Here is a 112,732-nt window from a genome sequence, read left to right as displayed (position 1 = left end):
CTGGCGCAGTTGAGCAACTCCGTCGGCGACGGCGCGTACTACGTCACCTCGGCCCTCTACTTCACCCATGTGGTCGGGATCGGCCCCGCCAGGATCGGGCTCGGCCTCACCGTGGCCTGGGCGGTCGGTTCCTTCGTCGGGGTACCCCTCGGCCGGATCGCCGACCGCCGGGGCCCGCGGGGAACGGCGGTCCTGCTCGCCCTCGCGACCGCTGTCGCGGTCGCGTCCTTCCTCGTCGTGCGCGACTTCGCACTGTTCCTCGCGGCCGCCTGCCTCTACGCCACCGCGCAATCGGGCCTGGCGGCCGCCCGCCAGGCCCTCCTCGCCGGCGTGGTCGCCAAGGAGGAGCGCACCGGTGCGCTCGCCCATCTGCAATCGACGCTCAACGCGGGCCTAGCCGTCGGCGCCGCACTCGGAGGCATCGCCCTGTCCGCCGGAACCACGGCGGCCTACCTCGCGGTCTTCGCCGTCGACGCCGTGAGCTTCCTGCTCTGCGCCCTCGTCCTGCTACGGCTGCCGCCAGTCCCAGCGGTGAGCGGGGACCGGAGCGTGAAGCTCGCGGTGCTGCGGGACCGGCCGTACGCCGTCGTCACGCTCCTCAACACCGTGCTGCTCCTGCGCATGCCGCTGCTCAGCCTCGGCCTGCCGCTGTGGATCACCGAGCGGACCGAGGCTCCCGAATGGGTGGTCTCCGCGCTCTTCGTGCTCAACACCGGCGCTGTGATGCTCTTCCAGGTCCGCACCGCGCGCTCCGTGAACAGCATTCCCACGGCGGCCCGCGCGCTTCGCCGGTCCGGCGCTCTCATGGCCCTGACCTGCACCGTCTTCGCCATGTCGGCGGCGGACTCCCCATGGGTGGCGGTGACCGCCCTGGCCGGCGGCTCCGTACTGCTGGTCGCGGCCGAGATGCTGCACTCGGCCGGCTCCTGGCAGCTCTCCTTCGACCTGGCGCCGGCGGGGCGGACCGGCGAGTACCAGGGCTTCTTCGGAACCGGCGTCACCGTCGCCCGCACGCTGGGGCCCCTGCTGCTCACCGCGCTGCTGGTGGGGTGGGGCACGGCGGGCTGGCTGCTGCTCGGGGGGACGGTCCTCGCCGCGTCGTACGCGCTGGGACCGGCCGCCCGGTGGGCGGCGGGGGTGCGAGCCGCGACCGTTCCCGCACCGGCCGTCGCGCGGGGCGCCTGAGCGGTCGCCCGGGCCGCGCCGCGCGACGGCGTCGAAGGGTGAGGGTCAGCGATCGGTGCCCGGGACCGTCGAGGCTCCGGACGCGATGCCGAAGGACGGGTCCGGCACCGCCCCGGGGCTGATGAGGGTGGAATGGCGGCCGTCGGTGCCGACGGGGACGTCGCCGTCGATGGTGACGCGCCGCAGCTTGCGCTCATGGGTGTCGGAGTCGTCCACCCCGTAGTGCTGGGTGGCGCGGTTGTCCCAGATGGCGACGTCGCCCACCTGCCAGTCCCAGCGCACCGTGTTCTCCGGGCGTTCGATGTGGGACTGGAACAGATCGACGAGGGCGCGGGAGTCGTGGCCGGTCAGCCCGGTGATCCGCTGGACGAAGTTGCCGAGGAGCAGGACGCGTTCACCGGTTTCGGGGTGGACGCGGACCACGGGGTGCTCGGTGAGGAACTTCGTCGAGGTGAACACCTTCCGGTAGGTGGCGAGCGCCTCCGGGAGCGCGTTCGGCCGCAGGGCGACATAGTCGTAGTCGTTGGAGTGGACGGCCCGCAGGCTGTCCGCCAGGGTGCGCAGCTGCTCGGGCAACTCGGCGTAGGCGGCAGCGGTGTTGGACCACAGGGTGTTCCCGCCGTACGGCGGGATGACGACGGCGCGCAGGATGGAGAAGGCCGGGTAGGCGGGGACGAACGTGACGTCGGTGTGCCACTGGTTGGCCCGGCCACCGTGGTCGGAGTCGATACCGAGCGAATAGCGGCCGTCGGCGGACGGGACGGTCGGGTGGGCGACCGGGGTGCCGAGCAGTCGGCCGAACGCCTCGTGACTGTCCTCGTCCAGATGGTCCTGGCCGCGGAAGAAGACGACCTTGTTGGCCAGGAGCGCCGCCCGGACGGCTGTGACGGTCTCCGGTGCCAGATCCCCGCCGAGACGGACGCCGGAGATGACGGCGCCGATGCGGCCGCCGAGCTTCTGGACGGTAACGGAGGGAGCGGGAGCGGTGGTTGTGGAGGTCATGGCAGATTCCTTTCGAAAGACACGCGTGTACGCCGGCCGCTCGAGACGTCCGTCCGGCAGCGAGTCGGTCAGCGCGGGAGCGGCAGCGAGGAGCGCGTGTGGCGTCCGCGGACGGACGGGATGCCGTCCGTGGAGCGGAGGTGTGGGTGGGAGAACCGTCCGGAGCGCCGTGCGGGGCAGCCCGGTCAGGCGGCGGTACAGCGGCCCGGACACCCGGGCGGCATTGCGGTGCGGCCGGCGCGGGCGGGCCGCGCATCGGTGGGGACCGTCGCGAACATGTTCCGGAGACTCGCAGCGCCCCGTTGCGTACGTCAAGCGCGTCGACGGGCGTCGGCAGCGGTGCGGTCGGTGCCTTGGCGAAGCTCTCGCCCCCTCCGGCAGGGCGCTGCCAAATGGCCTCCGAGCTGCGAGTTTCCCTTCCGGCCGGGTGGGATCACCACTTCGCCCCGACGTCGGGTGCGTACTCGGCGGCGAATTCATGGCACCGTAACGTTGCGCCGCACGCCGGTGTGGTCGAAGAGGGCGGCAGGGACTCCGTGGCCCGCTCGCACGCTGTGCCGATCCGCAGCAGAGGCTGTGCGCGCACTCCGTGCCTGCCGGGACGCCGGCTCGTCCCGCCCGATTGGCGGCAGCCGACGGGCGGAGCTAACGTCGGGGGAGTGAACGACCGCGTTCACTGACGGCTTGAGTGGCAAGCAATCCCATGACGGGCTCCCACGCGACATCCCAGCGGGCTGCCGAATCCCCGAAGAAGGGACGAGGCAGCGGGATCGCCCTACTCGTCATCTGCTCCTGCCAGTTGATGGTGGTCCTCGACATCACCATCGTGAACATCGCGCTGCCGCACATCCAGACCTCACTGGGCTTCTCCACCGAAAACCTCTCCTGGGTGATCAACGCCTACACCCTGACGTTCGGCGGACTGCTTCTGCTCGGCGGGCGTCTGGGCGACATCCTCGGCCGTCGCAGAGTGTTCATGTTCGGCGTGGCCCTCTTCGTCTTCGCCTCCCTGCTCGGCGGTCTCTCCCAGGAGTCGTGGCAACTGCTCGCCGCCCGCTCCCTCCAGGGTGTCGGAGGTGCGATCGCCTCGCCGACCGCCCTGTCCCTGATCACCACGACCTTCCGCGAAGGCCCGGCGCGCAACAGGGCGTTCGGCGTGTTCGCAGCCGTGTCGGCGGGTGGCAGCGCCATCGGGCTGCTGGCGGGCGGCGTACTGGTGGAGTGGCTCGACTGGCGGTGGATCTTCTTCGTCAACGTCCCCATCGGTCTGCTGATCGTGCTGGCCACACCCCGCTTCATCCGGGAGTCCGAACGCCATCCCGGTCACTTCGACGTGGTGGGTGCGCTCACCTCGACGCTCGGCATGGTGTGCCTCGTCTACGGATTCATCCGGGCGTCCCAGGACGGCTGGAGCGACGTTCTCACCCTGGGGGCCTTCGCTGCGGCCGTGGTCCTGCTCGGCCTGTTCATCGCGATCGAGAGCCGGTCGCGGCAGCCCATCACACCGCTGTGGATGTTCCGGGACCGCAACCGCGCGGGCACGTACGGCATGATGCTGAGCCTGGCCGCCGCGATGTTCGGGATGTTCTTCTTCCTGACCCTGTTCGTCCAGAACATCCTCGGCTTCAGTCCGCTCAAGGCGGGTCTCGCCTTCCTGCCGGTCAGCGTCATCATCGCGATCGGCGCGGGCATCGCCTCCCAGTTGCTGCCCAAATGGGGCCCCAAGCCCTTCATGGTGACGGGTGCGGTCCTGGCCGCCGTGGGTCTGGGCTGGCTGACGCGGACCGACGTCGACAGTACGTACCTGGGCAGCCTCCTGGGCCCCATTCTGGTGTTCGGTCTCGGCATGGGACTGCAGTTCGTGTCGCTGACCCTGATGGCCGTCTCCGGAGTGGCGCCGAAGGACGCGGGCGCGGCCTCCGGCATCCTCAACACCACCCAGCAGGTCGGCGGATCGCTCGGCCTCTCCATCCTCGTCACGGTCTTCGGCACGGCCAGCCGCAACGAGGCCACCGACCAGGTGCCGAAGTTCCTCGCGGACGCGACGCCGGCCCAGCTGGCGGAGTTCCGCCGGACCGGGGAGCTCCCAGGATCCTGGGGCGACCAGGTCCTGGCATCGGGCGTCTCCACGGCGTTCGTCGTCGCCGCGGTCTTCGCCGTCGTCGCCGCCCTGATCGCCCTGATCGTCATTCAGGTGCGCCCTTCGGACGTGGAACGCCTGCGCGGAGACGGTGCGGTGCCCGGCGCGGCGGAGCGGACGGAGAGCGGGGAGGGCGCCGGAGTGCCGGGCCGGCCCGGTGAACGACCGGGGCCGGAGCACTGACTCCGGCTCGAAGGGGCTCTTCGGCGCCCGGTCGCGGAGTCACGCCGAACGAAGGCAGAAGGGGTGACCGGCGGGGCTGGCGTACACGCGGGAGCCGTGCGGGGCGGAGGCGACGACATCGTCCGTCGGCCGCAGCCGCCGGCCCCCGGCATCGAGCACCCGCTTGTCCGCGGCACCCACGTCGTCCGTGGCGAGGTCGACGTGCATCTGCTGGGAGATCCCGTCGGGCCACTGCGGCGAGGCATGCTCGGGGGCGTACTGCACCACGAGCACCGGGAGGCCGTCGGTCTGCAGGAAGTGGTGCGTGGGCGTCCTCGTGACCGAGCCGCCGAGCAGTCGATGCCAGAACGAGCTCTCGCTCTCCAGGTCCGCAGTGTCCACGATCAGTGACGTCAGGCTGAACTTCATCGTTTCGCTCCTCGATTCCTGTTGCGCACGGTGACTCAGACCGTGGGGATGATGCCGCCGTCGACCCGGAACTGAGCACCGGTGAGCCATTTGGCGCGGCCGGAGGCGAGGAACGCGATCATCTCCGCGACGTCCTCGGGGTCGCCGGGGCGCCCCATCGGCACCTTCAGACGGTCCACGAGCTGCCGGGTGACGTCGTCGACGCCGACCCCCTGACCGTCCGCCATCTGCTGGAGGTGCCTGGCCGCACCCTCGGTGACGACGAAGCCGGGCAGGACGCACACCACGCGCACGCCGTGCTCTCCCACCGCGGTCGCCAACTCGCGGCTGTAGGTGTTGAGCGCCGCCTTCGCCGCGGCGTAGGACGCCTCGGCAGGCTGGGGGAGGTGGCTTGCGATGGAGGAGACGTGCACCACGACGCCGGAGCCGCGCTCGACCATGCCGGGAACCAGGGCCCGGTCGAGACGGACCGCGCCGAGCAGGTTCACCTCCAGGTCGGCGAGCCAGGACGCGTCGGACCGCTCCAGGGTGGGCACCGTTCCGCTCGCGGCCCCGGCGTTGTTGACCAGCACATCTATGCCCCCGACGCTCTCCAGCACGCGCCGCCCGAGCTCTGCCACCCCCTCGGCCGAGCGCAGGTCGGCGCGAACGAACGTGGCGGGCAGGTCGTCCGGAGGCGCCGTTCGTGAGGCCGTCAGCACCGTGGCACCGGCTGCGGCGAAGCGACGGGCCGTCGCCTCGCCCAGGCCTCGGCTGCCCCCGGTGACCAGCACGCGCAGGCCGTCGAGACCTTCATCCGCGATCGTCATGGCCGTACTCCCTAGGTAAAGTGAACCTGACTCCGGAAACTGTACACAAACGGAGTCCGACTCACCTTATGGAGGTCCGTTGCCGTCATCACGTCCGCTGCGCGCCGATGCCCGCCGCAACCGCGAAGCCCTCCTGGCCGCGGCGCGTACGGCGTTCCTCGCCGACGACGACGCTCACGTGGAGGAGATCGCCCGTCGTGCAGGCGTCGCCGTCGGCACCCTCTACCGGCATTTCGAGACGCGTGAGACGCTCGTCGCCGAGGTGTACCGCCAAGAGGTTGCCGAGCTCTGCGCAACCCCCGCCCGGCTGCTCGGGCAGCACGCCCCGGACGAAGCCCTGCGCACCTTCCTGCTGCTCCTCGTGGAGCACGCGGCAGTGGGCCGAGGGATGGGGGAGGTGCTGGAGAGCATCATGGCGACCGACTCGCCGGTCTTTGACAGCACGCGCGAGGAGATGGCCCGCGCGCTCGACGGACTGCTCGCCGCCGGCGTTGCGGCCGGCCTCGTCCGCGAGGGTGTCAGCGGCCGCATCGTCCTGCGCGCCCTCGGGGGCATCTGCGGGCTGCGAGCCGACGGCTGGAAGGACGATGCGGTACGCATCGCCACGATCCTGTACGACGGGTTGCGCTACGGTGCGGCGAACGACGGCCGGACCGCGTGAGCCCGGTGAGCGGCCGCGTTCATCCCGCGGTCAGTGATCCTGCGCCTTCGTCGTCCCGGCTCCCGCCCTCCGTGCCGCCGTCTCCTTCTCGCGCGCCAGCGGGCTGGGCCACCACACCCGCGGTCCGATGTCGAGGAACAGGGAGGTGACCAGCACGGACCGGACGACGAACGTGTCCAGCAGCACGCCCAGGGCCACCGCGAAGCCGATCTCCGCGAAGGCCACGACCGGCAGGGTGCCGAGCACCGCGAAGGTGCCTGCGAGCACCAGGCCGGCCGACGTGATCACCGCTCCGGTGGCGGCGAGGCCCGCCACCACTCCCGCGCGGGTGCCCTGGAGCACCGCTTCCTCGCGGATCCTCGTCGAGAGGAAGATGTTGTAGTCGATGCCGAGGGCCACCAGGAACACGAAGACGAACAGGGGGAAGTCCGTCGACTCGCCCGCGTACTCGAAGACGTGGCGGAAGGCCAGCGCGCTGATGCCGAGCGCGGCGGCGAACGACAGCACCACCGTCGCGACCAGCACCACGGGCGCCACCACCGCGCGCAGTAGCAGGCCCAGGATGATCAGCACCACCAGCAGCACCAGCGGAATGATCAGCCGGTTGTCGTGCCTGGTCGCGGCGTCCATGTCGAGCAGGGCCGCGGTGCTGCCGCCCACCTGGGCCCCGGCGCCCGGTACCACGTGCACCGCGTCGCGGACCCGCTCCACCGTGTCCTTGGCCGCGTCGCTGTCGCCCGGGTCCGTCATCGTCGCCTCGAGGATGACCTGGCCGTCCGCCACCGGCCGGGCGCCGGGCGGCGTACCGACCGAGCCGGGCACCACCCCGGGCGTGGTGGCCACCGCGGCCCGGACAGCCCTGGCGCGGTCGGCCGCGGAGACGATCACCAGGGGATCACCGCTGCCTCCGGGGAAGTACCGGTCCTGGATCTCCTGGCCGGTGATCGAGTCCGGCTTGCCGGTGAACGAGTCGGCGTTGCTGAGGCCGGAGGCGCGCAGTTGGGTCAGCCCGAGGGACAGGGCGGCGAGCACCAGCGCGGTGGCGATCCAGATCGTGCGGGGGCGGCGTGCCAGCCGGCCGCCCATCCGCGCCCAGACCCCGTGCTCGGTCGGCTCGGCGGATCCGAAGTGCGGGATCACCGGCCAGAAGACCCACCGGCCGAAGATCACCAGCAGTGCGGGCAGGAGCGTGAGCATGGCGACGAGGGCGACCGCCACACCAATCGCGGCCACCGGCCCGAGCCCCCGGGTCGAGTTCATCTCCGCGACCAGCAGCACCAGCATGCCGAGCACCACGGTGCCGCTGCTCGCCAGCACGGCCGGACCGGCCCGGTGCAGCGCCCGCGCCATCGCCTCGTGCCGGTCCTCGTGCCGGCGCAGTTCCTCCCGGTAGCGGGCCACGAGCAGCAGGGCGTAGTCCGTGCCCGCGCCGAACACCAGCACCGTGAGGATGCCCGCGCTCTGTCCGTTCACGGTCAGGCCCGCGTGCGCGGCGAGCAGATAGATCACCGCCTGCGCGCTGAAGAGCGCGGCCACGACCGCGATCACGGGCAGCAGGAGCAGGGTCGGACTGCGGTACGTGATCAGCAGCATCACGATCACCACCGCCAGCGCGGCGAACAGCAGCGTCGAGTCGATGCCGGAGAAGGCCTCCGCGGAGTCGGCCGTGACACCGCCGGGGCCGGTCACGTGCACGGCGAGACCGCCGCTGCTCGTTCCCACGATCTTCCGGACGGAGTCGACCGCGGGACGGATCTGCTCCCAGCCCTTCTCGCCCATCGTGATGGGTACGAAGACCTGCGCGGCCGAGGGGGCGGCCTGCTCGTCGTAGACGGGGCCCCGGGTCTGGGCGCCCCGTACGCCGTGCGTGTCCAGGGTGCGCAACTGCCGCGTGTCGTCGACGATCCGGGCGTTGTCCGCCCCGGTCAGCCCGCCCTCACGGGCGTACACGACGATGGCGGTGATGACCTCGGGCCTGAAGTCCTTCGAGCTCTCCAGGACCTGGGTGGACTCCGCGCTGCTCGGCAGCCAGGAGGTGGCGTCGTTGTCCTGGGCGTCGGTGAGCTTCTGGGCGAGCGGGGACGCGATGACGAAGACGATCAGCCACAGGACCACGACCAGCCATTTGGTGCGCCGGCCGCAGATGAGGGCGGCCACCCCCGGTCGTCCGCGCCGCTGTACGTCCGGCATGCCACTCCCCGTACTTCGTCGTGAGTGACGTCGTCATCGAGGGGATAGCGGCGCCGGAGCGGCCCGCACAGCGCCGATACCGCAACGTCACCTGTTCGCAGGTTCCGTGCGGAGACAGTAGGCGGCATGCCGCGGGCCGCCCCCGCCGACATGCCGCCCGACCGCTGCGGGGCCCCGCTTGGGCTACCCCTTGACCGTGAACCCGGCCCGCAGCAGGACCGCGTCGCGCGACGACGGACCGACGAGGAGCTCGAACGCACCCGGTTCCACGATCCGCCGGCCCCCGGCGTCCACGAGGCTGCACTCGGCGACCGGCAGGTCGATGAGGACCTCGCGCGCCTCGCCGGGAGCCAGTGGCACCTGACGGTAGGCCTTGAGCTCCTTCTCCGCCCAGGTCACGGAGGTCACCGTGTCGCTGACGTAGGCCTGCACGGTCTCCAGCGCGGGACGCTCACCGGCGTTGCGGACGGTGACACGCGCCCGCAGTGTGTCACCCGGACCGAGGACGTCGGTGAGCACCTCCAGATCCGTGTAGGAGACCGTCGTGTAGCTGAGGCCCTCGCCGAAGACGAACGCCGGGCGCTGCGTCAGGTCGGCGTAGCGGGTGCCGTGCTGGCCGCGCACCTGGTTGTAGTACGTCGGCTGCTGCCCCGCATGACGCGCGAAGGAGATGGGCAGCCGCCCGGACGGCTCGACGAGGCCGAGCGCGAGTTCGGCGACGGCCCGGCCGCCGAGCATCCCCGGGTTGAAGGCGTGCACGATCGCCGCGGCGCGGTGGGCGGACGGCGGCAGGACGAGCGGCTTCGAGCTGATGACGACCACGACGAGTGGCTTGCCCGTCGCGGCGAGCGCGTCGAGCAGCGCGACCTGGCCGCCGATCAGCTCCAGGGTCGCCGTGGAGCGGCCCTCACCCACGAGTTCGATGCGGTCACCCACGACGGCGACGACGTAGTCCGCCGCCTGCGCCGCGGCGACCGCCTCGGCGATCATGGCCTCGGACGGTTCCGCCGGGACGACGATCTCCGGCCGGGGCTGCCCGTCGGGGAAGAAGGCGCCCTCCGGGTCCGGCCCCACCGTCAGGATGTCGGCGCCCCGGGCGTGCGTGACGGTCCAGCCGTCCGGCACATGCTCACGGAACCCGTCCAGCACGGTACGGATCATGGCGCGCGGATGCCCGTCCGGGAGCCAGTCCGCCTGGCCCGACGAGCCCGCCCAGTCACCGAGCTGGGTCTGCGCGTCGTCGGCGTTGGGCCCGATGACGGCGACCGTACGCGGCGCGGAGCCGGCACCCGCGACCGCGCGGCCGTCGGGACCGGCCTCGAACCCGCCGGCCAGCGGCAGCGTCCCGTCGTTGGTCAGCAGCACCAGTGAGCGGCGCGCCGCTTCGAGGTTGAGCCCGGCATGGTCCGCGCTGCCGATCACCGCCGCCTGGCGCTCACGGTCCGGGTGGCGCGGATTCTCGAACAGGCCCAGCTCGAACTTGAGGGTGAGGATGCGCCGGACCGCCGCATCGATCTCGGCCTCGTCGAGGCTGCCGGTGGCGACCGCTTCCTGTGCCCCTTCGAAGAACGCCGGTGTCGTCATCACCATGTCGTTGCCCGCGCGGACCGCGGCGGCGGCGGCCTGCGTGTGGTCGGCGTACACGTGTTGCTCCCACACCATGCGGCCGACGTTGTCCCAGTCGGTCACCAGCGTCCCCGTGTAGCCCCACTCGCCGCGCAGCACCTCGTTCAGCAGCCAGTCGTTGACCGTGACCGGCACCCCGTCCATGGACTGGTAGCCGAGCATGAACGACCGGCAGCCCTCACGGGCGACGCGCTCGAACGGCGGCAGGAACCACGACCGCAGTTTGCGGCGCGAGATGTCGGCCTCGCTGGCATCCCGGCCGCCCTGGGTCTCGGAGTACCCCGCGAAGTGCTTGGCGCACGCGAGGATCGCCGTCGGATCGTCCAGCCCGTCGCCCTGGTAACCGCGCACCATCGCCGAGGCGAGCTCGCCGATGAGGAAGGGGTCCTCCCCGAACGTCTCGCTCACCCGGCCCCAGCGCAGGTCCCGCGTGATGCACAGGACCGGCGAGAACGTCCAGTGGACCCCGGTCGCGGCCACCTCCACGGCCGTCGCCCGGGCGATGCGCTCCACCAGCTCCGGGTCCCAGGTCGCCGCCATGCCGAGCTGAGTGGGGTAGATCGTGGCCCCCTCCCAGAACGAGTGACCGTGGATGCAGTCCTCCGCGACGAGCAGGGGGATGCGCAGCCGGGTCCGCCCGGTGAGCGCCGCCGCCTCCAGGACGCGGTCGGGGGAGGCATGGAGGATCGATCCCGCGTGCATCCCCTCGATGAGGTCGTGCACCCCGTCCTTCGCGTTCAGTTGGAGCATCTGCCCGACCTTCTCCGGCAGCGTCATCCGGCCGACGAGGTCGGCGACGCGCTCCGGGACGGACAGGGCGGGGTCGAGATAGGGCAGGGAGGAGCCCACGGGAGTTCCTTTCACAACGTCGGTGACGTTCTGGGGGACCACCGTACGCCGAATCCCGACCGGGTGGTAAGTATGTGGGTGTGCGACCGTACGCAGGAGTGCCGTCCGACATGACCGGGGAGAGTGGCGAGTGACGGGTGAGGCGCGTCGTGGCTACGCGAAGGGCCGCGCCAAGCGTGTGGAGATCCTCGACCAGGCCATGAGCCTGTTCGGCGAGGCCGGCTACCGGGGTGCCTCGCTGCGCGTGATCGCGAATCGCTGCGGCATCTCGCACCCCGGTCTGCTGCACCACTTCCCCACGAAGGAGTCGCTGCTGCTCGCGGTCCTCGAACACCGCGACGACGTGGACGGCCAGTGGCTCTCCGTCGGCGGTCCGACGGGCGTGGACCGCCTGCGCCGGCTGATCGGCCTCGCGGCGCTGAACGCCGAACGGCGGGGGATCGTCGAGCTGTTCACCGTACTCGCCGCCGAGGCCACCTCCGCCGACCACCCCGCTCACGGCTACTTCGTGGAGCGGTACCGCGACTCGGTCATGACCACCGCCCTCTCCTACGCGGAAGCCCGCGACGCGGGGGCCCTGCGGGACGAGATCGCCCCCGATGAGGCGGCGCAGCAGTTGATCGCACTCATGGACGGACTCCAGACGCAGTGGCTCCTCAGTGGCTGCGAGACGGACATGGCGGGCGTGCTGCGCGCCCATGTACAGGCGCAGTTGACCGTACGGCTCTGAGCGGCGGCGGCAGGGGCGGCGGGCGGGCCTGAACGCCATCCTCCGCTTGAGGAGAGCCCGCCGCAGAGCGCCGGACCTCTTTACGGCCTTGTCATGTGCCGGTAACTTTCCGAACTGCAAGAGATTGCAGCAACATTCCGGCTGGAGTTTCAGTCGCCCACGCACATCCATCGTCAGGGCCTTGAGGCGCGTCAGGGTTTCCGGCGGGACGGCGCAGGTCCCCGACTCCTGCGTCCTGGACGCCACGGCTTCGCCGTCGTCGTGGCCCTTCCCTGGAGACACCGATGAAACGCACCCCTCACCGGCTGCTGAGACGCCCCCTGGCGGCAGCCACGGCCGCGGCAGCAGTGCTCGGCCTGTTCGCCGCGCTGCCCGGAACCCCTGATCTCGGCGCGCAGCCCGTCGCCGCCTCCGAGACCTCCACGACCGTCTTCTACTACACCAAGACGAAGAACTGGACCGCCTACAACCTGCATTACGCCCCGGACGGGGGCTCCTGGACCGCGGTGCCCGGCGTGGCCATGGAGGGCGCCTGCACCGACTGGGTCAAGAAGACGGTGCCGCTCGGCGCCGCGCAGGGGCTGCGGGCGACCTTCAACAACGGCTCGGGTGTCTGGGACAACAACGCCGGCAACAACTACGACCTGGGCAGCGGGAACATCACCGTCAAGGACGGGGTCGTGGCCCACAGCGACCCGTGTGCGGGAACCGGTCCGGACCCCAGCCCGAGCCCCGACCCGGGCGCGGGGACCGCCTCGGTGTACTACTCGACGGCCACCGTCGGCTGGACGACCACCAACCTGCACTACCAGCCCGCGGGCGGCTCCTGGACCGCGGTGCCCGGGGTCGGTATGGAGCCCGCCTGCACCGGCTGGGTGAAGAAGACGGTCGACCTCGGCAACGCCGCCTCGATGCAGGCCGTGTTCAACAACGGCAACGGCATCTGGGACAACAACAACGGCGGCAACTACACGATCCCCGCGGGTGTCAGCACCGTGAAGGACCGCGTGGTCGTCAAGGACGCCGAGGACCCGTGCGTCGCCGAGCCCCCGGACACCGAGGCGCCGACCGTGCCCACCCAGGTGACGGCCAAGGCCGACGGGGTGGCCGTCGTCCTCACCTGGGAACCCTCCTCCGACAACAGGAAGGTGACCAAGTACCAGGTCACCCGGACCGGAGGCGCCAAGGGCAGCGTCGTCACCGACGTGAGCTCGACGGTGCTCTCCGAGTCGAACCTCGAGGAGAACACCGCCTACGCCTACACCGTCAAGGCGGTCGACGCGGCGGGCAACACCTCCGCGGCGTCCACCCCCGCGAAGGCGACGACGGGTGTCAAGCCGCCGTCGGCCGCCCAGGGCAGGCCGCTGGGCACCGACCCGCGCAAGGATCCGATCTACTTCGTCCTCACCGCCCGCTTCAACGACGGGGACGCGACCAACAACCGGGGCGGCAGCCAGGACGTGAAGTCCGGCAACGCGGCCAACAACGATCCCATGTTCCGGGGTGACTTCAAGGGTCTGGTCAACAAGCTCGACTACATCAAGGGGCTCGGCTTCTCGGCCATCTGGATCACCCCGGTCGTCCTGAACCGCTCCGACTACGACTACCACGGCTACCACGGCTACGACTTCTACAAGGTCGACCCCCGACTGGAGTCCGCCGGAGCCTCGTACCAGGACCTGATCAACGCGGCCCACGCCAAGGGCGTCAAGATCTACCAGGACGTCGTCTACAACCACTCCTCGCGCTGGGGCGCCAAGGGCCTGTACACCCCGACCGTCTACGGGGTCCGGGACAGCCAGTGGAGCTGGTACTACGACGAGAAGAACGAAGGCTTCGAGTACGACGGACTCACCGTCGACCCCAAGAGCGGAAAGTCGTACTACAACGGCGATCTGTGGTCCACGGCCGAACCCGCGGGCAACACCTGTCTCAACTGGGGCAAGCCGACCGGGGCCACCTCGCCCGAGGGCTACAAGATCTACAACTGCCAGTGGCCCAACCCGACGTCGGGCATGTTCCCGAAGGAGTACTACCACAACTGCTGGCTGGGCAACTGGGAGGGCGAGGACTCCCGCTCGTGCTGGCTGCACGAGGACCTGGCCGACTTCAACACCGAGTCCGCGCCGGTCCAGAACTACCTGATCGGCGCCTACAACAAGTACATCGACATGGGCGTCGACGGATTCCGCGTCGACACGGCTGTCCACATCCCCCGCACCACCTGGAACCGCCGCTTCCTGCCCGCGATCCAGGAGCGGGTCACCCAGCAGTTCGGCGCCGAGGCCGCGAAGAACTTCCTGGTCTTCGGCGAGGTCGGGGCGTTCGTCAACGACAAATGGAACCGGGGTTCGGTCAACCACTCCGCGCAGTTCTTCACCTGGAAGGAACGCAAGGAGTACGCCGCCGACGACGCCAAGGCCGCGCTGGAGATGTACGACTACGAGGAGCAGCTCGGCACCGGTGCGCAGCCGACCTCGGACAACGCGTTCCTGAACGGCAACACGTACCACGTACCGGACCACAGCAAGTTCTCCGGCATGAACATCATCGACATGCGCATGCACATGAACTTCGGTGATGCCACGAACGCCTACAACAACGGCAAGGACTCCGACGACTCGACCAACGACGCCACCTACAACGTCGTCTACGTCGACAGCCACGACTACGGCCCGAACAAGAGCAGCGAGCGCTACACGGGCGGCACCGACGCCTGGGCCGAGAACATGGCCCTGATGTGGACGTTCCGTGGCATCCCCACCCTCTACTACGGATCGGAGATCGAGTTCCAGGCCGGCAAGCGGATCGACTGCGGCCCGACCTGCCCGCTGGCCACGACCGGGCGCGCCTACTACGGGGACCACCTCGCGGGGAACGTCACGTCCTCGGAGTTCTCCAAGGTCGACTCCGCCAGCGGTGAGGTCGCCAACACCCTGGCCAAGCCCCTGGTCAAGCACGTTCAGCGGCTCAACCGGATCCGCCGGGCCGTGCCCGCCCTGCAGATGGGCCAGTACTCCACCGAGGGCATCAGCGGCCAGATGGCGTACAAGCGCCGCTACACGAGCGGCACGACGGACAGCTTCGCACTGGTCACCGTGACGGGCGGAGCCTCGTACACCGGGATTCCGAACGGTACGTACAAGGACGCCGTCACCGGCGACACGCGGGTCGTCACCGACGGAAAGCTCACCGTCGCCGCCCCGGGCAAGGGCAACATGCGCGTCTACGTGCTGAACGGGCCGGGCATGATCGGTACCGCGGGCCCCTACCTGAAGTAGGAGTGTTGTAGCGGGACTTGCCCAGTTGGGCCTGCGCCCCGGCGGACCGGACCCATCCGGCCCGCCGGGGCGCGGTCGTGACTCGTGGGGGCGGCTACGAGCCGCCGTCACCGGCCAGCAGGCCCTCCCGGCCGATCATGGCGGTGGAGCCCGGCGCCGTACAGGCGAACGCTCCGGCCACCGCGCCCAATCGGGCGGAGGCGAGCGCGTCCCGGCCCTCCAGCGTCCCGTACAGGAAACCCGTGACGAACGCGTCGCCCGCGCCGTTGCTGTCGACCACCGGCGCGGGTGGCACGGTCGCCGGTACGTGGAGCGGCTGCGGGCCGCCGTCGCGGGTCAGGACGTAGGAGCCCTCCGCACCCGCCGTGGCGACCACGGTCCCGGCGCGGCCCTCACGCAGGATCTCCCGCATCAGCGCGGGCGTGCGGTCACCCGTCGCCGCCGCGCTGAAGAACACGACGTCGGACCGGAGCGCGAACTCCCGCTGATGGTCGGCCAGTCCGTCCCAGTCGTGCAGATCGGTCGAGACCGGAACACCGAGGGCCTCGATGTCGTCGTAGAGGAAGCGCGTGAAGTTCATGATGGACAGATGCACATGGCGGGCGCGCCGCAGCCGGGGGAGATAGAATTCCTGCGGCATGCGCAGGTCCTCCGGATCGCGGGCGTCGTAGAACGACATCCGCCGGCCCGTCGCGTCCACCAGGTTCACCGCCCGGCGTGTGCCCGCCGCCGAGATCAGCGGATGGAACTCCACATCGCCCTTGGCCAGCCGCTCGCGCACCTGCGCCCCGGTCCAGTCGTCGCCGATGCAGTCGAGCAGCGCGACGTCCAGCCCCAGTGCACGGGCGCCGAGGGCCACGTTGCCGCCGGTGTGACCCGGCCACTCCTCGATCGGGCCGACCATCACCGAGTCGGCGAGCGGGACCGGCAGGGCGTCGACGCGGACGATCGTGTCCACCCCGCTGCCGCCGACCACCAAGACGTCGTATTCCGTTAGTTGTTGGACCACTGTGCCGCCTCTCGATTCCCGCCGTGATCAGTATGGCCGATCCTCCGTGAGGGTGGCTGTCCCGTCCTGGCCCCATGCGGGCGATGAGTTCCGGCCGTGGACGCAGTCCCCACTGGTGTCACCGCGAACGCGGACGACCCCAAGCGAAGGACGGCCTGCCATGACCACCACCCACACGATCGGCGTTCCCGGCGGGATCCTGTACTACGAGCTCCGCGGCACCGGGCCCGTCCTCGTCGTCACCGGCTCGCCGATGGACGCCCCGGCCTTCGCCCCGCTGGCGGACGCCCTCCGCGACACGTACACCGTCGTCACCCACGACCCCCGCGGCGTCTCGCGCAGCACCCTCGACGACATCGAGCAGGACTCCACGCCCGAACTGCGGGCCGACGACCTCGTCGCGATCCTCGACGACCTCGGGGCGCGGTCCGCCGACGTCTTCGGCTCCAGCGGGGGCGCTGTGACCGGACTGGCGCTCGTCGCACGGCACCCCGCCCGGGTACGGACCCTCGTCGCCCACGAACCCCCGCTGCTGGAGCTCCTCCCCGACGCGGCCGAGCAACGCGCGGGCGTCGACGACCTCGTCGAGACCTTCCACCGGGAGGGTCCGGGCGCGGCATGGGCGAAGTTCATGGCCAGGGCCGGGTTCGACACCGGGGACGGGGACGGCGGCGATCCGGGCGACGCGCAGGGACCCGACCGGGGCGAGCCCTCGGCGCGGGACCTCGCCGGCGCGGCGCGCTTCTTCGGCCACGAACTCCGCGGGACGACCCGCTACGTGCCGGACACCGCCGCACTCACGGCCGGACCCGCCCGCGTGGTCGCCGGGATCGGCGCCGCCTCCGGTGATCTGCTGACGTCCCGGACCACCACGGCGCTCGCCGGTCTCCTCGGCACCCCGGCGGTCGAGTTCCCCGGCGACCACGGCGGCTTCATGGTGCAGCCCGCGGAATTCGCCGAGGTGCTGCGCAGAACCCTGTGAGACGAGCGGTCCGGGCGGCCGATCTCTGCGCGCGTCCGGGATGCCCGCTGGCTATGCTCGATCAGGGGCCGACGACCTGACACAGGGAGGCACCCATGCTGCCGCTGCCCGAACCGCGCGACTACCCGCCGCGCATCGCCACCGGCGCGTTCATCCTCAATTCCGGCCTGGCCAAGCTCAAGGCGGACGAAGCGACCCAGCAGGGCCTGCACGGCATGGCGAGCACCGCCTACCCGTTCCTCAGGAAGATCGAGCCCGATCGGTTCACCCGGCTGCTGGCCTGGTCCGAGATCGCGGTCGGCAGCAGCCTGCTCGTCCCGTTCGTCCCGACCAGGCTTGCCGGGCTCGCCCTCGTGGGGTTCTCCGGCGGGCTGGTCGGTCTGTATCTGAGGGCGCCGGGCATGCGTGAACCGGGCAGTGTGCGGCCGACCCAGGACGGTGTCCCGCTGGCCAAGGACTCCTGGATGTTGGGCATCGGGCTGGGCTTCCTGGGCGCGGGCACCCGCCGGGCCGGCGCGGTCGCGCACCGTTGCCGACGCCACCGCGGATGCGCACGCTGACCCACCGGGACGAGGACGACAGCTCCGGGGCGGTGGCACGGGCTCCGTGCCACCGCCCCGGCGTCAGCCGCGCACCCGGGCCACCAGCAGGGCCACGTCGTCGAGGTTCTGGGGGGCCCGCACCTCGCGCAGCAGCCGGTCGCAGAACTCCTCCAGGGACGCTTCCGGCTCGCGCAGCAGCCCGAGCAGAGTGTCCAGCCGGCTGTCGATGTCGTCGTCCCGGGTCTCCACCAGTCCGTCCGTGTACAGCACGAGCCGATCGCCGGGCCCCAGCGGCACGGTGACGTCGCTGAAGGGCACACCGCCCACGCCCAGGGGCGCCCCGGGCGGCAGATCGAGCAGTCTCGGCGCCCCGTCCAGAGGGATCAGCACCGGCGGGAGATGACCCGCGGTACTCACCCGGCACAGGCCGGTGGCCGGGTCGTACACGGCGTACACGCACGTGGCGAACGCCGGGTCCAGATCGGCGGTGATCTCGTCGAGGTGCCCCAGCACCTCGGCGGGCTGGAGGCCGAGCCTGGACAGGGTCTGGGTGGCGGTGCGCAGCCGCCCCATCGTGGTCGCCGCGTTGATGCCGCTGCCCATCACGTCGCCCACCACCAGCGCTGTCCGTTCCTGCCGCAGCCCGATGACGTCGAACCAGTCCCCGCCGACCTCGTACCGCGAGGCGGCCGGCTGGTAGCGGGACGCCACCTCCAGACCCACCGGATCGTGGTGTTCGCGCGGCAGCATGCTGCGCTGGAGGGTGAGCGCGGTCTCCCGCTGCTGCCGGTACAGCCGCGCGTTGTCGATGCTGATCGCCGCACGGGCGGCCAGCTCGCACGCCATCAGTTCGTCGTCCTCGGTGAACGGCAGCGGATTGTCCGTCCGTATGAGGTCGATCGCGCCCAGGACCTCACCGCGCGCGATCAACGGCACCGCCAGGTACGAATGCGCACCCGCCTGCGCGAGCAGCGCGGCCGAACGGCTGTCACGGGCTATGTGCGCGAGTATCCCCGCGTCCAGGTACGGCTCCCGGACCGGCCGCGCGGTCCGCACACAGCGGGTGATCAGCCGGTCGGCGCCGTACCGGGCGGCATGGCCCGGCGGATCCGCCGCCTGCACCACGGGGTTCGGCCGTGCCGCGACGAGGGCCAGGGCCTGGATGAGGAGCGGCCCCTCGGTCAGGCCGGGGCGCCCCTTCAGCACACTGTCCAGGACATCGACGGCGGCGACGTCGGCCAGCTCCGGCACGGTGACCTCGGCCAGTTCCCGGGCCGTCCGCTCCAGATCCAGCGTGGTGCCGATCCGCACCGAGGCATCGGCTACCAGCGCCAGGCGGTGCCGGGCGCGCTCCGCCTCCGCGGCCGCCCGGTAGCGGTCGGTCACATCGATCAGCTGTACGGCGATCCCGAGCACCCGGCCCCCGGAATCGTCCAGCCGGTACAGCGACACACTCCAGGCACGGTCGGTGGCCGGATCGGCCGGTGTGCGGCCCACCACCTCGTGCGACACCTGCGGCACACCGCTCCTGAGGACCTCGCGCATCGCCGACTCGAAGGTGTCGGACCCCAGGAACGGCAAGGCCTCACCCACCCGGCGGCCCAGGTGGGCACCGGCACTCAGCCCGTCCATCCGCTCCAGCGCGGGATTCGCGGCCAGATAGCGCAGGTCGTGGCCGAGGACCGCCAGACCGATCGGGGACTGGTCGACCAGGCGCACCGACAGCGCGAGGTCGCGTTCGACCTCACGCAGCGTCTCCCCGTCCGCCGCCAGTCCCAGCGCGTACAAGGCGCCGCGGTCGTCCTGCAGCCTCATGTTGCGGAACTCCAGCAGCCGGGAGGTGCCGTCCTTGTGCCGTACGGGAAAGACACCCGCCCACGCCTCACCACTGTTCATCACCTCGGTGAACAGCCTCAGCACCAGCTCGAAGTGCTCCTCGTCCACCAGCACCCGGGCGGCGAACCGGCCGAGCGCCTCCTCGGCCGTGTAACCGAGCAACTGTTCCGCCTGCGGGCTCCACAGCACGATGCGTCCGTCGGTGTCCAGCACCATGGCGCCCACCCCGAGGACGTCCAGCAGGCCCCCCTCGGGTGACCGGTGCACGCCCTCCCGGCGCGCGCCGCCCCAGCCGGTCCGCATGTCATCAGTGCCGCCCACGGACGATCCTTCCCATGCAGTCACCGCGCCCGGACGCGGTCCGCTGTCTCCCATGGTCGCCCCGGAGCCACCACTCCCGCAGCTTCGACGGCCGGAGACCGTGTGCCGCAGGGGGTTTCGCTCGCCCGAGAGCGGTCACCCGCAGCGTACGGAGCGGAACGGACGAACACGACCCTCAGGAGGGCGAGACAGCATGGAGACCAGCATGGAGAACTGGCGCACGCACGCGGCCTGCCGCGACGAGGACCCCGACCTGTTCTTCCCCATCGGGAGCACCGGGCCCGCACTGGTGCAGACCGAGGACGCCAAGGCGGTGTGCCAGGGCTGTCCCGTAAGGGAGCAATGCCTGCGGTGGGCCCTGGAGAACGGCCAGGACGCCGGTGTGTGGGGCGGCCTCGGCGAGAACGAGCGACGCGCGCTCAAGCGCCGCTCCCGCAGGCAGGCCAAGGATTCCCGATAGCGGCGAGGACATCGTCACACGGGGCGGGCAGCCTCCGACTGCGTGTTTCTCCGGCCGGCGGGTACACATGAGACATGGACACCACGGCTTGGATCGTCATCGGCGCGGCACTCGTGCTGCTCACCGTGGGCGTGGCCGGATTCCTTCTGCTGCGGGTACTGCGCGCCAGGAAACTGCTGGCCGACGCCGGGATCCCGCTGCGCGACAAGGCGCTGGTCTGGGCCGCGGTGATCTACACCGTGTCGCCCGTCGACCTGCTGCCGGACCCCGTCTACCTCGACGACATCGGCTTCCTGCTGCTCGCACTGCGCTCCCTGCACTCCGCCGCCCGGGCGGCCGGAATCGGCGGGCGCGCGGAGCGGCCGGTGGAGTCCGCGAGCCTCGTGCCGTAGGACCGGCCTCGCCCTCAGCGGCGCCCGCCGCTCGCCGCGTGGCGTGTCGGTGGCAGGACGCGGGCGGGGGAGCGGCCAAGGTGAGGGCATGAACGTCGCAGATGTCCTGACCGATGGATACGCCCGCATCAAGGAGACCGTGCACGCGGCCGTCGAGGGCCTGGAGCCCGATGACCTGAACGCCCGCCTGGACGAGGGGGCGAACTCGATCGCCTGGCTGGTCTGGCATCTGACCCGCGTCCAGGACGATCACTTCGCGGACGCGGCGGGCACCGAACAGGTCTGGTTCACCGAGGACTGGGCCGCACGCTTCGATCTGCCCGTCGCCAAGGCCGCCACGGGGTACGGACACAGCAGCAAGCAGGTCGGCGCGGTGCGGGTCGCCTCGGCGGAACTGCTGCTCGGGTACTACGACGCCGTGCACGCACGGTCGGCCGCGTTCGTCCAGGGCCTCGACGCCGAGGCGCTCGACCGCGTCGTCGACGAGGCCTGGTCGCCGCCGGTCACCCTGGGCGTCCGCCTGGTCAGCGTCCTGTCGGACGACCTCCAGCACGCCGGCCAGGCGGCTTTCGTCCGGGGCTGCCTGGAACGCCGGTAGGGGGCCTCGGCGAGCGGCTCCCGGGCGCCGGGGCGGTCCGGTGCCGGCCGTTCGCTGTCCGGGGCGTGGCGCGCCGAGCGGGCCCTGGTGCGACGCCCACTTCGCACCGCCGATAGCCTGCGGCGTCATGATGCGTGCGTGGATTCTGCCGGTGCTGTTCGTGCTCTGCGGCTCATTCGTCGCGACCGGGGTTCTCCTCGGGGGAAGCCCCTGGGAGGCAGCAGCACTCCTGGTGCTGTTCGTGCTGCTCGCAGGCGTGAACTCCCCTCTCGCCTTCCCGAGGTCCATCGGTGCGCTGGAGGCGCAGCGCCGCAGCGCGGTCGACGGCCGGCCGGTCGTCTTCTGGCGCTCGGGCTGCACGTACTGTCTGCGACTGCGCTTCCGGCTGGGCCGTAGCGCCCGCCGGTTGCACTGGGTCGACATCTGGCGTGATCCGGAGGGTGCGGCGGTCGTCAGGGCAGCCAACGAGGGCAACGAGACCGTGCCGACCGTCCTCGTCGCGGGCCGGCCCCACGTCAACCCGGACCCCGCATGGGTGCGCGAACAGCTCTCCTCGTAAGAGGGAGGGCCCGGCCCCGCTACCGGCAGGGGAACGAGCGCCGCGGCCGGACGGTCACGCGGCAGGACGGGCGGCCGTGCCGCGGGTGCGGGCGTAATGCCCCGGACCGGTGCCCACGACCCGCTTGAAGTGACGTGTCAGATGGGACTGGTCGTAGAAACCCACAGCGCTCGCCACGTCCGACGCCGGGAACCCCTGGAGCAGCAGCCCGCGTGCGAGATCGACGCGGCGGCCCGTCACGTACTGGTGGGGGGCCATGCCGAACTCCCGGCCGAAGGCCCGCACCAGGTGGGCGTGATGGGCATGCAGCCGCAGCGCGGCCTCCTGGAGCGTGATGCCCTCCACGAACCTCTCGTCGAGCAGGTCCCGCAACCGGTGCGCGATCCTGCGGTCGTGGACGTGCCGTACGGGCTCCGGTCGGCTGCGCAGGTGCAGGTCGAGGCGTTCGGCGACCAGGGCGAGACGGCTTGCCGCCTCCAGTTCGTCGCCCGGTCCGGCGAGCGTCGTGTGCAGGCGGTCGATCCCCCGGCGCAGAGCCGGATCGTGGAGGACGGGCCGGTCGACGGCCATGCCGATGAGTTCCTCGTCGACCTGGGCGACGTCGAGGTACAGGACGCGCTTGCGGAACCCGGCGGCGGTGGCGGCGCCGCCGTTGTGCGGGACGTGCGGGGGCAGGAGGGTCACCACGTCGGTGAGCACTCCGTGCTCGTGGCGGTCCAGGTCATAGCGGACCATGCCCTCGTCCACGATGAGCAGCGTCCAGGCGTCGTGCGTGTGCATCGGGTAGGTGTGGTCGGTGAAATGGGCGTGGAAGACCTCGTCGATTCCCGCCACCGACGGACGCCACGCGGTGATGTCCGGACGTGCAGCCATGAAGCGATCGTACGCCCGGCCCGCCGGCCCGGGCCGCGGAGGCCGCCGTGCAAATTTCGTACAAGACGGGGCGGTGCGCGGCCCGGCAGACTCGGTCCCATGACAGAAGAAGTCGCCCCCATCCGCTTCGACACCAAGATCGCCGTGCTGCTCCGGGAGGACCTGGAGACCTGGCAGCGGCTCAACGTGACGGCCTTTCTGGTCAGCGGTCTCGGCACGGCCGTGCCCGAGGTGGTCGGCGAGCCGTACGCCGACGCCGATGACACCCCCTATCTGCCGATGTTCCGCCAGCCGGTCATGGTCTTCGAAGGTCCGAAGGAACTCCTGACGACTGCGCACACCCGGGCTGTCAGCCGGGGCGTGACCCTGTCGGTGTTCACCTCCGACCTCTTCGCGACGGGCAACGACCGGGACAACCGGGCCGCCGTCCGCGCGGTGCGGCGGGACGGGATGGACCTGGTCGGGATGGCCGTGTACGGGCCCCGCAACGCCGTCGACAAAATCCTCAAGGGCGCGTCGATGCACCGCTGAGCGCGGTGGTCACCCGCACGGAGCCCCCGTACGCGGCCGGCGGGCGGCGCCTGCCCGCCCCTCCGGCCGTCCGGGCGTCACAGGGCGCGTTCGGCGAAGTACGGCAGCAGTGCGAGGAGGTCCCCCAGCGGGTCCGGCGCCAGCGTCACGCTCTCCAGACACGCGCGGGCACTCTCCAGCTGCCGGTCCGCCTCGGCCAGGGCCGCCTCCCGGCCACCGGCCTCCTCGATCAGCCCCGCCGCCCGGCGGGCGCCCCGGTCGTCGAGTGCTTCGCCGGTACGCAGCAGCGCGCCCAGTCGCAGAGCCGCCGGGCCACCGGTGGCGAGGGCGGTGAGGACGGGGTAGGTCTTCTTCCGGCGGCGCAGATCGCTGTGGACCGGCTTGCCCGTGACCTCCGGGTTCCCCCAGATCCCGAGCACGTCGTCCACGGCCTGGAACGCCACGCCCAGATGACGCCCCGCCGCCGTGAGGGCATCGGTCTCCGAGCGCCCGGCGCCGCCGAGGACGGCGCCCAGACCCGTTGCGCAGCCCAGCAGCGCGCCCGTCTTCTGCTCGGCCATCCGCCGGTACTCGCGCGGCTCCACGGCATCGGGCCCGGTCCACGGCCGCGACTCGAAGAGCAGGTCGTCGGCCTGACCGCGGACCAGGTCGTTGAGCGTCCCGGCCAGCAGCCGGACCGCCGGCACACACGCGCCGCCCGGGGCTCCGGCGAGCGTCTGCACGGCGAGTGCGAACAGCGCGTCCCCGGCGAGGACGGCGGGCCCCGTCCCGTAGGCCTTCCACGCGGTGGCCCGCTGCCTGCGCGTCTCGTCGCCGTCCATGATGTCGTCGTGGAGCAGCGAGAACGTGTGGATCAGCTCGACGGCGACCGCGCCGGGCACCGCGCTCTCCGGCTTCGCGCCGACGGCCTCCGCGCCGAGCACGGCCAGCGCCTGCCGGACACCTTTGCCCTGCGCACCGGGGGCCGCGCGGCCGTCCGTCCCGTCCCAGCCGAGGGAGAACGCGGCGATCTCGGCGTGCCACGGATGCAGCTGCCCGACCGCACGGCCGAGCGCGGGACGGACGAGGTCGCGGCAACGGGCGAGTATCCGTGGCGCGTCGGCCCGCTGGACCATGGGAGGCGTCACCGTCGGCCGCCCGCCGGGGCCGCGGCGCCCTTGGCCACGTCCACGTCGTCGGCCGGTGCCACGCCGAGCTCCTCGTACGCCTTGTCGACCATGTCACGGGCGTTGAGCAGGCCGATCCGGTCCAGCGCGCCGCGCAGTTCGTCCAGCTCCGCGGCGGTCCCGGCACGGTCGCGGCCGAGCCGGGCGAGCGACTTCACGAGTCCGAGCCGGGCCAGCGCCTCGCCCCGGGGCTCGGTCATCGCACGGAACTCCGCCAGCGCCTCCGCGTACACCGACCGGGCCTCCTCGTACCGCCCGGCGCGGTAGAGCACGTTGGCGCGCATCTTGTGGTTGTACGCGAGAGCGCTGGACAACTTCATCGCACGGCAGGTGAGCTCCGCCTCGGCGAGCAGACCGAGTGCGCGTTCCGGGTCGTTGTCCCGTACGGAGATGATGTCGGCCATCCCGCGCAGCGCCCACGCCCGCCCGCGCCGGTCGTCGGCGTCCGCGGCCAGCTGGGCCGCCTCCTCGAACATCGCCAGAGCGGTGTCGAACGATCCCGTGTTGCGGTGGATCTGGGCGATGCCCTCCAGGGCCCAGACGGTGTGGCGGGCCTCACCGCGCGCACGCGCCTCGGCGAGGAGCTGCTCGTGCAGCGCGGCCACGGTCCGGTAGTCGCCCTGGATGCGCCCGGTCTCCGCGAGGCCGGCCAGCGAGTAGCCGCGCGCGACCACGTCCCCGCCCGCCTTCCCCAGGTCCGCCGCCAGCCGCAACAGGCGGAAGGCGAGCCGCAGTCGGCCGCGCTGACGGGCCAGTGTCCCGCCGCTCCACAGGGCCCAGGCCATAGCTCCCGTGTCGCCGGCCGACCGGGCGGCCCGGTAGCTGGCCTTCCAGGCCCGGTCGGCGTCCCGCACGTGCCCCAGCCTGCGGTGGGCCTCGGCCACCGCGAGCCCGGTGCGGGCCACTTCCTGGGGGGAGCCGGCGAGTTCCGCCTTCTTCAGGTGGCGTTCTCCCTCGGCCAGTACGTCCGTGAGGGATGCGTTCACGGACATCTTGGTGAGGGCGCCCTGGTACTCGGGCGCCATAGCTTTGCTGTGCATGGGAGCCTTTCGCGTGCTGCGGGGCGGTCCGACGGCGATAGCTATACGCTCTATGTATACATGATGTGTATAGAGGCATGGCGGTCGGGCCCCTGCGCTCGTGGGGGGTCGGTTCGAGGTCGGTCGTGTGCGGTGTGCCGCCTTCTTGTGGATCAAGACGGCGAATGCGCGCCGGGGGTTGCTCGGCGATCAGGGAAACCGCCCGCGCAGCCGGATGACCCCGTCTCAGGCCCTTTCGCGCAGCCGGATGACCCGGCTCAGGTGGCTCGCGCAGCCAGGTGCCCCGTGAACCACTCCCGTGCCAGCTCGGCGACCTCGTCCAGCGTGCCCGGCTCCTCGAAGAGATGCGTGGCACCGGTGATGACGTCGAGCCGGTTCTCGCAGCGCAGCGCGGTCTGCGCCTGCTGGTTCAGCTCCAGGACCCGGGGGTCGTCGCCGCCCACGATGAGGAGCGTCGGGGCGCGTACGTCGCCGAGGCGGTCGCCCGCGAGATCGGGCCGTCCGCCCCGGGAGACGACGGCGCCGATCCCCGCACCGTCCCCTGTGCCGACGGCCGCGGCGGCCCGCAGCGCCGCCGCGGCCCCGGTGCTCGCACCGAAGACGCCGACGGGGGCCGGGACGCGGCGCTGAACCCAGGCGGTGGCGTCCACCAGCCGCCCTGCCAGGGTGTCGATGTCGAAGACGTTGGCGCGATCGGACTCCTCCGCGGGGGTAAGCAGGTCGAACAGCAGAGTGCCGAGTCCCGCCCGGTGCAGAACCTCGGCCACCGTGCGGTTGCGGGGGCTGTGCCGGCTGCTGCCGGAGCCGTGGGCGAACACGACGAGAGCCCCGGCGTCCCCCGGCTCGGTGAGCGCACCCGGCAGCACCACGCCGCCCGCTTCCACCGCCACCTCGACGCCGGCCCGGGGCGAGTCGGGAGCGGCGGCCCGGGCCAGCAGCGAGACGACCTCCTCGTCCGGGGTCTGGCCGAAGTCGCGGTACCACTCGCCCACGGCGGAGAAGCCGTACGGTGCCGACAGGCAGACCAGCTCGTCGACCTGTCCGCCCAGCCGTTCCGCGGCGTCCGGCGGCGCCACCGGGACCGCCAGCACCACGTGCGCCGCGCCCTGGGCCCGGGCCACCTCGCACGCCGCCAGGGCGGTCGCGCCGGTCGCGATCCCGTCGTCGACGACGATCACGGTGCGCCCTGTCAGCGGGAGCCGTGGCCGGCCGCCCCGGAACGCCTCCGCCCGCCGGTGCAGCTCTGCCTCCTCGGCGCGCTCGACCGCGGCGGCATCCTCCTGCGACACCCGGCCGCGGCGCATGATGTCCTCGCTGATGACCCGGACACCGCCCTCGCCGATCGCACCGAATCCCAGCTCCGGGTGGTACGGCACGCCGAGCTTGCGCACCACGATCACGTCGAGCGGGGCGCCGAGTTCCCGGGCGACGCGGTAGGCAACGGGCACTCCGCCACGTGGCAGGCCCAGCACGACGGGGTCGCTCGTCGCCAGTGGGCGCAGGGCCTCGGCCAGCTGTTGTCCCGCGTCGGCGCGGTCGGCGAACAGCACGGGGGTTCACCCCCTGATCGGGGAAGCGGGCGGTCGCGCGTACGGCTACTTCGAATCAACACCGGTCCCCGCCGGCCCGCAACCGCCGAGGCCCGGCCTGCCGCCGTGAACCGAGCCGGGCCGGCGCGCCGGGCGGGGCGGGCGCACCGGGCCGGATGGTCTCGCGTCGTCGCCCGGCGGGCCCGCGTGATCCGGAACCACGCGCCCCTTCTTCCTTGAACGCACCTTTGGCACGCGGAGAGTTCCGGCCCTCTGGATGACAATGAAAACGATTGTCGATAACGTGTGCCGAGTCGGGCGCGACGCCCTCCGACGGGTGCTGCCGCCTGCCCGAGTCCTGAACTGCATGGCGAAGAGGGGTAGTCGTGGCACATCTGCTGATGGTCGAGAGCTGGGTCGGATCGATGAGCAGGCTTCTGCCACGGGCGATCCGTGAGGGTGGGCACGAGTTCACCCTCCTCACCCGCGATCTGCACCACTACCTGCGTGCCGCACCCGAGGGTGCCGCGCATCCGCTGCTCTCGGCGCGCCACGTGCTGACGGCGGAAACCAACGACGCCGACCCGCTGCTGCCGTTCGTCGAACGGGCCCACCGGGCCCTGGGGTTCGACGGCGTGATCACGTCCTGCGACTACTACCTCCCCGTGGCCGCGGACATCGCGGCCCGGCTGCACCTGCCCGGGCCCACTCCCGCCGCTGTGGAGAACGCCTGCCGCAAGGACGCCACGCGGCGGGTCCTCGCAGACGCCGGGGTGCCGGGACCGCGGTTCGCCGTGTGCGGTGACCGGGCGGAGGCCGTGCGGGCCGCCCGGGAGCTCGGGCTGCCGCTGGTCCTCAAGCCCGTGGACCTGTGTGCGGGAATGTTCGTGCGGCGCGTCGACGACGAGGGGGGACTCGCCGCGGCCCACCGCGCGCTAGCCGACTTCCCCGTCAACGCGCGGGGCCGGCGTCGCGCACCCGTGGTGCTGCTCGAAGAGCTCCTGCACGGGCCCGAAGTCAGCGTCGAGACCGTCACGTTCGACGGCCGGACCGAAGTCGTCGGGGTGACGGACAAGAGCACCGGCGGAGAACCGGCCTTCGTGGAGACCGGCCACATGTTTCCCGCGGCCCTCAGCGAGGAGGACGCCCGGGCGGCCGGCGAGACCGCGGTGCTGGCTGTCGGCGCACTCGGCCTGGACTCCGTGGTGGCGCACACCGAGATCAAGCTGACGCCGGACGGCCCGCGCGTGGTGGAGGTCAATCCCCGGCCGGCCGGCAACCGCATCACCGAACTGGTCCGCCATGTGACCGGCGTCGACCTCGCGGCAGCCTGCGTGAACGTGGCGCTCGGACGCGCCCCGGACCTGCGGCCACGCGCCACCGGACTGCACAGCGCGGCCATCGCCTTCCTGGTGCCGGGGACCGGGGGAGTGCTGGAAGGCGTCGACGGGGTCGACGGGGTGGGCGAGGCGCCCGATGTCCTGGAGCTCAGCGTCGCGGTACCCGGCACCCGGGTCGCCGCCGCGAGCAGCAACAACGACTACCTGGGCCATGTGATGGCCGGCGACGCGGACGGGCCGGGCGCCCGGGACCGTGTCGAGGCACTCCTCGCCCGGCTGCGCCCCCAGGTGGTGAACCGATGACCGCGCCCGTGGGCACCGCCCCCGCGGCGGCGTCGTACGAGGATCTCGTGACCGGGGTCCTGGCCGGCCGCTTCGGCCCCGACCCGCGAACCCGCCACGTCGCCATGGCCTTCACCACCCGGCAGTCCGTACGGCACCCGGGGCGCGGCAGCGGATACCGCAACGAGGTGCTGAGCCTGCGCCTCGGCGCGGCCGTCGGCTCCTGCGCCGTCGAACCGGGAGAACTGCCGGCCGGGGACGTCGACGACTGCGTCGGCGCGGACGTCGCCGCGCTGCTCGCGCACCGGCTCCCCTGCGTGCGGGTCGCGGCGCTCGACACGTATCTGATGGATGTGCTGCCCCACGGCCCCGGCGCCGGAGCGCGGCCGTGTCCGCTGCCGGCCGGTGGTTCCCTGGAGAAGTCCCGGGCCCGGGCACGTGCCGTCGCCGGCCTGCTCGACGCTCCGCCGGGCAGCACCGTGCTCGTCGTCGGCGTGGTCAACTCGCTGCTGGAGGCACTGCGTGAGCGCGGACTCGGCTACGTACCGTGCGACCTCAAGGGCGGCACGACGGAGTGGGGCGAGCCGGTACTGACCGACGCGCGGGCCGAACAGGGGCGCTGCGACGCGATCCTGGCCTCCGGGATGACCCTCGGCAACGGGAGTTTCGAGCCGCTGCGGGAGCACGCCCTGCGACACGGAAAGCCTCTGGTCGTGTTCGCCCAGACCGGCAGCGCGGTGCTGCCCCGGCTCATCGGCGCCGGAGTCACCGCCGTGTCCGCGGAGCCGTACCCGTTCTTCTGGCTCGACGGCGGCGCGGGAACCGTGCACCGCTACGGAGGCGCGGGAACCCCGCACCGCCATGGAGGCGCCCTGTGACCACCGCACTCCTGCGCCCCGCGGGCAACCGGGAACTCCTCGGGCTCGTCGGCCGCACCCCGCTCGCCCGCATCACCGCCGACCTGCCCTGCCCGCATCCGGGCTTCTGGGCCAAACTCGAAGGCTTCGCCGTGGGCGGCATGAAGGCGCGGGCCGCCGTGTCCATGCTGCTGGGCGCCGAGCAGCGCGGCGAACTGCGCCCGGGAGCACCGGTGGTGGAGTCGACCTCCGGCACTCTCGGCATCGGGCTCGCCTTCGCCGGCCAGGCACTCGGCCATCCGGTCGTCCTGGTCGGCGACACCGAACTCGAACCGTCGATGCGCGGTCTCCTGCGCGCCCACGGCGCCGGGCTGGAACTCGTCGACCGGCCGGCCTCCGAAGGCGGCTGGCAGGCCGCCCGGCTGGCCAGGCTGCGCGAACTCCTCGCCGGACTGCCGGACGCCTACTGGCCCGACCAGTACAACAACCCCGACAACACCGCCGGTTACGCATCGCTCGCCGCCGAGATCGCCGACCGCCTCGACCACGTGGACGTCCTGGTCTGCAGCGTCGGAACGGGCGGGCACAGTGCGGGAGTCGTCGGCCCGCTGCGCCGACGCTGGCCCGGACTGCGGCTGATCGGTGTCGACGCCACCGGCTCGACGATCTTCGGACAGCCCGCCCGGCCCCGCCTGATGCGTGGCCTCGGCAGCAGCATCCACCCGCGCAACGTGGCCCACGACCAGTTCGACGAGGTCCACTGGGTCGGGCCGGCGGAGGCCGCGGACAGCTGCCGTCGGCTGGCCAGGGACAACTTCGTCAGCGGCGGCTGGAGCACCGGTGCCGTCGCGCTCGTCGCGGCCTGGGCGGCCCGGGTCCACCCGGGAGCCGTCGTCGCGACCGTCTTCCCCGACGGACCGCACCGCTATCTCGGCAGCATCTTCGACGACGGGTTCAACGCCCTGCACGGTCTGGGCCCGCGGACCGCCGCCACCCGCCCGGTGGAGATCCGCCACCCGCAGGCCGTGGAGGCGACCGGCTGGACACGCTGCCGTGCGGTCGCCGGGCGGCGCGAGGACCGACGGCCCGCACGACTGCCGGCGTCCCGCGCGCCCGGGGGCGCGACGGCGTCCCGTATGCCTGCGGCAGACCCCATGGCGCGCTCCCGCCCGTACACCGTCCGTCTGCCGTACGAACCGGGGGAGGCCCGATGAAGGTGAGCCGGCGCACCGTGCGCCTGCGGCTGGCCGAGCCGCTGCGGATCTCGCGTTCCCTCACGACGGCCCGTGACGCCGTACGCCTGTCCATCGAGCACCAGGGGCTGCACGGCCACGGCGAGACCGTCACCAGCGTGTACTACGGCCTCGACACGGCGACCGTCATCCACTGGACGGACCGATGCGGCCGCGCACTCACACGGTTCCCCGACCCCGAGACAGCCCTGGACACCATGCGGGGGCAGGTCTCCCGTCACGCCGGCGGTACCGGCGGACCGGTCGTGCCCGGTACGCCCGCGGCCATCACCGCCGCCGTCGAGTCGGCGCTGCTCGACCTCGTAGGCAAGCGTGCCGGCATGCCGGTGCACCGCCTCCTCGGCACGGCCACCACGCCCGCCGCCGTCACCGCCCGGACCATCGGGATCACCAGGCCCGCCCACGCCGCGACGCTCGCCGCCCGGCTGGCGGGTGACGGGTTCACCGTCATCAAGCTCAAGGCCGGCTCGCCCGACCCGGAGGACGACGTGGCACGCGTCCGGGCCGTGCGCACCGCCGCACCGCACGCGCGGCTGCTCCTCGACCCCAACGGCGGATGGAGCAGCGCAGCGGCGCCCGCCCTGCTCGGGCGCTTCGCCGAACTCGGCGTCGAGGCCGTCGAACAGCCCGTCGCCCCGGGCGACCCCGAGGCCCTGGCCCGGCTCGCCGCCCGCTCGCCGCTGCCCGTGATCGCCGACGAGGACGCGGTCGGCATCGAGGACGCCCGGCGGCTCGCCGGCCGGGTCCACGGCATCAACGTCAAACTCGCCAAGTGCGGAGGCGTGAGCGCCGCCCTGCGCATCGCCGGACTCCTCGCCGGCAGCGGCACCGGCCTCATGCTCGGCTGCCTCACCGCCAGTTCGCTCGGCATCGCCCCCGCCGTGCACCTCGCCGACCGTGCCCGGTGGACCGACCTGGACGGTCACCTCCTCCTCGCCCACGACCCGTGGACGGGAATCGGTGGCCTCGACGGCACCGTGCGGGCGAGCAGCCAGCCGGGACTGGGCGTGCGCCCGCGCACACCGTTCGACGGTCCGCGGTCGCACCCCGTGGCGAAGGGCGCCCTCCGCGAACGCGGGCACGCAGACGAGGTGCGGCCATGAGCACCTGGCACGAGATAGGCGCCCTGCCCCCGGCCGTGCGCCTCCTGCTGGTCAACCAGCTCGGGGTCAACACCGGCTTCTACCTGCTCATCCCCTATCTGGCCGTGCATCTGAGCGACGACCTCGGCATGTCCGCCGCCGCCGTCGGTACCGTGCTCGGGGTGCGCAACCTCAGCCAGCAGGGGTTGTTCGTCATCGGGGGGTCGGCCTCGGACCGCCTCGGAGCCCGCCGGGTGATCATCGCCGGATGCGCACTGCGGACGGCGGGCTTCGCCCTGTTCGCGCTCGGCGACGGGATCGTGGTCCTGCTCGCCGCGTCCGTACTCAGCGGGCTGGCCGGTGCCCTGTTCAACCCCGCCGTCCGCGCCCACCTCGCCCAGGAGGCGGGGGAGCGCAAGGCGGAGGCGTTCGCGCTCTTCAACGTCTTCGCGACGACGGGCGCCCTCATCGGGCCTCTCCTCGGCAGCGCCCTGCTCCTGGTCGACTTCCGGGCGGCGGCTCTCACGGCGGCCGGGATCTTCGCCGTGCTGACCGTCGCCCAGGCCCTGGTGCTGCCGCCCGGCCGGGTCGCACCCACCACGAACGGGGTGCTCGCCGACTGGCGTGCAGTGGTCCGCAACCGCCCCTTCATGTCCTTCGCGTGCGCGATGGTCGGGATGGTGGCGCTGGAGAGCCAGCTCTATCTGCTGTTCCCCGACGGCGCACGCCGGGCGACCGGCTGGGACGGCGCGGCCGGACTGGTGTTCCTCGTGGCCACGCTCGCCGGCCTCGCGCTCCAGCTCCGCATCACCCGAGCGCTGAAACGGCGCGGCAGCCGCACGAGGTGGATCGGTGTGGGCCTCGCGCTGATGGCAGTGGCCTTCGTCCCGCCCATGCTGGTGACCTCCGGGACCCCGCCGGACGGGGACGTGAGCCAGGCGGTGCTGCGTGCCGTTCCCCTTCTCACGGGCGCTCTGCTGCTCCAGACCGGACTCATGGTCGCCCAGCCGTTCGTGATGGAACTGATCCCCGGCTTCGGCAGAGCAGGCCTCACGGGCACGTACTTCGGAGTCTTCTACGTTGTGTCCGGCATCGCCGCCGCTCTCGGAAACGCCGCCGTCGGCTGGGCGATGGACACCGGCCGGCGCATCGGGGACGGCTGGCTGCCCTGGGCCTGCTGCCTCGCGCTCGGTCTCGTCTCGGCAGCGGGGACCGCCCGGCTGCACCGCCGCGGCGCGCTGCCGGCCGGCCGGACCCCGTTCCCGCCCATGCCTGAGGAGAACCCCGTGGACGACGCCAACCTGCTCACCGACAACCCGGCGCTGTACGAGGCCCGCTTCCCGGACCCCGAGCGGCTCGCCGGACGCTGGACCGAGGAGACACTGACGCGGTACGGGGCCGGCCCCCGCGTCCTGGACATCGGCTGCGGCACCGGCCGCGACGCCGCCCACCTCCAGCGGGCGGGGCGCACCGTGACCGGGGCCGATCTGTCCGACGCGATGCTCCGCTACGCCTCCCGGGAGCACCCGGGGCCGGAGTACCTCCACGCCGACCTACGGGAGTTCGACCTGGGGGCGCGGACCTTCGACGCCGTCGTGTGCCTGGACAGTGCGCTGCTGTACTGCCGGGCCGGCGCCGAGACCGAGAGCTTCCTCGCCTCCTGCCGGCGCTGCCTGGCACCCGGAGGCCTTCTCGTCGCGGAGATGCGCAACGGCGCGTACTGCCTCGGCCGGGCCGCGCTCCCCGCAGCTCCGGCCGTCCACACGTTCACCCACCGCGGCGTCGTCCACCGCTCCGTCACCCGGCTGCGCGTGGAGCCGGCAGCCCGCCTGCTCCACCGCAGCCGCACCTGGACCACCGACGACGGATCACCCCCGCTCGAACAGCGCTCGGCCTGGCACCTGTTCCTTCCCGGGGAACTCCACGCGGTGCTCCTCGCGAACCGTTTCGAGGTCCTCGCCCTCCACGACGGCCCCGGGCCCCGTACCGAACCTCCCTGGCGCGAGGGCGACCTGCCCGCCGGATCGACGGACGCCGACCGGCTTCATGTGATCGCCCGGCTCACGGACGGCTGACCGGGCCCGCCCCCTCCCCGCCCACTCCCACCGGAACAAGGACACCGCCATGCACCGTGACAGACGCACCACGACGACCACACCCTTCCCCGGCCTGGACCGCCGCGGCTTCCTGGCCGCCTCCGGCGCGGCCGGTCTCGGCGTCCTCGCCCTGCCCGGGTGCGCCGGCCCGCCCGGCACCGCTCCCGACGACGCCGAGGGGGACGGCATGCCGCAGCGGGGCGGCCGGCTGCGGGCCGCCTTCGCCGGGGGCGGGGCGAGCGAGACCCTCGACCCGCACCTGAGCAACCTCTTCGCCGACGCCGCCCGCGCCAAGGCCCTCTACGACAAGCTCGCCGACTACGGCGGCGACCTCTCCGCCCGGCCCCGTCTCGCCTCCTCCTGGGAACCCAACAGCAGCCTCGACCGGTGGAGGGTCTCCCTGCGGGCAGCGGTGTTCCACGACGGGACGCCCGTGACCGCGAAGGACGTGCTGTACAGCTACCGGCGCATCGCCGACCCCGCGCGGGCCTTCCGCGCCAAGGCGTCCCTCGAACCGATCGACCTGACGGCCAGCCGCGCCGCGGACGAGCGGACCGTCGAGTTCGTCCTCAAGCGGCCGACGGCCGAATTCCCCAACGTGATGGCGGCGTTCGGCGCGTACATCGTCCCCGCCTCGGCCCGGGACGGCGACTTCGACCACCGGCCCGTCGGCAGCGGGCCGTTCCGCCTGGTGTCCTTCGCCCCGGGCCGGTCCACCGTCCTGCGGCGCAACGACGACTACTGGGACGGCGCCCCGCACCTGGACGAGCTGGAGTTCGTCGTCGCCAACGAGGAGTCCGCACGCGTCAACGCCCTGCTCGGCAACCAGGTCGAGTACGCCCACGAGCTGAACCCGGCGACGGCCCGCGCCCACGAGGACGGCGGCCGGATCCGCATCGTACGGCTGCGCAACAGCACGATGCAGTCCTTCGCCATGAAGACCGACCGGCCTCCCTTCAGTGACCCACGCGTCCGCCAGGCCCTGATGCTCGTCGCCGACCGCGGGGAACTCGTCCGGGGGGCCCTCTCCGGCGCCGGAGAGATCGGCAACGACCTGTTCGGCAAGGGGTACGAGTACTACGCCGACAGCCTGCCCCAGCGCGAACAGGACCTCGGCCGGGCCCGCAGCCTGCTGAAGCGGGCAGGCGCCGAGGACCTGCGGATCACCCTCGACACCTCACCCGTCGCCGCCGGATTCACCGAGGCCGCCGCAGTCCTCCGCGACCAGGCCGCCCGGGCCGGCATCACGGTGGAGGTGAGGACCGGCAGCAAGGACACCTACTGGAAGGACATCCTCGACGCCGGCACCCTGTGCTGCTACCGCTCCGGCGCCATGCCCATCGAGTCGCACCTCTCCCAGCGCCTGCTGACGGGCTCGACCACCAACGCGACCAAGTGGCGCCACCAGGACTTCGACACCCTCTACCAACAGGCCCAGTCGACACGGGACCCGCGGCAGCGCGCCGCCGTCTACGCCCGCATGCAGCGCCGCCTGCACACCGAGGGCCCCTTCCTGATCTGGGGCTTCGCCGACTGGATACTCGGCGCCGCCCGCCGTGTCCGGGGCATCGAGCAACAGGCACCCGCCAACACCCTCGACTGGGCCCGCTTCGACAAGGTGTGGCTGGCGTGAGCGGACCCATGCCCTGGGCCGCACGGCGACTGCTCCTCGGAGCGGCGCAGACGGCGGCGGTGGTGCTGCTCGTCTTCGCGCTCACCGAGGCACTGCCGGGCGACGCCGCCGTGGCCCTCGCGGGCGACCAGCCGGATCCCGAACGGATCGAGGCGGTGCGGACCGCCCTGCACCTGGACCGGCCACCCCACGAGCGCCTGCTGGACTGGTCGGCCGGGCTCCTCCACGGCGATCTCGGTGTCTCACTGACGTCGGGAAGGCCCGTCAGCACCTACCTCGCGGACGGCTTCGGGCCGACCCTCCTGCTCGCCGTCCCGACCGTTCTGCTGCTCGTCCCCGCCGCGGTCGGCCTCGGAGTGCTCGCCGCCCGGCACGAAGGGCGTCCCGCCGACCGGATCGTCAGCGCGGTGACGCTGAGCCTGTACGCCGTGCCCGAGTTCGCCCTCGGCGTGCTGCTGGTCACCGTCTTCGCGCTCGGGCTCGGCCTGCTCCCGCCGACCGCCGTCGGATACGGCACCGATCTGCTCGCCCACCCGGCCGCGCTGGTGCTCCCCGTCCTGGTCCTGCTGGCGCGCCCGGTATGCTCACTCGCCCGGCTGATCAGGGCCGGCATGACCGACGCACTGGCCTCGCCGTACGTCGCCCATGCGCTCCGCTGCGGCGTGCCGGGCGCACGGGTCCGTTACACCCACGCCCTGCCCCACGCGATGGCCCCGGCGGCTCAGCAACTGGCCCGCACGGTGGACTGGCTGCTGTGCGGGGTGGTTGTGGTGGAGGCACTGTTCGTGATCCCCGGCCTCGGCACGGTCCTGATGAACGCGGTCGCGGAGCGGGACGTCCCCGTGGTGCAGGGCCTCGCGGTCGTCTTCGGCGTCGCCACCGTACTGCTCAATCTCGGGGCGGACCTGGTCACCCACCGCCTCGCGCCGCGCACGGGCGTGGCGGCGTGATGGCCCTCGCGCTCGCCCGTTCGCGGCGCGGGCTGAAGACGCTCGTCGTGGGCCGGCCGCTTCAGGGGGAGGGACGTGGCCGCTTCCTCCCCGGTCTGCTCGTCGTCGGTGTTCCGCTCGTGCTCGCCCTGGCAGGACCGCTGTTCGCCGGGGACGCCGGGCCGCGCGGTACCTCGCTCACCACCGGCGGCGGGCACTGGCTCGGCACGGACTTCATCGGCCGGGACGTCGGCAGACAGGTGCTGCTCGGCGGCCGGTCGGTGGTCCTCGTCGCGCTCGCCTCGACGGCCCTCGCCTACGCGGTGGCGCTCCCGCTCGGGTTCGTCTGCGCGCTCACCCGCCGCGGGTGGGTGGAGGAACTGCTGATGCGTCCGCTGGACGTGCTGCTCTCCGTGCCCTCGCTCCTGCTGATCCTGCTGGTGGCAGCCGTCATCGCACCCGGACCGGCCGGCCTCGCCCTCCTGGTGGCCCTCGTCAGCATTCCGGACGCGGCCAGGATCGTCCGCGCCGCCGGCGCGGAGGCCGCCTCGCGCCCGGCGGTCGAGGCGCTGCGCATGCAGGGCGAGAGCTGGACCCGGATGGCCTTCGGCCATATCGGCAGGTCGGTCGTCCGGACCCTCGCCGCCGACGCGGGCGTACGGCTGACGGGGGCGCTGTACCTCGTGGCCACGGCTGCGTTCCTCGGCGTCGGAGTCGCACCCGATGCCTCCGACTGGGCGGTGATGGTGGACCGCAACCGCACCGGGCTGTTCGTCCAGCCGTGGGCGGTGGTGGTCCCGGCTCTGTTGATCGTCGCCCTCACCATGGGCGGAAACCTGCTCGTCGACGCCGCACTCGCCCGTCCCGGCAGCAAGGGGAAGCACGCATGTACACCGCCGCACAGCCCCGGACGGCTGCCGGGGAGGACCCCGTGGCCGTGATCGAGGGGCTCAGGGTGGAGGTCGGCGGACGCGCCATCGTCGACGGGGTCGGCCTGCGGGTGCTCCCCGGGCGGGTCGTCGCGCTGATGGGGGCGTCGGGCAGCGGCAAGACCACCACGGGGCGCGCCCTGCTGGGGGAGTACCCGCCCGGCGCGCGCGTGACGGGGGAGGTGCGGGTCGCCGACGGCCTGATCGGGTACGTGCCGCAGCACCCCGCCACCGTACTCAACCCCGTCCGCCGGACAGGCAGCCTGCTGGGCGACATCGCCCGCGTCCAGGTGCGACACCTGCCGCGGTCCCGGCGCAGGGCAGCAGCCCGGGAGCGGGTCCTCGACGCCCTGGTCCGGGCCCAGCTGCCACCGGACGGGGCGTTGCTGCGCCGCTACCCCCACCAGCTCTCCGGCGGCCAGCAGCAGCGGGTGGTCCTGGCCCAGGCGCTGCTGCTCGGCGCCCGCGCGGTGGTCGCGGACGAGCCCACCACCGGGCAGGACCCCCTGACGAAACGCCGCATCGTGGAGCGGCTGGCCGCCGTGGCACGGCAGGGCGTCGCCGTCGTCCTGCTCAGCCACGACCTGGACGTCGTGCGCGCCCTCGCCGACGAGGTGGTCGTCCTGCGTGACGGAAGGGTCGTCGAGTCGGGGCCCGCGGAGCGGGTCCTGCGCGCGCCGGCCAAGGCGTGGACCCGCGAACTCCTCGCCCGGCCACAGGACGTGCGTGCCGGCCCGGCACGGACGGGCGCGCACGCCGCCCCCGTCCTGGACGTCCGGTCCCTCACCGCGCGCCACGGGCGGACCCCGGTGCTCCACGACGCCGCCCTCACCCTGCGCGCCGGTGAGACCCTCGCCGTCATCGGCCGCTCCGGCAGCGGCAAGACGACACTGGCCCGCTGCCTGAGCGGCCTCCACCGCGACCACGACGGCGAGGTGCTCCTGGACGGGGTGCCGCTGCCGCGCAGCCTGCGGGACCGCGACCGCACCGAACTGGCCGCGATCCAGTACGTCTTCCAGGACGCGGAGGCGGCCTTCGACGCCCACCGCCCCGTTCTCGACCAGATCGCACGGACGGCCGTACGGCTACGGGGCGTGGGCCGGGTCGCGGCGCGAGCCGAGGCACTGGACGTACTGAGCACGCTGGACCTTCCGGCCCAGCGGGCGCTGCGTCTCCCGGTGCGGCTGTCCGGTGGCGAACTCCGACGTGCCGCCCTGGCCCGAGCCCTGCTCGCCCGCCCACGGGTCCTGGTCTGCGACGAGATCACCTCGGGCCTCGACGCGTTCGCCCGGCGCTCCCTCCTCGGCCTGCTCACGGAACTGCTGCGTTCCGGTGCGGTCCCGGCCCTCGTCCTGATCACGCACGACCTGGACACGGCGGCCCTCGCCGACCGCATCGCCGTACTGGAGCACGGCGAGATCGTCGAGACCGGTGCGGCCGCCGAGGTGCTGACCGCGCCGCGCCACCCCTTCACCGTCGAGCTGACCGGCGCGGCGCGGTCGATGCGGGCCGTCGGTCCCTGACGAGCGGCGCCACCCGGGGTCAGGTCACCGGAGGCCGGAGCGTGCGACGCGGAAACCCGTGTCGTCGATCCGGAACGTCGGGTGACTGCGGCGGCGCACCGAGGCCCGGCAGCTCCAGCGCTCGTCGAACCAGCCACCACCGCGCAGCACCCGGTAGGTGCCGTACACCTCGGCGTCGTAGACGTCCCAGCACCACTCCCACACGTTGCCCAACGTGTCGTACAGGCCCCAGTCGTTGGGCTGCCTGCCGCCCACCTCGTGCGGACGCTCCCGCGAGTTGCCGCGGTGCCACGCGATGTCGTCGAGCTGCCCGTACCGTGCCTCTTTCGTGCCGGCCCGGCACGCGTGCTCCCACTCGGCCTCGGCCGGCAACCGGAACCCGTCGGCGGCCGTGTCCCACTCGACCCGAGCGGCATCGTCGTGGAGGCGGTAGGCCGGTGCCAGCCCCTCGCGCAGCGACAGGGCGTTGCAGAAGCGGACGGCGTCCAGCCAGGAGACCCCCTCCACGGGCAGCAGTTCGCCCTGTGCGGTGCTCGGCCGCTCGCCGGTGACCTGCGCGTACTGCGCCTGGGTGACCGGGAACGCAGCGAGCCGGTACGGTGCGAGATCGACCGCCCAGCTGTGCTGCGTACGACGGTCCGTCAGCGTCACCCGTCCCGGCGGAACGTCGACCATGGCGATCTCGGTGCTGGTGTCCATAGGGCGGTGAGCCTATCAACCAAGCTTCCTGCGGATCGAACGTGAAACGGGTCAACCGCCTTCGTTCCACGGAGGCTTGAGGGAGCAGGGCTCAGCCTGCCGCGGCCTCACGGCTGATCTGCTCGAACCGGGCGCCCATGGCCGCCGCCAGCGCCTGCGCGGCCGAGAGGGGGCGGACCATGACCATCAGGTCGTCGATCTCACCCGCCTCGTTCAGGTGCAGGAAGTCGCAGCCGCCGATCTTCCGGTCGCCCACCTTCGCCTCGAAGACGAGTGCGTGATCGCGGCCGTCGTCGCTCGCCATCTCCCGGACGTAGCGGAAGTCCGTGAAGACCTCGTCGACCGCGCGCAGGATCGCGGCGGTGAGGGCTCGGCCGGGGTAGGGCTTGAACGCCACCGGACTGGTGAAGACGACGTCCTCGGCCAGCAGTGCCTCGACCGCGCCGAGATCGTGCGCCTCGACGGCCTTGCGGAAAGGGTGCATCCCGAACTCCATAGTCAATTAATTGAATAGGTGTGAAGGAGATTAATCACCTCGGTGCTTACCTGTCCAGAGGCCCGAAGCGCCACCGCGCGCGCTCAGCCGGCTGGGCCGCGGGCCACCGGAACCTCGGTAGCGGCATCAGTGTCGTACCCCCGGTCGCGTCGCCCCCATGGCGGCTCCCGAGCCCCGCCGGCCGCTTCGGACTTCGAAGGGCGGGCCTCCCCGAGGCGCAGACCGCACGGATCGTGCGCGGCGCCACGCCGCACCCAGGCGCCGCGCCGAGTGACCCCGCGGTGCTGAGCCGGCCGCTCGGCGAACTGCCGTCCGGAGGGGCGTGCCACGCCGCGCCCCCCGGACAGCCGAACAGGACGCGCGCCCCCGCACCGCTACGGGCTGCAATGGACGGATGACCGCGCCACCGGACGACTGCCTCGCGCGCAACGAGTGGATCTGCGGCGCCTATCTGAGCAGCCGTCGGCACATCCTCTGGGACGCCGTGCTGCAACACCTCCAGCTGACCGCGGTCTCCGTACTCATCGGACTGGTCATCGCGCTGCCGCTCGCCCTCGCCGCCCGCCGCTGGCGCTGGGCCGCAGGACCGGTGCTGGGGGTGACGACCATCCTCTACACCGTCCCGTCGCTCGCCATGTTCTCTCTGCTGCTCCCCGTCTACGGGCTCTCCGCCTCTCTCGTGGTGGCGGGCCTCGTTCTCTACTCGCTCACCCTGCTCGTACGGAACATCCTGGCCGGGCTGCGTGCCGTACCCGAGGAGACCCGGCAGGCGGCGCGCGGCATGGGGTACGGGCCGCTGCGGCTGCTCGTCGCCGTGGAACTGCCGCTCGCCCTGCCGGCCGCCATGGCGGGCCTGCGGATCGCCACCGTCTCCGCCGTCTCCCTGGTCACCATCGGCGCGATCGTCGGATACGGCGGACTCGGCAATCTCATCTACTCCGGGATGAACACCTACTTCAAGGCCCAGGTACTCACCGCCTCCGTCCTGTGCGTCATCATCGCCATCGCCGCCGACCTGCTGCTCCTGCTCGCACAGCGCCTGCTCACCCCATGGACAAGGAGTCGGTCGTGAACGCCCTCTCCGGCGCCTGGACCTGGCTCACGACCTCGGCGCACTGGTACGGCGACGACGGCATCTGGACCCGGCTGGTCCAGCACCTCGTCCTCACCGTCGTCTGTCTGCTGATCAGCTGCCTCATCGCCCTGCCCATCGCCCTGGTCCTCGGTCACCTCGGCAGGGGCGGCGCCCTGGCCGTCAACATCTCCAACGCCGGGCGCGCCGTCCCCACCTTCGCCGTCCTCGTCCTGCTGCTGCTCACCCCGATCGGGCGGTTCGGGGAGGGGCCGACCGTCGTCGCGCTCGTGCTGTTCGCCGTGCCGCCGCTGCTCACCAACGCATACGTCGGCATGCGCGAGGTCGACCAGGACGTCGTACGGGCCGCCCGGGGGATGGGCATGACGGGCCGGCAGATGCTGACCCAGGTCGAGGTGCCGCTGGCACTGCCGCTCATCCTGACCGGTGTACGGATCGCAGCGGTCCAGCTCGTCGCCACCGCCACCATCGCCGCGCTGGCGGGCGGCGGAGGACTGGGGCGCATCATCACCGCCGGTTTCAACCTCGCCTCCACGGCCCAGGTGGTCGCCGGGGCCGTGCTGGTCGCCGTGTTCGCCCTGATCGTGGAAGGTCTCTTCGAGCTGGCCCTGCGGCTCGGCCCCGACCGGACCCGCGACGGGAACACCGGATGAGGGCCCGGTACGCGATCGCCGTATCACTGGTCCTGCTGCTGGCACCGGTCACCGCCTGCACCACCGGACCCACACTGGAGAACCAGGGCGACGTCACCGCCCCGCCCGGCGACAGCAAGCACCTCACCATCGGCTCGGCGGGATTCACCGAGAGCGATCTGCTCGCACAGATGTACGCGCTGCTGCTCGACCGGGCCGGATACTCCACGGAGATCATCTCCGTCACCAACCGGGAGATCTACGAACCGGCGCTGGAGAACGGCCAGATCGACGTCGTCCCCGAGTACGCCGCCACCTTCGCCGACTGGCTGAACGCCAAGAAGAACGGCGCCGACGCCGCCCCCGTCGGCTCGCCCGACCTCACCACGACCATGAAGGCGCTGCGCGCCCTGGCCGCACCCCGCGGCCTCACCGTCCTGGACCCCGGCCGCGCCGTCGACCAGAACGCCTTCGCGGTCACCTCCGCCTACGCCGCGAAGCACCACCTGAAGTCGCTGAGCGACCTGGGGAGGTCGGGGCTGCCGGTCCGCCTGGCCGCGGGTGACGAATGCGTCAAGCGCCCCTACTGCGCCCCCGGGCTGAAGAAGACGTACGGCATCGACATCACCGGCGTCGACCCCAAGGGCGTCGGCACGACCCAGGCGAAGCAGGCCGTTCAGAGCGGCCGCGACCAGATGGTGCTGACCACCACGACGGACGCCACCCTGGACGACTTCGGCCTCGTCCTGCTCGCGGACGACAAGCACCTGCAGAACGCCGACTACCTCGTCCCCGTCGTCAACCGGTCCCGGGCGGGCAGCGAAGGCGTCCGTACGGCACTGGGCAAGCTGAACACCGTCCTGACGACGAAGGACCTGGCCCGGCTGAACGAACAGGTGGACAGCCGGCGCCGGCTCCCCGAGGACGTGGCCCGCGCCTACCTGCGGTCCCACCGCCTCATCCCCGGCGACTGAGCGCGGTGGCCCGCGGGTTCACCAGGTGAGTTCCCCGAGCCGCGCCTCGATCCGCCCGCGGTCCCATGCCCCGTCCGCGAGGACCACCCGGTAGCGCCGGGTCAGCGCGGCCCCGGGTTCCAGGACGAGTTCGTCGTGGAACGCGAAGGACGGGGCCACCGCGGCGAAGGGGTCGTTGCGGACGAACCAGTGCGCGGGATGTTCCCCGCCCGCGCCCGTGTGGTCGTTCTCGGGGGCGTGGGCGAAGACGAGCGTCGCGTGGCCGTCCACACCGTCGTGCTCGCCGGTGTACGCCAGCCAGGGCGCCTGCCCTCCCATCACCTCGGGGCCCTCGCCGTCCGGGGTGAGGATCCGGCCGTCACGGAAGGCGCGCGGGCCGCGCCAGAACAGCCCCGTGTAGCCCGCGCCCCGGCGCCCGTGCGTGGCCGGACTGCCGAACCTCAGGGGTTCGTCCCGCCGGTTGGTGACGGCCGACGACCACGTCAGCACCCAGCTGCCGGACGCCGGATCGACGTCGTGCACCTCGACCCGGCGCACCTCCTCGGCCCACAGCTCACCGCCGTACGGATGCCAGCTCAGCCGCTCGGCGACCGTGGCCCCGGTCTCCCGCACCGACACCTCGTCGAATCCGCGGTGGGCCATGGAACCCACCCGTTCGGGCAACGGCTGATAGCCCTCGTCCCGTACGTAGGTGTTGCCGCCCCACAGGTTCTGCCCCGACAGGTGCGAGGCGGTCAGCTGCAGCCCCTTGTGCCAGCGGTGGTCGCTCGGCCGGTAGCCGGTCACCACCCGGCCGAGGAGGGTGCGCAGCGGGTGGATGTACGGCTTCGGCGCCTCCCACGCCGCCTCGGGCCGGTACACGTAGCGCAGGAGTTCGACCCCGCTGCCCGCCACCGAGACGGCGATGTGGTCGCCGTGCCGGTGCACGAGCTCCAGCGGGCCGGTCACGCGGACGCCTCCGCGCCCTCGGGGGCCCAGCCGGGGGCGTCGCCGTGCAGGGCGCTGTAGTACGGGTCGCCGGGGCCGATCTCGCCCGCCAGGACGGTGTTCCCGGTGAAGGCGGCCTTGTACAGCGCCGCGACCAGTTCAAGGCTCGTACGCCCGTCGGCGCCGCTGCTGCGCGGCCGGCGGCCGGCCCGCAGGTCCCTGAGCAGGCCGCGCAGCTGCGCCTCGTGACTGCTGGGCACATCAACCCCGAAGTCGCGCCAGGCGGCGAGCTGTTCGGCCGGTACCCCAGGAGCAGGGGTGATCCGCCAGTCGGCGTTGCGATGGCCGTACAGATGGGTGAGCTCGACCGTGGCCCGCTCGCAGTCGATCCGGATCCGGCTCACCTCGTCCGGGCTGAGGACACTGTTGACGATCGTGGCCATGGTGCCGTTCTCGAAGCGGACGAGCGCCGTGGAGACGTCCTCCGTCTCCACGTCGTGCACCAGCCGTCCCGCCATCGCGCGGATCTCCGACCACGGACCGAGCAGATCAAGCAGCAGATCCATCTGGTGGATGCCGTGGCCCATCGCGGGGCCGCCGCCCTCCGTGCTCCAGCGCCCGCGCCAGGGCGCGGAGTAGTACGCCTCGTCGCGGTACCAGGTGGTCTGGCAGTGGGCGACCAGGGGCCGCCCCATCGCCTGCTCGGCCAGCAGCGCCCGGACGTGGTCCGAGCCGGAGCCGAACCGGTGCTGGAACACGATCGCGGCATAGGGGCCGCCCCGGTCGGAGCCCTCCGCCGCTTCGATGGCGTCGAAGTCCTCCAGCGAGGGGCAGGGAGGCTTCTCGCACCACACCCAGGCCCCGGCCCGCAGCGCGGCGACGGTCTGGTCGCGGTGGAAGCGCGGCGGGGTGCCGAGCGTGACGAGGTCGGGGCGCTCCTCGGCGAGCATCCGGCCGAGATCCGTGTACGGGCGGCCGGTGCCCGCCTCGGCGCAGAACGCCTGCGCGGAGTCGGCGTCGACATCGACCGCCGCGACGATCTCCAGGGGCTGTTCGTCGGCCAGCGCACGCAGGGCAGGCAGATGGCTGACGCGCGCGATGGCGCCGGTGCCGACGATCGCGACGCGGATCGGCCTGCTGGGGGAAGCCTGGCTGGGCGTGACAAACACCTCCACGGTGAGGGGCGCCTGCCCGATAGCAAGCGCTTTCTCCCAGTCGAAACCTAGGCTCCGCGCAGGGTTCGGGTCAAGGGACTGGTTCCCCGGCCGCTGCCTGCGATGAGTTCGCACCGCCGGGGGAGTCATAGGGGCGACCCCTATGCGAAAAGGCGGAGCGATGAGCACCCTGCGCGAAGTACTGGAGACGCACGTACGTGAGGGCTCGGTCCCGGGGGCCGTCGCCCTGGTGGCCCGGGGGGACCGGGTGGACGTGCAGGTGGCCGGCGGCGCAGACGCGGGTGGCGGCGCCCCGATGGCTCCGGACTCCATCTTCCGGATCGCCTCACTCACCAAACCGGTCACCGCGGCGGCGGCCATGATGCTGATCGAGGACGGCCGGTTCGGGCTGGACGACCCGGTCGCCCACTGGCTGCCCGAACTGGCCTCACCCTTGGTGGTGCGCACCCCCGGGAGTCCGGTCGACGACGTGGTCCCGGCGGCCCGCCCCATCACCGTCTTCGACCTGCTGACCTTCCGGGCCGGCTACGGATTCCCGTCCGACTTCTCGTTGCCGGCCGTCGCGCCCCTGTTCAGTGAGCTGAAGCAGGGCTCGCCGCAGCCCCGGGCCGTGGCGGCCCCGGATGCCTGGATGGCGACGCTGTCGCGCATTCCGCTGCTGTACCAGCCGGGGGAGGCGTGGTTGTACAACGCCTGCTCCGACATCCTGGGCGTCCTGATCGCCCGAGCCTGCGGGCAACCACTCCCGCAGTTCCTGGCCGAGCGACTGTTCGAACCGCTCGGCATGAACGACACCGGCTTCGCGGTACCCGAGCAGAAGCTCGACCGGTTCACCAGCTACTACCGGGCCGGTGAGGCGGGCACGTTCGAACTCGTCGACGCCCCCGACGGACAGTGGAGCACCATGCCGGACTTCCCTTCGGCGGCAGGCGGTCTCGTATCGACCGCCGCCGACTGGTTCGCCTTCGGCCGGATGCTGCTGGCCGGCGGGACCGCGGGCGGCCGCGCCCTGCTGACGCCCGGATCGGTGCGGCAGATGACCACCGACCACCTGACACCCGCACAGCGCAGGGCGAGCGGGCTGTTCACCGAGGGACAGGGATGGGGGTTCGGCGGCTCGGTGGACGTCGAGCGCACCGATCCCTGGAACGTACCGGGCCGCTACGGCTGGGTGGGCGGCACCGGCACCACGGCGCACATCATCCCGGCCACCGGCACGGTCGCGATCATGCTCAGCCAGGTGGAGATGGCCGGCCCCAAGCCGCCCCTGACGATGCGGGACTTCTGGCGCCACGTCGCCGGTAGGTGAACCGCGCGCACCGGTGCCGTCCTCAGGCGTCCGCCACCGAGTCGAACCGCACCTCGTCGCGCCCCACGCCCTGCGCGTCCGCGTCCACCGAACGGCGCAGGGCCTCATGCAGTCCGGCCGGAGTCAGCACCCCGACGAAGCGCGCCCCGTCCAGGACCGCCACCCACCCGGCATCGTGCTGGAGCATCTCGCCGAACGCCTGCTTGAGCGGGGCCCCCACCGGCACCCACGCGTCCATCCGGCGGGCCAGTTCACCCACCGTCCCGTGTTCCCCGGCGGTCCGCAGCGCCTGGGCCGACACCCAGCCGTGCAGCTCGCCGTCGCCGTTCAGCACCACCGCCCACCGCGCACCGGCGGCGCCGAGCCGGGCCGCCGCCACCGGGGCCCGCTCGTCCAGCCGCGCGACGGGCGGCTCCTCCAGGTCGTGCGGCTCGATCGTGGTGACCGACAGCCGCTTCAGCCCGCGGTCCGCGCCGACGAACGCTGCCACGTACGGAGTCGCCGGAGACCCGAGCACCGCTCGCGGGGTGTCGAACTGCTCGATGCGCCCCTCCCCGTACACCGCGATCCGGTCACCCATCCGGACCGCCTCCTCGATGTCATGGGTGACCATCAGGACCGTCTTCCTGACCGTTGCCTGCAGGCTCAGGAACTCGTTCTGCAGCCGCTCCCGCACCACGGGGTCCACCGCGCCGAACGGTTCGTCCATGAGCAGCACCGGCGGGTCCGCCGCCAGGGCCCTGGCCACCCCGACCCGCTGGCGCTGGCCGCCGGAGAGCTGGGCGGGATACCGGGAGCCGTACGTCCCGGGGTCCAGGCCCACCAGATCGAGCAGTTCGGCGGCGCGCGCCCGCGCCCGGGACCGCTTCCAGCCGACCAGCGCCGGGACCGTCGCCGTGTTGTCGAGGACGGTGCGGTGCGGAAAGAGCCCCACCTGCTGGATGACGTAGCCGATCCGGCGGCGCAGTCTCACCGGGTCGACCTTCGAGATGTCCTCGCCGTCGACCAGGATCCGGCCCGAGGTCGGTTCGATCAGCCGGTTCACCATCATCATCGTGGTGGTCTTGCCGCAGCCGGAGGGGCCGACCAGGGTGACCAGTTCCCCCTCGGCGACCTCGAAGGACAGTTCGTCGACCGCGGTCGTCCCGTCCGGATAGACCTTGCCGACCTGCTCGAACCGGATCATGACTGCACGGTAGGAGCCGGGCGGGTCCGCCGCACACGGGCCGGGCCCGTCCGGGGCACGACGGTGTGCTGAACTGTGCGTGAACCATCGATCCAGGAGCCCCCTTGAACAGCTATCGCCAGCCCGGCCTCGTCCTCACCGACCGTCACTTCACCGTGCCGCTCGACCACACCGACCCCGGTGTTGAGCAGATCGAGGTCTTCGGCCGCGAGGTGGTGGCCGCCTCCCGGGCCGGCGAGGAACTGCCGTGGCTGGTGTACCTGGAGGGCGGCCCGGGCTTCGGCGCGCGGCGTTTCACCGGAGCCGAGGCCTGGCTGGGGCGGGCGGTGAAGGAGTTCCGGGTGCTGCTGCTCGACCAGCGCGGCACCGGGCTCTCCACTCCGGCCAACCGGCAGACCCTGCCGCTGCGCGGCGGTCCGCGCGAGCAGGCCGACTACCTCGCGCACTTCCGGTCCGACAGCATCGTGCGCGACTGCGAGCTGATCCGCCCGCAGCTGACGGGCGGCGCGCCCTGGACCGTCCTCGGCCAGTCCTTCGGCGGCTTCTGCGCCGTGCGGTACCTCTCGTCCGCACCGGAAGGCCTCAGCGCCGTACTGATCACCGGTGGCCTGCCCTCCCTCGACGCCCACGCGGACGACGTCTACCGGGCCGCGTACCCGAGGATCGAGCGGAAGGTCGCCGCGCACTACGCCCGCTACCCGCAGGATGTCGAGCGTGCCCGGGAGATCACCGCTCACCTCGCGGAGCACCGCCCGGAGAGCGCCGGACACCGGCTGACGCCCGAGGGCTTCCAGTCCCTCGGCATCATGCTCGGCGGGGGCAACGGCAGCCACCAGCTGCACTACCTGCTGGAGAACGCCTTCGTCACCACCCCGCACGGCACCGAGCTCTCCGACACCTTCCAGGAGGCCGTGCGCACGGCCAACTCGTTCGCCGGACACCCGCTCTACGCGCTCCTGCACGAAGCCATCTACGGCCAGGACGAGCGCCCCACCGACTGGGCGGCCGAGCGCGTCCGTGCGGAGTTCCCGCAGTTCGACGCGGCGACCGCGCTCAAGGGCGACGGACCGGTCCTGTTCACGGGCGAGAGCATCCACCCCTGGCACTTCGACGTCGACCCGGCACTGCGCCCGCTCCGCGAGACCGCCGAGCTGCTCGCCACCCGCGGCGGCTGGGAGCCGCTGTACGACACCGAGCGCCTGGCCGCCAACGAGGTGCCGGTGGCCGCCGCCGTCTACCACGACGACATGTACGTGGACACCGCGCACGCGCTGAGCACCGCCGCGGCGATCCGTGGGCTGCGCACCTGGGTCACCGACGAGTTCGAGCACGACGGGCTGCGCGCGGGCGGACCCCGGGTGCTGGACCGGCTGCTCGCCCTGGTCCGCGACGAGGTCTGAGTTCCGGTACGGGTACGAGCCGGCCTGTACGGCCACGAGCCGGTCGTAACGGCAAGGGGCCGGCCGCACCTCGGGGTGCGGCCGGCCCCTTTCTGCCGGCGGCTCAGCCCTGGAGCGCGTCCAGCGTCGCGTCGAGGTTCGCGGCCGAGCGCGGGGCGCGGTTGTGCGGCAGCTTCGCCAGCACCGCCGCCATGCCGCAGGTGTTCGTCACGGCGGAGAAGACGAGACCGGCGCCGACCCCGGCGGACAGCCAGCGCGCCGCCGGGCGGCGCACACCCACGAGCAGACCGGCCACCACCAGCGAGCCCGCGGCGAGCCGGACCTGTCGCTCCATCGGCCAGGTGGCCCCGCCGCCCTCCGGACGGTCGAGGCCGCGGCCCTCGCCCTCCCAGGCGGAGGTGCCGCCGGAGAGCGTCGCGGCATCGATGTCGGCCGCCGAGAGGATGTCGCAGGCCCGCGTCGAGCGGACGCCGGAGGCGCACACGACGAGCAGGGCGCCGCGGGCCGAAGCGGACTTGAGCGCGGGCACCGCCTCGGAGAGACGGTCGAGTGGAATGTTCAGGGCGCCGGGTACGTGCCCCGACGCGTACTCACCGGGAGCGCGTACGTCGATCACGGTGAACTCCGCGAGACGGGCGGCGGCCTGGGCGGGGGAGAGAGATACGGGGCTGGTCACGAGCAGTGTTTCCTTTCGTTCACCGGGTGTGAGGAAGAGACTCGGTCTCTCCTGCCCCGGACGGGCTAGAATACCCCTTGGGGTATTAAAAGGAGGATGTGTGGAACTCGACATGGCGGCCGATGAACTCAAATCGGTGCTCAACCGTCTGCGCCGCGCACAGGGCCAGCTCACCGGAATCATCAGGATGATCGAGGAAGGGCGCGACTGCGAGGACGTCATCACTCAGATGGCGGCTGTTTCGCGGGCGCTGGACCGGGCCGGTTTCGCGATCATCGCCACAGGCCTTCAGCACTGCATGGCCGACGGCAGTAGCGAACCCGCGGACCGGGACCAGATGCGCGCCCGGCTGGAGAAGCTCTTCCTGTCGCTGGCCTGAGGGGGAGCGGGGGCGCGCGGCACCCGTTTCACGGCGGTGCGGTCATACGGCGGAGTCGACGAGCATGAACGCGGCGACGGCCAGCAGTACCGCCCCGAAGATCCGTCGCAGCGCGTCCGTGGAGACCATGGCGGCCAGCCGTTTCCCGTCCCAGGCGCCGAGGACCGCCGTCGCCGTGAACGGGGCGATGAGTCCCCAGTCCAGCACCGTGGGCGTGGCGAGCCGGGCGGCCAGCGCGGCCGTGGAGTTCACCGTGATGACGAGCAGGCTGGTTCCGACGGCCGCCGACATCGGCACAGCGAGGACGGTGACCAGCGCGGGAACGGCGAGGAAGCCGCCGCCCACCCCGAGGAAACCCGTCACCGCGCCGAGCCCGGCCCCCGTCCCGGCGGCCCTCCCGACCGGCACCGGGGCCGGCCGTTCCGCATCCGCGCCCGGCGTACCGCTCGTGCGGAGCATCCGGACCCCGGCGACGACGGCGAGCACCGCGAAGGCCGCGGTCAGGAGTGCGGAGGGGATGCGCACCGACAGCGCCCCGGCGAGTGCCGCCGGCACGACGCCGGCCACGGCGAAGAGCCCGCCGGTCCGCCAGCGCACCTGCCCGTCCCGGGCGTGGGCGAGCAGCCCGGTGAGCGAGGTCGCGATGACGATGAGGAGAGCGGCGGTAGTGGCCGCCGCCGGGTCGAAGCCGAGCAGGTAGATCAGTGCGGGCACGGCGATCACGCTGCCGCCGCCGCCCAGCCCGCCGAGCGCGAGTCCGACCACCGCGCCGGCGATCAGCGCCAGTATGAGCGGGGTCATGCGAGGGTGCCCGCGTTCCCGCGCCGGTCACGCACCGGGAAGCCCGCGGCGGCCCAGGCGGTCATACCGCCGGTGACATCGACGACGCTCACCCCACGGTCCGCGAGGAGCCGGGCGGCCTGCCGGGACCGGTGACCGGAGCGGCAGATCACCACCACGGGCAGGCCGGCCGGTGCGGGCGGCGGAGCTCCGTCGGTCAGGGCGGACAGGGGCAGGTGGACGGAACCGGGCGCGTGACCCGCGTTCCACTCGGCCGACTCGCGTACGTCCAGCAGGACGGCCGCACCGTCGGCGGTCCGCCGCCGGGCCTCGGCGACGCCGATCCGGCCGGGGCCGCGACGGAAGAGGGACTTCAGGGATGACATGGAAAACACTCCGAAAGGTACGGGAGACGCGTGGACCGGAGCCCGCCCGTCAGGCGGCGGAGCGGGGCGCGGTCACGGTCAGGCCCGCCGGGGCCGCGGCGTCGAAGCCGTCGTCCACCGCCACCACCTCCCGGCCCGCCGCGTCCAGCAGCGACGCGGCGATCGCCGCGCGCATGCCGCCCGCACAGTGCACCCACACCTCTCCCGGCGGTACCTCGTCCAGGCGCCCGGGCAACTCGTGCACCGGGATGTGCACCGAGCCGGCGAGCGCGCCGTCCGCGCGCTCGGCGGTGCGCCGGACATCGAGAACCACCGGGTCCTCGCCGCGACCCCGCGCCGCCGCCAGGTCCGCGAAGTCCGCACGGGGGAAGGAGCGGAGCTGCTCCGGCCCGTGCACCCAGGACTCGGGACCGCCGGTGGCCGCGCCGACGGGCCGGCCGATGCCCACCCGGGCCAGCTCGCGCTGTGCGTGTGCCACCTCGTCGGCCGTGGCGGCGAGCAGCGTGACCGGCCTGCCCCACGGGATCAGCCAGGCCAGGTACGTCGCGAGCTGTCCCGCGCCCTCGAAATTGAACGATCCGGCCACGTGCCCCTGCGCGAACGCGACCCGGCCGCGCAGATCGACCACCCACTCGCCGGCCGCGAGCCGCCCGGCGATGTCCTGCGCACCCGCCCGCGCCGGCGGCGTCAGGTCCATGGGTGCCGGGCCCGCCGCGTTCGCGGGTCCCATGTGCGCGTAGTACGCGGGAACGTCGTCGAGGCCCGCGAGCAGGTCGGCGACGAAGGTGTCCACGTCCTTGACGAGTGCGGCGTTCCCCTTTCGCTCGGTACCGATGGTCGACGAGGTGCCCGAGGCGCGGGAGGAGGAACAGAAGCTGCCGAAGCCGTGCGTGGGCAGCACCTCGACCTCGTCGTCCAGCTCGCCGGCGAGCCGGTGCACGGAGGTGTGCTGGGCCCGCGCCAGCGTGCCGGTCAGCCGGGGCTCCACGAGATCGGGCCGGCCCACGCCGCCGATCAGCAGCGAGCCGCCGGTGAACGCGGCGACGGCGCGGCCGTCCTCCTCCAGGACGTATGCCATGTGGTGCGGGGTGTGCCCCGGCGTCGCCAGCGCACGCAGCGCGAGACCCTCGTCGACCGGCGCGGTGTCGCCGTGGGCCACCGGGGTCCGGGCGAACGACACGGCCGCGGCGGCGGGCACCAGGTACGCGGCGCCGGTGGCACGCGCCAGGTCGAGTCCGCCGGTCACGTAGTCGTTGTGCAGATGTGTCTCGGCCACGGCGCGGATGCGTACTCCGCGCACCGCGGCTGCCGCGATGACCCGGTCGATGTCGCGCGGCGGGTCCACCACCACGGCGGTCCGCGGCCCTCCCGCCAGATAGCTGCGGTTTCCGAGGCCCGGTGTCTCGATGGTGTCGACGAAGAACACGACACGCTCCTTCCGTAACGATGGACGATGAAGATGTACCCCCGGGGGTATTTTTTCCCAGGCTAACATCTATACCCCTGGGGGTATTGATGCGCTGAGTGAGGCGTATGCGACACCGTGCCCCCAGCGGCCCGGCCGGTTAGCCTGCCGACATGACGGAGCAGCTCGAACCCATGCCCTCGGACTGGCAGCGCGCCCTGGCCGTCGTCGCTCACCCCGACGACCTGGAGTACGGCTGCGCGGCGGCTGTCGCCGGATGGACCGACGGCGGGCGCGACATCACCTACCTCCTGGCCACACGGGGTGAGGCCGGGATCGACACGCTCGAACCGGAGAAGTGCGCCCCGCTGCGCGAGCAGGAGCAGCGCGCGAGCGCGGCGGTCGTCGGGGTCTCCCGCGTCGAGTTCCTCGACCACCGCGACGGAGTGATCGAGTACGGCACCGGGCTGCGCCGGGACATCGCGGCGGCCGTCCGCCGCCACCGGCCGGAACTGGTGATCACGCTCAACCACCGTGACACCTGGGGCGGTGTCGCCTGGAACACCCCCGACCACCGCGCGGTCGGGCGCGCCACGCTCGACGCGGCGGCCGACGCCGGCAACCGCTGGATCTTCCCGGAGCTGACCGCGCAGGGTCTGGAGCCGTGGGACGGCGTGCGCTGGGTGGCCGTGGCCGGATCGTCCACGCCCACGCACGCCGTCGACGCCACGGCCGGCCTCGAACGGTCCGTGCAATCGCTCCTGGCGCACCGCACGTACATCGAAGTGCTCACGGACGAGGACCCCGAGGCGTACTGCCGCACCTTCCTCACCGGCAACGCCCAGGCGTCCGCAGCGCGTTTCGGGGGACGCCCGGCGGCCACGTTCGAACTCTTCGCGCGCTGAGCGCGGACGGGCTCTGGCCCCGTGCGGGCGGCCGCCGTACGCTGAACCGCGCACCCGCTTCTGACGGTGCGTCAGTCAACGGAGGGCGGGCCGTGCTCGACATCCTGGACCACGACATCCCGGACGGCCAGGAGCGGATGACGCTGCGGATCGAGAACGGCGTCGGCCTGCTGACCCTGTGCAGGCCGCAGCAGCTCAACGGCTGGAGCTGGGAGTCCAGCAGACAGCTCGGCATCATGGCCGACCGCCTCCGCTTCGACGACTCGGTCCGGGCGGTCCTGCTGCGGGGCGAGGGCCGGGCCTTCTGTGCCGGGATCGATGTCACCGCGCCGGGCGGCGACATCACGGGCCGTACCTCCGCCGAGCGCACCCAGCACTACTACGAGGGCATCCGCTGGGTGCACGAGCGCTTCGCCGCGTTCGCCGGGCTTCCGCAGCCGGTGATCGCGGCGGTGCAGGGCTACTGTCTCGGCTTCGGCTTCGAACTCGCGCTCATGGCGGACATCCGGATCGCCGCGGACGACGCCGTGTTCGCACTGCCCGAGGCCGGCATCGGGGTGGCGGTCGACGCCGGTGGCGACATGCGGATCGCCCGCGAGGCCGGGGCGGGCTGGGCCAAGTACCTCGCGCTCACCGGCCGCCGGATGGACGCGGCGACGGCCGAGCGGATCGGGCTGCTCCAGGCCGTCACCCCCCTGGGTGAACTGGAGCGGACCGCCCGGTCCGTCGCCGACGCCGTGGCGGCGAACGCGCCCCTGGCCGTACGCCACATCAAGCGCTCCGTCGACGCGTACGCGGACGCGGGCCTCGGCGAGGCGCTGGACCGCACGGCCCTGGCTGCTGCCCTCACCCTCACCTCGCGGGACGCGGCCGAGGGCTACGCCGCGAAGGCGGCCCGCCGTCCGCCGCACTTCGACGGGATCTGACACGCGGATCCGCTCAAGCGGTGTCGGGCAGGGTGAAGGGCCCGCGGCCCAACTGCTCGCGCACCGGCACCACGGGCGGCGCGACCAGTGAGCGCCGCTGCCAGTTCGCCCCGTCGACCACCAGCGAATGACCGGAGACGAACGCGGCGTACGGCGAGGCCAGGAACGTGGCCGCCCAGCCCAGTTCGCGCGGCAGGCCCACCCGCAGCGCGGGCTGCCGTGCGCCGAGCTCCCCGACCGCGCTGCCGGCTTCCGCCTCGTCCCGGTCGAGGTGGCCCCGGATGTCGCCGGTCATGTCCTCGTGCGGCATCAGCCCCGGCACCAGCCCGTTGACACGGATCCCGTACGGCCCCCACTCCACGGCGAGGGTCTCGACCAGGTTCTTGACCCCGGCCTTCGCGGCTGCGGAGTGCGCGTATCCGGGTCCGCCCGTCCAGGCGTAGGAGGCGCCGACGCACAGGATCGACCCGCCGGTCGTGGCGGCCAGGTGGCGCCGCCCGAACTCCCGGGTCATGAACCAGGTCCCGGTCAGCGTGATGTCGAGCACCGCCCGCCAGGCGTTGGGTGACAGGTCCTCGGCGGGTGACGGGAAGTTGGCCGCCGCGTTGTTGACGAGGACGTCGGGCAGGCCCAGTTCGGCCCCGGCCACGTCGAACACCTCTGTGATCCTCTCCGGGTCGCGGATGTCGCCCGGGACGGCCAGGACCCGGCCCCGGGTGAGGGGTGCCAGCTCCTGCCGGGCGGCGGCCAGCCGCTCGGTGTTCCGGCCGACGAGCACCAGATCCGCACCCAGCCGGGCGAACTCGGCCGCGACGGCCTTCCCGAGGCCGGAGCCGCCGCCGGTCACCAGGACGACGCTCCCGTCGTACGTGCCTGCCGGCAGGGCGCTCGCGCCGAGCGGGGGAGGAGGGGGCGTTCCGCGCGTGTGCGTTGCCGGCGTGTGCGTCCCGGGAGTGTGGGTGCTCTCCGTCATGGACGCATGAGTACCGCTTCCGCCGTCAAATGGCCAGGCCTGAGAGGCACACAGCACCCGGCTGCTCGGTGACAAAAATCCAGGTCTCCGAGACAAAAGTCCAGGTCCACGCACTGATGTTGTCCAGACCATTGACATGTCAGCGCCAGACTGTTGAATTCAGTCTCGTTGTGTTGCGCGACTCTGGTGACTTGAGTGACCAATGGAGGATCTGTGACGCCTCGCCCACCCCGCCTCACCGCGATCGCCGCTTCGGCGGCCCTGATCGCCGGTGGTCTGCTGACCGCCGTGCCCGCCGCTCAGGCCGCCGGCGGCAGCCCCGCCGCCCCGCCGGCCAAGGCCCAGGACACCCCGGCCATCACCCCGACCCCCCAGTCGGTGAAGAACAGACCGGACCGGATCACGATCACTCCCACCGTCACCCTGGTCACCGGGGAGACGGCCGACGGGCCGACGCTCGACGTGGTGACGGCGGCCCTGCGCGATGCCGGTGCGCAGCGGGTCGTCCGCGCCACGCGGCCGGCCCCGCACGGGCTCAACGTGCATGTCGGTGACGCCGGCGCACTGACCGCCCAGAAGCTCGAAGGGCCCTCAAGCCTGCCCGCCGACGGATACGTCCTCGGTATCGGAGCGGGCCGCATCGTCCTCGCCGGCAAGGACACCACGGGCACGTACTACGCCGCACAGACCTTGCGCCAGGTCCTGCCACAGCGGGCGCACCCGGGGGCCCGCGTCGACGGGCTCGCGGTGCGCGACTGGCCGGGCACCGCGCTGCGCGGCGTCATCGAGGGCTTCTACGGCACCCCGTGGTCCCACGAGGCCCGGCTCGACCAGCTGGACTACTACGGCGAGCACAAGATGAACATCTACGTGTACTCGCCCAAGGACGACGCCTACCTCCGCGAGAAGTGGCGCGACCCCTACCCCGCCGACCAGTTGGCCCAGATCAAGGACCTGACCGACCGGGCGGTCCGGCGGCACGTCGAGTTCACCTACGCGCTGTCTCCGGGCCTGTCGGTCTGCTACAGCTCCGACGCGGACGCGAAGGCGCTCGTCGACAAGTTCCAGACGATCTGGGACATCGGTGTGCGCACCTTCGCGGTGCCGCTCGACGACATCAGCTACACCAACTGGAACTGCGAGGCCGACAAGGCGAAGTGGGGGACCGGCGGTGGCGCGGCAGGTGCCGCGCAGGCGTACCTGCTGAACAAGGTCAACCAGGAGTTCATCGCCACCCACCCCGGTGCCGAGCCGCTCCAGATGGTCCCCACCGAGTACTACAACGTGGCTCCGTCCCCGTACAAGACGGCGCTCTCCGAACAGCTCGATGCGGACGTGCTCGTGGAGTGGACCGGTGTCGGCGTGGTCGCCCCGACCATGACGGTCGCTCAGGCCGACGCGGCGCGGAAGGTGTTCGGTCACCCGATCCTGACCTGGGACAACTACCCGGTGAACGACTACGCGACCAACCGCCTGTTGCTCGGCCCGTTCAACGGCCGCGAGAAGGGACTGCCGGGCCGGCTGGCCGGGATCACCGCCAACCCGATGATCCAGCCGTACGCCTCGAAACTCTCGCTCTACACCGTCGCGGACTATGCCTGGAACGACGGGGCCTATGACGCGCGTACGTCGTGGGGAAAGGGTCTGAAGGAGTACGCGGGCGGCGACTCCCGCACGGAGCGGGCGCTGCGTGCCTTCGCCGACGTCAACTACAGCTCGGCGCTCAACACCGACAAGGCGCCGGAGCTGTCCGCCGAGTTCGCCCGCTACTGGCAGTCCGGTGACGCGAAGCGGCTCACCTCGGTGCTCGGCGGCCTCGGAGCCGCCCCGGCCCGGCTGCGCGCGGACCTTCCGGACCGCGGCTTCATCGACGACTCGGGCCCCTGGCTGGACGCCACGGAGTCCTGGGCGACCGCGGCCCGTACCGCCCTGGGGATGGTCGAGGCGGCCCGCGCAGGGGACGGCGACCGTGCCTGGGAGCTCCGGCAGCAGCTGCCCGCGCAGGTCGAGCACGCCAAGTCCTTCACGTACACCGGTCTCGACGGACGCAAGGTGCCGGTCCTCGTCGGGGACGGGGCGCTGGACGGGTTCATCGGCGCGGCCACCGCCGAGCACGACAGGAAGCTCGGTGTGAGCGGCCGGCCCACGGCGACGACGAGCCTCGGCACGTACCAGAGCAACACCCTCGCCCGGGCCCTCGACGGCGACGACTCCACCTACTTCTGGAGCGACGGGGCGCCCGCTGCGGGCGACCAGCTCACCGTCGACCTCGGGGAGGCGAGGGACTTCAGCGGAGTCACCCTCGCCATGGCGAAGGACGGCAGCACCGAGGACTACCTCCACGCGGGCGTGCTGGAATACTCGGCGGACGGACAGAACTGGACACGGCTCACCGAGTTCTCCGGCGAGCCGGACGTCACCGCTACCGTCCCCGCGGGCACCGAGGCCCGCTATGTGCGGGCCAGGGCGACCGCAGGGCAGGACAGCTGGCTCGTCGTCCGTGAATTCACCGTGACCACCACGGACGGCGAGATCACCGGCAACCCGCCGGCCGCCACCGGATCGGCGATCCGCTCGGCCGCCGACGGCGACCCGGGCAGCGTGTACCGGGCCTCGCGCGCACCGGAGGCGGGCGAAGCGCTTCAGGTGGACCTCGTCGCCGCGCGTGCGGTGGGGGCGGTCACCGTCCTCCAGCCGGCCGGTTCCGAGGCCGCGGCCGACATCCAGCTGCGGAACGACGACGGGAGCTGGCAGACCATCGGCACGCTCGACGGCCCCTACACGCGGATCGACGCGGCGGGCCGGACGGCCGACGCGGTACGCCTCGCCTGGCACGAGGGCTCCGTGGCCCCCGCGATCGCGGAGGTCGTGGTCGGGAAGTAGCGGCACTCTCCGTCCGTGCGCCCGGCGCCGCCGCACCTCCAGGGGCGGGGCCGGGCGCACACCCATGTCGGCGCCCGGCCGAATCGGTCACCCGCAGGTTGTTCCCACAGGGGCAAGCGACCGCTTAGTATGCGCCGGAGCAGTGGTAATGCCGACAGTGTTGTGGAGGCCCCTCATGCAGGCATGGCGAGTGCACCGGAACGGCGAGCCGAGCGAGGTGATGCGGCTCGAGGAAGCGGACCGGCCGACGCCCGGCGACGGGCAGGTGCTCATCGAGGTGCTCGCGGCGAACATCAACTTCCCCGACGCGCTGCTCTGCCGCGGCCAGTACCAGGTGCGGCCCCCGCTGCCCTTCACGCCCGGCGTGGAGATCTGCGGCCGGACCGGGGACGGGAGCCGGGTGCTCGCCACCCCCGCCCTCCCGAACGGCGGATTCGCCCAGTACGTCGTCGCGGACGAGGCGGCCCTGCTGCCGGCCCCCGAAGCGCTGGACGACGCCGAGGCGGCAGCCCTGCACATCGGCTACCAGACCGGCTGGTTCGGGCTGCACCGCCGGGCGCGGCTCCAGTCCGGCGAGACCCTCCTCGTCCACGCCGCGGCAGGCGGGGTCGGCAGCGCGGCCGTCCAGCTCGGCAAGGCCGCCGGCGCCACCGTCATCGGCGTGGTCGGCGGCCCGGAGAAGGCCAAGATCGCCGCCGAACTCGGCTGCGACCTGGTCATCGACCGGCGCACCGAGGACATCGTCGCCGCGGTCAAGGAGTTCACCGCAGGGCGTGGCGCCGACGTGGTGTACGACCCCGTCGGCGGCGACGCGTACGCGAAGTCCGTGAAGTGCATCGCCTTCGAGGGCCGGGTGGTCGTCGTCGGCTTCGCCAGCGGCGTCATTCCCACCCCCGGGCTCAACCACGCCCTGGTGAAGAACTATTCGGTCCTCGGGCTCCACTGGGGCCTGTACAACACGAAGGACCCGCAGGCGGTCCGCGACTGTCACGACGAGCTCACCCGGCTCGCCGCGCAGGGCGTCATCAAGCCGCTCATCAGCGAGCGGGTCCCGATGGACGGGGCAGCGGCCGCCGTCCAGCGCGTCGCCGACGGCACCAGCACCGGCCGCATCGTCGTCCTCCCCTCAGGAGCCGCCCGATGACCGCCCCGGACGCCGCCGACCTGCGCCGCCGCACCCGCGAACTGCTCACCGCGCACCCCCCGGCCACCACGGATTGCACCGACTTCCTCAAGGCGCGCTTCGACGCCGGACTCGCCTGGGTGCACTACCCGGCCGGGCTCGGCGGCCTCGACGCGCCGCGCTCCCTCCAGCCCGTCGTCGATGCCGAACTCGCCGCGGCGGGCGCCCCGGACAACGATCCGCGGCGCATCGGCATCGGCCTCGGCATGGCCGCCCCGACCGTCCTCGGCTTCGGCACCGACGAGCAGAAGCGGCGCTTCCTGCGCCCCCTGTGGGTCGGCGAGGAGGTGTGGTGCCAGCTCTTCAGCGAACCGGGCGCCGGCTCCGACCTGGCGGCCCTGGGCACACGCGCCGTGCGCGACGGGGAGGACTGGGTGGTCGACGGGCAGAAGGTCTGGACGTCCAGCGCCCACGTGGCACGCTGGGCGATCCTCATCGCCCGCACCGACCCGGACGTACCCAAGCACCGCGGCATCAGCTACTTCATCTGCGACATGACCGACCCCGGCGTCGAGGTGCGGCCGCTGCGCCAGATCACCGGCGAGGCCGAGTTCAACGAGGTCTTCCTCACCGGGGTGCGCATCCCCGACAGCCGCCGCCTCGGCGCGGTCGGGGAGGGCTGGAAGGTCGCGCAGACGACGCTCATGAACGAGCGTGTCTCCATCGGCGGGTCCCGCATCCCGCGCGAGGGCGGCATGATCGGCCCGGTCGCGAAGACCTGGCGCGAGCGCCCCGAGCTGCGCACCCATGACCTGCACCAGCGCCTGCTGACCCTCTGGGTCGAGGCCGAGGTCGCCCGTCTCGCGGGCGAGCGTCTGCGCCAGCAGCTCGTCGCCGGGCAGCCGGGGCCCGAGGGCTCCGGCATGAAGCTCGCCTTCGCCCGGCTCAACCAGGAGATCAGCGGCCTCGAAGTCGAACTCCTGGGCGACGAGGGGCTGTTGTACAGCGACTGGACCATGCGCCGCCCTGACCACGTCGACTTCACGGGGCGTGACGCCGGCTACCGCTACCTCCGCTCCAAGGGCAACTCCATCGAGGGCGGGACGAGCGAGGTACTGCTCAACATCGTCGCCGAACGGGTGCTGGGCCTGCCCGCCGAGCCGCGCAACGACAAGGACGTCGCCTGGAAGGACCTCTCCCGATGACCGCACCGACCGAACCCACCCAGGCACCGGACCTGCTGTACTCGGAGGCCGAGGAGGATCTGCGCGCCGCGGTCCGCGCCCTGCTCGCCGACCGGGCCGACGCGCCGACGGTGATCGCTCGCACCGAGTCCGACACGCCGTACGACCAGCAGCTCTGGAAGGCCCTCGCCGCCGATATCGGCGCCGCCGGACTGCTGGTGCCCGAGAAGCTCGGCGGACAGGGTGCCACCCACCGTGAGGCCGCCGTCGTCATCGAGGAGCTCGGGCGCAGCGTCGCCCCGGCGCCCTATCTGACCAGCTCGGTCGTCGCCACCGAGACGCTCCTGGCGCTCGGGGGTGAGGACGGGCCGGTGGCCGGGCTGCTCGCCGAACTTGCCGCGGGCCGCAGGGTCGCGGTGCTCGCCGTGCCCTTCTCCGCGGCGGCGTCCGACACGCCGGTGATGACCGGAACCCTCGACGGAACACTCGGACCGGTCGCCGACGCGGCCGCCGCCGACGTGTTGCTGGTTCCCACCACCGACGGCCTCTACGCGGTCGACATGGACGCGCCCGGTGTCGCGGTCCAGCCGCTCGTCCCGCTCGACCTCACCCGCCCGCTCGCCACCGTCACCCTGGCCGGCGCCACCGGCACCCGCCTCGCGGACGCCGGGGCGGCGCGGACCGCGGTGGACCGGGGACTGCTGGCCGGTGCCGGACTGCTCGCCTCCGAGCAGCTCGGACTCGCCGAATGGTGCCTGACCGAGACGGTCCGGCACACCCGGGAGCGCCACCAGTTCAACCGCCCGGTCGGATCCTTCCAGTCGCTCAAGCACCGCATGGCGCAGCTCTGGCTGGAGGTCGTGTCGGCCCGGGCGGCGGCACGGAACGCCGCCGACGCGCTCGCGACGGGCAGCCCCGACTCGCCGTTGGCCGTGGCCGTGGCGCAGGCGTACTGCTCCAAGGTCGCCGTGCACGCCGCGGAGGAGTGCGTCCAGCTGCACGGCGGCATCGGGATGACCTGGGAGCACCCGGCGCATCTGTACCTGAAGCGTGCCAAGGCCGACGCGACCGCCTTCGGCACGGCGGGGCGCCACCGCGAGAGCGTCGCCGCCCTGATGGAGCTGCCGGCGCCGTAGGGCGTGTTCCGGACCGGAGCGGGGGCACGTGGACGCGTGCCCCCGCTCCGCCGCGTGGGCGGCAGGTCGCTTCCGTGCGGATCCGGCCACGGCGGGTGGAACGCCGGCCGACGGGCGAGCGGCGAACGAGCCAACTCTGAACCTCCGCGCCCACGTTGAGGTGCGACGCTTCCATAATCGGTCGCGTCCGCCCGTCCGGCACGCCTCGCAACCGGGAGATCCCATGGCGTTCCCCACCCGCCGCCGCGTCGTCACCACCGCACTGGCCACGGCAGCCGCAGCCACCTCCGTACCCCTTCGGACGGCCACCGCGGCCGAGGCCCCGCACGCCCCACGCCCGAGGCCGCTGCCGCGGGCGCACGCGCACAACGACTACCTGCACCCCCGCCCACTGCACGACGCGCTGGACCAGGGATTCACCAGCGTCGAGGCCGACATCTTCCTCGTGGACGGCGAACTGCTCGTCGCCCACGAGGCAACCGACCTCGATCCCGCCCGCACCCTGTCCGCGCTCTATCTCGATCCCCTCCTCGCCAGGGTCCGGGCCAACCACGGGGCCGTCTTCCCCGGCGACCGCGCGCCGGTGCAACTCCTGATCGACATCAAGACGGACGGTGCGGCCGCCTACGCGGAACTCGACGGCCAACTCCGCCGCCACCGGCAGATGCTGACGTCCTGGCGGCACGGCAGGGTGCGGCCCGGAGCGGTAACCGCCGTCATCTCGGGCGACCGGGCCGCCCGCGCCCCGATGGAGGCCCAGCACACCCGGTACGCCTTCTACGACGGCAGGCTCGACGACCTCGGCACCGCGGCCACCGCCTCGTTCATCCCCCTCATCAGCAGCAGCTGGACCGGGACGTTCGGCTGGCTCGGCGCCGGCCCCATGCCGCCCGCCGAACGGGACGCCCTGCGCGCCATCACCGCCTCCGCCCATCGCGCGGGCCAGCGCGTGCGCTTCTGGGCCACGCCCGACGTACCGGGCCCCGAACGCGACGCCGTCTGGGCCGAGTTGCTGGCCGCCGGGGTGGACCACCTCAACACCGACGACCTTGCGGGACTCGCCCGCTTCCTCCGGACCCACGACCGGCACGCGCGGTAGACGGACGGCCCACGACCGACGCTCCGCAGCCGTACCCGTTTGGCGGACACGCCAGTGCGCCGGATGGCTCCTCCGCTCCGCCAAACTGACGGCGAATGCCGCAATTCCGGCGCGGCGGAGGAGGTTGGCCATGGCCATTTCGATCTCACTGGTGCTGCTACTGCTCATTCTTGCGGTGATCTTCCTCCGCAACGGCGGGCTGAAGATCTCGCACGCCCTGGTCTGCGCCCTCCTCGGGTTCTTCCTCGCGGGCACGAGCATGGCCCCCACCATCCAGGAGGGCCTCACGGCCACCGCGGACGTCGTCAGCAGCATCAAGCCCTGACCGCATCCGCACGGATGCCGCGAGGGTGCCGAGTGCGCCACCTCGGACCACGGCGGCGCTGTTGACCAGCACATCGAGCCGGCCGAGGTCAGCATCGGTACGGGATCGGGCACGAACGGTCCTGACCGGCACCCGATCTTGATCATTACGGTCACCAGGTCACATGATGCGTACCACCGGGGGCCTCTGACATCCGGCTGTGCGACGGTCGGACGGGGCGCGGGTGGGTCGGACCGCGGCCCCGCCCGGCGTGGCAACCGCTGCCGGGCGTCGCGCCGAACCGGGACCGGAGAACGCAGCCATGTCATTTCCTCCCCCGGGACGCGGTCCGGGTGCCGTCCATCACGAGCACTGCAGGAGCAGCCGCTGCTGCCGCTGTCAGCAGCGGCCCTGGACGACCGCCGTCGGGGGTGAGCGCCTGTGCGGACTCTGCGCCTCCTGCTGCCGGGAGTGCGGCCGGGCGCCCGCCCCGCATCTGGACGGTCTCGACGACGGGGTCTGCGGCGACTGCCGCGGACTGTGCGGGCGCTGCGGGACGCCGCTCGCGGCCGACGGCGAATGCCAGTGCCCGCGATGGCAGCGTCCGGGAGGTGATCCGGTCGGCTATCTCCTGCACGCCCTGCCACCCCCGCTCATGAGGGCTTTCGGCGGCCACTGGCCGAGCGAACTCGTCGTACTCATCCGGCGGGAACTGGGACGGCGCAGTCCCGACCAGCTCCTGGACCGGGTGGAGCGGCGGTGGAACGCACGGTGGTCCCACACGCTCCAGGAGAAGGACGAGGAGGGCCGCCGCCGGGAGCCCTGGGAGATCGCCGAACAACTGCTCCGCCCGGGACTCTGCGCCGAACCGCGGTGCGAGGACGGGCGGCTGATCACCAGCGACTCCCCGTGCCCCCGCTGCGCGAACCCGCTGCACCGCTTCGTACCGGCCCAGGCCGACGGCAGGGCCGCCTCGGACCGGGCCAGGAGCACGGCGGCCGCGATCAGGCGCGAGATGCTCGACCGCCGTAGCGGCGGCAGGCGTTGAGGCACCGGACGGCACCGGACGGGACAAGACGGCACCGGACGGCACGCGCCGCTCAGCCGGCCGCCGCCCAGGCGTATCGGTGCTCGGGCCGGCCGGTGTCGCCGTACTTGAGGCTGAGGCTGATCCGGCCCACCCCCTCCAGGTACTTGAGGTAACGATGGGCCGTCGAGCGGCTCAGGCCCGCCCGCGCCGCCACCTCGTACGCGGACAGCGGCTCACCGGCCGCCGACAGCACCTGGCGGATCACGTCGGCGGTGGGCGCCGAATGCCCCTTGGGCAGCCCCGCACCCGGCACGGACTCCGTGGTGCGCAGCGCCCCGAAGATCTGGTCGACCTGCTCCTGACCCGCCTCGCCCCGGCGGCTCTCCACGCCTTCCAGCGTGCGCCGCAACGTCGCGTAACTCTCCAGCTTCGAACGCAGACCGGCGAAGCTGAACGGCTTGACCAGGTACTGCAGTGCCCCGTACCGCATCGCCGTCCGCACGGTCACGACGTCGCGGGCGGCCGTCACCATGATGACGTCGGCCGGGTGGCCGAGCCGGCGCAGCTCACGCACGAGTGTCAGGCCCGTCCGGTCCGGCAGATAGTGATCGAGCAGGATCAGATCCACGTGCTCGCGGTCCAGGACGGACAGGGCCTGCGCGGCCGTGTGCGCGCGGGTGACGACGCGGAAGCCCGGGACCTTGGCCACGTACGCCGCGTTGATCTCCGCCACACGGAAGTCGTCGTCCACCACCAGAACGTCGATCACTGCGACTCTCCCACTTCGCTCAGCTGCCGTACGGCGAGCGCCTCGGGCAGCACCACGGTGAAGACCGCGCCGCCGCCGGCCCGGGCCGTGATCCGGGCCGCGCCGCCGTAGCGCTCGGCGAGGCGCCGCACGAGCGCCAGTCCGAGCCCCCGCTCCCGGTGGGACGCGGGCTCCTTGGTGGACCAGCCCTCCGTGAAGATCCGGTCCCGCAGCGCGACCGGCACCCCGGGGCCGTTGTCGCTGACCCGCAGTACCGCGTCGGCACCCTCGGCGAGGAGCTCCACCTCGACCAGCGTGGCGACGTCCAGCGCGTTGTCGATGAGATTGCCCAGCACCGTCACCAGATCGCGCGGGTCCACCACCACGTCGGGCAGCCGGGTGGCGGGGGAGACGCGCAGGCAAGCGCCGCGTTCGGCGGCGACGGACGACTTGCCCACCAGCAGCGCCGACAGCAGCGGGTCGCTGACGCGCTCGGCGACCTGCTCGGCCGAGGCCCGCCGCCCGTCCGCCACCTCGGTGACGAACTCCACCGCCGCCTCGTGGCGGCCGAGTTCCAGCAGACCCAGCAGCGTGTGCAGCCGGTTGGCGTGCTCGTGGTCCTGGGCCCGGAGCGCGTCGAGCAGACCGTGCGTGGAGTCCAGTTCACGTCCCAGCAGTTCGAGCTCGGTGCGGTCGCGCAGCGTCACGACGGCGCCGCCGTCCCCGGTCGGCATGCGGTTGGCGATCAGGACCCGCCCCCGGCACACGGTGAGGAGATTCGCCCCGTCCACCCGCCCCGCCAGCACCTCCGCCGTACGACCCGGCGCCAGTACCTCGCCCAGGGGCCTTCCGACCGCCTCCGGAGTCAGTTCCAGCAGCCGCTGCGCCTCGTCGTTGAGCAACCGGATCCGGCCGCGGGCATCCAGTGCGAGCACGGCCTCACGAATGCTGTGCAGCATGGCCTCGCGCTCGTCCAGGAGCGCGGAGATGTCGGCGAAGGCGAGCCCGTGGGTGTTGCGCTGCAGCCGACGTGAGACGGCGAGGGCCGCCAGGACCCCGACGGCCAGTGCGGCGCCCGCGTACTGCAGGAGCACCGGAATGGTGCCCAGGAGCCCCTGCCGGACGCTCTTGTAGGCGATGCCCACCGAGACGGCCCCGACGACCGTGCCGTGCCGGTCGCGCAGCGGGACCTTGGCGCGGGCCGAGCGGCCGAGGGTGCCGATGTCGATCTGCATGATCTCGCGACCGGACAGCGCCGTGCTCGGGTCGGTCGACACGTGCCGGCTGATCCGGTCGGTCTCGGTGTGCGACCAGCGCACTCCGCGGGTGTCCATGACCACGATGTACAGCGCCCCGGTGGCCCGCCGGATCTGCTCCGCCTCGGCCTGTACGGGACCGGACGGACTGGGATCGGTGCTCAGCAGCTTGTCCACGAGGCCGGGTTCCGCGGCGGTGGTCTGGGCGATGGAGAGGGCCCGGCGCATCGCCTGCTCGTCCAGCTCGTGGCTGAGGGGCGCCAGGAAGAGCCCGGTGACGAGCATGACCACACCGGCGGTGATGACGACCTGGGTGAGCAGGACCTGTGCGAAGACACGACGCGGCCAGTGGATCCGCATGCCGTCGCCCCTCTGCCGTTCTGCCGCCCTCGAATCCGGAGTTCCGATTCGTTCCGTGTGCACGCAACGTAAACGCACCCGACCTCCCTGCCTAGCCCCCGTCCCCGCTTCGTTGTACGGACGTGAGCACAATGGGCAGAACCCCGGGTTACGGGCACAACCCGCGGTTGTGGGCGCAAGGCTCCCGCCCGTGCCGCACCGCCCCTAACGTCCCGCCCCATGAACAGCGAAACGAGCCCCGCCATCGAGCTGCGGGGGGCGAGCAAAGCGTTCCGGACTCCTTCGGGGGCGCTCCACACCGCCGTACGGGACCTGGACCTGACGATCGGCAGGGGCGAGTTCGTCGCCGTGGTCGGGCCGACCGGATGCGGCAAGTCGACCACCCTGACCCTGATCAGCGGGCTGGAGGAGCCCACCGAGGGCGAGGTGCTGGTCGCCGGCCGGCCGGTGAGCGGCATCGGCGACCAGGTCGGCTTCGTCTTCCAGCAGGACGCGGTCTTCCCCTGGCGGACCGTCCTGTCCAACGTCATGGCAGGGCCCCGCTTCCGGGGCGTGCCGAAGGCAGAGGCGAAGGAGCGCGCCCGGGCCTGGCTGGCCAAGGTCGGGCTGACCTCGTTCGAGGACCGCTACCCGCACCAGCTCTCCGGCGGACAGCGCAAGAGGGTGGCCCTCGCGGCCACGTTCGTCAACGACCCGGAGATCCTGCTGATGGACGAGCCGTTCTCGGCGCTCGACGTGCAGACCCGGGCCCTGATGTCCGACGAACTGCTGGAACTGTGGGCGGGCACGGGCGCCTCCGTCGTCTTCGTCACCCACGACCTGGAGGAGTCGATCGCCCTCGCCGACAAGGTCGTCGTGATGACGGCCGGTCCGGCCACCGTCAAGGAGGTCTTCGAGATCGGGCTGCCGCGTCCCCGCAAGGTCGAACAGGTGCGGCTGGAACCGAGGTTCCTGGACATCTACCGTGAGATCTGGTCCTCGCTGGGCGAAGAGGTCCGCATCACCCGCGAGAGGGGTGCCGCGGATGCCGCCTGAGACCGTCACCGTGAAGGCCGCCGCCGGGACCGGGCGGACCGCCGCCAGGGCCCGGGCCGCCCGCAACCGCCGGATGCTGGTCCTGGTCAGCCGGATAGCCGTGCTCGTCGCGGTCGTCGGGCTCTGGGAGTGGCTGGCCAGGACCGCCGTCATCGATCCGTTCAACTTCTCGATGCCCTCGAAGATCTGGGACCAGATCCGCATCTGGGTGACCGACGGTACCGCCCAGGGTTCCCTGTGGGAACAGATCTGGTACACCCTCTACGAGGCCCTGCTCGGCTGGGTCATCGGGGTGATCGCGGGCGTTCTGCTCGGCATCGCGCTCGGCCGCGTCCGCTTCGCCGCCGACGTGCTCGGCCCGTACATCAAGGTGCTCAACGCACTGCCCCGGATCGTGCTCGCCCCGATCTTCCTGATCTGGTTCGGCCTGGGCCCGGCGTCCAAGGTCGCCTCCGCGGTGGTCCTGGTGTTCTTCCCCGTCTTCTTCAACGCCTTCCAGGGGGCGAGGGAGGTCGACCGCAATCTCGTCGCCAACTCCCGCATCCTGGGCGCGAGTAACCGTCAGGTGACCCTCCAGGTGGTCATCCCCTCGGCCACCTCGTGGATCTTCACCAGCTTGCACGTCAGCTTCGGGTTCGCACTGATCGGCGCCATCGTCGGGGAGTACATCGGAGCGACGAAGGGGCTCGGCCTGCTGGTCGCCGCATCGCAGGGCACCTTCAACTCGGCCGGTGTCTACGCCGCGATGGTCATCCTCGCGATCGTCGCGCTGCTCGCCGAGGGGCTGCTCACCTTTCTGGAGAAACAGCTCTTCCGCTGGAAGCCGGCGGAGGCCGAATCCGCGCGCTGAGCGATGCCGGAGCGCTCCTCCCACCTCGCGCCGGCGCGGTCCTTTCCGTCGGCACCCCCTTCCTCTTCACAAGGACGTGAACCAGATGCGTATGTCCCCCCGTATCCCGGCACTCGCCGTCGCCGGAGTGCTCGCCGCGACGAGCCTGACCGCCTGCGGAGGCGACTCCACCTCCGCCTCCGGTGACAAGAACGACCGGGTCAAGATCATGGTGGGCGGCCTGGACAAGGTCATCTACCTGCCCGCGATGCTCACCGAGCGCCTCGGCTACTTCAAGGACGAGGGAGTGTCGGTGCAACTGCTGACCGAGCCCGCCGGCGTCCAGGCCGAGACCGCCCTGGTCTCCGGCGACGTACAGGGCACGGTGGGCTTCTACGACCACACCCTCGACCTCCAGGTGAAGGGCAAGCAGGTCGAATCCGTGGTCCAGTTCTCCCAGGCACCCGGCGAGGTCGAGATCGTCTCCAACCAGGCAGCGGGCGACATCGAGTCGGCGAAGGACTTCAAGGGCAAGAAGCTCGGGGTGACGGGCCTGGGCTCGTCCACCGACTTCCTGACGAAGTACCTCGCCGTGCACAACGGCGTGAAGACCAGCGAGTTCACCCCCGTCGCGGTCGGCGCCGGACAGACCTTCATCTCCGCGCTCCAGCAGGGTTCCATCCAGGGCGGCATGACCACGGACCCGACGGTGGCCACCATCCTGGACAAGAAGCTGGGCAGCATCCTCATCGACATGCGGACCCCCGAGGGCTCCAAGGAGGCACTCGGCGGGCTCTATCCCTCCTCGAGCCTCTACATGCAGACCGAGTGGGTCAACGGTCACAAGAAGACCGTGCAGAAACTGGCCAACGCCTTCGTGAAGACGCTGAGATGGATGGCGTCCCACAGCGCGGACGAGATCGCCGCGAAGATGCCGGCCGACTACGCGCAGGGTGGTGGCGCCGCCCTCTACGCACAGTCCATCAAGAGCACTCTGCCCATGTTCACCACGGACGGCGTGATGCCCCCGGACGGGCCGGCCACCGTCGAGCGGGTCCTCAAGGCCTTCAACCCCAACCTGCAGAACGCCGACGTGGACCTCTCCAAGACGTACACGACCGAGTTCGTGAAGAAGGCCGGCTGACCGGGACCGCCCGCATGAATCGGGGCCCGTGCGCGGACGCGTACGGGCCCCGAGGCGGAGGTGGGGTCGGAGCTACTCCGCGGCGGCTTCCCCCGCCGCCTGTGCCGGGTCGGGCTGCGCGGCGGGAACCGTGGCCGCCGAGCCACGCCGGACCGCCTCCACGACGGCTTCGTGCAGCGAACGGCTGGCCCTCTCCGACGGACAGGGCACAGGACTTCCCGCCATCGTGAACCAGTCGGCCGCGTCGGTGTACTGCACAGTCACCAGTGCCGTGCCCTCGGCCCAAGTGGTGTGGACGGTCAGGTCGCCGGACAGCGGCCCGACCTCCTCGGTGAGCACGCCGCCGTGCCCCGAGTAAACTCCGCGTGTCGTCCAGGACGCCCAAGTCATGCATCCAGGCTCGCACCAAAGCCGGTGTATCGCGACCCACGAGTGCCAAGTCCCGGAACCGCACCGTCCGCAGGGCGGGACCGCCGCGCCCGCGGGCGGACAGCGGGGCGGATTTGAACGAAATTTTTCGAGGGCGCCCACTGCGGTTCCCGCAGCGGCCGATCCCTTTGCCCTGACACGATCTTGACGGCAAATCGTTGATCAACGAACTCCGGGCGACGAATTCCGAAGGAAAACTGCTATTGACCTGCGGAACGCGTCGGTATTGCATGACGCGCTGGGAGCACCGGAACCATCCACCACACCTCGTCCGGAGGCGATACCGCTCCCGCGCTCAGACACCGCACCTGTTGATCGGAACCCGACTCGATGACCGACACGCTCAGTGCTCCACAGGCACTCGCCCCCGCGACCGGACCCACACCGCAGAAGCTCAAGCGTTCCATCGGCGTCGTCGGGGGAACCCTGCTCACGCTCTCCTGCGTGACTCCCGCCTCCACCCTCTTCGTGGTGGTGCCGGACCTGTTCGCCGGCCTCGGCACGTACACCGCGCTCACCATCGCGATCGGCTCGCTGCTCTGTATCGCGGTGGCCTTCTGCTACTCGGAACTCGGCACCCTCATCCCCAGCGCCGGCGGCGAATACGCCATGGTGTCGACGATGGCCGGCCGGCTCGCGGGCTGGCTCGTCTTCGTGCTCTCCCTGCTCGTCGTCGTGATCGTTCCCCCGGTCATCGCCATGGGGACCGCCGACTACCTCGCGCCCCTCGTGCACATCCCCGCCTCCCTCGCCGGGGCCGGCGTCATGCTGCTGGCCACCCTCGCGGGCCTCCTCGACCTGCGCGCGAACGCGTGGATCACCGGCATCTTCCTGGTGCTGGAGGTGATCGCCGCCGGTGTCGTCGCCGTCCTCGGGTTCGCCCACTCCGAGCGGGGCGCCTCCGCGCTCGTGCACGGTTCCGTCGCCTCACCCGGCGGCACGACCTCGACCGTCACCGCCATGATGGTCGTCTCCGGGCTCGCCATCGCCCTCTTCATCACCCAGGGTTTCTCCACCGCCGTCTACCTCTCGGAGGAGCTGGAGGACCCGCGCCGCAACGTGGCCCGTACGGTCCTGGCCACGCTCGCCATCTCGACGGCCGTCATCCTCGTCCCGGTCATCGCCATCACCCTGGGCGCACCCGACCTCGCCGCGCTGACCTCCGGCGATCTCAGCGGCATGGTCGAGGCGTGGTCCAACTCGGCGGTGGGTACGTTCGTCAGCCTCTGCGTCGCCCTCGCCATCGTCAACGCCGGCATCGTCATGGTCATCCAGAACTCCCGGGTCCTGTTCGCCTCCGCACGCGACAAGGCATGGCCCGCCCCGGTCAACCACGCCCTGTCGCGGCTCGGCCGGTTCGGCTCGCCATGGGTGGCGACGCTGCTCGTCGGCGTTCCGGGAGCCGCCCTCTGCTTCGTCAGTCTCGACACCCTGTACGGAGTGACCGGCGTCTCCGTCACCGCCATGTACCTGCTGGTGGCCATCGCGGCGCTGCTCTGCCGCCGCGGCTCCCACCGCGACGCGCCCGCCTGGCGTATGCCGCTCTGGCCCGCGATCCCCGTGCTGCTCATCCTCGTCCTCGCGTACATCCTGACCCAGCAGGAGACCCAGTACCTGCTCTGGACCGGCGGGATCACCGCGGTCGCCACGCTCTACTGGGCCCTGTACCTGCGGCCCCGCCGGGCGACCCGGTGGCTGGTGAGCATCCCCGAGGACGCACAGCCCTGAAGACGGGTTCTCGGTCGATCGGGTGACACCGGCGGTGGCACGTCATGCAGGACCTGCGGCGCGGTTAGGTATGCGGGCATGACATGTGACTCCCCACCGAAGAACACCGGATTCCTCCGCACCCAGCGCCTGCGTGCCGTCGGCGCAGCCGGCGTCCTCCTGGCCGCGGCCCTGCTCACGGGCTGCGGCCAGGACAGCGGCGACACCTCGACGGGCACCGCCACCTCGGAAGCCGCGCGTGCCGTCCCGGAGCGGACCACCACGCCCTCGGACAGTGCGAGCAAGAGCGCGTCCCCCAGCGCCTCGATGACCAAGGACCAGAAGGACCGCAAGAAGCTGCTGGACTCCACCAAGATCACCTTCGACAAGGCCGTCACGACGGCCGAGGGTGCCGTCAGCGGCGGCAAGGTGGTCGAACTCGACCTGCGAGGCCCGGGCAAGTCGGACGACGACACCGACCGGGAGAGCGCGTCGCCCAGCGCGAGCGCCTCGCCGTCGGGCAACAGCGCCTCCCCGTCCGGGAGCGCCAGCGCCTCCCCGAAGGCCACCGGGGCCTCGCCCAGCGACGCCAGTGCCTCGCCGGCCGCCACCGGCCCGGAGTGGGTCGCCACGGTCGCCGCGAAGGACGGAACCGAGCACATCGTGCGCATCGACGCCGTCTCCGGCAAGGTCGTCAAGTCCACCGAGAACTCCGACCAGGACTCCGAGGACATGAGCCGCACGGCCGGCTGGATCGCCAAGGCCAAGCAGACCCCCCAGCAGGCGGCGAAGGCGGCCACGGACAAGAAGAAGGGCACGGTCACCTCCCTGGAACTGGACGAGAACGACAAGAACGTTCTCGTCTGGTCGGTGGACGTCGTGGACAAGAGCTGGAACGAGACCACCGTCGACGTCGACGCGGCCACCGGCTCCGTCACCGCCGAGGAGACCGACACCGACTGACCGGCCACGCCCCGGCACCACCGCGCACACGAATGCCCCCGGTTCGCACGGACCGGGGGCATTTCGCGTGGGCGTGTGTACGGGCCCGGGGCGGGACCGGACCGGATCAGACGGACTCCGCGTGCGCCCCCTGCGTCTCCCCGGCCTCCGGCGACGCGAACTGTGTCCGGTACAGCTCCTCGTAGCGGCCGCCCGCGGCCAGCAGCTCGGTGTGGGTTCCGCGCTCGACCACCCGGCCCTCCTCGACCACGAGGATCAGGTCGGCCGCGCGCACGGTCGACAGCCGGTGCGCGATCACCACGGCGGTGCGCCCCTCCAGCGCCTCCGCGAGGGCCTCCTGCACCGCGGCCTCCGACGTGGAGTCGAGGTGCGCCGTCGCCTCGTCGAGGATGACCACGCGCTGGCGGGCCAGCAGCAGCCGGGCGATCGTCAGCCGCTGACGCTCACCGCCGGACAGCCGGTAGCCGCGCTCGCCCACCACCGTGTCGAGCCCGTCGGGCAGGGAGGCCACCAGCCCGTCGAGCCGGGAGCGCCGCAGCGCGTCCCAGATCTCGTCCTCGGTCGCCCCCGGCCTGGCCAGGGTCAGATTGGCGCGGACGGACTCGTGGAAGAGGTGCCCGTCCTGGGTGACCATCCCGAGCGTCTCGCGGATCGACTTGGCCGTCAGATCGCGTACGTCGACGCCGCCCAGCCGTACGGCACCCGAATCGGCGTCGTACAGCCGGGGCAGCAACTGCGCGATCGTGGACTTGCCGGCGCCGGACGAGCCGACCAGGGCCACCATCCGGCCGGGCTCGGCACGGAAGGAGACCTCGTGCAGGACCTCCGTACCACCGCGGGAGTCGAGCGTCGCGACCTCCTCGAGCGAGGCGAGCGAGACCTTGTCGGCCGACGGATATCCGAACGAGACACCGTCGAACTCCACGGCCACCGGCCCCTCCGGCACCTCGCGCGCATCGGGCTTCTCGGCGATCAGGGGCTTGAGGTCGAGGATTTCGAAGACGCGCTCGAAGCTCACCAGCGCGCTCATCACCTCGACCCGGGCACCGGCCAGCGCCGTCAGCGGGGCGTAGAGCCGGGTCAGCAGCAGCGCCAGGGCCACGACCGCGCCCGGCTCCAGGCTGCCGCGCAGCGCGTAGTAGCCGCCCAGCCCGTACACGAGCGCCAGCGCCAGCGCGGAGACCAGGGTGAGGGCCGTGATGAAGGTGGACTGGGCCATGGCCGTACGGATACCGATGTCACGGACCCGGCTCGCACGGGCGGCGAACTCGGCGGACTCGTCATCCGGCCGGCCGAACAGCTTGACGAGCGTGGCGCCCGGCGCCGAGAAGCGCTCGGTCATCTGCGTGCCCATGGCCGCGTTGTGTGCGGCCGCCTCCCGCTGCATCCGTGCCATGCGGGAGCCCATCCGACGGGCGGGCACGACGAACACCGGAAGCAGGACGAGCGCGAGCAGGGTGATCTGCCAGGAGATGGTCAGCATCACCGTGAGCGTCAGCAACAGGGTCACCAGATTGGAGACCACCCCGGACAGCGTGTTGCTGAAGGCCCTCTGCGCCCCGATCACGTCGTTGTTCAGCCGGCTCACCAGTGCGCCGGTGCGGGTCCGGGTGAAGAAGGCGACCGGCATCCGCTGGACGTGGTCGAAGACGGCCGTACGCAGGTCCAGGATCAGGCCCTCGCCGAGCGTCGCCGACAGCAGACGGGTCAGCAGACCGAGCCCCGCCTCCGCCACCGCGATCACGCCGATCAGCAGCGCGAGCCGCGTGACGGTGCCGTTCTCCTTGCCCTGGACGATCGCGTCGACCACCCGGCCGGCCAGCACCGGCGTGGCCACCGCCAGCAGCGCCATGACCACGCTCAGCAGCAGGAAGCGGTAGAGCTCCCGGCGGCGCGGCCGCGCGAAGGCGGCGATCCGCCGCACAGTGGCCCGGGAGAACGGTCTGCGGTCCTGTTGGGCGTTCATCGCGCTGTGCAGCGATGACCAAGCGGTGACTTCCATACTCATGCGGTGCCTCCGGGATGCGAAAAAGCCTGCGCGGCTCCCGGTGGCCGGTCAGGGACCGGGGCGCAGAGAGAACGCTATGAGCTCAAGTGGACTTGAGGTCAACCGTTTTCCCCGCGAGGGCGGCGAGGGAGCGGGCCCGAGGAGCATGGAACCCGACAAGTGCGCAGGTGGGACGCCTGGATGCCCGATCCGCGGTGCCCTCTGCGCCGGCGCGGACCGACCACGTAGAATCGGCCCCTGTTTCCGGCCGAACGATGGCGAACACAACCGATTGAGGCAGTGCGACGTGAGTTTCACCGACAGTACCGAGGCACCGATCTACGCCGGACTCGTGGAGGAACACGGGGATGTGTTGGCCGAGGTGCGCCGGGTGGCTGAGGAAACGCTGCGCGAGGCCGACCGGGCCATCGACTTCAGTGACGTACGCCGGGCGGCCGCGTACCGGTAACGGGTGGCGGACCCCCCGACGCGACCCGGCCCCGACCTTTGAATTCCCGCGCCGCGGGGGGGGGCCGCCCCCCCCGCCCCCCCCCCCCCCCCCCGGCCGCCCCCCCGCGGGGGGGGGCCCCGCCCCCCGGCCCCCCCCCGCCGCCATGATGTCTCGCACTGCGGACCCGGCTCTCCCGTCGGAGCATGGAACGAACAGTCGGCGACGACATCGCGACGAAGGGGTGCCGGATGGGTGGTGAACGGCATGAGCCGCCACCGGACGGGTTCGAGGCCGAACTGGACCAGATCGATGCCCTGAACCGCATGCAGGCTCCCCGCTCCGTCCCCGCGGAACGGCAGATGACGGCCGACGGGGCACAGGAGGAGGAGGCCAGGCGCCGCGACGCCCGGCTGCTCTCCGCGGGGCACGCCGTCGCCGAGGCGGACTCCGTCGACGAGGCCCTGAAGCTGGTGGCCGCGCTGTACGACCCCGACTTCCCGCTGGACGGCCAGTGCGTGTTCGGCATGGCCGACGGCACCCTGAGCTCCCTGGGGCAGTACGGGTTCAACCCCGGGGGGGTTGACCGGGGGTTCCGGATGCCGATGACGACCGGCTACCCGGCCGCCGAAGTGGCCAGAACCGGCCGGGCCGTCTACCTCGCCTCCCGGGAGGAGTACCAGAGCCGCTTCCCGGCCACCTGGCACATGTCCGCCCGCAAGAACCGCGAGGCGTGGGCCTTCCTTCCGCTCGTGACCGCCGGGCGGATCACCGGCGTCTGGCTGGCCGCCTTCCGCTCACCGGTGGCGTTCACCTCCGCCGAACGTGCCCTGCTGACGATGACCGGACGGATGATCGCCCAGGTGCTCGAACGCGCCCGGGCCAGCAGAGCCGAACTGGAACTCTCCCGCGGGCTGCGCCGCAGCATGCGCACGGACGGTCCCGCCCTGACCGGACTGAGCGTGGCGACACGTTACGTACCGACCGGGGGAGGGCTCATGGTCGGCGGGGACTGGTACGACAGCATCGACCTGCCCAACGGCCGGCTGGCACTCGTCATCGGCGACGTGCAGGGACACGATGTGCACGCCGCTGGGCTCATGGCGCAGCTGCGTACCGCCGTGCACGCGTACGCCGCGGAGGGGCACGGCCCGGACGCCGTGCTGGCGCGGGCCTCCCGCTTCCTGACCACCCTCGACGAGGACCGGTTCGCCACCTGCCTCTACATCGAGGCCGACCCGTCCACCGGCGACCTGCACATCGCGCGGGCCGGACATCCGCACCCGGTCCTGCGCACGCCGGACGGCACCTGTCTGATCAAGCACGTCAGCGGCGGCCTGCCGCTGGGCCTGATGCCGGGTGAGGAGGACTATCCCGTCGACATCGTGCGCCTGCACGACGACGAGGTCCTCATGCTGTGCACGGACGGGCTGATCGAGAACGGTGGGCACGACATGTACACCGGCTGGGTCCGGGTACGTGACGCGTTCTCGCCGGGCCCCGTGGAGGACCTCGAGGGGATGGCCGACCGGCTGATGGCGGCCGCTCTCAGCACCGAGCCCGGGGCCGGTGAGGACGACGCCGTGCGGGACGGCGACGACATCGCCCTCCTGCTCCTGCGCCGCGACCCCGGACCGGCCCGGGCGGAGGTCAGCCGGCGCCGGCTGATGCTGACCGTGGGCCAGGACCAGGGCGAGGGACTCTCCGAGGCCCGGGCCCAGCTGAAGGCGCTCCTGCACGACTGGGCCAAGCCGGACCAGGTCGACACCGCGGTGCTCCTGGCGACCGAACTCCTCGGCAACGTACTCGTCCACACCGACCAGGACGGCGCCCTCAACGCGTACGTCACCGGCGAGAACGGCCATCGCCGCCTGCTCGTCGAGGTCATGGACCGGGGTGACGAGCTGCCCCATCAGCGGACCCCCGGTGAGCTCGCCTCGTCGGGCCGTGGGCTGATGCTGCTCGACATCCTGGCCGACCAGTGGGGTGTGCGCCCCGAACCGGAGGGCAAGACGGCCTGGTTCGCGCTCACCGAAGGGCCCCCGGCGGACGCCGGAGACACCACGACGGGCTGACGCCGCGCCCCACCACGTGGACGAGCTGACGCCGGCAGCCACGTCGCACAGCGAGAAGTCCCCTCTCGGGGCGTTGGCACGGCATGCCGCGCATCCATGGGGTGATCATGCGGAACCCTGTGTCACCTCACGTTTGATCATCAGTACCCGAGGGGACCTCTGAATGCACCGCATGCGCACCGTATGTGCCGCACTCGGCATCACCGCCGGACTGCTCACCGCCCCGCAGAACCTCGCCATCTGGGACAGGGGGAGCGGCTGAACGTCAAGTGGCTGCTGGAGCACGACTACCTCGCCGCCGCGGGCGCGTAATGCCGCCTTGGACCGCCTGGAAGTGCGGGACGCACTGCGTGCCGCAGGCGTGGCCGACTGCACCTGCTCCGGCTGCTTCTTCCGTAGGCCATTTACTGAGGTGTTCCTGTCAGAAGTATTGACAGGTTCCCTCCATGGCTGGCTTCATGAGCAACGCCTATGGGAGCGCTCCCATGCAGTGGTTGCAGGCGCGCCCACCGACGTACGGAAGGGGATGTTCCGTTGCGCTCGCTCACCTTTGCCGCTCTCCGAAGACGGCTCCGACGGGCCGGCGGCGGCCCTCTCGCCCACCGGCCCGGCCGCCCGGGCGCCATCGCCCTGGCACTCGCCCTCGGTGCCGGCCTGCTGCTCCCGCTGTCGCTCTCCGGCAACGCGGCTGCCGCACCGGCCTTCGACTACGGCGAGGCGCTGCAGAAGTCCGTGCTGTTCTACGAGGCGCAGCAGTCGGGCACGCTCCCCAGCACCAACCGGGTCGGCTGGCGCGGTGATTCCGCACTCGACGACGGCAAGGACGCCGGCCTCGACCTCACGGGTGGCTGGTACGACGCCGGCGACCACGTCAAGTTCGGTCTCCCCATGGCGTTCTCCACCACCATGCTCGCCTGGGGCGGTGTCGAACAGGAGGACGCCTACGCCGACTCCGGCCAGCTTCCGTACCTGAGGAACAACCTTCGCTTCGTCAACGACTACTTCCTCAAGGCCCATCCGTCTCCCAACGTCCTCTACGGGCAGGTGGGCAACGGCGGGGACGACCACAAGTGGTGGGGACCGGCCGAGGTGATGCCGATGAAGCGGCCCGCCTACAAGATCGACGCCTCATGCCCCGGCACGGACCTGGCCGGCCAGACAGCGGCGGCCCTGGCCTCCTCGTCGATGGTGTTCGCCGACAGTGACCCGGCGTACGCCACGAAGCTGATCACCCACGCGAAGCAGCTGTACGCCTTCGCGGACACCTACCGCGGGAAGTACAGCGACTGCATCACCGACGCGCAGGCGTACTACAACTCCTGGAGCGGGTACAACGACGAGCTGGTCTGGGGCGCGATCTGGCTGTACAGAGCCACGGGTGACGCCGCCTACCTCACCAAGGCCGAGTCCCTCTACGACAACCTCTCGACCGAGCCGCAGAGCAGCACCCGGTCCTACCGCTGGACCCTGTCCTGGGACGACAGTTCCTACGGGGCGTACGTGCTGCTGGCGCAGCTGACGGGGAAGCAGAAGTACGTCGACGACGCGAACCGCTGGCTCGACTGGTGGACGGTCGGTGTCAACGGCCAACGGGTGGCCTACTCGCCCGGTGGCCAGGCCGTGCTGGACAGCTGGGGATCGCTGCGGTACGCGGCGAACACCGCCTTCGTGGCGCTGAGTTACTCGGACTGGCTGACCGACACCACACGCAAGGCCCGCTACCACGATTTCGCCGTCCGCCAGATCGACTACGCGCTCGGCGACAACCCGCGCAAGTCGAGTTACGTGGTCGGCTTCGGCAGCAATCCGCCGACCAAGCCGCACCACCGCACCGCCCACGGCTCGTGGACGGACCAGATGAACAACCCCGTGGAGAGCAGGCACACGCTCTACGGTGCACTGGTCGGCGGGCCCAGCGCGGCGGACGACACGTACACCGACGACCGCTCCAACTACGTCAACAACGAGGTCGCCACCGACTACAACGCGGCCTTCACCGGCGCGCTGGCCCGACTCTACGGCGAGTACGGCGGCGCCCCGCTCGCGGACTTCCCGCGGCAGGAGACACCGGACGGGCCCGAGATGTCCGTCCAGGCATCGGTCAACGCGGCGGGCAGCAACTTCACCGAGATCAAGGCGTATCTGGTCAACAAGTCCGCGTGGCCGGCGCGCGCCCTCACCGACGCGTCCGTGCGCTACTACTTCACCCTGGAGCCCGGCGTCACCCCCGGGCAGATCAGCTTCACGACCAACTACAACCAGTGCGGCAAGGTGACGGGCCCCACCCATGAGGCGGGCGACGTCTACTACGCGACGGTGGACTGCTCCGGCACGGACATCGCGCCGGCCGGCCAGTCCGCGTACCGCAAGGAGGTGCAGTTCCGCATCACCTCGTCCGGGGCCTGGAACCCGGCGAACGACTGGTCCTATCCCGGGTCGGCCACGACGCCAGGCACCACGCCGGTGGACGCGCCGCACATGGTGCTGCTGGAGGGTGCGGCGCCGCAGTGGGGGAGCGCACCGGGCGGCACCGACCCGGAACCGACCCCCGACCCGACCACGACCCCCGACCCCACCACGACCCCGGATCCGACACCGACTCCCGACCCGACACCGACGCCCGATCCGACCGATACACCCGGCCCGGCCGGCTCCTGCGCGGTCACCTACCGGGTCAGCCAGTCCTGGGGCAGTGGATTCACGGCCGACGTGTCCGTCCGGAACACCGGGACGGAGCCGGTCAGCGGCTGGCAGTTGGGCTTCGCCTTCGGCGGGGCCGAGACGGTCACCAACGCCTGGAACGCGACCGCCACCCAGGCGGGCTCCCGCGTCACGGTGAGGAACGCGACCCACAACGCGGGCATTGCGGTGGGCGGCAGCGTCTCCTTCGGATTCCAGGCCGCCGGTGCGCCGGGACCGTCACCGTCCTCGTTCACGCTCAACGGGACGGAGTGCGGCTGAGCGACGAAGGGGTGCTGTCCCGGCGCGGCCGGGGCAGCACCCGTCAGGCCGTCAGTCAGGTATCCAGGCCCGCCACTTCTCCTCGTTCGCGTCCACCCACTTCTTGGCCGCGTCCTGGGGCGACATCTTCTGATCGGCGATCATCAGCGCGACCTTGTTCTGGTCCTCCGTACCCCAGTTGAACTTCTTGAGGAACGAGGCGGCCTTGCCGCCGGTGCCGGCGAAGCGCGCGTTGAGGTACTTCTTCAGCGGTGTGTGCGGGTAGGCGCACGCCACCTTCTCGGGCTCGGCGTCGCAGCCCTCCTCGTACGCCGGAAGCTTCACCTCCGTCATCGGCACCTGCTCGAACAGCCACTGCGGCTTGTACCAGTAGGTGAGGAACGGCTTCTTTCCCTTGGCAAACTGCTTGATCTGGGTGATCTGCGCGGCCTCGGACCCGGAGAAGACGACCTGGTAGTCCAGGTCGAGATTCCGCACGAGAGCCTTGTCGTTGGTGACGTACGACGGCGAACCGTCCAGCAGCTGCCCCTTGCCGCCGCTCTCCGCCGTGCGGAAGCTGTCGGCGTACTTGTCGAGGTTGTGCCAGTCGGTGACATCGGGATGCGCCTTCGCGAAGTACGTCGGCACGAACCAGCCGATGTGACCGGTGACGCCGAGCTCGCCGCCCGACCGGATCGTCTTCTTGTCGTCGACGTACCGTGCCTCCTGGTCCGGGTGGCCCCAGTCCTCCAGGATCGCGTCCACCCGGCCCTGGCTGAGGGCGTCCCAGGCCGGCACCTCGTCGATCTGCACGGTGTCCACCCGATAGCCCAGCTCGTGTTCGAGGAGGTACTCGGCCACGGCGACATTGGCCTGGGCCCCCACCCACGACTGCACGGACAGGGTCACTGTCTTCGCGCCCCGCGCGTTGGCGAACGGGGAGGCCTGCTGCGTCATGTCCGCCGCCCCGCAGCCCGCCACGGCGACGAGGGCCGTGGCCGATGCGAGCACGGCGACAGGGGTACGCGTACGAGCCATGTCAGGCCCCCTTTCCGGAGCGGCGCAGGGTCGGCTGGGTGACCCGGTCGAGCATCAGGCCGAGGAGGACGATCGCCGCGCCGGCCACGAGACCGGTCGCCAGGTCGCCCTGCGCGAGGCCGAACACGGCGGAGTAGCCGAGAGCGCCTCCGCCGACCAGTCCGCCGATCACCACGACGGCCAGGACCAGGACGACGCCCTGGTTGACGGCGAGCAGCAGCGCCGGGCGGGCCAGCGGCAACTGGACCTTCAGCAGTTGCTGGACGCCCGTCGCACCGAGCGAGCGCGAGGACTCCATGGCGGTGGGGTCGACGCCGTTCATCCCCTGCGTGGTGATCCGTACGACGGCGGGCAGCGCGTAGATGACGGCGGCGGCCACCGCCGGTGCGCGGCCGACGCCGAACAGCGCGACGACCGGGATGAGATAGACGAACTGCGGCATCGTCTGGAAGACGTCCAGCACGGGGCGCAGCAGCCGCTCCACGCGGGTGCTGCGGGAGGCGGCGATCCCGATGGCGAACCCGGCCACCAGCGTCACCGCGACACCGGCCAGCACCTGGGACAACGTGTCGAGCGCCGGGTCCCAGACGTCGAGGACGCCGATCGCGGCCATCGCGAGGACGGCGGTCAGCGCGGTGCGCCAGGTGCCGATCAGCAGGGCGAGCACGGCGATCAGCAGGAGCACCGCCCACCAGGGCAGCCACTGCAGTCCGTCGCGCACCGGGTCCAGGACCCAGGTCGTGAACCGTCCGGCCCAGTCCGCGGTGCCCCCGATCACGGGCACACCGGAGTACAGGTGGTCGGTCATCCAGCCGACGGCCTTGTTGACGGGACGGGTGATGTCGGCCGTCCAGCCGTCCGGCCAGCCCGTCCCGGAGGCCAGGCGCGCCGCGACCGCGGCGACCACCGTGCCGGCCGCGGCTACGGCCCATCCAAGGCGGGCGGATCCTGCACGGGGCGCCGCGCCGATGCGGTTGCCGGCCGCGGCGGTGACCCGGTCGAGCACCACGGCGAGCAGCACGATCGGAATCCCGGCCGCGAGCGCGGCGCCCACGTCGACGGACGCGAGTGCCTGGTAGACGCGGTCACCGAGACCGCCCGCGCCGATCACGGAGGCGATGACGGCCATCGACAGAGCCATCATGATCGTCTGGTTGAGGCCGAGCAGCAGTTCCCTGCGCGCCAGCGGAAGACGGGCGGTGAGCAGCCGCTGCCGTCCCGTGGCACCGAGCGAGGCCGACGCCTCCATCACACCCGCGTCCGCGTCGCGCAGGCCCAGAGCCGTCAGCCGGGCCATCGGCGGCGCCGCGTAGACGACGGTCGCGAGGACGGCGGCGGGCACACCGATGCCGAACACCAGGACCACCGGCAGCAGATACGCGAAGGCCGGCATGACCTGCATGGTGTCCAGGACCGGCCGCAGGATGCGGAAGACGCGGTCCGACAGCCCGGCGGCCAGACCGAGGACGGCACCGAGAGCCACCGAGGCCAGGACCGCGATGACCATCAGTGCCAGCGTCTGCATGGTGGGCACCCACATGCCGAGCACGGCGCAGGCGAGGAAGGCGATGACGGCGGTCAGGGCGAGCCTGACGCCCGCCACCCGCCAGGCGATGAGTCCGGCGGCCGCCGTGACACCGGCCCAGCCGGCGGCGAGGAGGACCAGATAGACACCGCGGACCGAGAGCACGACGGCGTTGCTGAGGTGCCCGAAGAGGTAGAGGAACAGCGGATGCGTGTCGCGGTTGTCGATGATCCAGTCACTCACGTCACCGAGCGGTCCGGAAAGATCGACGGTGAGGGCCGTCGGCCACGCACCGCGGCCGACGAGGACGGTGCCGAGCACCAGCAGCACGGCCGCGCCGGCCAGCAGGAGTGGCGTGCGGTACCGGGCGAGGGAAGCGGAGGGCCCCGGCGCGCCGATCGGAGCGGTGGTCGCGGTGGCCGTCATATCGCCCGCCTTCCGGTGCCGTACGCGTGGCCCGGGGGCCCTGAGGCGTTGTCCACGCGCATCACGCGGCCTCCTTCACGGCCGGGACCCCGGCCACGACGCCGAGCAGGCACGCGTGGTCGACCACGCCCAGGCAGCGGCCGTTCTCGACCACGCGTGCCGTCTCCCCGGTGCGGACGACCGCCTCGATCGCCTCCGAGACGGTGGCATTCGGCGCCAGCGCGGGACCGGAGACGCTCTCCGCGCCGTCGGCGGAACGCATGGCGGCCCGCACGGTCACCACCTGCTCGCGCGGCACGTCACGGACGAAGTCGCGGACGTAGTCGTCGGCGGGCGAGCCCACGATCTCCTCCGGCGTGCCGAGCTGCACGATCCGGCCGTCGCGCATCAGCGCGATGCGGTCGCCGAGCTTGAGCGCCTCGTTCAGGTCATGGGTGATGAAGACCATGGTGCGGCCCTCCTCACGGTGCAGCCGCACGACCTCCTCCTGCATGTCGCGGCGGATCAGCGGGTCGAGTGCGCTGAACGGCTCGTCGAACAGCAGCACCTCGGGGTCGACGGCGAGCGCGCGCGCCAGCCCGACCCGCTGCTGCTGCCCTCCGGAGAGCTGCCCGGGTCGACGGCTCTCCAGCCCGTCGAGGCCGACCTTGGCGATGAACCCGGCCGCACGCTCGCGGCGCTCGGACCGGCCCATGCCCTGGATCTCCAGGCCATAGGCGACGTTGTCGAGGACCGAGCGGTGCGGAAGCAGACCGAAGTGCTGGAAGACCATCGCCGCCCGGTGACGGCGCAGCTCGCGCAGCCGCCCGGCGTTCATCGACAGCACGTCCTCGCCGTCCATCGTGATCGCACCCGACGTCGGCTCGATGAGCCGGGTGAGGCAGCGCACGAGTGTGGACTTGCCCGAACCGGACAGTCCCATCACGACGAACACCTCGCCCTTGCGGACGTCGAAGGAGACGTCACGCACGGCGGCGGTGCAGCCGGTGCGGGCGCGCAGCTCCGCGGCGTCGAGCGCCCCTAGTTCGGCGTCACCGGGTATCCGGTCCGCCTTCGGGCCGAACACCTTCCAGAGATCGCGTACGGAGAAGACGTGCGGTGGCGTGTTCATCAGGCATGACCCCCATAGGTGGCGCCGAGCAGGTCCGCGCACTTCTCGCCGACCATCAGCACCCCGATCATCGGGTTGACGGCAGGCATGGCCGGGAAGACCGACGCGTCGGCTATCCGGATGGCGTCGAGTCCCCGGATCCGCAGATCCGGCGAGACCACGGCGCGCGCGTCGTCGGGCGCGCCGATCCGGCAGGTTCCGGCCGGGTGGTAGACGGTGTGCGCGACCTTGCGCGCGTACTCGCTCAGGTCCTCGTCGGAGGTGACCTCCGGCCCCGGGCAGACCTCACGCTTCAGCCAGCCGGCCAGCGGCTCCCGGGCGGCGATCTCCCGGGCGATCCTGATCCCGTCGACGAGGGTGCGTCCGTCGTAGTCCTCGGCGTCGGTGAAGTAGCGGAAGTCCAGAGCCGGTTTGACCTCGGGGTCGGGGCTCGTCAGGTACAGCCGGCCGCGGCTGCGCGGCTTGGGGATGTTCGGCGTCATCGACACCCCGTGCGGCGGTCGCTCGTAGCCGAGCCGCTCGGGATTGTCCGTGAAGGGGATCTGGTAGAAGTGGAACATCAGGTCGGGGCCCGCGCTGTCCGGATCCCGTCGTACGAACAGCCCGGCGTCGCTGTCCATGGCGGAGTTCTCCGGAATCGGCCCGTGGGTCTCCCAGACGATGACCGATTCGGGGTGGTCGAGGAGGTTCTCGCCGACCCCGGGCAGATCGTGCAGCACCGGAATGCCGAGCTTCTCCAGTTCGGCGCGGTGACCGATGCCGGAGTGCATCAGCAGCCGGGGCGTGTCGACCGCGCCCGCGCACACCACCACTTCGCGCCGGGCCCGCACCACCCGCTCCTCGCCGTCCGCCGTCCGCACCCGCACACCGGTGGCCCGGGTGCCGTCGAACTCCAGGCGGAACGCCCAGGTCTCCAGGGCGATATGGAGGTTCGGCCGGTCGAGGAAGGGGTGCAGGTACGCGACCGAGGCGGAGGAACGCTTGTTGTCCTGCGGGTGGTAGGCGAGGTCGAAGAACCCCACACCCTCCTGGAAGGCCTCCTTGTTGAAGCCCTCGACGCGCGGCACCCCGAGCGCCGACTGCGCCGCTTCGACGAAGTCGCGTGCGATGGCGTTCCGGTCGGCCTCGTCGACGGGGACGATGTTGTTGCGCAGCCGGTCGAAGTACGGGTCCATCGACGGGGCGTCCCACCCCGCCGCACCGGCGGCCGCCCACTCGTCCCAGTCCGACGGCAGCGGCTTGAACGCGATCAGGGTGTTGTGCGACGAGCAGCCGCCGAGCACCCGGGCCCTGCTGTGGCGGATGTACGAATTGCCGCGGGGCTGCTCGGTCGTGGGGTAGTCGTAGTCCAGCTCACCCCCGAGCAGGCCCATCCAGCGGCGCAGCGTCAGCACGTCGTCGCGCCCCACGTCGCTCGGCCCGCCCTCGATCAGGGCGACGGTGACGTCGGGGTTCTCCGTCAGCCGGGACGCGATCACCGAACCGGCGGTGCCGCCACCCACGATGACGTAGTCGTACGCGGTCATGTCGTTCTCCATCGCCTCTGCTCCCCGTTCAGCCCGCGAACCAGCGCACCGGGCGCGGGGCGAGGTTCTGGTAGATGTGCTTGGCCTCGCGGTACTCGGCCAGACCCGTCGGGCCGAGCTCACGCCCGATGCCGGACTTGCCGAAGCCGCCCCACTCCGCCTGCGGCAGGTAGGGGTGGAAGTCGTTGATCCAGACCGTGCCGTGCCGGAGCCGTGCCGCGACCCGCCGGCCGCGGCCCGCGTCGGATGTCCACACCCCGCCGGCCAGGCCGTACTCGGTGTCGTTGGCGAGAGCCACGGCCTCGTCCTCCGTGCGGAAGGTCTCGACGGTCAGCACCGGCCCGAACACCTCCTCGCGCACGACCCGCATGGAGCGGTCGCAGTGGTCCAGGAGCGTCGGCCGGTAGAAGTAGCCGGGCCCCTGCGGACGCTCGCCGCCCGCCCGCAGCACGGCGCCCTCCTTGAGCGCCGAGGCGACGAACTCCTCGGTCCTGGCGAGCTGCCCGGCGGAGACCAGCGGACCGCACTCGACACCCTCGTCCGTGCCGCGGCCGATGCGGATCCGCTCGGCGCGCCGGGCGAGCTCGGTCACGAACCGCTCGCGCACCGACTCCTCGACGATCAGCCTGGAACCGGCGGAGCAGACCTGGCCGCTGTGAATGAACGCGGCGTTCAGCGCCTGGTCGACGGCGGTGTCGAAACCGTCCTCGGTGGCGCACGCGTCGGCGAACACCACGTTGGGGTTCTTGCCGCCGAGTTCGAGCGCGACCTTCTTGACCGAGTCCGCGGCGGCTCGCATCACCTTCGTACCGCTGGTGAGCCCACCGGTGAAGGAGACCAGATCGACATCGGGGTGCTCCGACAGCCGGGCACCGACCGTGGCGCCCGGGCCGGTCACGATGTTGGCCACACCGGAGGGCAGTCCGGCCTCGGCGAGCAGCGCGACGAGGGCGACGGTGGTGAGCGGGGTGATCTCGCTGGGCTTGATCACAAAGGTGTTTCCTGCGGCGAGCGCCGGAGCGATCTTCCAACTCGCCTGGAGCAGGGGATAGTTCCAAGGGGTGATGAGACCGCAGACGCCCACGGGCTCATGCACCACGACGCTGTGGATCTCCTCGGAACCGGCGTCGACGACCCGTCCGCCGCTCTCGTTCATCACGAGGTCGGCGAAGTACCGGAAGGCATCGCGCACACAGTCCACGTCGACCCGGCCCTCTTCGAGGGTCTTGCCCGCGTCACGGCACTCCAGGGCACCGAGTCGCTCCCTGTCGCGCTCCAGGAGGTCTGCCACGCGCCTGAGCAGCGCGGCGCGCTCGGCGACGGGGGTGTGCGGCCAGGGCCCCGCGTCGAAGGCGGTCCTGGCGGCGGCGACCGCGGCGTCCGCGTCCACGACGCCGCCCTCCGACACGACGGCGAAGGCTGTCGCGTCGACGGGGTCGAGGATCTCGCGGGTGGCGCCGGAGGCGGCCGCGCGCCACTCTCCCGCTACCTGGATGGTGTGTTGTGCCGACACGTCGTGTGCTGCCCTTTCGGTGGCCATGGGTTCGACGCCGGGTGATTCCCGGCGGTCTGGCCACATGCCCCGGAAGGGGGGAGTCATGCGCGCCGGCTGCCGGGAAGTGACCCTACTCACGGGTAGGTGGCGGCGGGCGGCCGGAAGGGGCCGCGATCGCAGGGGGTCTGACCTGTGATCCCCTGCCGGTGGTCCGGCCGTGGGGTGATGCGACGATGTGTGTATGCGGCAGCTCAGCGAATTGACGGACGTGGACGAACCCGGGACGTGGCCGCGACCACCGGGAAGCCCGCTCCCACGGCCGAACTGCTCGGCCTGAGCGGCGATTTCAGTCGGCAGGCGGGCCTGGGTGACCCCGGGTTCCTCGCCCTCGTCTCCGCAAGGGAGCGCGCATGAAGATCATCGACGCCAAAGTCGTCGTCACCAGCCCGGGACGCAACTTCGTCACCCTGAAGCTGACCACCGACGAAGGCCTCACCGGCCTCGGCGACGCCACGCTCAACGGACGGGAGCTGGCCGTCGTCAGCTACCTCACCGACCATGTGGCGCCCCTGCTCACCGGCCTCGACCCGCACAGGATCGAGGACACCTGGCAGTACCTCTACCGCGGCGCCTACTGGCGGCGCGGGCCGGTGACCATGGCCGCGATCGCCGCCGTGGACGTGGCCCTGTGGGACATCAAGGCGAAGGCCGCCGGTCTGCCGCTCTACCAGTTGCTGGGCGGCGCGAGCAGGGACCGTATCGGCACCTACGGCCATGCCAACGGCCGTGACATCCCCGAACTCCTCGACTCCGTACGGGCCAGGCTCGCCGAGGGCTACCCCGCCGTCCGCATCCAGACGGGCATTCCCGGACTCAAGGCCGTGTACGGGGTCTACGCCAAGGACGAGGCAGGGGGGACGGTCGCCCACCAGCAGGCCCGGCCCCTGGTCGAGGACTGGGACACGGACGCGTACCTGCGTCACACGCCGGCCGTCTTCGAGGCGGTGCGAGCGGAGTTCGGCGGCGAACTCCCGCTGCTGCACGACGCCCACCACCGGCTCACCCCGGTCCAGGCGGCGCGGCTCGGCAAGGACCTGGAGCCCTACCGGCCGTTCTGGCTGGAGGACTGCACGCCCGCCGAGAACCAGGAGGCGCTGCGTCTGGTGCGCCGCCACACCACCACGCCCCTGGCTGTCGGCGAGGTCTTCAACACCGTGTACGACTACCAGACGCTGATCACCGAACAGCTGATCGACTACGCGCGTTCCGCGGTGACCCACTTCGGCGGTGTCACACCGTTGCGCAAGCTCTTCGACTTCGCAGCCCAGTACCAGGTCAGGAGCGCCGTCCACGGGCCGGAGGACATCTCCCCGGTCGGGATGGCCGCGGCCGTCCACCTCGACCTCGCCGTCCACAACTTCGGCATCCAGGAGTACTCGGGACACACCCCCGCCACCAGGGAGGTGTTCCGGCATGCCTACACCTTCACCGACGGGTACCTGCACCCGGGCGAGACGCCGGGCATCGGTGTGGAACTGGACGAGGAGGCGGCGGCCGCGCATCCGTACGCACAGGCCTACCTCCCGGTCAACCGACTCCGGGACGGCAGCGTCCACGACTGGTGAGCCACGGGGCGCCGCCGTCGGCGGACCGGCGGACGGCAGGCACCGCGGACACGCGTCCGGGCTCCGCTACGGGAAGGCGGGCTGCAGGCCCGCGTACACGCCTTCCCGGCCGATCAGTTCCTCGTGCGTCCCGACCTCCGCGATCCGGCCGCCCTCCATCGCCACGATGCGGTCGGCGCCCTGGATCGTGGAGAGCCGGTGGGCGACGACGAAGACGGTACGGCCGTGCACGAGCCGGGAGAGGGCCTCCTGCACGAGCGCCTCGGAGCGGTTGTCCAGCGCGGACGTGGCCTCGTCGAGCACCAGTACCCGGGGGTCGCGGATCAGCGCCCGGGCGATGGCGAGACGCTGCTTCTGGCCGCCCGACAGGCGTGCGCCCCGCTCACCGACGACCGTGTCGAGGCCGTGCGGCAGTTGTTTGACGAACTCCAGCGCGTTGGCGTCCGTCAGCGCGCGCAGGAGCGTCGCCTCGTCCGTGTCACCCATCCCGTACGTCACGTTCTCCCGGATGCTGCCCTCGAAGAGGATCGACTCCTGCGGAACCACGGACAGGAACCGCCGGTAGCTGCGCAGGTCGAGCCCCGCCATGTCCGTGCCGTCGAGCATGATGCGGCCCGACGTCGGCCGGATGAAGCCGATGAGGAGGTTAAGGACAGTCGACTTGCCCGCCCCCGACGCGCCGACCAGCGCGATGGTCTCGCCCGGCCGTGCGGAGAGGGTGAAGCCGTCGACCGCGGGGGCCGCGTCCTCGTAGGCGAAGCCGACGTCCTCGAAGTCGATCCGGCCGGTGACGCGGTCGACCTGTGCCTTGCCGGCGTTGTGTTCGAGGTCGGGTGCCTGGAGCACCTCGCCCGCCGAACGCACCGACTCCAGTCCCTTGGTGAGGATGGGGGCCAGGCCCAGCAGCGTGGTCACGGAACCGGTCAGGACGGTGAAGAAGGCGCTGAGCATCACGACGTCGCCGGGGGTTATGGGCATCCAGCCGTGGTACGCGACCAGCGCGGACCCGGTCAGGCACAGCACGCCGAGCGTGTTGAGGATGACCCAGGCGAGCGATCCGAAGCGGCCGTTGATCACGTCCAGGCGCAGACCGGCCGCGAAGACCTGGCGCAGCGAGCCGTCGACCCTGCCGAGCGCGGTGCGCTCCAGTCCGTGGGCGCGGGTGATGGGGATCAGGGTGGTCATCTCGCCCACACGGGAGGAGAGCTGTTCGACCTCGCGCCGGAAGGACTCGTTGTGGCTGCGCAGCCGGGCCCGGAGCCTCATCACGAGGAAGCCGGCCGCGGGCACCACGACCAGGAAGACCGGAAGGAAGGCGGGTACCCGCAGCCCGATGACGACGAGACCGCCGACCAGGGTCACGACGGCGCCGAGCCCCATGTCGGCGCTCTGCTGCATCATCTGCTCCACCGACTCAACGTCACGGACCACCTTGGCCTGCAGCACGCTCGAACTGACCCGTGAGTGATAGCCGATGGACAACTGCTGCATGCGGCGGCACAGCGCCGAGCGCAGGGTCGTGCCCATGCGCCGGATGCTTCCGCCGAGGCAGCGTACGTACCACTGGTGCAGCGGATAGTTGATCACGAGGATGAACAACAGGACGCCGGTGGCCTTCCACAGCCTGGATTCCGGGCCGTGCTGGACGACCACGTCCAGGACCGTGGCGGTGATGAGGGGAAGCAGCCAGATGGGGCTGTGCTTCACGACGAAGAAGACGACAGCGAGTGCCAGTCGGCCCCGGTCGGGCCGCAGGAGGTGACCCAGGGTGCGGAAGGGGTTCTCGCCGCGGTAGCGGTGGTCGAGGTGGTCAAAACGCGCCAGGGATTCGGCGGAAGGTTGGGAAACCGCTTTCTGCATGGGGTCCATCCCACCCCGCTCCCGCAGTCCGGGGCAACTCCGTCCCACGGACGGGACAAGGGGGGAGGGTGTGCCCGACGTGCCTCAATGGACGCGCACTTCGTCCGGCAGCGGCTCGGGCGCCGGTTCCTCGCGGCGCGGGCGGCCCACCGAGGCGATCGCGCTCGTCACCAGGCCGGCCAGCAGACCCCAGAATGCGGAACCGATCCCCAGCAGTGTCACTCCCGAAGCCGTGGCGAGGAAGGTCACCACGGCCGCTTCCCGGGACGCCTTGTCGGCCAGTGCCGCGGACAACGAGGCCTCGATGGTGGCGAGCAGGCCGATGCCCGCGATCGCCAGGACGAGTTCCTGGGGCATGGCGGTCAGGAGCGAGGCGACGGTGGCGCCGAGCAGTCCGACGCAGAGGTAGAAGACACCCGCCCACACCGCGGCCAGGTAGCGCTTGTCGCGGTCGGGGTGTGCTTCCTCGCCCGTGCAGATGGCCGCCGTGATCGCGGCCAGGTTGAGGCCGAAGGCACCGAAGGGCGCCAGGACCGCGTTGGCCGCGCCGGTCCACGTCATGAGGGGCGACACCGGCACGTCATAGCCGGCGCCGCGGATGACGGCGACGCCGGGCAGGTTCTGCGAGGCCATCGTGACGACGAACAGCGGGGCGCCGACGCTGACCAGGACCTTCCAGTCGAACTCCGGCGGGGTGAACACCGGGGTGGCCACGGCGAGCCGGACCTGGCCCAGTTGCCAGCCGCCGGTGAACACGGTGGCCACGACACCCGCGGCGAGCGCCAGCAGCACCGCGTACCGGGGAAGCAGGCGCCTGCCCAGCAGATAGATCACGAACATCGGGAACGCGACCGCGAATCCGCCCTGCATCGTGCTGAACAGACCCGTGCCGAACCGCAGCAGCACCCCGGCGAGCAGCGCTGCCGCCAGCGGCACCGGAATGCGGCCCATGAGACGGCTGAACCAGCCCGTCACCCCGCTCACGAGGATGAGCAGTGCCGAGAAGACGAACGCGCCGACCGCCTGGGCCATGGACACGCCGCTCAGCCCGGTCGTGAGCAGCGCGGCCCCAGGCGTCGACCACGCGGTGACGACGGGGGCCCGGTAGCGCAGCGACAGTCCGACGCAGGTACAGGCCAGGCCCACCCCGAGCGCGAGCATCCAGGAGGAGATCTCGCGCGAGTCGGCCCCCGCCGCCCGGGCGGCCGTGAAGACCAGGGCGGCCGAACTGGTGACGCCGACCATGACGGCGATCAGTCCGGCGGCCACGGCCGACGGCGGCGCGATCGAGCGTATGCGGGTGAGCGCGAGCATGAGGGAGCCACTTCCTGCGCGTGCGTTCCATATACGGAACGTTCTGTATGTGGAACACTAGAGAGGCGGGCCGACGCCCGTCAACCAGGACAGTGGAGCGGGTGCACGGCCGATGGGGCTGAACGAGGACGTGGGGCGCAGGCTGCGCATGCTGCGGCGCGAGCGGGAGCTGTCCCTGTCGGAGCTGTCCCGGCGCTCCCACGTCGGCAAGGGCACCCTGTCGGAGCTGGAGAGCGGGACGCGCAATCCCACCCTGGAGACGTTGTACGCGCTCACCACCGCGCTCGGGCTGCCGCTCAGCGCCGTACTGAGCGACCCGCCACCGACGGGCGGGCGGGGCCCGACCCCTCCGGGCGTCTCGGGCAGCGCCGTCACCGCAGTACTGCTGGAACGGTACGAGGACGAGGCCGCGGTCACCGACGTGTTCCGCGTCAGCATCCGGGCGGGTGCCGTCCAGGAGTCGCAGGCGCACGTCGCGGGTACGCGGGAGAGCCTGATGGTGCTGACCGGCACCGCCGTCGTCGGCCCGCCGGACGACACCAGGACGGCCGGCCCCGGCGTCTCGGCGCACTGGCGGGCCGACGCGCCCCACGTCTACGGCGCGCCCGACGGTGAGGTGGAGGGCGTGCTCTTCGTCCGCAGCCCGCTCGCCCAGGACCCGCGGGGTCAGCGGGTCACGTCGCGCCCAGGAGGTTGACCAGGCGGATGTACCGGACCCAGTCCCAGTGGGGGCCCGGGTCCGTGTGGTCCGTGCCCGGGACCTGCACATGGCCGAGGATGTGCGCGCGGTCCTTGGGGATGGCGTAGCGGTCGCACACCGACGCGGTCAGCAGCGCCGACTTCTCGTACATGGCATCGGTGAAGTAGGCGGGCTGGTCCACCCAGCCCTCGTGCTCGATGCCGATGCTGCGGGTGTTGTAGTCCCAGTTCCCCGCATGCCAGGCGACGTCCTTCTCCCGCACGCACTGGTCGATGTAGCCGTCCGCCGAGCGCACCACATAGTGCGCGGACACCTGTTTGGCCGAGTTCCGGAAGATCGCCACGGCGTCCGAGAACGTCTCCTGCGTGACATGGATGATCACGTACTGCACCGGGTACGCCGAAGGCCGGGACGAGACGGTGTAGTTGGACGCCGAGGCAGGCACCCAGTGGGCCGTCGGGTAGTCCGTGTCTCCGGCTGTCGCCGCGGTGGCGCGGACGGAGGCCGGAAGCAGCGCCCCCGCGACCGTCGCCGCGGCGCCCTTGATGATCCTTCTGCGGTCCATGCGTACTCCTGGGTGTGGGGGAGGGCGGCAGGTGGGGCGCGATGGGGCTGCCGGCCGGCTCGGGGTCCGGAGGCCGTCGCCCCGACGTCCGTGCCCCCTGTCCGATGACCGGAATGTGATGTCCGATGTGCGGCCGAGCAAGGTGCGCGCCCCACCGTACGGGCGTCGCGCGGGTGACGGAAGACGGCAGAAGAGCGAAACCAGTGCGAGCGAGGGGGCGTTGGTGGCCGAGCGGACGAACCGAGTCCCGGCCGCCGGAAGGAGTGGTCCGGCGGCCGGGAAGCCCGGTCCGTCACCGCGTCAGCGCGTCGGTCCGGCCGACCGTCAGTGCGTCAGCCTGTCGGTCCGTCAGCGCGTCAGCGGGCGGGGCAGCTTCAGCAGGGTCACCGAGGTCTCGATCCCCGAGTCGACCAGCCGGCCGTTCGCGTCGAAGGCGCCCGCCCCGTCGGTCATGCCGAAGTCGTTGTCGTTGATGAGGGCGAGCGTGTTCCGGCCCGTCACCGCCACGCCCTCGATCTTCCCGGGCACGCCGGTGACCTCCCCCAGGTCGACGACGAGACTCTTGCGCAGGACCGGGACGCCCGAGGCCGCCGGGTCCGTCAGCTCCTCGTAGGAGGGAGAGGCGGACGGGACGTCCCAGCGGGAGCCCAGGATGCCCGCGCCGCGGGGGAGCGTGACCCGGTGCAGACGGGCCGCCCGGTCGGTGCGCTCCTCGATCAGCAGTTCATTGCCACCGATCGCGACGACCGAGGAGATCTTCAGCTCGGACGTGTCGTCCTCACCGGGGTCCACGACCCCCACGGCGTCGAAGCGGTACGCGTACTCCGCCGTGACGGCGCGCTTCTTCGGGGAGAAGCGCAGCAGCCTCACATTGCGTGATGCCTCGCCCGCGTCCTCGTCGGGCAGCGAGAGCGGGCTCTGGACGGCGAGTACCAGGTCGCCGCCCGGCAGCAGCGCCAGGCCCTCGAAACCGCGATTGATCTTCCGGTGGAGCAGGACGCCGGGCAGCGCCTCCACGACGGGGTAGTCCGCGCCCTCGAGGTTCAAACCCTCGGGGACGTAACGGGCCAGCACCCGGCCGCTCCCGGAGACGTGCACCAGCGACGGGCCGTACTCGTCGACCAGCCAGAACGAACCGTCGGCGCCGCGGACGACACCTTCCGTGTCCAGACCGTTCGGGTTGTACGCGAGAGGCGTCTTCGCGTCGTAGGAGTACGGGGTCTCGTCCCGTCCCGCCTGGTTCGGCAGACCGGTGACGGGAGCGCCGGAACGCGTGGTCAGCGGGATGGACCGCAGCACGTCGACACGCTTCCCGCTGACCCGCACCCTGACGATCGCCGGGTCGAAGCCGGGGACGGGGAAGGTGCGGCGCTTCGTTCCGTCGACCTTGATCTGGCCGTTCGGGCCGCGGTCCGTGACGGTCCAGAACTCGCCCGCGCGTCCGGCCGGGTAGATGTCGCTGCCGATGCCGCCGAGCATCACGCCGCGGTCGTCCCCGACGGACCCGGGCAGCAGCCCGTTGCTGAAGCGGGCCAGCGGAACGTCCCCGAGCAGGGCGGTCGCGGTGACCCGCGCGGCGCCCTCGGGGCGGTGGTGCCGGTCCTGCGCGCCGGTTGCGGTGCCGGCGACACCCACCGTGCCGAGCAGGGCGAGCGGCAGCCCGACGGCGAGGGATCGACGGACAACACGCGCGGACATGGGGCCTCCTGAGGACGCAAGGATCTGACGGCCGTCACGTTGCGCCGTGCTCCTCAACAGCCGGTGACATCGAGTTGAACTCCGGGACGGAACGCGGCGGCGGACAGGGGCGATGCGCCCCTGCCCGCCATGAAGGGGCCGTGGTCAGGCGTCGTCCGGGGCCACCGCGTCCGCCCAGACGGCAGCCGGATCCTCGTCCGCGGGCCCCGCCGGAGTCCAGCGGCCGCTCTCCTTGCGGTACGGATACCAGCGCCCGTCCCGCCCGTAGCGCAACTGCGCCGTGCCGTCCGCCGACGTCCACCGGTTGCGCTCGGCCCGCAGCCGGGGAGCCTCGTCGTCCTCCCAGGCGCCGGCGAGCCGCGTCCTGGCCCGGGCGAGCGCGGCGGCGTCCGGTGTCCACTCCTCGTCGAGCACGGCGAGCGCGGCCGCGCCGCCGTACTGCCAGGAGAGCACGGCGGCCGGCAGACCTGCGCGCTGCCGCCCCGATCCGGTCGCCAGCCGGTTCGCGATCCAGGGCTCGGGCCGCGCGTCGGCCGCCAGCCGTACCGCGTCCTGCTCGGGCGTCAGTGCTTCCGGTACCGGCTGCTGTCCGTGACCGGGCGCCAGCGCCTCCGCCAGCATCCGGTGTGCGCGCACCGCGGCGTCCCTGGCCAGCATCTCCAGGGCCGTCGGGTCCACGCCCGGCTCAGGATCGGTCTCCGTGTCCAGGGAGGGGGCCGGGCCCGGCTCGTCGGGCAGCGCGGGGGCCGGGGGCAGCGGCGGGAGGATGCCGGCCGCCGCGAAGGCCTCCGCCGCCGGGACGCCGCGCACGACCCGGTCCGCGGTCTCCTCGACGGGCTCGTCCGCGGGCCCGTCCGAGGGCGCGCGACCCGTCGCCCTGGCGGCGATCCGTACTTGGAGTTCGTCCAGCAGCCGCCGTTCCCCGCGGCCCCGCATCAGGAGCAGGACGAACGGGTCCTGGTCCAGCAGCCGCGCCACCTGGTAGCAGAGGGCCGCGGTGTGCGGGCAGTGGTCCCAGGCCTCACAGGCGCACTCCGGGTCGAGGTCGCCGATGCCCGGCAGCAGGTCCACCCCGGCCGCGGCCGCGTCCTCGACCAGGTGCGGCGGCATCTCCCGGTCGAGCAGCGCGGCGATGTGCCCGGCCCGGTCCACGGCCATGTCCAGGAAGCGGTCCCACTCCTCCTCGGTCAGCTCCTGGAGCAGTACGTCGCTGCGGAAGCCGCTCTCGTCCCGGTCGCGGACCACCGCGGTGATCCGGCCCGGCCGCACGGACACCGCGCCGACCCGGCCCTCGCGGGCGAACCGGCGTCCCTTCTTGAGCTGTTGTCCGTCCAGCGCGGTGTCCTCGAGCGCCTTCAGCCACGCCCGGCCCCACCAGGAGTCCGCGAAGCCGCGGCCCTGCGCCGCGGGCAGTGCGGCGAAGGTACGTTCCTGCCCCGGCGCGGTGTCGTCCTGCCCGTCCCCGTCGTACCGGTCGCCGAACGCGTCCGACTCGTATCCGTCGCTCATCGCGCGCCCCCTCGCAGCTCCACCAGATCGGCCAGTTCCGCGTCGCTGAGCTCGGTCAGGGCGCTCTCGCCGGAACCGAGCACCGCGTCCGCGAGACCCTGTTTGCGGGCCAGCATCTCCGCGATCCGGTCCTCGATCGTGCCCTCGGCGATCAGCCGGTGGACCTGCACCGGCTGGGTCTGCCCGATGCGGTACGCACGGTCCGTGGCCTGCGCCTCCACGGCCGGGTTCCACCAGCGGTCGAAGTGCACCACATGGCCCGCGCGGGTCAGATTGAGCCCCGTCCCCGCGGCCTTGAGCGACAGCAGGAAGACCGGCGCCCCGCCCGACTGGAACCGGCTGACCATAGCCTCCCGCTGGGCCACCGGCGTCCCGCCGTGCAGGAACTGGGTGCCGATCCCGCGCGCCGCCAGATGCCGCTCAAGCAGCCGGGCCATCTGCACGTACTGGGTGAACACGAGGACGCCCGCGCCCTCCGCGAGGATGGTGTCCAGCAGCTCGTCGAGCAGCTCCACCTTGCCCGAACGGTCCGCGACCTGCGGCTCCTCCTCCTTGAGGTACTGCGCGGGATGGTTGCAGATCTGCTTGAGCGCGGTGAGCAGTTTCACCACCAGGCCACGCCGGGCCATCCCGTCGGCCTCGGAGATCGCGGCCAGCGTTTCCCGTACCACCGCCTCGTACAGTCCCGCCTGTTCGGCCGTCAGCGACACCGCACGGTCCGTCTCCGTCTTCGGCGGCAGCTCCGGCGCGATGCCCGGATCGGACTTGCGCCGGCGCAGCAGGAACGGCCGTACCAGGGCGCCGAGGCGCTCCGCCGCCGCCGGGTCGCTGCCGCCCTCCACCGCACGCGCGTACCGGGTGCGGAAGGTGCCGAGCCGGCCCAGCAGGCCGGGAGTCGTCCAGTCGAGGATGGCCCACAGCTCGGAGAGGTTGTTCTCCACGGGGGTGCCGGTGAGGGCGACCCGCGCCTGTGCGCCGATCGTGCGCAGCTGCCTGGCCGTCGCCGAGTAGGGGTTCTTCACGTGCTGCGCCTCGTCGGCGACGACCATGCCCCACCGCGCGGCCGCGAGCCGGGGCGCGTCGAGCCGCATCGTGCCGTACGTGGTCAGGACGAACTCACCGTCCGCCAGGCCCTCCAGGCTGCGCGACGCGCCGTGGAAGCGGCGGACGGGGGTGCCGGGGGCGAACTTCTCGATCTCCCGCTGCCAATTGCCCATCAGCGAGGTCGGGCAGACCACCAGCGTGGGCCCGGCGGCCCCTTCCAGCGTCCGGCGGTGCAGATGCAGGGCGATCAGCGTGATGGTCTTGCCGAGCCCCATGTCGTCGGCGAGACAGCCGCCGAGCCCGAGCGAGGTCATCGTGTGCAGCCAGTTGAGGCCGCGGAGCTGGTAGTCCCGCAACGTCGCGGCGAGCGCCTCCGGCTGGCCGACCGCCGGTTCGTCGCCCGACCGGGACTCCGGATCCGCGACCCGCTGCCGCAGGCGCTCCAGCCAGCCGGTCGCCCGGACGTCGACGCGGTGGCCGTCGACCTCGGTGGAACCCGTCAGTACGGCGCCCAGCGCGTCGATGGGAGTGACCTTGCGGTCCTGCGTCTCCCGGGCGCGGCGCGCCTGTTCGGGGTCGATCAGCACCCACTGGTCGCGCAGCCTGACCAACGGCCGTCCCGCCTCGGCGAGCCGGTCGATCTCGGCGCGGCTGAGCTTCTGGTCACCGAGGGCGAACCACCAGTTGAAGGTCAGCAGGGAGTCGCTGGCCGGCAGCGGCGCGGTGTCCGAGGTGTGTCGGGCGGATCCCCGCCGTCCCCCCGGCCCGCTGCCCTCGTCCGCGTCGTCCGCGTCGTCCGTGGGGCCGATCACCGCGCGTGCCGTCAGCTCGCGCGCCAGCTCCCGGGGCCAGTGCACCTGAACACCGTTGGCGGCGAGGGCTCGTGAGGCGGGGCCCAGCAGGTCGGCGATCTCCTCGTCGGCCGGCTCCACGGCGTCCGGGACGGCCGCGGACAGCAGGGGCGTCAGGGGTGGCCAGGCGCGGGCGGCGCGGCGCAGCATCAGAAGGGTGTCCATCCGGGCCCTCGGTCCGAAGGCCGCGGCGGCCGGTCCCGAGCCGCCCCAGACCTCGGCGGCGTCGGCGACCAGCGTCGGGTCGCTCACGCCGTGGACCTGCGGAACGACCCGGAAGGAGGGGCCGGCGGACCGGCCGGGAACCGTCTCACCGTCCCGGTCGAGGCCCGACACCTCGACGCGCAGCGAGAGCCGGACGCCCGCGTCGTGTCCCGCCGCGACGTCGCTCACCCAGGCTCGCTGACCGGGCAGGTGCCGCGGCGCGTCGGCGGCGAACGCCGGACCGCCCGCGGCGAACGCGGCACCCGGTGTGCGCGGCAGGCCGTCCGCGACCGCGTCCAGGAACTCCCGTACCAGCCACTCCGGTTCGGGCAGCAGCAAGGGCTGGGCCAACGCGTCCGCCGGTACCGCGTGGGCGGTCGGCGGCATGGAGGCGGCCAGAGTACGGATCCGTGTCCGGTCGTCCGCCGTCAGCGGGCCGGCCCGCCACGCGTCGTGATCCGTGGCGCTCAGCCCCGACAGCAACAGCCCCCGGGCGGCGAACTGCAGGGCCAGCAGCCCCGCCGCCCCCCAGAACGCCACTGCCGAGGAGGCGTGTGCCGCGGCCCGGGCACGTGTGAGGACCGGGAGCGCGTCCCGCACGGGAAGCATCCGTGCCGGCACCGCGTACGGCAGGGCATCGGTGCCGGTGACGGTGAGTTCCTCGACCGTCCCGGGGGCCTCGGGCGGACTGCTGCCGTCCGGATACCAGAAGGCGATCCGTCCGGTCCGCGCGGGATCCGCGGGCAGGAAGACCACGGAACAGCCGGCGAGTGCGGAGATCTCGGAGAGCGTTGCTGCGGGGAGGCGGTGCACAGCGATGTCAGAGTCCTCAAGTTTGACTAGTGGGCCGAGGTCGCCGAGGGTACTCCATCGCCATCGCGGGGGGCAGGGTCCGGCACGTGATTCATGTCACTCACAAATGCCCCGAATGTCTGCCAGGTGTAGCCAGCCCCCCATCGCAATGAGGGGGCTGGCACCAGGAGAATCCGGGTGGTGCCTCCATGGCTGCTATACATCTGCGACCCGTACGTTTCATCAGGTCAGCGCACCTATAAGACCGGAGACATCATGCCTCAGGCCGCAACCACCGTCGCGGAACGAACTCGCGACGGTGACACGAGTGCCGGAAGTACAGGAAGTGACTTCGCGCCACTGCTGCGGGCCGTCAAGGGGCAGGGGCTCCTCGAACGTCGCACCGGCTGGTACGCGGCAGGCATCGCTGCCAATCTGCTCGCACTGGGTGCGGTACTGACCGCGGTGGTGCTCCTCGGAAACACCTGGTGGAGCCTGCTGCTGACACTGCCCCTGGCCATCGTCTGGTCGCGCACGGCCTTCGTCGGTCACGACGCCGGCCACGCCCAGATAACCGGCGACCGGCGGGTGAGCCGGACCATCGGGTTCGTCCACGCCAACCTCCTGCTCGGCATGAACGAAGCATGGTGGAACGACAAGCACGTACGTCACCACGCCAACCCCAACCACATCGACAAGGACCCTGACGTCGGCGTCGGCGCGCTCGTCTGGACGCAGAAGCAGGCGGCGCAGCGCGAGGGCTTCGCCCGCTGGCTCACCCGCAACCAGGCCCGCCTGTTCTTCCCGATGCTGCTCCTCGAAGGCATCGCCCTGAAGATCTCGGGCTTCCAGTACCTGCGGCAGCAGCCCGTCCGGGAGCGTGCCCTGTCGGCCGCGCTCCTGGTGGCGCACCTCGGCCTCTACGCCACGCTGCTGCTCACCGTCATGTCTCCCGGGAAGGCCGTCGTCTTCGCGCTCGTGCACCATGCGCTCTTCGGTCTCCACCTCGGCATGGCCTTCGCCCCGAACCACAAGGGCATGGAGATGCCCGACCCCGACGGGGACCGTTGGGGACACCTGCAGCGGCAGGTGCTCACCTCGCGCAACGTGCGGGGAGCCGCCCTCACCGACTGGTTCCTCGGCGGACTCAACTACCAGATCGAGCACCACCTCTTCCCGAGCATGCCGCGTCCGCATCTGCGGCTGGCCCAGCCCCTGGTCAAGGCCCATTGCGAGGCGCTCGGCATGCCGTACGCCGAGACCGGACTCGTCGAGTCCTACCGGCAGGCGCTGGAGCACATGCACGAGGTCGGCGCCCCTCTGAGGTGACCCGGCGGGCAGAAGTCCGCAGCGGCTGGAACCGATGGGGACCCACAGGCGTTCTCACAGCAGGAGCGGCCACGGGCCGCGAAGGAGGCGTGGACGATGTCGAACAGCGCAAAGATCGCCATCGGGGGAGTTGTCGTCGCGGTCGTCCTGATGCCGTTCATCGGCTTCTGGCTGTCCCTGCTGGTGCTCATCGGAGTTCCCGCGATCGCGTATCTGGCCTTGGACCCGAGCCAGCGGCGCAGGCTCCGTAGGATCACCCGTAAGGAAATAGGCCGCTGAAAGGAGATCGCTCCGTGAGTGGGACAGTCACCGCCGTGAGCAGCAATGAGGCGTACAGCTTCACCAAGCCGAACCGGGACGGTGTGACGCTGCTGACCGGCCTGGGCGTGGAGGGTGACGTCCACGCGGGGGTGACGGTGAAGCACCGCTCAAGGGTCGCCCAGGATCCCACCCAGCCGAATCTGCGGCAGGTCCACCTCATGCACGCAGAGCTGTTCGACGAACTGCGCGAGGCCGGCTTCGAGGTCGCCCCCGGTGACCTCGGGGAGAACGTCACCACCCGTGGCGTCGATCTGCTGGCACTTCCCGTCGGCACCCTGCTGCACCTCGGGGACGAGGCCGTCGTCGAAGTCACGGGGCTGCGCAATCCGTGCCTTCAGATCGACAACTTCCAGGACGGGCTGCTCAAGCGGGTCGTAGGCCGGGACGAGGCCGGCAACATCGTCCGCAAGGCCGGGATCATGAGCGTGGTGGCCGTGGGCGGCGTGGTCCGGCCCGGCGACCGGATCAAGGTCGAGCTCCCTGTCGAGCCCCACCGGCCGCTGGAACGCGTCTGACACCCTGACGCGCACACGAAAGCCCCGGAATCCAGAGATGGCGGGGCTTTCGTGTGGGGTGTTCCGGCCGCCCGGTGAGGTCAGGACGGTCGTACGGCCATCGCGTCCAGGGCCTTGAGCAACTTGGGGAGCTCGGTCCCGCGCCCCACGGTCAGGATTTCCCCCGGCATCTCGTCCAGCAGCAGGAAGGCGATGTCGTCGGTCCTGGCGACCATGGACCAGCCGGGGCCGTCGGCCCGGATCATCCGGGCGTCACCGGGGGCGAAGGAGGAGCGGACGCGGCCGGGGGGCGGGGGGGCGCCGACGTAGGCGTGTGCCTCGGCCAGAGCCCGCCGTACACCGGGGTGCGTCACGGACGGGGGAGGGCTGTCCGCCGAGGCGTCGTCCGTCTCCTTGTCCGAGCCCGCATCCGTACCTTCCATGGCGGCAGCCGCGTCCGCGCCCCCGCCACCCGCCGCGTCCGCGTCCCCGCCAGCCGCCGGGGCGAAAGCCGTGTCGTCGTCGATCTGCTCCCGCCAGACCGCCCACTGGAGCGCGATCGCGTCGGCTCCCATGCGGCGCTGGGCGGGCCCCCAAACGTCGGTGTCCGGCGGGGAGAGCGGTGGCAGGTCGTCCCCGCCCGCCTCCGGGTCCGGCGCCGGGTCGTGCGGAGCGCTCACCCCGGGAGCGGCGACGGCCACGGCCAGCGGCCAGCCGGGGAGCGCGCAGACCACCGAGTTGTCGTCCGGCGACAGGTCGTACTCCATTCCGCAGTCCCAGGACGCTATCGCCACGGCCACCAGGGACACGTCGTCGACGACCACGGTCCACCGGGCCCCGTCACTGTCCTGCCCCAGTACCAGTCCGTACCCCTCGGCGTACGGCTCCAGATTCAGGGCCGCACAGGCTGCCGGGTAGTCGTCGCCGAGGACGCTCGGAAACTGTGCGGGGGTCAGCAGGACCGCGGTCAGCACGTACAGTGCGTCGTCGTCGGCGACTGTGTTGTCCGTCCCGGCCACTGCACCCTCCTCTTCCGTCGTGGTTGTCGTCGGCGCACCTTAACCAGTGGGTAACCCGCTCGTCGAGGCCCTGACGAGGCAGGATGCGGGCTTCGGTGACGAACCGGACGATCCCTCTCAGCCGTCGGCCAGGCCGAGCAGCTCTCGGGCCACCGTCTCCGGAGACGCGTCGCGCTCACGGGCGAGTGCGATGACGGCCCGGCAGGCCAGTTCGCCGACGCCGAACGAGAGCGCCTCCGGGGACACCCAGCCGCTCGCCTCGTCCATACGGTCCTGGTCGTCGTCCACCGATGCGGCGACGAACGTGGCCGCCGCCTCGAAGAGGTTGTGCTGCCGGCGCACCGGCGCCGGCGCGGAGGGTCCGTCCTTGCGCCCCGGGGTCACGGCTCTGCGCAGTATGCCGAACATGCTGGTCATGGCGACCGCCTCTCGTTGACGCGTACGTACTCACCGTCTTGCCCCCGCACGTACGCGGGGACACTCGACCTGGACGGGGGGCCGCCCCGTCACCCGGTCCGTTCGGCCAGCGCGAGGAACCGGCTCTCCTCGTCGACGTACGAAGCCAGACGCCAGCCCGAACGGGCCAGCAGCGGGCGGAGGTTCTGCTCGGCCCGCAGATCACGGTCCGTGAGCTGCCGGCCGTGCCGTGCGGCCAGCGCCGCCCGTCCGATGGGGTGGAACAGCGCCAGTAGCCCGCCCGGCAGCACCACCCGGGCCAGTTCGGACAGATCGGGCCCCGGCCGGGACAGATGCGAGATCAGCCCGGCCGCGAAGACCGCGTCCAGGACCCCGGACCGCAGCGGGAGCCGGGCGGCGTCGGCCTGGATCAGCAGCCCGCTGCCGCCGCGCCCCGCGCGTGCCGCCGACTCCAGCATGGCGGCGGTGAGATCGGCGCCCAGCACAGTACCCCCGGGTCCGACCGCCGCCCGCAGCGCCGGCATCGCCCGTCCCGTGCCGCATCCCGCGTCCAGAACGGCAGCACCGGGACGGAGCCCCAGTGCGGCGACCGCGGTGGCGAAGGCGGGGCCGTCATCGGGAAAGCGCGTGTCCCAGTCCGCTGCGCGAGCGGAGAAGAACTCCTGGACGTGTGTGTGGTCATCGGCCATACGGACATGATCGCGCAGCCACCGTCCGTACGGAACGCCGTGAATCGATGCGCATGTTCGACCACGCTCCGATCGTTCGGGAACATCTCTCTGTCATATTTCGGCAGCTTTCGAATGCGCCCCAGGCGCGCCCCCCGGTGCGACTAGCGTCCCCGAGTCATGGGACACCTGGACCACGCCACCTTCGGCTGGCTGACACCTCTGCTGTCGTACGCGATGGCCTGCATCGGCGCCGCGCTCGGCCTCAGCTGCACCGTGCGCGCGCTCGACACGACCGGGCGCTCGCGCCGCAACTGGCTGATCACGGCCGCTTCGGCCATCGGCTCGGGCATCTGGACCATGCACTTCGTCGCGATGCTCGGCTTCGGCGTCTACGGGACCGACATCCGCTACAACGTGCCGCTGACCTTCCTCAGTCTGCTCGGCGCCATGGTGGTCGTCGGTGGCGGCGTCTTCGCCGTCGGATACAGCCGCGACCGGACCAGGGCACTGCTGCTCGGCGGGTTCGCGACCGGCCTAGGCGTCGCCAGCATGCACTACCTCGGCATGGCGGCACTCCGTCTGCACGGCACCATCCACTACGACCCGCTGAGGGTCGTCCTCTCCGTTGTCATCGCCGTCATCGCCGCGACGGCCGCTCTCTGGGCCGCGCTCAACATCAGGTCGACCCGTGCCGTCGCTCTCGCCTCCCTCGTCATGGGAGCGGCGGTCAGCAGCATGCACTACACCGGGATGCTGGCTGTGACCGTGCAGGTGAAGCCCTCGGGAACCGCACTCCCCGGGGCCACCGCGATGCAGTTCATCTTCCCGCTCGCCGTCGGACTCGGTTCCTACCTCTTCCTCACCTCGGCCTTCGTGGCCCTCTCCCCGACCGCGCCGGAGCGTGCCGCGTACGCCCATGCCGAGCATGCGCAGTCCCCGGCCGGCGCGCCCGCGGCGGGAGCGGCGGTACGCGGCCCGGACCTCCGGCCGCGTACCGCCCACGGCTCCGGCACACCACCCGTCGGCAGCGGTGCGCCCGTCGGCACCCGTTGACGAGCGGCCGGCCCGGCCCGCCCCACCACCCACTCAGCCCCGACCCGGAACGAGGAGGCCATGCGCCCACCCCGCACGACCCCGGACCCCGGTGCCTCCGACGCCCGGCCCGCCACCCCGTCGGCGCCGCCGGCCCGAGGCCGCCGCGCGCACGCCGGACCGCCGGCCGACGAGAGCGCCGAGCACGACGGCCCGCTGCCCGCACACGGCATACCCGCACCTCGTGGGCGCTGGACGCTGCGCCCCAGGACCGTGCGCGCGAAGATCATCTCGCTGCTGATGCTGCCCGTCGTCTCCCTGCTCGCCCTCTGGGGCTTCGCCACCGTGTCCACCGCCCAGGACGTGGGCCGGCTGCGTCAGCTGCAGCGCGTCGACGAAGAGGTGCGGGCGCCGGTCGCCGCGGCGGTCTCCGCCCTTCAGGGCGAACGCAAGGCCGCCATGCTCCAGGCAGCCGACCCCAGCAGCGCACACGCCTCCGCCCTGGAGCAGCACGCCGTGCGCACCGACACCGCCCTCGACACCCTGCGGCTGGACGACGGTCACACCATCGCCGACATCGGCAACCTGCCCGGGGGATTGGCCGGCCGGCTCGACCGCTTCCTCGGCCTCGCCCAGGAGCTGCGGGGGGACGAGGGAAGGGCCATGAGCGCCGGCGGTGAGGGAGCGGTGTACGACCGCTACACCTCGACGATCAGCGCCGCCTTCGCCGTCTCCGGAGCCCTCACCGGCATCCAGGACGACGCCCTCGGCTCCGACGCCCGCGTCCTGCTCGAACTCGCCCGCGCCGACGAGATGCTGGCCCGCGAGGACGCCCTGCTGGCCACCGCCGCACGCGTCGGCACCCTGCGGGACCGACCGCTGCGGCTCTTCACCGGCGCGGTCGACACCCGGCGCAGCCTCACCGAGACCGCCGGCGTCGACCTGCCCGCCACCGAACGCGCCGCCTGGCGGGAGTTCACCGCACTGCCCGCCTACCGCTCCATCCAGGCGGCCGAGGACAAGGTGCTCACGGCGTCGCCCGGCCGCGACGCCGCCCGGGGCGTGCCCGCCGCAGACTGGCAGCGCGCGGCCGACGACGTCCGCGGCGAACTGCACAGGATCGGCACGGGCGCCGGAGAACGCGCCGCCGACCGCGTGGACCCTCTCGCCCAAGGCCTGCTCAGCCCGTCCGGCGCCGCCGTGCTCTTCGGCTGCGTCGCCGTCGCGGCCTCCCTCGTGATCTCCGTACGCATCGGGCGCGCGCTCGTCGTCGAGCTGGTCAGCCTCCGCAACAGCGCCCTGGAGATCGCCCGGCGCAAACTGCCCCTGGCCATGCAACGGCTGCGGGCGGGCGAAGAGCTGGACATCCGGGCAGAGGCCCCGCCGGGCCTCGCCTCCCAGGACGAGATCGGCCAGGTCGGCGAGGCCCTCGGCACCGTCCACCGCGCCGCCCTCAGCGCCGCCGTCGAGCGGGCCGAGCTCGCGGACGGGATCTCCGGCGTCTTCGTCAACCTCGCCCGGCGCAGCCAGGTGCTGGTCCACCGCCAGCTCAACCTCCTGGACAGCATGGAGCGCCGGGCCGACGACCCCGACGAGCTGAGCGACCTCTTCCGCCTCGACCACCTCACGACCCGGATGCGCCGGCACGCCGAGAGCCTGATCATCCTCTCCGGCGCCGCGCCCGGCCGGGCCTGGCGCATGCCCGTGTCGCTGACCAACGTCGTGCGCGCCGCAGTCTCGGAGATCGAGGACTACGCCCGGGTGGAGGTCAGCCGGCTGCCCGACGCCGCCGTGAAGGGCACGGCTGTCGCCGACCTCACCCACCTGCTCGCCGAACTGATCGAGAACGCCGCGCAGTTCTCGCCCCCGCACACCAAGGTACGCATCACCGGTGAACCCGTGGGCAACGGCTACGCCCTGGAGATCGAGGACCGCGGCCTCGGCATGGGCGCCGAACTCCTCGGCGAGGCCAACCGCCGCATCGAGCAGGCCGAGGCCCTCGACCTGTTCGACAGCGACCGGCTCGGCCTGTTCGTCGTCAGCCGGCTCGCCGTCCGGCACCGGATCAAGGTCCAGCTGCGCACCTCCCCGTACGGCGGCACCACGGCCGTCGTCCTGCTGCCGACGGCGCTGCTGCAGACCGCACTGCCGCCGGCCGAGGAGGAGGCGGCGCCGCGCAAGGCCTCCGTCGAGCGCCGGGACGATCACGAACACACCTCGTTCGGGCCGGGGCCCCGCGCCGTACGGCCCCGGACCACGGCCTTCCCCGCACCGGTCGCTGTTCCGGCACTGGAGTCCCGCACGGGCCCCGCGGCCCAGGTGACCTCGCTGCGCCCCCGCCGGACGGAGGGCACCGACGGGACCGGGCCGGCGCCCGGGCCACCGGCAGGGGAGGACGACGACGAGGCCCTGCCCCGCAGGGTGCGGCAAGCCAGTCTCGTACCCCAGCTGCGTGAGGAACCGCGGCCCGAGCCGCCGCCTGCCGCCGGAACGGCCGAGGACGCCGCCACGCACCGAACCCCGGAACAGTCCAGGGACCGCATGACCGCCTACCGGGCCGGCTGGGTCCGAGGCGGCGGCGCCGCCCCGGGAGTCCCGGCGGCAGCCCCAGGCCTCACCGAACCCCGCCCGCTCAGCGAAGGAGACCCCGCATGATCGCGAACGAGAGGACCGGGGTGCCCCGCCGATCCGGTGAACTCGACTGGCTGCTGGACGATCTGGTGACCCGCGTCGGCGAGGTCCGCCACGCGGTGGTGCTCTCCGGCGACGGGCTCGCGGTCGGCGCGTCCAGCGCGCTGAGCCGCGAGGACGCCGAACACCTGGCAGCGGTGGCCTCCGGATTCCATAGCCTCGCCAAGGGCGCGGGACGGCACTTCCGGGCAGGAGACGTGCGTCAGACGATGGTCGAGATGGACGACGGGTTCCTGTTCGTCGCCGCCGCGGGGGAGGGATCGTGCCTCGCCGTGCTGAGCACGGCGTTCGCCGACATCGGCCTGGTCGCCTACGAGATGGCCCGCCTCGTCAAACGCGTCGGTGAGCACCTGCGTACCCCGGCGCGCTTCGCCGAGCACCCGTCGGCAGCCGGCTGAGGGGGCGGGGAGCAGTGTCCAGGACCGACCGGGGCCCGGAGGCCCCGGACCCGTACGAGCTGCCGGGCAGCCAGTGGTACGACGCCGACGCGGGCCCGCTCGTCCGTCCGTACGCCATGACCGGTGGCCGGACCGAACCGGGCCCCGGCGGCACGCGTTTCGACCTGATCGCGCTCGTGACCTTCGACGACACCGTGACCGGGAGCGCCGAGGACGCGGTGCTCGGGCCGGAGCACCGCACCCTGCTGACGCTGTGCCGGACCGAGACGCAGTCGGTGGCCGAGCTCTCCGCGGACGCCGACCTGCCGGTCGGTGTGGTGCGGGTGCTGCTCGGCGACCTGCTGGAAGCGGGCTATGTGACGGTCAGTCGCCCGGTGCCGCCCGCCCAGCTGCCCGATGAACGCATCCTCCGCGAGGTGATCAACGGCTTGCGCGCACTGTGAGGGCCGCCGACCCCCGCTACGGTTGCCCCGTGCTGCCCTTCAGCTGCGTGAGCTCGTCGTTCATGGCGTCCAGGAAGCGGATGACGACGTGGAGTTCGTCCTGGTCGAACTGCCCGCGGGCCGCGTCGGTGGCGGCCGCCAGCGGTCTGAAGAAGTCGCGGGCGACCAGTTTCGCGGCGGCGGCGTAATGCAGACGCACCACCCGCCGGTCGCCGCCGTCCCGGACGCGGCGAATGTGACCCGCGCGCTCCAGCCGGTCCAGACACGCCGTCACCGCACCCGAGGTGAGGTCGAGCTGCTCGCGCAGTCTCCCCGGGGTCATGGCCGAGCCGTCGCCACGGTGATCGGCGTCGAGAATGGCGATGAGTGCCTGCACATCCGTCGGATGCAGCCCCTGGTCCTGGGCAAACTCATGGGTGAGGCGATTGAACTCGCTCGTCATCCGGCGCAGGTGTACCGCGAACGACTGGAGCCCGGTGGGGCCGTCGCTCGTGCCTCTGTCCGGGCCTCCGTCTGCTGTGCGCATACCCCCAGAGTAATATCTCTCACTGGTTGAGATAATCAACAGCTGAGAGATATCTGTCGTGCATCGACCCCTGGGGAAGCAATGAAGCCCGCACCGCGGCACCGCATCGTCCGATGGCTGGTGCCCGTAGCCCTGCTCGTCGTCTGGCTCGGCATCGGAGGAACGCTCGGTCCCTACGCCGGAAAGCTCGGCGAGGTGGCCACGAACGACCAGGCCGCCTTCCTGCCGCGCAGCGCCGAATCGACCAAGGTCTCCGAGGCGCAGAAGGCGTTCCAGAAGTCCGGGACCGTACCCGCGATCGTCGTGTGGACCGGACGGGCCGGCGTGCTCCCGGCCGGCACGCAGGAGAAGGCCACGCGCGCACTCGCCTCCCTCGCCGGTCAGCCCGGCGTCGTCGGCTCGCCGTCGGGCGTGCGGCCCTCCAAGGACGGTGAGGCGCTCTCCGGCGTCGTACAACTGCGCTCGGACCTGGGCGACGCGCTGCCGGACACCCTCGACCACGTGCGCACCGCAGCCGGCTCCGTGCCGGGCACGAAGGCGGAAATCGCCGGTCCCGCGGCCAGTCAGGCCGACCTCAAGGACGCGTTCGCGGGCATCGACGGACTGCTCCTGGGCGTGGCACTGGCCGCAGTGCTGGTGATTCTCCTGCTGGTCTACCGCAGTGTGCTGCTGCCGTTCCTGATCATCTTGAGCGCCGTCCTCGCCCTGGGCCTCGCCTGCGCCGTCGTGTACGTCCTCGCGGACCATGATGTCGTCCGCGTGGACGGGCAGGTCCAGGGCATCCTGTCCATCCTGGTGATCGGAGCGGCCACCGACTACGCCCTGCTCCTCACCGCCCGGTTCCGGGAGGAACTCGCCCGGCACGAGGACCGGACGGCAGCGGCCCTCGCCGCGCTCCGGCGCTCCTTCGGAGCGATCACCGCGAGCGCGGCCACCGTCGCGCTGGGCCTCCTCGCGCTGCTGCTCAGCGATCTGACGAACAACCGGGCACTCGGGCCCGTGGGAGCGATCGGCATCGTCTGCGCGGTGCTGAGCACGCTGACCTTCCTGCCCGCGGTGCTGGTCCTGTGCGGCCGGGCCGCCTACTGGCCGGCCAGGCCGCGTCCGGCGGACGCGGAGTCGGGAGGCCACGGCATCTGGCGCCGGGTCGCCGGCCGCGTCGACCGGTCCCCGCGCAAGGTGTGGCTCTCGACCACGCTGGTCCTCGTCGCCTGCGCCGCGTTCGCGCCCACGCTCAAGTCGCAGGGCGTGCCCCTGGACGAGATCTTCGTGAACGACGCCCCGTCCGTCTCGGCCCAGGCCACCCTGGGCAAGCACTTCCCCGGAGGTTCCGGCAATCCCGCGGTGATCGTCGCGGCGGCCGACCGCGCCGACGAGGTGACCGTCGCGGCGGCGGGGACCCCCGGCGTCGCCGCCGCGGCACCCGTCACCGCGTCCGGCAGTCCGGGCGGGGGACCGCCCCTCGTGGTCGACGGCCGGGTACGCATCGACGCGACGCTGGACGACGCGGCCGACAGCGACGCGGCCAAGGCGACGGTCCAGCGCCTGCGGACCGCCGTGCACGGCGTCGCGGGAGCCGATGCGCTCGTCGGCGGCTACACGGCGCAGCAGTACGACACCCAGCAGACCGCCGAGCGCGACCGCGGCATCATCGTGCCGGTGGTGCTCGTGATCATCCTGCTGATCCTGATGGGGCTGCTGAGGTCGGTACTGGTGCCCGTCCTGCTGGTGGCCACGGTGGGCCTCAACTTCCTCGCGACCCTCGGGGTTTCGTCGCTCGTCTTCAAGCACATCCTGGGGTTCAGCGGCACGGACGCGTCGGTGCCGCTGTACGGATTCGTCTTCCTGGTGGCCCTCGGCGTCGACTACAACATCTTCCTGATGTCACGGGTACGGGAGGAGGCACTGGAGCACGGGGCGCGGCAGGGAGTGCTGCGGGGGCTCGTCAGTACGGGCGGGGTCATCACGTCGGCCGGGGTGGTGCTGGCCGCCACGTTCGCGGCGCTCATCGTCATCCCGCTGGCGTTCCTCGCCCAGATCGCCTTCATCGTGGCCTTCGGGGTCCTGCTGGACACCCTGGTGGTGCGTTCCCTCCTGGCCCCGGCCCTGGTCGTGGACATCGGCCCCAAGGCCTGGTGGCCGAGCAGGATCAGCCGGATCGCCGGCCCGGAAGACCGAGGCGGCGCGAGCGGGTGATGCGGCCGGGCCCCGGCCCCGACTCCGGATGTCCGGGGCGGGGCCGGGGCCCGGGATGCTGCGGTATGCCGTGTCCGACGGTCAGACGTTGACGCCGTAGTCCGATGCGATTCCGGCCAGCCCGGAGGCGTAACCCTGGCCCACCGCGCGGAACTTCCACTCCGCACCGTTGCGGTAGAGCTCACCGAACACCATCGCGGTCTCCGTCGAGGCGTCCTCGCTCAGGTCGTAACGGGCGAGCTCCACCCCGTTGGCCCGGTTCACCACGCGGATGAACGCGTTGCGCACCTGGCCGAAACTCTGCCCCCGGCTCTGCGCGTCATGGATGGAGACCGGGAAGACGATCTTCGCGACGTTGGCGGGGACGTCCGCGAGATCCACGTTGATGGACTCGTCGTCGCCCTCCCCCTCGCCGGTCAGGTTGTCACCGGTGTGCTGGACGGAACCGTCCGGGCTGTTGAGGTTGTTGTAGAAGACGAAGTGCTGGTCCGAGAGGACCTTGCCGGCGTCCGAGCACAGCAGCGCGCTGGCGTCGAGGTCGTGATCGGCGCCCGTCGTCGTCCGCACGTCCCAGCCCAGGCCCACCGTCACCGCGGTCAGGCCGGGCGCCTCCTTCGACAGGGAGACGTTGCCGCCCTTGGCCAGGGTCACACCCATGAACTTCCTCCAATGATCCGGTGATCCGTTGATCAGTGTTCCTTCGGCCGCCACCGAAGAGGACGGCGGCCCTTCCCCTATGGTTCCCTGGTGCGCGGGTCACGAAGTGGTGGCGTGGTCGAGTCACCGACGGTTCTCCGCGCGGGTGCCGCCTCCTTCACGGCCCTGGTCTCACTCTTCAGGATCCGCATGGATTTGCCCAGGGCGCGGGCGGTGTCCGGCAGCTTCTTCGAGCCGAACAACACCACCACGACAATCGCCACGATCAACAGGTGCCAGGGTTCGGGGCCGTTGCGCGGCATGTTCGGCACGCCGTTTCCTGCGGTGTCTTCCGGTCAATGTTTCCAGCCGGCGTTTATGGACAGGGGATCGGACCGACGATGGACGGGGTCGTTGATCCACACGGATACCAACACTTGCTACATTGCGCAACTGTACAACCATGTGGGGCGGGTGTCAGTCCTCCTTCATGGAAGCCTGACGAACGGGGTGGTCGATGACAGGCAGTCACAAGGGGGCAGCAGGTGGCACCAGGGGAGGGCGTCTGCGCCGGACGGCTCTGGTCGGGCTGTCCTTCCTCGTCCTGCTGGTCGCCGGAGTCGGCTGGGGATACCTCAAACTCACCGGCAACATCGATACGTTCAGTGCCGACGGGATCTCCGGCGACCGGCCCCCCGACACATCCGCGGGGCAGAACGTCCTCGTCATCGGGTCGGACACCCGGTCGGGTGACAACAGCGGACTCGGCGGCGGTACGGGAGAGGTCGGCCGGTCCGACACCGCGTTCCTGCTGCACGTCTACGCCGACCACAAGCACGCCGTCGCCGTCTCCATCCCCCGTGACTCGCTGGTCGACATACCGGCCTGCAAGAAGCCCGGTGGCGACTGGATGCCCCCTCAGCAACACGTCATGTTCAACGGAGCCTTCTCCGTGGGGGAGACCGCCGAGGGGAACCCGGCCTGCACGCAGAACACCGTCGAACACCTCACCGGCCTGCGCGTCGACCACACCGTCGTGATCGACTTCGCCGGCTTCTCCGCACTGACCTCGGCTGTCGGCGGAGTGTCCGTGTGCCTGCCGCAGGAGATCTACCAGCGCGACCTGGACCCCAAGCGGCCCACCCGCGGCGAACAGGTCTTCGCCAAGGGGCCCCAGGAGGTTTCGGGACAGCGCGCGCTCGACTACGTGCGGCTGCGGCACGGCATCGGTGACGGTTCCGACATAGGCCGTATCAAGAGGCAACAGGCGTTCGTCGGCTCACTCGTCAAGAAGGTGAAGTCCCGTGGTCTGAACCCCACCACCCTGCTGCCGCTGGCCAACGCGGCGACCGACGCGATGACCGTCGACCCGGGGCTCGGATCGGCCGACAAACTGTTGTCCTTCGCCATGTCGATGAAGAACATCGATCTGCGCAACACCAAGTTCGT

98 protein-coding genes and 1 pseudogene (2 of these 99 only partly in view) are annotated in these 112,732 nt (G+C 71.9%); 57 read left to right on the top strand and 42 right to left on the bottom strand.

The annotated features are described in order from the left end of the window. A protein-coding gene (locus ACFYPA_RS01035) for an MFS transporter (RefSeq protein WP_389128589.1) crosses the window boundary here: on the top strand, positions 1-1,185 show its 3' portion. It extends 45 nt beyond the left edge of the window; 1,185 of the gene's 1,230 nt are visible here — the last part of the coding sequence; its start codon lies off the left edge, out of view; its stop codon occupies positions 1,183-1,185. Positions 1,186-1,230: 45 nt separating this feature from the next. On the opposite strand, the gene ACFYPA_RS01030 is transcribed toward ACFYPA_RS01035, so the two are convergent. Beyond that, on the bottom strand, positions 1,231-2,187 hold the full coding sequence (locus ACFYPA_RS01030) for a TauD/TfdA family dioxygenase (protein WP_359351787.1): 957 nt from the start codon (positions 2,185-2,187) through the stop codon (positions 1,231-1,233). 703 nt (positions 2,188-2,890) lie between these two features. Between ACFYPA_RS01030 and ACFYPA_RS01025 the strand changes: the two genes are divergently transcribed. Further along, positions 2,891-4,510: an MFS transporter gene (locus ACFYPA_RS01025; RefSeq protein WP_389129286.1), complete on the top strand. Its 1,620-nt coding sequence runs from the start codon at positions 2,891-2,893 to the stop codon at positions 4,508-4,510. A 39-nt stretch (positions 4,511-4,549) separates the two neighbouring features. Here the strand turns inward: ACFYPA_RS01025 and ACFYPA_RS01020 are convergent, their stop codons facing one another. Both ACFYPA_RS01020 and ACFYPA_RS01015 read right to left on the bottom strand, forming a co-directional pair. Beyond that, positions 4,550-4,918 (bottom strand): VOC family protein, encoded by a 369-nt coding sequence (locus ACFYPA_RS01020; RefSeq protein WP_389128586.1) that lies wholly within the window; start codon positions 4,916-4,918, stop codon positions 4,550-4,552. Between the two features lie 35 nt (positions 4,919-4,953). Continuing rightward, a complete protein-coding gene (locus ACFYPA_RS01015; RefSeq protein ID WP_359080068.1) occupies positions 4,954-5,727 on the bottom strand; it encodes an oxidoreductase in 774 nt (257 codons plus the stop codon). Between the two features lie 79 nt (positions 5,728-5,806). Between ACFYPA_RS01015 and ACFYPA_RS01010 the strand changes: the two genes are divergently transcribed. Next, a complete protein-coding gene (locus tag ACFYPA_RS01010) occupies positions 5,807-6,388 on the top strand; it encodes a TetR/AcrR family transcriptional regulator (protein WP_359080070.1) in 582 nt (193 codons plus the stop codon). 30 nt (positions 6,389-6,418) lie between these two features. Here ACFYPA_RS01010 and ACFYPA_RS01005 read toward each other — a convergent pair whose 3' ends face one another. Both ACFYPA_RS01005 and ACFYPA_RS01000 read right to left on the bottom strand, forming a co-directional pair. Next, the gene (locus ACFYPA_RS01005; protein WP_389128583.1) at positions 6,419-8,578 is read right to left on the bottom strand and encodes an MMPL family transporter; all 2,160 of its coding nucleotides are present in this window, start codon (positions 8,576-8,578) and stop codon (positions 6,419-6,421) included. 183 nt (positions 8,579-8,761) lie between these two features. Then, positions 8,762-11,053: a glycoside hydrolase family 3 N-terminal domain-containing protein gene (locus ACFYPA_RS01000; protein ID WP_359080074.1), complete on the bottom strand. Its 2,292-nt coding sequence runs from the start codon at positions 11,051-11,053 to the stop codon at positions 8,762-8,764. 130 nt (positions 11,054-11,183) lie between these two features. On the opposite strand from ACFYPA_RS01000, the gene ACFYPA_RS00995 reads away from it, so the two are divergent. Together ACFYPA_RS00995 and ACFYPA_RS00990 are read left to right on the top strand one after the other, a co-directional pair. Then, positions 11,184-11,783, top strand: a complete 600-nt coding sequence (locus ACFYPA_RS00995; protein ID WP_359312065.1) for a TetR/AcrR family transcriptional regulator — start codon at positions 11,184-11,186, stop codon at positions 11,781-11,783. A 284-nt stretch (positions 11,784-12,067) separates the two neighbouring features. After that, positions 12,068-15,064: a carbohydrate binding domain-containing protein gene (locus ACFYPA_RS00990; protein ID WP_359312068.1), complete on the top strand. Its 2,997-nt coding sequence runs from the start codon at positions 12,068-12,070 to the stop codon at positions 15,062-15,064. 94 nt (positions 15,065-15,158) lie between these two features. Here ACFYPA_RS00990 and ACFYPA_RS00985 read toward each other — a convergent pair whose 3' ends face one another. Then, positions 15,159-16,043: a carbohydrate kinase family protein gene (locus tag ACFYPA_RS00985; RefSeq protein WP_359312070.1), complete on the bottom strand. Its 885-nt coding sequence runs from the start codon at positions 16,041-16,043 to the stop codon at positions 15,159-15,161. A gap of 190 nt (positions 16,044-16,233) precedes the next feature. On the opposite strand from ACFYPA_RS00985, the gene ACFYPA_RS00980 reads away from it, so the two are divergent. Both ACFYPA_RS00980 and ACFYPA_RS00975 read left to right on the top strand, forming a co-directional pair. Next, positions 16,234-17,055 carry an alpha/beta hydrolase gene (locus ACFYPA_RS00980; protein ID WP_359312072.1) on the top strand — a complete coding sequence of 274 codons (822 nt, stop codon included), beginning with the start codon at positions 16,234-16,236 and terminating at the stop codon, positions 17,053-17,055. A gap of 95 nt (positions 17,056-17,150) precedes the next feature. Then, positions 17,151-17,615, top strand: coding sequence for a hypothetical protein (locus ACFYPA_RS00975; RefSeq protein ID WP_359312075.1), 465 nt, complete (start codon positions 17,151-17,153; stop codon positions 17,613-17,615). 63 nt (positions 17,616-17,678) lie between these two features. Here ACFYPA_RS00975 and ACFYPA_RS00970 read toward each other — a convergent pair whose 3' ends face one another. Then, complete coding sequence (locus ACFYPA_RS00970) at positions 17,679-19,736, bottom strand: SpoIIE family protein phosphatase (protein ID WP_359080488.1); 2,058 nt, start codon at positions 19,734-19,736, stop codon at positions 17,679-17,681. A gap of 223 nt (positions 19,737-19,959) precedes the next feature. Here ACFYPA_RS00970 and ACFYPA_RS00965 point away from each other — a divergent pair, with 223 nt between their 5' ends. The 4 genes from ACFYPA_RS00965 (at position 19,960) to ACFYPA_RS00950 (ending at position 21,763) form a co-directional block, all read left to right on the top strand. Then, on the top strand, positions 19,960-20,214 hold the full coding sequence (locus ACFYPA_RS00965; protein WP_359312416.1) for a WhiB family transcriptional regulator: 255 nt from the start codon (positions 19,960-19,962) through the stop codon (positions 20,212-20,214). Between the two features lie 74 nt (positions 20,215-20,288). Next, positions 20,289-20,606, top strand: a complete 318-nt coding sequence (locus ACFYPA_RS00960) for a DUF1232 domain-containing protein (protein WP_359080084.1) — start codon at positions 20,289-20,291, stop codon at positions 20,604-20,606. Positions 20,607-20,694: 88 nt separating this feature from the next. Further along, positions 20,695-21,204 (top strand): DUF664 domain-containing protein, encoded by a 510-nt coding sequence (locus ACFYPA_RS00955; protein WP_359080086.1) that lies wholly within the window; start codon positions 20,695-20,697, stop codon positions 21,202-21,204. Positions 21,205-21,331: 127 nt separating this feature from the next. Beyond that, positions 21,332-21,763: a glutaredoxin domain-containing protein gene (locus ACFYPA_RS00950; protein WP_359312077.1), complete on the top strand. Its 432-nt coding sequence runs from the start codon at positions 21,332-21,334 to the stop codon at positions 21,761-21,763. A gap of 54 nt (positions 21,764-21,817) precedes the next feature. Here the strand turns inward: ACFYPA_RS00950 and ACFYPA_RS00945 are convergent, their stop codons facing one another. Next, the gene (locus ACFYPA_RS00945; protein ID WP_359312081.1) at positions 21,818-22,636 is read right to left on the bottom strand and encodes an AraC family transcriptional regulator; all 819 of its coding nucleotides are present in this window, start codon (positions 22,634-22,636) and stop codon (positions 21,818-21,820) included. A gap of 99 nt (positions 22,637-22,735) precedes the next feature. On the opposite strand from ACFYPA_RS00945, the gene ACFYPA_RS00940 reads away from it, so the two are divergent. Continuing rightward, entirely contained in the window at positions 22,736-23,167 is a 432-nt protein-coding gene (locus ACFYPA_RS00940; RefSeq protein ID WP_359312083.1) for a DUF2000 domain-containing protein, read from the top strand. Positions 23,168-23,244: 77 nt separating this feature from the next. Here the strand turns inward: ACFYPA_RS00940 and ACFYPA_RS00935 are convergent, their stop codons facing one another. From ACFYPA_RS00935 to ACFYPA_RS00925, 3 genes are all read right to left on the bottom strand, one after another. Beyond that, the gene (locus ACFYPA_RS00935; RefSeq protein WP_359080094.1) at positions 23,245-24,282 is read right to left on the bottom strand and encodes a polyprenyl synthetase family protein; all 1,038 of its coding nucleotides are present in this window, start codon (positions 24,280-24,282) and stop codon (positions 23,245-23,247) included. A gap of 8 nt (positions 24,283-24,290) precedes the next feature. Further along, a complete protein-coding gene (locus tag ACFYPA_RS00930) occupies positions 24,291-25,373 on the bottom strand; it encodes a tetratricopeptide repeat protein (protein WP_389128576.1) in 1,083 nt (360 codons plus the stop codon). 257 nt (positions 25,374-25,630) lie between these two features. Then, positions 25,631-26,923, bottom strand: a complete 1,293-nt coding sequence (locus ACFYPA_RS00925) for a phosphoribosyltransferase family protein (RefSeq protein WP_389128573.1) — start codon at positions 26,921-26,923, stop codon at positions 25,631-25,633. A 365-nt stretch (positions 26,924-27,288) separates the two neighbouring features. Here ACFYPA_RS00925 and ACFYPA_RS00920 point away from each other — a divergent pair, with 365 nt between their 5' ends. The 10 genes and pseudogenes from ACFYPA_RS00920 (at position 27,289) to ACFYPA_RS00875 (ending at position 38,826) form a co-directional block, all read left to right on the top strand. Next, positions 27,289-28,545 carry an ATP-grasp domain-containing protein gene (locus ACFYPA_RS00920; RefSeq protein WP_389128570.1) on the top strand — a complete coding sequence of 419 codons (1,257 nt, stop codon included), beginning with the start codon at positions 27,289-27,291 and terminating at the stop codon, positions 28,543-28,545. Next, positions 28,542-29,402: a Rossmann-like domain-containing protein gene (locus tag ACFYPA_RS00915; RefSeq protein ID WP_389128567.1), complete on the top strand. Its 861-nt coding sequence runs from the start codon at positions 28,542-28,544 to the stop codon at positions 29,400-29,402. Before ACFYPA_RS00920 ends, ACFYPA_RS00915 begins: the two co-directional genes overlap by 4 nt. Continuing rightward, positions 29,399-30,595 (top strand): PLP-dependent cysteine synthase family protein, encoded by a 1,197-nt coding sequence (locus tag ACFYPA_RS00910; protein WP_389128564.1) that lies wholly within the window; start codon positions 29,399-29,401, stop codon positions 30,593-30,595. The genes ACFYPA_RS00915 and ACFYPA_RS00910 overlap by 4 nt, the downstream gene beginning before the upstream one ends. After that, on the top strand, positions 30,592-31,737 hold the full coding sequence (locus ACFYPA_RS00905) for a mandelate racemase/muconate lactonizing enzyme family protein (RefSeq protein WP_389128562.1): 1,146 nt from the start codon (positions 30,592-30,594) through the stop codon (positions 31,735-31,737). Before ACFYPA_RS00910 ends, ACFYPA_RS00905 begins: the two co-directional genes overlap by 4 nt. After that, positions 31,734-32,981 (top strand): annotated as a pseudogene (locus ACFYPA_RS00900) (MFS transporter); the annotation flags it as partial. The gene ACFYPA_RS00905 and the pseudogene ACFYPA_RS00900, both read left to right, overlap by 4 nt. Positions 32,982-33,002: 21 nt before the next feature. Then, the gene (locus tag ACFYPA_RS00895) at positions 33,003-33,791 is read left to right on the top strand and encodes a class I SAM-dependent methyltransferase (protein ID WP_389129281.1); all 789 of its coding nucleotides are present in this window, start codon (positions 33,003-33,005) and stop codon (positions 33,789-33,791) included. 49 nt (positions 33,792-33,840) lie between these two features. Further along, positions 33,841-35,445, top strand: coding sequence for an ABC transporter substrate-binding protein (locus ACFYPA_RS00890; protein WP_359080111.1), 1,605 nt, complete (start codon positions 33,841-33,843; stop codon positions 35,443-35,445). 8 nt (positions 35,446-35,453) lie between these two features. After that, complete coding sequence (locus ACFYPA_RS00885) at positions 35,454-36,395, top strand: ABC transporter permease (RefSeq protein WP_359080491.1); 942 nt, start codon at positions 35,454-35,456, stop codon at positions 36,393-36,395. Beyond that, entirely contained in the window at positions 36,395-37,315 is a 921-nt protein-coding gene (locus ACFYPA_RS00880) for an ABC transporter permease (protein ID WP_389128559.1), read from the top strand. Before ACFYPA_RS00885 ends, ACFYPA_RS00880 begins: the two co-directional genes overlap by 1 nt. Then, positions 37,261-38,826 (top strand): ABC transporter ATP-binding protein, encoded by a 1,566-nt coding sequence (locus tag ACFYPA_RS00875; RefSeq protein ID WP_389128556.1) that lies wholly within the window; start codon positions 37,261-37,263, stop codon positions 38,824-38,826. The genes ACFYPA_RS00880 and ACFYPA_RS00875 overlap by 55 nt, the downstream gene beginning before the upstream one ends. A gap of 24 nt (positions 38,827-38,850) precedes the next feature. Here ACFYPA_RS00875 and ACFYPA_RS00870 read toward each other — a convergent pair whose 3' ends face one another. After that, positions 38,851-39,525, bottom strand: a complete 675-nt coding sequence (locus ACFYPA_RS00870) for a formylglycine-generating enzyme family protein (protein WP_389128553.1) — start codon at positions 39,523-39,525, stop codon at positions 38,851-38,853. Between the two features lie 91 nt (positions 39,526-39,616). Further along, positions 39,617-40,009, bottom strand: a complete 393-nt coding sequence (locus ACFYPA_RS00865) for a nuclear transport factor 2 family protein (protein ID WP_389128551.1) — start codon at positions 40,007-40,009, stop codon at positions 39,617-39,619. A gap of 406 nt (positions 40,010-40,415) precedes the next feature. On the opposite strand from ACFYPA_RS00865, the gene ACFYPA_RS00860 reads away from it, so the two are divergent. The 3 genes from ACFYPA_RS00860 to ACFYPA_RS00850 are packed head-to-tail and all read left to right on the top strand — an operon-like array spanning position 40,416 to position 42,720. Then, complete coding sequence (locus ACFYPA_RS00860; RefSeq protein ID WP_359080121.1) at positions 40,416-41,093, top strand: ABC transporter permease; 678 nt, start codon at positions 40,416-40,418, stop codon at positions 41,091-41,093. After that, positions 41,090-41,767, top strand: a complete 678-nt coding sequence (locus ACFYPA_RS00855) for an ABC transporter permease (RefSeq protein WP_359080123.1) — start codon at positions 41,090-41,092, stop codon at positions 41,765-41,767. The genes ACFYPA_RS00860 and ACFYPA_RS00855 overlap by 4 nt, the downstream gene beginning before the upstream one ends. Then, on the top strand, positions 41,764-42,720 hold the full coding sequence (locus ACFYPA_RS00850) for an ABC transporter substrate-binding protein (RefSeq protein ID WP_359351747.1): 957 nt from the start codon (positions 41,764-41,766) through the stop codon (positions 42,718-42,720). The genes ACFYPA_RS00855 and ACFYPA_RS00850 overlap by 4 nt, the downstream gene beginning before the upstream one ends. A gap of 18 nt (positions 42,721-42,738) precedes the next feature. On the opposite strand, the gene ACFYPA_RS00845 is transcribed toward ACFYPA_RS00850, so the two are convergent. Together ACFYPA_RS00845 and ACFYPA_RS00840 are read right to left on the bottom strand one after the other, a co-directional pair. Next, positions 42,739-43,668: a PmoA family protein gene (locus ACFYPA_RS00845; RefSeq protein WP_389128545.1), complete on the bottom strand. Its 930-nt coding sequence runs from the start codon at positions 43,666-43,668 to the stop codon at positions 42,739-42,741. Beyond that, positions 43,665-44,816 (bottom strand): Gfo/Idh/MocA family protein, encoded by a 1,152-nt coding sequence (locus ACFYPA_RS00840; protein ID WP_389129278.1) that lies wholly within the window; start codon positions 44,814-44,816, stop codon positions 43,665-43,667. The genes ACFYPA_RS00845 and ACFYPA_RS00840 overlap by 4 nt, the downstream gene beginning before the upstream one ends. 166 nt (positions 44,817-44,982) lie before the next feature. Here ACFYPA_RS00840 and ACFYPA_RS00835 point away from each other — a divergent pair, with 166 nt between their 5' ends. Further along, a complete protein-coding gene (locus ACFYPA_RS00835; protein WP_389128542.1) occupies positions 44,983-46,131 on the top strand; it encodes a serine hydrolase domain-containing protein in 1,149 nt (382 codons plus the stop codon). Positions 46,132-46,153: 22 nt separating this feature from the next. Here ACFYPA_RS00835 and ACFYPA_RS00830 read toward each other — a convergent pair whose 3' ends face one another. Beyond that, positions 46,154-47,317, bottom strand: coding sequence for a betaine/proline/choline family ABC transporter ATP-binding protein (locus tag ACFYPA_RS00830; RefSeq protein WP_359080131.1), 1,164 nt, complete (start codon positions 47,315-47,317; stop codon positions 46,154-46,156). A gap of 104 nt (positions 47,318-47,421) precedes the next feature. Here ACFYPA_RS00830 and ACFYPA_RS00825 point away from each other — a divergent pair, with 104 nt between their 5' ends. Further along, positions 47,422-48,717, top strand: coding sequence for an alpha/beta fold hydrolase (locus tag ACFYPA_RS00825; protein WP_389128539.1), 1,296 nt, complete (start codon positions 47,422-47,424; stop codon positions 48,715-48,717). 103 nt (positions 48,718-48,820) lie between these two features. Here ACFYPA_RS00825 and ACFYPA_RS00820 read toward each other — a convergent pair whose 3' ends face one another. Continuing rightward, positions 48,821-49,393: a rhodanese-like domain-containing protein gene (locus tag ACFYPA_RS00820; RefSeq protein ID WP_359080134.1), complete on the bottom strand. Its 573-nt coding sequence runs from the start codon at positions 49,391-49,393 to the stop codon at positions 48,821-48,823. A gap of 100 nt (positions 49,394-49,493) precedes the next feature. Between ACFYPA_RS00820 and ACFYPA_RS00815 the strand changes: the two genes are divergently transcribed. Further along, positions 49,494-49,772: a metal-sensitive transcriptional regulator gene (locus ACFYPA_RS00815; protein WP_359080136.1), complete on the top strand. Its 279-nt coding sequence runs from the start codon at positions 49,494-49,496 to the stop codon at positions 49,770-49,772. A 42-nt stretch (positions 49,773-49,814) separates the two neighbouring features. On the opposite strand, the gene ACFYPA_RS00810 is transcribed toward ACFYPA_RS00815, so the two are convergent. The 3 genes from ACFYPA_RS00810 to ACFYPA_RS00800 are packed head-to-tail and all read right to left on the bottom strand — an operon-like array spanning position 49,815 to position 52,364. Then, a complete protein-coding gene (locus ACFYPA_RS00810; protein ID WP_389128535.1) occupies positions 49,815-50,573 on the bottom strand; it encodes a sulfite exporter TauE/SafE family protein in 759 nt (252 codons plus the stop codon). Then, positions 50,570-50,938, bottom strand: coding sequence for a rhodanese-like domain-containing protein (locus ACFYPA_RS00805; protein ID WP_389128533.1), 369 nt, complete (start codon positions 50,936-50,938; stop codon positions 50,570-50,572). Before ACFYPA_RS00805 ends, ACFYPA_RS00810 begins: the two co-directional genes overlap by 4 nt. A gap of 49 nt (positions 50,939-50,987) precedes the next feature. Next, on the bottom strand, positions 50,988-52,364 hold the full coding sequence (locus tag ACFYPA_RS00800) for a rhodanese-like domain-containing protein (protein ID WP_389128530.1): 1,377 nt from the start codon (positions 52,362-52,364) through the stop codon (positions 50,988-50,990). A gap of 152 nt (positions 52,365-52,516) precedes the next feature. On the opposite strand from ACFYPA_RS00800, the gene ACFYPA_RS00795 reads away from it, so the two are divergent. Together ACFYPA_RS00795 and ACFYPA_RS00790 are read left to right on the top strand one after the other, a co-directional pair. Next, on the top strand, positions 52,517-53,248 hold the full coding sequence (locus tag ACFYPA_RS00795) for a PIG-L deacetylase family protein (RefSeq protein WP_389128527.1): 732 nt from the start codon (positions 52,517-52,519) through the stop codon (positions 53,246-53,248). Positions 53,249-53,340: 92 nt separating this feature from the next. Next, positions 53,341-54,174: an enoyl-CoA hydratase/isomerase family protein gene (locus tag ACFYPA_RS00790; protein WP_359080145.1), complete on the top strand. Its 834-nt coding sequence runs from the start codon at positions 53,341-53,343 to the stop codon at positions 54,172-54,174. Between the two features lie 13 nt (positions 54,175-54,187). On the opposite strand, the gene ACFYPA_RS00785 is transcribed toward ACFYPA_RS00790, so the two are convergent. Continuing rightward, positions 54,188-55,147, bottom strand: coding sequence for an SDR family oxidoreductase (locus ACFYPA_RS00785; protein WP_389128524.1), 960 nt, complete (start codon positions 55,145-55,147; stop codon positions 54,188-54,190). A 213-nt stretch (positions 55,148-55,360) separates the two neighbouring features. On the opposite strand from ACFYPA_RS00785, the gene ACFYPA_RS00780 reads away from it, so the two are divergent. From ACFYPA_RS00780 to ACFYPA_RS00750, 7 genes are all read left to right on the top strand, one after another. Then, positions 55,361-58,030, top strand: a complete 2,670-nt coding sequence (locus ACFYPA_RS00780) for a beta-N-acetylglucosaminidase domain-containing protein (RefSeq protein ID WP_389128522.1) — start codon at positions 55,361-55,363, stop codon at positions 58,028-58,030. Between the two features lie 175 nt (positions 58,031-58,205). Next, the gene (locus tag ACFYPA_RS00775; RefSeq protein ID WP_389128519.1) at positions 58,206-59,174 is read left to right on the top strand and encodes an NADPH:quinone oxidoreductase family protein; all 969 of its coding nucleotides are present in this window, start codon (positions 58,206-58,208) and stop codon (positions 59,172-59,174) included. Beyond that, the gene (locus ACFYPA_RS00770) at positions 59,171-60,358 is read left to right on the top strand and encodes an acyl-CoA dehydrogenase family protein (protein ID WP_389128516.1); all 1,188 of its coding nucleotides are present in this window, start codon (positions 59,171-59,173) and stop codon (positions 60,356-60,358) included. Before ACFYPA_RS00775 ends, ACFYPA_RS00770 begins: the two co-directional genes overlap by 4 nt. Further along, complete coding sequence (locus ACFYPA_RS00765; RefSeq protein WP_389128513.1) at positions 60,355-61,473, top strand: acyl-CoA dehydrogenase family protein; 1,119 nt, start codon at positions 60,355-60,357, stop codon at positions 61,471-61,473. Before ACFYPA_RS00770 ends, ACFYPA_RS00765 begins: the two co-directional genes overlap by 4 nt. A gap of 223 nt (positions 61,474-61,696) precedes the next feature. Then, positions 61,697-62,572, top strand: coding sequence for a phosphatidylinositol-specific phospholipase C/glycerophosphodiester phosphodiesterase family protein (locus tag ACFYPA_RS00760; RefSeq protein WP_389128510.1), 876 nt, complete (start codon positions 61,697-61,699; stop codon positions 62,570-62,572). Positions 62,573-62,702: 130 nt separating this feature from the next. Beyond that, complete coding sequence (locus ACFYPA_RS00755; protein WP_359080159.1) at positions 62,703-62,897, top strand: hypothetical protein; 195 nt, start codon at positions 62,703-62,705, stop codon at positions 62,895-62,897. A gap of 301 nt (positions 62,898-63,198) precedes the next feature. Further along, positions 63,199-63,924: a hypothetical protein gene (locus ACFYPA_RS00750; protein ID WP_359312141.1), complete on the top strand. Its 726-nt coding sequence runs from the start codon at positions 63,199-63,201 to the stop codon at positions 63,922-63,924. Positions 63,925-63,976: 52 nt separating this feature from the next. Here the strand turns inward: ACFYPA_RS00750 and ACFYPA_RS00745 are convergent, their stop codons facing one another. Next, entirely contained in the window at positions 63,977-64,675 is a 699-nt protein-coding gene (locus ACFYPA_RS00745) for a response regulator (RefSeq protein ID WP_359312144.1), read from the bottom strand. Then, positions 64,672-66,270: a sensor histidine kinase gene (locus tag ACFYPA_RS00740; RefSeq protein ID WP_359080165.1), complete on the bottom strand. Its 1,599-nt coding sequence runs from the start codon at positions 66,268-66,270 to the stop codon at positions 64,672-64,674. The genes ACFYPA_RS00745 and ACFYPA_RS00740 overlap by 4 nt, the downstream gene beginning before the upstream one ends. Before the next feature lie 219 nt (positions 66,271-66,489). On the opposite strand from ACFYPA_RS00740, the gene ACFYPA_RS00735 reads away from it, so the two are divergent. The 3 genes from ACFYPA_RS00735 (at position 66,490) to ACFYPA_RS00725 (ending at position 69,278) form a co-directional block, all read left to right on the top strand. Next, positions 66,490-67,305: an ABC transporter ATP-binding protein gene (locus ACFYPA_RS00735; RefSeq protein WP_359080167.1), complete on the top strand. Its 816-nt coding sequence runs from the start codon at positions 66,490-66,492 to the stop codon at positions 67,303-67,305. Further along, positions 67,295-68,155, top strand: coding sequence for an ABC transporter permease (locus ACFYPA_RS00730; RefSeq protein ID WP_359080169.1), 861 nt, complete (start codon positions 67,295-67,297; stop codon positions 68,153-68,155). Before ACFYPA_RS00735 ends, ACFYPA_RS00730 begins: the two co-directional genes overlap by 11 nt. 85 nt (positions 68,156-68,240) lie before the next feature. Then, positions 68,241-69,278, top strand: coding sequence for an ABC transporter substrate-binding protein (locus ACFYPA_RS00725; protein ID WP_359080172.1), 1,038 nt, complete (start codon positions 68,241-68,243; stop codon positions 69,276-69,278). Positions 69,279-69,350: 72 nt separating this feature from the next. Here the strand turns inward: ACFYPA_RS00725 and ACFYPA_RS00720 are convergent, their stop codons facing one another. Then, positions 69,351-69,668 (bottom strand): hypothetical protein, encoded by a 318-nt coding sequence (locus ACFYPA_RS00720; protein WP_359080174.1) that lies wholly within the window; start codon positions 69,666-69,668, stop codon positions 69,351-69,353. Between the two features lie 369 nt (positions 69,669-70,037). Here ACFYPA_RS00720 and ACFYPA_RS00715 point away from each other — a divergent pair, with 369 nt between their 5' ends. Continuing rightward, a complete protein-coding gene (locus tag ACFYPA_RS00715) occupies positions 70,038-71,435 on the top strand; it encodes an APC family permease (RefSeq protein WP_359080176.1) in 1,398 nt (465 codons plus the stop codon). Positions 71,436-71,513: 78 nt separating this feature from the next. Further along, positions 71,514-72,377 carry a PepSY domain-containing protein gene (locus ACFYPA_RS00710; protein ID WP_359080178.1) on the top strand — a complete coding sequence of 288 codons (864 nt, stop codon included), beginning with the start codon at positions 71,514-71,516 and terminating at the stop codon, positions 72,375-72,377. A gap of 106 nt (positions 72,378-72,483) precedes the next feature. Here the strand turns inward: ACFYPA_RS00710 and ACFYPA_RS00705 are convergent, their stop codons facing one another. Beyond that, on the bottom strand, positions 72,484-74,385 hold the full coding sequence (locus ACFYPA_RS00705) for an ABC transporter ATP-binding protein (RefSeq protein WP_359080180.1): 1,902 nt from the start codon (positions 74,383-74,385) through the stop codon (positions 72,484-72,486). 286 nt (positions 74,386-74,671) lie between these two features. Here ACFYPA_RS00705 and ACFYPA_RS00700 point away from each other — a divergent pair, with 286 nt between their 5' ends. The 3 genes from ACFYPA_RS00700 to ACFYPA_RS00690 all read left to right on the top strand — a co-directional run bounded on the left by ACFYPA_RS00700 (position 74,672) and on the right by ACFYPA_RS00690 (position 79,848). Next, a complete protein-coding gene (locus ACFYPA_RS00700) occupies positions 74,672-74,833 on the top strand; it encodes a hypothetical protein (RefSeq protein ID WP_359080181.1) in 162 nt (53 codons plus the stop codon). A gap of 230 nt (positions 74,834-75,063) precedes the next feature. Continuing rightward, entirely contained in the window at positions 75,064-76,887 is a 1,824-nt protein-coding gene (locus ACFYPA_RS00695) for a SpoIIE family protein phosphatase (RefSeq protein WP_389129275.1), read from the top strand. Between the two features lie 534 nt (positions 76,888-77,421). Further along, positions 77,422-79,848 carry a glycoside hydrolase family 9 protein gene (locus ACFYPA_RS00690; RefSeq protein ID WP_389128501.1) on the top strand — a complete coding sequence of 809 codons (2,427 nt, stop codon included), beginning with the start codon at positions 77,422-77,424 and terminating at the stop codon, positions 79,846-79,848. A 51-nt stretch (positions 79,849-79,899) separates the two neighbouring features. Here the strand turns inward: ACFYPA_RS00690 and ACFYPA_RS00685 are convergent, their stop codons facing one another. The 5 genes from ACFYPA_RS00685 to ACFYPA_RS00665 form a co-directional block, all read right to left on the bottom strand. Continuing rightward, a complete protein-coding gene (locus tag ACFYPA_RS00685) occupies positions 79,900-80,865 on the bottom strand; it encodes an ABC transporter substrate-binding protein (RefSeq protein ID WP_359080188.1) in 966 nt (321 codons plus the stop codon). Position 80,866: 1 nt separating this feature from the next. Next, a complete protein-coding gene (locus ACFYPA_RS00680) occupies positions 80,867-82,816 on the bottom strand; it encodes an ABC transporter permease (protein ID WP_389128499.1) in 1,950 nt (649 codons plus the stop codon). Between the two features lie 61 nt (positions 82,817-82,877). Next, positions 82,878-83,927: a glycine betaine/L-proline ABC transporter ATP-binding protein gene (locus ACFYPA_RS00675; RefSeq protein WP_389128496.1), complete on the bottom strand. Its 1,050-nt coding sequence runs from the start codon at positions 83,925-83,927 to the stop codon at positions 82,878-82,880. After that, positions 83,927-85,465 (bottom strand): GMC family oxidoreductase, encoded by a 1,539-nt coding sequence (locus ACFYPA_RS00670; protein WP_389128494.1) that lies wholly within the window; start codon positions 85,463-85,465, stop codon positions 83,927-83,929. The genes ACFYPA_RS00675 and ACFYPA_RS00670 overlap by 1 nt, the downstream gene beginning before the upstream one ends. A gap of 16 nt (positions 85,466-85,481) precedes the next feature. Continuing rightward, complete coding sequence (locus ACFYPA_RS00665; protein ID WP_359080196.1) at positions 85,482-86,993, bottom strand: aldehyde dehydrogenase family protein; 1,512 nt, start codon at positions 86,991-86,993, stop codon at positions 85,482-85,484. A 240-nt stretch (positions 86,994-87,233) separates the two neighbouring features. On the opposite strand from ACFYPA_RS00665, the gene ACFYPA_RS00660 reads away from it, so the two are divergent. Both ACFYPA_RS00660 and manD read left to right on the top strand, forming a co-directional pair. Then, the gene (locus ACFYPA_RS00660; RefSeq protein WP_359080198.1) at positions 87,234-87,362 is read left to right on the top strand and encodes a hypothetical protein; all 129 of its coding nucleotides are present in this window, start codon (positions 87,234-87,236) and stop codon (positions 87,360-87,362) included. Next, positions 87,359-88,573 (top strand): D-mannonate dehydratase ManD, encoded by a 1,215-nt coding sequence (gene manD, locus ACFYPA_RS00655; RefSeq protein ID WP_359080200.1) that lies wholly within the window; start codon positions 87,359-87,361, stop codon positions 88,571-88,573. The genes ACFYPA_RS00660 and manD overlap by 4 nt, the downstream gene beginning before the upstream one ends. Before the next feature lie 66 nt (positions 88,574-88,639). On the opposite strand, the gene ACFYPA_RS00650 is transcribed toward manD, so the two are convergent. Both ACFYPA_RS00650 and ACFYPA_RS00645 read right to left on the bottom strand, forming a co-directional pair. After that, entirely contained in the window at positions 88,640-90,433 is a 1,794-nt protein-coding gene (locus ACFYPA_RS00650; RefSeq protein WP_359080202.1) for an ABC transporter ATP-binding protein, read from the bottom strand. An 84-nt stretch (positions 90,434-90,517) separates the two neighbouring features. Continuing rightward, on the bottom strand, positions 90,518-91,747 hold the full coding sequence (locus ACFYPA_RS00645; protein WP_359080204.1) for a benzoate/H(+) symporter BenE family transporter: 1,230 nt from the start codon (positions 91,745-91,747) through the stop codon (positions 90,518-90,520). 112 nt (positions 91,748-91,859) lie between these two features. Here ACFYPA_RS00645 and ACFYPA_RS00640 point away from each other — a divergent pair, with 112 nt between their 5' ends. Beyond that, a complete protein-coding gene (locus tag ACFYPA_RS00640; protein ID WP_359080206.1) occupies positions 91,860-92,444 on the top strand; it encodes a helix-turn-helix domain-containing protein in 585 nt (194 codons plus the stop codon). Here the strand turns inward: ACFYPA_RS00640 and ACFYPA_RS00635 are convergent. The 4 genes from ACFYPA_RS00635 to ACFYPA_RS00620 form a co-directional block, all read right to left on the bottom strand. Beyond that, positions 92,422-93,012 (bottom strand): peptidoglycan recognition family protein, encoded by a 591-nt coding sequence (locus ACFYPA_RS00635; RefSeq protein WP_359080208.1) that lies wholly within the window; start codon positions 93,010-93,012, stop codon positions 92,422-92,424. The genes ACFYPA_RS00640 and ACFYPA_RS00635 overlap by 23 nt on opposite strands. A 348-nt stretch (positions 93,013-93,360) precedes the next feature. Further along, positions 93,361-94,710, bottom strand: coding sequence for an esterase-like activity of phytase family protein (locus ACFYPA_RS00630; RefSeq protein ID WP_359080210.1), 1,350 nt, complete (start codon positions 94,708-94,710; stop codon positions 93,361-93,363). Positions 94,711-94,854: 144 nt separating this feature from the next. Next, complete coding sequence (locus tag ACFYPA_RS00625; protein WP_359080212.1) at positions 94,855-96,219, bottom strand: SWF or SNF family helicase; 1,365 nt, start codon at positions 96,217-96,219, stop codon at positions 94,855-94,857. Further along, positions 96,216-99,131: a DEAD/DEAH box helicase gene (locus tag ACFYPA_RS00620; protein WP_389128486.1), complete on the bottom strand. Its 2,916-nt coding sequence runs from the start codon at positions 99,129-99,131 to the stop codon at positions 96,216-96,218. Before ACFYPA_RS00620 ends, ACFYPA_RS00625 begins: the two co-directional genes overlap by 4 nt. Positions 99,132-99,386: 255 nt before the next feature. Here ACFYPA_RS00620 and ACFYPA_RS00615 point away from each other — a divergent pair, with 255 nt between their 5' ends. From ACFYPA_RS00615 to ACFYPA_RS00605, 3 genes are all read left to right on the top strand, one after another. Further along, the gene (locus ACFYPA_RS00615; protein WP_359080215.1) at positions 99,387-100,439 is read left to right on the top strand and encodes an acyl-CoA desaturase; all 1,053 of its coding nucleotides are present in this window, start codon (positions 99,387-99,389) and stop codon (positions 100,437-100,439) included. A gap of 96 nt (positions 100,440-100,535) precedes the next feature. Then, a complete protein-coding gene (locus ACFYPA_RS00610) occupies positions 100,536-100,718 on the top strand; it encodes a hypothetical protein (RefSeq protein ID WP_136325839.1) in 183 nt (60 codons plus the stop codon). 14 nt (positions 100,719-100,732) lie between these two features. Next, a complete protein-coding gene (locus ACFYPA_RS00605; RefSeq protein ID WP_359080217.1) occupies positions 100,733-101,275 on the top strand; it encodes an MOSC domain-containing protein in 543 nt (180 codons plus the stop codon). An 80-nt stretch (positions 101,276-101,355) separates the two neighbouring features. Here ACFYPA_RS00605 and ACFYPA_RS00600 read toward each other — a convergent pair whose 3' ends face one another. The 3 genes from ACFYPA_RS00600 to ACFYPA_RS00590 form a co-directional block, all read right to left on the bottom strand. Further along, positions 101,356-102,273 carry a hypothetical protein gene (locus ACFYPA_RS00600; RefSeq protein ID WP_359080219.1) on the bottom strand — a complete coding sequence of 306 codons (918 nt, stop codon included), beginning with the start codon at positions 102,271-102,273 and terminating at the stop codon, positions 101,356-101,358. A gap of 117 nt (positions 102,274-102,390) precedes the next feature. After that, a complete protein-coding gene (locus ACFYPA_RS00595) occupies positions 102,391-102,690 on the bottom strand; it encodes a hypothetical protein (RefSeq protein WP_359080221.1) in 300 nt (99 codons plus the stop codon). 89 nt (positions 102,691-102,779) lie between these two features. Further along, entirely contained in the window at positions 102,780-103,379 is a 600-nt protein-coding gene (locus ACFYPA_RS00590) for a methyltransferase domain-containing protein (RefSeq protein ID WP_359080223.1), read from the bottom strand. A 159-nt stretch (positions 103,380-103,538) separates the two neighbouring features. Here ACFYPA_RS00590 and ACFYPA_RS00585 point away from each other — a divergent pair, with 159 nt between their 5' ends. From ACFYPA_RS00585 to ACFYPA_RS00570, 4 genes are read left to right on the top strand one after another with little or no spacing between them, the layout of a single operon-like run. Then, a complete protein-coding gene (locus tag ACFYPA_RS00585; RefSeq protein ID WP_359080225.1) occupies positions 103,539-104,414 on the top strand; it encodes an MHYT domain-containing protein in 876 nt (291 codons plus the stop codon). A gap of 60 nt (positions 104,415-104,474) precedes the next feature. After that, positions 104,475-107,048: a nitrate- and nitrite sensing domain-containing protein gene (locus ACFYPA_RS00580; protein WP_359080227.1), complete on the top strand. Its 2,574-nt coding sequence runs from the start codon at positions 104,475-104,477 to the stop codon at positions 107,046-107,048. Beyond that, positions 107,045-107,482, top strand: a complete 438-nt coding sequence (locus ACFYPA_RS00575; RefSeq protein WP_359080229.1) for a roadblock/LC7 domain-containing protein — start codon at positions 107,045-107,047, stop codon at positions 107,480-107,482. Before ACFYPA_RS00580 ends, ACFYPA_RS00575 begins: the two co-directional genes overlap by 4 nt. A gap of 14 nt (positions 107,483-107,496) precedes the next feature. Continuing rightward, positions 107,497-107,925: a DUF742 domain-containing protein gene (locus tag ACFYPA_RS00570; RefSeq protein ID WP_359080231.1), complete on the top strand. Its 429-nt coding sequence runs from the start codon at positions 107,497-107,499 to the stop codon at positions 107,923-107,925. Positions 107,926-107,941: 16 nt separating this feature from the next. Here ACFYPA_RS00570 and ACFYPA_RS00565 read toward each other — a convergent pair whose 3' ends face one another. After that, on the bottom strand, positions 107,942-108,451 hold the full coding sequence (locus tag ACFYPA_RS00565) for a MarR family winged helix-turn-helix transcriptional regulator (protein ID WP_359080233.1): 510 nt from the start codon (positions 108,449-108,451) through the stop codon (positions 107,942-107,944). 81 nt (positions 108,452-108,532) lie between these two features. Here ACFYPA_RS00565 and ACFYPA_RS00560 point away from each other — a divergent pair, with 81 nt between their 5' ends. Next, positions 108,533-110,647 carry an MMPL family transporter gene (locus tag ACFYPA_RS00560; protein WP_359080234.1) on the top strand — a complete coding sequence of 705 codons (2,115 nt, stop codon included), beginning with the start codon at positions 108,533-108,535 and terminating at the stop codon, positions 110,645-110,647. A gap of 81 nt (positions 110,648-110,728) precedes the next feature. Here ACFYPA_RS00560 and ACFYPA_RS00555 read toward each other — a convergent pair whose 3' ends face one another. After that, positions 110,729-111,304: a TerD family protein gene (locus ACFYPA_RS00555; protein ID WP_359080236.1), complete on the bottom strand. Its 576-nt coding sequence runs from the start codon at positions 111,302-111,304 to the stop codon at positions 110,729-110,731. Positions 111,305-111,381: 77 nt separating this feature from the next. Beyond that, the gene (tatA, locus tag ACFYPA_RS00550) at positions 111,382-111,606 is read right to left on the bottom strand and encodes a Sec-independent protein translocase subunit TatA (protein WP_359080494.1); all 225 of its coding nucleotides are present in this window, start codon (positions 111,604-111,606) and stop codon (positions 111,382-111,384) included. Positions 111,607-111,800: 194 nt separating this feature from the next. Here tatA and ACFYPA_RS00545 point away from each other — a divergent pair, with 194 nt between their 5' ends. Then, positions 111,801-112,732, top strand: partial view of an LCP family protein gene (locus ACFYPA_RS00545; protein ID WP_389128476.1) — the 5' portion only. Its footprint extends 556 nt past the window's final position; only the first 932 of its 1,488 coding nucleotides appear in the window; its start codon is at positions 111,801-111,803; its stop codon lies off the right edge, out of view.

The sequence above is a fragment of the Streptomyces sp. NPDC005775 genome (assembly GCF_042871565.1).
Lineage (GTDB): Bacteria > Actinomycetota > Actinomycetes > Streptomycetales > Streptomycetaceae > Streptomyces.
This window is presented reverse-complemented; position numbering and strand designations above follow the sequence as displayed.

Excerpts from the sequence above, each read along its gene's own strand:
- ACFYPA_RS01030 (WP_359351787.1), bottom strand. The coding sequence starts at position 2,187 with ATGACCTCCACAACCACCGCTCCCGCTCCCTCCGTTACCGTCCAGAAG.
- ACFYPA_RS01025 (WP_389129286.1), top strand. The coding sequence starts at position 2,891 with ATGACGGGCTCCCACGCGACATCCCAGCGGGCTGCCGAATCCCCGAAG.
- ACFYPA_RS01020 (WP_389128586.1), bottom strand. The coding sequence starts at position 4,918 with ATGAAGTTCAGCCTGACGTCACTGATCGTGGACACTGCGGACCTGGAG.
- ACFYPA_RS01015 (WP_359080068.1), bottom strand. The coding sequence starts at position 5,727 with ATGACGATCGCGGATGAAGGTCTCGACGGCCTGCGCGTGCTGGTCACC.
- ACFYPA_RS01005 (WP_389128583.1), bottom strand. The coding sequence starts at position 8,578 with ATGCCGGACGTACAGCGGCGCGGACGACCGGGGGTGGCCGCCCTCATC.
- ACFYPA_RS00990 (WP_359312068.1), top strand. The coding sequence starts at position 12,068 with ATGAAACGCACCCCTCACCGGCTGCTGAGACGCCCCCTGGCGGCAGCC.
- ACFYPA_RS00980 (WP_359312072.1), top strand. The coding sequence starts at position 16,234 with ATGACCACCACCCACACGATCGGCGTTCCCGGCGGGATCCTGTACTAC.
- ACFYPA_RS00975 (WP_359312075.1), top strand. The coding sequence starts at position 17,151 with ATGCTGCCGCTGCCCGAACCGCGCGACTACCCGCCGCGCATCGCCACC.
- ACFYPA_RS00970 (WP_359080488.1), bottom strand. The coding sequence starts at position 19,736 with ATGCGGACCGGCTGGGGCGGCGCGCGCCGGGAGGGCGTGCACCGGTCA.
- ACFYPA_RS00965 (WP_359312416.1), top strand. The coding sequence starts at position 19,960 with ATGGAGAACTGGCGCACGCACGCGGCCTGCCGCGACGAGGACCCCGAC.
- ACFYPA_RS00960 (WP_359080084.1), top strand. The coding sequence starts at position 20,289 with ATGGACACCACGGCTTGGATCGTCATCGGCGCGGCACTCGTGCTGCTC.
- ACFYPA_RS00955 (WP_359080086.1), top strand. The coding sequence starts at position 20,695 with ATGAACGTCGCAGATGTCCTGACCGATGGATACGCCCGCATCAAGGAG.
- ACFYPA_RS00950 (WP_359312077.1), top strand. The coding sequence starts at position 21,332 with ATGATGCGTGCGTGGATTCTGCCGGTGCTGTTCGTGCTCTGCGGCTCA.
- ACFYPA_RS00945 (WP_359312081.1), bottom strand. The coding sequence starts at position 22,636 with ATGGCTGCACGTCCGGACATCACCGCGTGGCGTCCGTCGGTGGCGGGA.
- ACFYPA_RS00940 (WP_359312083.1), top strand. The coding sequence starts at position 22,736 with ATGACAGAAGAAGTCGCCCCCATCCGCTTCGACACCAAGATCGCCGTG.
- ACFYPA_RS00935 (WP_359080094.1), bottom strand. The coding sequence starts at position 24,282 with ATGGTCCAGCGGGCCGACGCGCCACGGATACTCGCCCGTTGCCGCGAC.
- ACFYPA_RS00930 (WP_389128576.1), bottom strand. The coding sequence starts at position 25,373 with ATGCACAGCAAAGCTATGGCGCCCGAGTACCAGGGCGCCCTCACCAAG.
- ACFYPA_RS00915 (WP_389128567.1), top strand. The coding sequence starts at position 28,542 with ATGACCGCGCCCGTGGGCACCGCCCCCGCGGCGGCGTCGTACGAGGAT.
- ACFYPA_RS00905 (WP_389128562.1), top strand. The coding sequence starts at position 30,592 with ATGAAGGTGAGCCGGCGCACCGTGCGCCTGCGGCTGGCCGAGCCGCTG.
- ACFYPA_RS00890 (WP_359080111.1), top strand. The coding sequence starts at position 33,841 with ATGCACCGTGACAGACGCACCACGACGACCACACCCTTCCCCGGCCTG.
- ACFYPA_RS00885 (WP_359080491.1), top strand. The coding sequence starts at position 35,454 with ATGCCCTGGGCCGCACGGCGACTGCTCCTCGGAGCGGCGCAGACGGCG.
- ACFYPA_RS00880 (WP_389128559.1), top strand. The coding sequence starts at position 36,395 with ATGGCCCTCGCGCTCGCCCGTTCGCGGCGCGGGCTGAAGACGCTCGTC.
- ACFYPA_RS00875 (WP_389128556.1), top strand. The coding sequence starts at position 37,261 with ATGTACACCGCCGCACAGCCCCGGACGGCTGCCGGGGAGGACCCCGTG.
- ACFYPA_RS00870 (WP_389128553.1), bottom strand. The coding sequence starts at position 39,525 with ATGGACACCAGCACCGAGATCGCCATGGTCGACGTTCCGCCGGGACGG.
- ACFYPA_RS00865 (WP_389128551.1), bottom strand. The coding sequence starts at position 40,009 with ATGCACCCTTTCCGCAAGGCCGTCGAGGCGCACGATCTCGGCGCGGTC.
- ACFYPA_RS00860 (WP_359080121.1), top strand. The coding sequence starts at position 40,416 with ATGACCGCGCCACCGGACGACTGCCTCGCGCGCAACGAGTGGATCTGC.
- ACFYPA_RS00850 (WP_359351747.1), top strand. The coding sequence starts at position 41,764 with ATGAGGGCCCGGTACGCGATCGCCGTATCACTGGTCCTGCTGCTGGCA.
- ACFYPA_RS00835 (WP_389128542.1), top strand. The coding sequence starts at position 44,983 with ATGAGCACCCTGCGCGAAGTACTGGAGACGCACGTACGTGAGGGCTCG.
- ACFYPA_RS00830 (WP_359080131.1), bottom strand. The coding sequence starts at position 47,317 with ATGATCCGGTTCGAGCAGGTCGGCAAGGTCTATCCGGACGGGACGACC.
- ACFYPA_RS00810 (WP_389128535.1), bottom strand. The coding sequence starts at position 50,573 with ATGACCCCGCTCATACTGGCGCTGATCGCCGGCGCGGTGGTCGGACTC.
- ACFYPA_RS00805 (WP_389128533.1), bottom strand. The coding sequence starts at position 50,938 with ATGTCATCCCTGAAGTCCCTCTTCCGTCGCGGCCCCGGCCGGATCGGC.
- ACFYPA_RS00795 (WP_389128527.1), top strand. The coding sequence starts at position 52,517 with ATGACGGAGCAGCTCGAACCCATGCCCTCGGACTGGCAGCGCGCCCTG.
- ACFYPA_RS00785 (WP_389128524.1), bottom strand. The coding sequence starts at position 55,147 with ATGACGGAGAGCACCCACACTCCCGGGACGCACACGCCGGCAACGCAC.
- ACFYPA_RS00775 (WP_389128519.1), top strand. The coding sequence starts at position 58,206 with ATGCAGGCATGGCGAGTGCACCGGAACGGCGAGCCGAGCGAGGTGATG.
- ACFYPA_RS00770 (WP_389128516.1), top strand. The coding sequence starts at position 59,171 with ATGACCGCCCCGGACGCCGCCGACCTGCGCCGCCGCACCCGCGAACTG.
- ACFYPA_RS00765 (WP_389128513.1), top strand. The coding sequence starts at position 60,355 with ATGACCGCACCGACCGAACCCACCCAGGCACCGGACCTGCTGTACTCG.
- ACFYPA_RS00760 (WP_389128510.1), top strand. The coding sequence starts at position 61,697 with ATGGCGTTCCCCACCCGCCGCCGCGTCGTCACCACCGCACTGGCCACG.
- ACFYPA_RS00755 (WP_359080159.1), top strand. The coding sequence starts at position 62,703 with ATGGCCATTTCGATCTCACTGGTGCTGCTACTGCTCATTCTTGCGGTG.
- ACFYPA_RS00750 (WP_359312141.1), top strand. The coding sequence starts at position 63,199 with ATGTCATTTCCTCCCCCGGGACGCGGTCCGGGTGCCGTCCATCACGAG.
- ACFYPA_RS00740 (WP_359080165.1), bottom strand. The coding sequence starts at position 66,270 with ATGCGGATCCACTGGCCGCGTCGTGTCTTCGCACAGGTCCTGCTCACC.
- ACFYPA_RS00735 (WP_359080167.1), top strand. The coding sequence starts at position 66,490 with ATGAACAGCGAAACGAGCCCCGCCATCGAGCTGCGGGGGGCGAGCAAA.
- ACFYPA_RS00730 (WP_359080169.1), top strand. The coding sequence starts at position 67,295 with ATGCCGCCTGAGACCGTCACCGTGAAGGCCGCCGCCGGGACCGGGCGG.
- ACFYPA_RS00725 (WP_359080172.1), top strand. The coding sequence starts at position 68,241 with ATGCGTATGTCCCCCCGTATCCCGGCACTCGCCGTCGCCGGAGTGCTC.
- ACFYPA_RS00720 (WP_359080174.1), bottom strand. The coding sequence starts at position 69,668 with ATGACTTGGGCGTCCTGGACGACACGCGGAGTTTACTCGGGGCACGGC.
- ACFYPA_RS00715 (WP_359080176.1), top strand. The coding sequence starts at position 70,038 with ATGACCGACACGCTCAGTGCTCCACAGGCACTCGCCCCCGCGACCGGA.
- ACFYPA_RS00710 (WP_359080178.1), top strand. The coding sequence starts at position 71,514 with ATGACATGTGACTCCCCACCGAAGAACACCGGATTCCTCCGCACCCAG.
- ACFYPA_RS00705 (WP_359080180.1), bottom strand. The coding sequence starts at position 74,385 with ATGAGTATGGAAGTCACCGCTTGGTCATCGCTGCACAGCGCGATGAAC.
- ACFYPA_RS00695 (WP_389129275.1), top strand. The coding sequence starts at position 75,064 with ATGGGTGGTGAACGGCATGAGCCGCCACCGGACGGGTTCGAGGCCGAA.
- ACFYPA_RS00685 (WP_359080188.1), bottom strand. The coding sequence starts at position 80,865 with ATGGCTCGTACGCGTACCCCTGTCGCCGTGCTCGCATCGGCCACGGCC.
- ACFYPA_RS00680 (WP_389128499.1), bottom strand. The coding sequence starts at position 82,816 with ATGACGGCCACCGCGACCACCGCTCCGATCGGCGCGCCGGGGCCCTCC.
- ACFYPA_RS00675 (WP_389128496.1), bottom strand. The coding sequence starts at position 83,927 with ATGAACACGCCACCGCACGTCTTCTCCGTACGCGATCTCTGGAAGGTG.
- ACFYPA_RS00670 (WP_389128494.1), bottom strand. The coding sequence starts at position 85,465 with ATGGAGAACGACATGACCGCGTACGACTACGTCATCGTGGGTGGCGGC.
- ACFYPA_RS00665 (WP_359080196.1), bottom strand. The coding sequence starts at position 86,993 with ATGGCCACCGAAAGGGCAGCACACGACGTGTCGGCACAACACACCATC.
- manD (WP_359080200.1), top strand. The coding sequence starts at position 87,359 with ATGAAGATCATCGACGCCAAAGTCGTCGTCACCAGCCCGGGACGCAAC.
- ACFYPA_RS00650 (WP_359080202.1), bottom strand. The coding sequence starts at position 90,433 with ATGCAGAAAGCGGTTTCCCAACCTTCCGCCGAATCCCTGGCGCGTTTT.
- ACFYPA_RS00645 (WP_359080204.1), bottom strand. The coding sequence starts at position 91,747 with ATGCTCGCGCTCACCCGCATACGCTCGATCGCGCCGCCGTCGGCCGTG.
- ACFYPA_RS00640 (WP_359080206.1), top strand. The coding sequence starts at position 91,860 with ATGGGGCTGAACGAGGACGTGGGGCGCAGGCTGCGCATGCTGCGGCGC.
- ACFYPA_RS00635 (WP_359080208.1), bottom strand. The coding sequence starts at position 93,012 with ATGGACCGCAGAAGGATCATCAAGGGCGCCGCGGCGACGGTCGCGGGG.
- ACFYPA_RS00630 (WP_359080210.1), bottom strand. The coding sequence starts at position 94,710 with ATGTCCGCGCGTGTTGTCCGTCGATCCCTCGCCGTCGGGCTGCCGCTC.
- ACFYPA_RS00625 (WP_359080212.1), bottom strand. The coding sequence starts at position 96,219 with ATGAGCGACGGATACGAGTCGGACGCGTTCGGCGACCGGTACGACGGG.
- ACFYPA_RS00615 (WP_359080215.1), top strand. The coding sequence starts at position 99,387 with ATGCCTCAGGCCGCAACCACCGTCGCGGAACGAACTCGCGACGGTGAC.
- ACFYPA_RS00610 (WP_136325839.1), top strand. The coding sequence starts at position 100,536 with ATGTCGAACAGCGCAAAGATCGCCATCGGGGGAGTTGTCGTCGCGGTC.
- ACFYPA_RS00595 (WP_359080221.1), bottom strand. The coding sequence starts at position 102,690 with ATGACCAGCATGTTCGGCATACTGCGCAGAGCCGTGACCCCGGGGCGC.
- ACFYPA_RS00590 (WP_359080223.1), bottom strand. The coding sequence starts at position 103,379 with ATGGCCGATGACCACACACACGTCCAGGAGTTCTTCTCCGCTCGCGCA.
- ACFYPA_RS00585 (WP_359080225.1), top strand. The coding sequence starts at position 103,539 with ATGGGACACCTGGACCACGCCACCTTCGGCTGGCTGACACCTCTGCTG.
- ACFYPA_RS00580 (WP_359080227.1), top strand. The coding sequence starts at position 104,475 with ATGCGCCCACCCCGCACGACCCCGGACCCCGGTGCCTCCGACGCCCGG.
- ACFYPA_RS00575 (WP_359080229.1), top strand. The coding sequence starts at position 107,045 with ATGATCGCGAACGAGAGGACCGGGGTGCCCCGCCGATCCGGTGAACTC.
- ACFYPA_RS00565 (WP_359080233.1), bottom strand. The coding sequence starts at position 108,451 with ATGCGCACAGCAGACGGAGGCCCGGACAGAGGCACGAGCGACGGCCCC.
- ACFYPA_RS00560 (WP_359080234.1), top strand. The coding sequence starts at position 108,533 with ATGAAGCCCGCACCGCGGCACCGCATCGTCCGATGGCTGGTGCCCGTA.
- ACFYPA_RS00555 (WP_359080236.1), bottom strand. The coding sequence starts at position 111,304 with ATGGGTGTGACCCTGGCCAAGGGCGGCAACGTCTCCCTGTCGAAGGAG.
- tatA (WP_359080494.1), bottom strand. The coding sequence starts at position 111,606 with ATGCCGCGCAACGGCCCCGAACCCTGGCACCTGTTGATCGTGGCGATT.